The following is a 112,781-nucleotide window of genomic DNA, read 5'->3' as shown; positions in this document are numbered from 1 at the left end:
GGGGATCATCAAGCTGCTGCGTCACACCATCACGGGTATCGCCGTCTTGCTGCTGGCGGCCGTGTTGCTCATCGTCGGCAATACCTTGCGGTTGAACATCCTCAACCAGCGCTCCGAGATCGAGGTGCTCAAGCTGGTGGGGGCCACCGATGCCTTTATCCACCGCCCTTTCCTCTATACCGGCATCTGGTTTGGGGTCATAGGTGGCATGTTGGCCTGGTGGCTGACCGAGGTGATGGTGCTCTGGAGTGAGGGTGTGGTGAGCGATCTGGCCGGTCTCTATGGCAGCGAGTTCCGCCTGATGGGGTTGGGGTTGGTGGATGGACTCAACCTGATACTGCTCGGTGCGTTCTTGGGTCTGATTGCATCCTGGTTTTCGGTGCACCGGCATATCCGGGATATCGAACCCTCCTGATTCATTAATGATGACTTAATAGGCGGGATAATTCGCTGGATTTTGCGATCCGGATCAAGTACAAGAAGTGCCCTCGCTGGCGGCTGATTGATTCTCGCAGTAATCTGAACAGTGGATGTCGACGGTAAGGATCTTCGAGGATCCGTGAACTTTCCCCCGGGGGAGGAGTCTCACTTACTGGATTTCTACGGGTGTGGCAAAGGGCCCTGCCTGTGTCGACTTGGCAAGCATGTGAAGGTTGCGAGCTCCGCAACAATGGACTTAGCATGCTACTTTTCAGGGGTCCTTCACTGTGACCCCTTTTTTTATGCTTATTCATTGAGAGTTCACTGGGTGATTCACAGTATGGACACCTTGCGAGTCGTCCATCGATTCACTAGCATGAGCTGGCCCCCATTACGGGCCTTGGTTGGTAGACAGCCCCTCTGAGGGTGTTAGACTGGCCGGATTGAGAAGAAAGAGGTATTCAATGGGAACTTCATTGCAGCGCACCATGGCCTTGGTTCCGCAAGGCAGTCTGGAGAGCTATATCCAGGGGGTGAACACGATTCCTGTGCTCAGTGCAGAGGAAGAGCGCGCTCTTGCCGAGCGGCTGCAGCAGGATGGGGATCTCGAGGCTGCCCGTCAGCTGGTTATGTCCCACCTGCGCTTTGTCGTTCATGTGGCCAAGAGCTACGCCGGTTATGGCCTGCCCCAGGCCGATCTCATTCAGGAAGGCAATATCGGCCTGATGAAGGCGGTCAAGCGCTTCGATCCGAGTGTCGGAGTGCGTCTGGTCTCCTTCGCCGTGCACTGGATCAAGGCCGAGATCCACGAATATGTCCTGCGCAACTGGCGCATGGTCAAGGTGGCCACCACCAAGGCCCAGCGCAAGCTCTTCTTTAACCTGCGCAAGGCCAAGAAGCACCTCGGCTGGTTCAGTCAGGAGGAAGTGCGTGCCGTGGCCGACGATCTTGGCGTCTCCCCCGAGGAGGTGGTCGAGATGGAAGCGCGCATGAGTGGCCATGATCAGGCCTTCGATCTGCTCGACGATGACGAGGATGGCTTCGCCCCGGTGCACTATCTGGAGGACAAGTCCTCGGATCTGGCCAGCAATTTCGAGAGCGACAACTGGGACGATCACGCTACCAGCCGTCTCGCCTCTGCGTTGGCGACCCTGGATGAGCGCAGCCAGCACATCATTCGCGCCCGCTGGCTGGATGAGGAGAACAAGGCGACCCTGCAGGAGCTGGCCGACGCCTACGGCGTCTCTGCCGAGCGGGTACGCCAGCTCGAGAAAAACGCCTTGAAGAAGCTCAAGGACGCCATGGATGCCTGATGGCATCTGCCAAGAACAGGGCCTGCGGGCCCTGTTCTTGTTTCCGCGGGGAGAGGTCACACCTCTGTGATGCGGGCTTGCCTGGCCAGCCATCCCCTGTGATAAGGTGCGCAGCAGAGCACGACAGGGAGAATCTTCGTGAAATTGCTGAACCAGCTGTTCGTTAACAACCGGGAGTGGGCCGAGAAGATCAAGGCCGAGGATCCCGACTTCTTTACCCAGCTCTCTTCCCAGCAGGCGCCCGAGTACCTCTGGATCGGCTGCTCCGACAGCCGGGTCCCCGCCAACCAGCTGATGGGGCTGCTGCCGGGGGATGTCTTCGTGCACCGCAACGTCGCCAACCTGGTGGTCCACACCGACTTCAACTGCCTCTCCGTGCTGCAATATGCGGTCGAGGTGCTCAAGGTGAAGCACATCATCGTCTGCGGCCACTACGGTTGTGGTGGGGTGAAGGCGGCTATGCAGAACCAGGAGCTGGGGCTCATCGACAATTGGCTGCGCAACATCAAGGATGTCTACTTCAAGTACCAGAGCGAGATCGATGCGGTCGAAGATGAGCATGAACGCTTCGACTTCCTGTGCGAGCTGAACGTGGCCGAGCAGGTCTCCAACGTCTGCCACACCACCATAGTGCAGAACGCCTGGCGCCGTGGTCAGGAGTTGGCGGTGCACGGTTGGATCTACGGGATCAAGGATGGTCTGCTGCAGGATCTCAACGTCTGCATCAGTGGTCCTGAGCAGATTCCGGATCTCTACCGCACCTGGGTCGATATCAAGCCCAGAACCCGGCGATGACGGCACCCCGCTACCGCCAGATCCGCCAATTTGTGCTCGATGCGATCGGTCGCGGCGAGTTGAACCCGGGGGATCGCATCCCGACCGAGGCGGCCCTGTGCGACCGCTTCGCGGTTAGCCGCATGACGGTGAACAAGGCCCTGCGCGAACTGACCGCCGAGGGATGGCTGGTGCGCACCGCCGGATCCGGCAGCTTCGTGGCAGATCGCCGTGCCGAGTCACCCCTGCTCGAGATCCGTAACATCGCGGACGAGATCGCCGAGCGCGGCGCCCGTTACAGTGCCCGGGTGATCCGGCTGGAGCAACAGAGGGCCGATGAGAAGGTGGCGGTGCAGCTTGGCCTGCGAGTTGGCGCCCCCATCTTCCACAGCCTGATCGTCCATCAATCCGATGATGAGCCCCTCCAGCTCGAAGAGCGCTTCGTCGATGCCGAGCGCCTGCCCGGCTATGGCGAGCAGGACTTCACCATCCTCACTCCCAACGCCTATCTGATGCAGGTCTGCCCCCTCTCCGAGATGGAGCATCTGGTGGAGGCCGTGTTACCGAGCGCCGGTGAGGCGGCCCTGCTGCAGGTGCGGGTCGATACCCCCTGTCTGCTGCTGCATCGACGCACCTGGTCAGAGGGGGGCCTGGTCTCCTATGCCCGTCTGCTCTCGCCCGGGGATCGTTACCGGCTGCGCTCCCAGACTCGATTCACCTGATTGTATATACATTAATCTGTTCCACTGACCCGCCCGACCGGCGGGTTTTTTGTGCCTATACTCTAAGCGTGATCGTTGTTGCAGCTTTGTAACGAGTGATCTGGTTTGCCTGTGCCACTTCCTGTATAAGAATTGTATATACATTTCGGAGTCTGGCATGAACAAGGAATTGTTGGCCTGCGATCGGGTCTGGATCAACCTCATCCCCGCCACCATGAGCGATGGCTATGACCTCCTGGGCCCCCACGCCCTCGGCGTGAAAGCGGGCCGAGTCCACGCCCTGATCCCCATGAGCGAGCTGAGCGGGCCCTTCCCCGAGAGCTGGCAGGATATGAAGGGCCGCCTGGCGACTCCGGGGCTCATCGACTGCCACACCCACCTCATCTATGCCGGCAGCCGCGCCGCGGAGTTCGAGCAGCGGTTGCAGGGGGTCCCCTACAGCGAGATCGCCCGCCAGGGTGGCGGCATCCTCAGCACGGTGCGTGCCACCCGAGCGGCCAGCGAGGAGGAGCTGTTCACGCTGGCGGCCAGCCGGCTCAAGAGCCTGCTGCGCGAAGGGGTCACCACGGTCGAGATCAAGTCCGGCTATGGTCTGACCCTGGAAGATGAGCTCAAGATGCTGCGGGTCGCGCGCCGCCTCGGCCGCGCCCTGCCGGTGCGGGTGCGCACCACCCTGCTGGCGGCCCATGCCGTGCCGCCCGAGTTCGACGCAGATGGCTGGGTCGATCTCATCTGCGACCAGCTGATCCCGATTGCCGCCGCCGAGGGGCTGGCCGATGCGGTCGATGTCTTCTGCGAGGGGATCGCCTTCAACCTGGCCCAGTGCGAGCGAGTCTTCGCCGCTGCCCGTGCCCACGGCCTGCCGGTCAAGGGGCACATGGAGCAGCTCTCCAATCTGGGCGGCAGCGGGCTCGCCGCCCGCTACCGCGCCCTCTCGGTGGATCACCTGGAACACCTGGATGCCGCCGGCATCGCCGCCCTGGCCGAGAGCGGCACGGTGGCGGTGCTGCTGCCCGGCGCCTTCTACTTCCTGCGCGACACCACCTTGCCGCCGGTGCAGGCGCTGCGCGAGGCCGGCGTGCCCATCGCGGTTGCCTCCGACATCAACCCCGGCACCTCGCCGCTGGTCTCCCTGCGTCTGGCCATGAACATGGCCTGCACCCTGTTTCGTCTCACCCCGGAAGAGGCGCTGTGCGGCGTCACCCGCCACGGCGCCACGGCGCTCGGTGAAGCAGGACTGGGTCAGCTCAAGGTGGGCATGGAGGCCGACTTCCTGGTCTGGTCGTGCGCCCACCCGGCCGAGCTCGCCTATCAGGTCGGCGTCGACCAGCTGGTGGCGCGGGTGGTGAAAGGACAGGAAACCCTGGGAGGCCTGGTATGAGCGAGATGCAGGTATGGCAGGGTCGTCAGGACCCGGAAGACGGTGTCCTGGCCCTGCGCTGGCACGACAAAGTTCTGCCTTGGCAAGAGGCGCAGCCCTGGCAGGGCGAGGCGCCCGGCGTGGTGCTGCTCGGCTTTGCCTGTGACGAGGGGGTACGCCGCAACAAGGGTCGAGTCGGCGCCGCCGGTGCGCCGCTGGCCATTCGCAAGCTGCTCGCCAACACCGCCTGGCACCTGAGTCAGCCTGTCTACGACGGTGGCGACGTGCGCTGTGAGGACGGCGATCTCGACGCCGCCCATGGCCGTCTGGCCGAACGGGTCGCGAGCGCGCTCGATCTGGGCCACTTCCCGTTGGTGCTGGGGGGCGGCCACGAGGTGGCCTTCGGCAGCTGGAGTGGCCTCAACCGCCATCTGGGCGGCCAGGGCAGGGTGGGCATCATCAACTTCGACGCCCACTTCGACCTGCGCATGAAGCAGGAGCAGGCGAGCTCCGGCACCCCCTTCTTCCAGATCGCCGAGCAGTGCGCGGCGCAAGGCTCCCCCTTTACCTATGCCTGCCTCGGGGTGGCCGAGACCGCCAACACGGCGGCCCTGTTTGCCCGCGCCGAGGCGCTGGGGGTGTGGCACCTGCTGGACGAGGCCATGACCCAGGCCGATCTGCCGGTGCTGCTGGCGGGGCTGGATACCTTTATGGCCCGCTGTGACCACCTCTATCTGACCATCGATCTCGACGTGCTGCCCGCCGCCGTGATGCCGGGGGTGAGTGCCCCCGCCGCCCGCGGCGTCGAGCTGGCGGTTATCGAACCGCTCATCGCCCATATCCGGGCCAGCGGCAAGCTCAGGCTCGCCGATCTGGCCGAGTACAACCCGAACCTGGATCTCGACAGCCGCAGCGCCCGCGTGGCGGCCCGTCTGGTCCATCAGTTAACCAAGTAGTGACCGAATCCATACACAAGGAGTGTCTATGTCCGAGCAACACCAGGATCCTCGTCATGATCCCAACCGGATCATCCGGGCCCCCCATGGGACGCAGCTGACCGCCAAGAGCTGGCTCACCGAAGCGCCCCTGCGCATGTTGATGAACAACCTGGATCCTGACGTGGCGGAGCATCCCCAGTCTCTGGTGGTGTACGGCGGTATCGGTCGCGCCGCCCGCAACTGGGCCTGCTTCGACAAGATCGTCGAGGTGCTGACTCGCCTCGAGGACGATCAGACCCTGCTGGTGCAGTCGGGCAAGCCGGCGGGCGTGTTCCAGACCCACAAGGACGCCCCGCGGGTGCTGATCGCCAACTCCAACCTGGTGCCGCACTGGGCCAACTGGGAGCACTTCAACGAGCTCGATAAGAAGGGCTTGATGATGTACGGCCAGATGACCGCCGGCTCCTGGATCTACATCGGCACCCAGGGCATAGTGCAGGGCACCTACGAGACCTTCTTCGCGGTGGCTAACCAGCACTTCAACGGCGAACCGAAGGGGCGCTGGATCCTGACCGGGGGCCTCGGCGGCATGGGCGGCGCCCAGCCCCTGGCGGCCACCATGGCCGGCTTCTCCATGATCGCCGTGGAGTGCGACGAGACCCGCATCGATTTTCGCCTCAAGACCCGCTACGTCGACAAGAAGGCCCACACCCTGGATGAGGCGCTGGCCATGGTCGAGGAAGCCAGGCAGAGCGGCACCGCCGTCTCGGTCGGCCTGCTCGGCAATGCCGCCGACGTGTTCGCCGAGCTGGTAGCCCGCGGTATCACCCCGGACGTGGTGACCGACCAGACCTCCGCCCATGATCCCATTCACGGCTACCTGCCCCAGGGCTGGAGCCTGGCCCAGTGGCGCGCGCTGCAACAGAGCGCGCCGCAAGAGGTCAACGTGGCCGCCCGCCGCTCCATGGCTCGCCAGGTCGAGGCCATGCTGGCCCTGCAGGCCCGTGGTGCCGCCACGCTCGACTATGGCAATAACATCCGCCAGATGGCGCTGGAGGAGGGGGTCAAGAATGCCTTCGACTTCCCCGGCTTCGTCCCGGCCTATATCCGTCCGCTGTTCTGCCAGGGAATCGGCCCGTTCCGCTGGGTGGCCCTCTCCGGCGATCCGGAAGATATCTACAAGACCGATCAGAAGGTCAAGGAGCTGATCCCGGACGATCCCCACCTGCACAACTGGCTCGACATGGCCCGTGAGCGCATCGCCTTCCAGGGCCTGCCGGCACGGATCTGCTGGGTCGGCCTGAAAGATCGGGTACGCCTCGGGCTGGCCTTCAACGAGATGGTGCGAAACGGTGAGCTGAAGGCCCCCATCGTCATCGGCCGCGACCACCTGGATTCGGGCTCGGTGGCGAGCCCGAACCGCGAGACCGAGTCCATGATGGACGGCTCCGATGCCGTCTCCGACTGGCCGCTGCTCAACGCCCTGCTCAACACCGCCGGCGGTGCGACCTGGGTCTCTCTGCACCACGGTGGCGGGGTCGGCATGGGCTTCTCCCAGCACTCCGGGGTGGTGATCGTCTGTGACGGTAGCGATGATGCGGCTCGCCGCGTCGGCCGGGTGCTGCGCAACGACCCGGGCACCGGGGTGATGCGTCACGCCGACGCCGGTTACGAGATTGCCATCGAATGTGCCCGCGAGCAGGGGCTGGATCTGCCGATGATCGACGGCGCCGACGGCGTCAAGAAGGTGAACCAAGATGTTTGAACTGACCATTACCCCGGGCGAGCTGGATCTCGCCACCCTGCGCCGCGTCAGCCGTGAGCCGGTCCACCTCTCCTTGAACCCGGCCGCCCTGCCGGCGATCCAGGCCTCCGCCGACACCGTCTCCCGGGTGATCGAGCAGGGCCGCGTGGTGTACGGCATCAACACCGGCTTTGGCCTGTTGGCCAACACCCGGATCCCGGTGGATCAGCTCGACGAGCTGCAGCGCTCCATCGTGCTCTCCCACGCCGCCGGCATCGGCGAGTACATGTCAGACGCCACCGTGCGCCTGATGATGGTGCTCAAACTCAACTCGCTCGCCCGTGGTTTTTCTGGCATCAGGCCACTGGTGCTCGAGGCCCTGATGAAGCTGGTCAACGCCGGCGTCTATCCCCTGGTGCCGAAGAAGGGCTCCGTCGGTGCCTCCGGCGACCTGGCGCCCCTGGCCCATATGAGCTGCCTGTTGATCGGTGAAGGCAAGGCTCGCCACGACGGGCGCGAGATCGCCGCGTCCGAGGCTCTGCGTATCGCCGGGCTCGAGCCCATTGCCCTGGTGCCGAAAGAGGGGCTGGCCCTGCTCAACGGCACCCAGGCGAGCACCGCCTTTGCCCTGGAGGGGCTGTTCCACGCCGAGGATCTGTTCGCCGGCGCCACCGTCATCGGCGCCATGAGCGTCGAGGCGGCGCTGGGCAGCCGCCGTCCGTTCGATGCCCGCATCCACTCGGTGCGCGGCCAGCGCGGGCAAATCGACGCGGCCACCTGCTATCGCCACCTGCTCGGGGATCTCAGCGAGATCGGCATGTCCCACCACAACTGCGAGAAGGTGCAGGATCCCTACTCCCTGCGCTGCCAGCCCCAGGTGATGGGCGCCTGCCTGACCCAGATCCGCCAGGCCGCCGAGGTACTGGTGTGTGAAGCCAACTCGGTCTCCGACAATCCGTTGGTGTTTGCCGATGACGAGGAGATCATCTCCGGCGGCAACTTCCACGCAGAACCCGTGGCCTTCGCCGCCGACAACCTGGCGCTGGCCATCGCCGAGATCGGCTCTCTGTCGGAGCGTCGCATGGCCCTGCTCATCGACTCGCGCATGTCGGGCCTGCCTCCCTTCCTGGTCAACAATGGGGGTGTGAATTCCGGCTTTATGATCGCCCAGGTCACCTCGGCGGCGCTCGCCTCCGAGAACAAGACGCTGGCTCACCCGGCCTCGGTGGACAGCCTGCCCACCTCCGCCAACCAGGAAGATCACGTCTCCATGGCCACCTTCGCCGGTCGCCGGCTGGCGGACATGGCCGAGAACACCCGCGGCATCCTGGCGGTCGAGCTGCTGGCTGCCGCCCAGGGGCTGGATTTCCGTGCCCCGCTGCGCGCCAGTGAAGGGGTGGAGGCGGCCAAGGGACGCCTGCGCGCCCAGGTGCCCTTCTACGACAAGGACAGGTACTTCGCCCCGGACATCGAGGCGGCGGCGAGCCTGCTTGGCACCGCCAGCTACAACGATCTGCTGCCGGCCGGCATGCTGCCCAGCCTGTAAGGGTTGCACCCCGGGTGCGACTCGGCTCAAATGGGCTCCTTGCCAAGAGGAGCCCATTTCATGTCCTTCCCCCCCATCTCTCATGATTATCCGCCGGCGACCCCGGCAGAGCGATTGGCCCTGCAGCCATCGGACCCCTTGCTACCTCTGAAGGCCTCGGCACGTCTGCGCATCGACCCTGTCTATCATCGTTTGGGTCTGGCGGGGAGTGAGCCTGCGATTCGCCTGCGCGCTCCGCTGGTGCGCGCATTGGAACGGGTGGTGGACGGGCTCCCGCAAGGGTTGGGGCTGACCCTGCTGGATGGCTTTCGCAGCCGTACTACCTCTCTGGCCATCTTCGAGCGGATTCGGGATGAGATCGCTGTCGCCAACCCGGCCTGGTCGGGTGAGGAGATAGAGCGGGAGACTCGCCGCTTCTGCGCCCACCCCTCGGATCCCGGCCACTACCCTGTGCCTCCTCACCTATCGGGTGGGGCGATCGACCTGCTGGTCCACTGTGTGGAGAGCGGTGAACCCCTCGACTTTGGCACTCCCTTCGATGATCTGACCGAGCTGGCCGGGACCGACCGCTTCGAGCACCCGGTCCCGGGCATGGCCGAGTCACGGCGACTGAATATTCGTGATAACCGGCGCCTGCTCTTCTGGAGCATGGCCGGCGAAGGATTTACCAACTACCCGGGAGAGTGGTGGCACTTCGATATGGGGGATTGTCTCTGGGCGACGTTCCGGGGAGGAGAGTACCGCTACCCGGCGGTGGAATAAAAAGCCCGGCACAGCGAGGCTGGCCGGGTGGAAGCATGGAACGCGATTAGAAGTCGTAACGGGCTGCCAGCTGGAAGTCATCCTGGTTGGCGGTTGCCTTGCCCGGAGTGCTGTCCAGATTGTTGATGCGGTATTCACCGATGACACGCAGGTTCTTGTTGAACTTGTACTGGGCGCCCAGGGTGTAGTAGTCGACGGTGTCGGTATCGGCCTTGCCGCTCTGCTCGACCTTCTGCTTGTTCCACAGGGCCATCAGACCGAAGCCATTTTCGAAGTTGTAGCCCAGCGCGGCTTCCCAACCGGTGTGATCCTTGCCGGTGGCCAGGAAGTCAGAACCGTCGGCGTAGCTCAGGGCGGCGTAGGCGGCCTTGTTGTCGTATTTGGCAGAGATGAGCCACAGCTTGGCATCCTTCTCGCCGCTCTTGTCGCGCTGGCCCACGTTGTAGGCGGTACCCAGAGAGAGGTTGAACGGGAAGGTGTAGGCCAGGGCAGCGCCATAGGCGGCGTCGCTCTCTTTGCTGGTGGTCTCTTCGGTGTCGCCGCCGTCAAACTTGTAGCTGGCATCGAACTGCAGGCCGTTGAACAGGCCAGAGTACTTCAGCACGGAGCCGGCACGGTTGGTGGCAAAGGTATCGGTCTTGGCGCCCAGGGCGTCGTTGCCATAACCATCGGAGAGGGAGACGTCGGTCCAGTCGGCCAGAAAGCCCATGGCTCCCTTCTGACGACCGAAGGTAACGGTACCCCAGTCGGCACCTACACCGGCGAAGGCCAGGCGAGTACGCAGGTTGTCGCTGTTTTCGCTGATGGTCTTCTCGCTGTCGTTGATATACATCTGCACTTCATACTGAGCCAGGGCCTTCAGGCCACTCTGGATCTGGCTCTCGGCCTTGGCACCGAAGCGCACGAACTGATTGGCGCCCTGCTTGGCGCTGTAGTCGTTCTTGATGGCGCCGTTGGTATCCAGCTCCTTCTTGTCGCCGAAGAAGTGGCCGGCATAGATACGACCGTAGAGGTCCAGGGCCATGGTATCGTTCTTGTAGACTTCGGCAGCCTGGGCCTGAATGGCGCCGGTCATGGCCAGCGCGATGAGGGTCAGTTTTTTCATTGTCATTCCTTGAAGTTGCAAGCATTAGCCAGTGAAAGCGAGGCCATGCTAGGCAGGGGGGATGACAGTTCGGTGACTGGTCCATGACGAGTTGGTGTCACTTTTTATGGTTTTTTATTAATCTGAGCTCTTTTCGGTGGCGAAGCGTGAGTTTTATGCGCAAAGGTTTGCCCGTGTGGTAGAATGCCGCCCGTTTTTAAGGTTCCTAGGTTGGGTATGCGATGAGACGTGAACTGGCAATCGAGTTTTCCCGAGTGACCGAAGCCGCCGCGCTGGCCGGCTACAAGTGGCTCGGGCGGGGTGACAAGAATATTGCGGATGGTGCCGCGGTTGCGGCCATGCGCCATATTCTCAACCAGATCAGCATCGACGGGGAAGTGGTCATCGGTGAGGGGGAGATCGACGAGGCGCCCATGCTCTATATCGGCGAGAAGGTCGGTACCGGTGAAGGAGATGCGGTAGACATCGCCGTTGACCCGATCGAGGGAACCCGCATGACCGCCATGGGTCAGGCCAACGCCCTGGCCGTGCTGGCCGTGGGTGACAAGGGGACCTTCCTCAAGGCGCCTGACATGTACATGGAGAAGCTGGTGGTGGGTCCCCAGGCCAAGGGGGTCATCGACCTCAATCTGGCTCTGGAGCTGAACCTCAAGGCGGTGGCCAAGGCACTCGGCAAACCCCTGTCGCGCCTCACCGTCATCACCCTGGCCAAGCCGCGCCACGAGAAGGCGATCAAGGAGATGCAAGGGCTCGGCGTGCGGGTGTTTGCGATCCCCGACGGTGACGTGGCGGCCTCTGTACTGACCTGCCTGCCGGATAATGAAGTCGACATGCTCTACGGCATCGGCGGCGCACCGGAGGGGGTCATCTCCGCCGCCGTGATCCGCGCCCTGGGCGGTGATATGCAGGCCCGTCTGGTGCCGCGCCACCTGGTCAAGGGGGAGAGCCCCGAGATTCGCGCCCTGGGTGAGCAGGAAGTGGCCCGCTGCGAGGCCCTCGGCATCCAGGTCGGTCAGGTGCTGAAGCTGGAAGACATGGCCAAGAATGATAACGTCATCTTCTCTGCCACCGGGATCACCAAGGGGGATCTCCTCGACGGCATCACCAGCGATGGCAAGATGGCCACCACCGAGACCCTGCTGATCCGCGGCAAGTCCCGCACCATTCGCCGCATCAAGTCGATCCACTATCTGGAGCGCAAGGATGATGTGGTGCGTGACATCATCCTCTGATCTCTTCCTTCAGCAAGACGCAAGACGGCCCATCCAGTGATGGGCCGTCTCGTTATCGGAGTATCCCTATGGAATGCCGTGCCGGCTGCGCCGCCTGCTGTATCGCCCCCAGCATTACCTCGCCCATCCCCGGCATGCCGGAAGGAAAGCTGGCCGGGGTCCCCTGTGTGCAGCTCGACGAGCGGTTGGGCTGCAAGATCTTCGGTCATCCCGAGCGCCCCGCCGTGTGCGGCGGTTTCAAGCCGATGCCAGATGTCTGTGGCACGAATCGGGATGAGGCGCTGTGGCTCATCGGCGAGCTGGAGCGACTGACCGGCTAGACCCGATAGCGGGAGACCGCCTGATTGAGGCGGTTGGCCTGCTGGCTCAGTTCCTGGCTGGAGTGTGCGTTCTCTTCGGCCATCTTGCTCGACTCCTCGGCGATATCGCGAATGTTGGTGACATTGCGGTTCACCTCCTGGGCCACCAGGCTCTGCTCCTCGATAGCCGTGGCAATCTGGGTGCTCATGTCCATGATGCGGGTGACATCCTCGGTGATTTGATCGAGTAGCTGGCCCGCTCCCGCCGCCTGAGAGGCGCTGTTCATGCCCTGCTCCCGGCAGGTTTCCATCAGCTGCACCATGCTGCCGGTCTGCTGCTGCAGAGAGGCGATGATGGCGGCGATCTCCTGGGTCGACTGTTGAGTGCGATTGGCCAGGGAGCGCACCTCGTCGGCCACCACGGCAAAGCCACGCCCCTGCTCACCGGCACGGGCCGCCTCGATGGCGGCATTGAGGGCCAGCAGGTTGGTCTGCTCGGCGATACCGCGGATCACATCGAGCACCGACCCTATGGTCTGGCTGGCGGCTTGCAGCTTGGTTACCTCACCCACGGATTCGCTGAGGTTCTCGGCCAGGGAATCGATCTGCTCGACCGTATTGCTGACGGCGCTGCGTCCCTCCTGTGCCTTCTGGTTGGTCATCTGGGCGTTGGCGGCCGCCTGCTCCGTGTTGCGGGCGATCTCTTCGATGGTGGCGCCCATCTCATTGGAGGCGGTGGCGACCATGTCGGTCTCCTGCAGCTGACGGCTGGCCCCCTCACTGGCGCGGCGAACGTTGCCGGAGAGGTGACCGGAGGCCTGGGTCAGGGTGTCGGCACTGCGCTTTACCTCACCCAACAGATCGCGAAAGCCATCCAGCATCACGTCCAGATTGCCGGCCAACTGGGCCATCTCGTCCTGGCCATTCAGAGCGATCTTGAGCCGCAGATCGTTGTCCTGGCGGATTCGGTTGACCGTCTCGTTGACCCTGGAGATGGGGTGGTCGATGCTGCGGCCGAGCAGGGTGCTCATGGCGCCGACACAGAGAATGATGACGGCACCACACAACAGCATCAGGTTCCCCAGGAGCGTGGTACGCTCTTCCAGCAGGGTTGCTATCTTGCCATTGGTCTCGGCCAGTGCCTGCACCGCCCCCTCTACGACCCCGTGCAGCTTCTCTTGCAGACCCTCATGTTCACTGAGTCCGAGCTCCTGCATGCCCTGCACCAGAGCGACAAAGTCGCGTCGATACTGGTCACTGGCGGCCAGTACCTGTGCCCGCTCCGCTTCGGGGATCGTCTGCAGGGCTTCCATAAAGCCGCGATGCAGCTCTTCAAACTTGCCCAGATACTTGAGATCGCTGCGCAGCATGAAGTCTTTCTCGGTGCGACGCAGTTGGAGCATGGGGATCATCAGCTCCGCCTGTTCATGGCTCTTGAGGGACTCCTCGACGTTGTGGATAGCGTTGCGCAGTCTGCCGTAGAGCCCCTCTTCCGGGGTCAGACCTATCTTCTGCATCTGGGTCACCAATGCGGTGAAGTAGCCGTCATACTGGGTCATCAGATTGTCGAGACTGGCAAGCTCGGGGCGAACCTGTTTGAGGTTCTCATCTTCTTGCAGCAGGTCGTTACGCCGGTGGAAATCGGCCATCTCCTGCTTGAAGTGTTCGGTCTCTGTCATCTGTTTGTTCAGCAAGAAGTCTGTCTGGGCCTGGCGTAGCCTGAGAATGGCCTGCTCTTGCAGCAGCACGTTTTGCTGCGCATCGAACAGGCGCTGTTTGACCTGGCCCGAGTAGTAGAATAGGGCGCTCAGCACCAGCATGGCGGCGGCCACCATGATGGAGTTGAGGATGAGTTTGTGACGTATCAGCATGGAAGCCTCCGCTCTCCGGTTACCGGTTTCTCTAACAAGCGTAATGGCAAAACGTGATCGGGGAGGGGCAATATCCTTTGAATTGCCGAGGCCACTCCTTATACTGGTTGTCACCTGTTTCCGGCCGTGGACCCGTCACTATGGAATACAACACCTCAGAACTGTGCGATATCTACCACGATATGGTGGATGTCCTCGAACCTATGCTCTCCTCCTTCGGTGGTCGCCCCTCTTTTGGCGGTGTTATCACAACCGTCAAATGCTTCGAATCAAATGGCCTCATTCGAGAGCTGGTGCGGGAGAGTGGCGTGGGTCGCGTCCTGCTGATCGACGGTGGTGGCTCCCTGCGCCGTGCTTTGCTCGATAGCGAAATAGCAGCGACGGCGGCCGAAAACGGTTGGGAAGGGATCGTCTGTTATGGCTGCGTGCGCGAGGTGGACCAACTCGAGGAGCTGGATATCGGGATTCAGGCGCTGGCGGCCATCCCTGTGGGAGCCGATGACAAGGAGGTGGGGGACACCGACCTGCCGGTCAACTTTGGTGGCGTCACCTTCCTGCCGGACGATCACCTCTACGCCGACACCACGGGGGTGATTCTCTCCCCCGAGCCGCTGGACATCGAGTAGGCATCGCAGCCCATGACCACGACGGGAGCCACTGGCTCCCGTTTTTGTTCATGCTCTCGGGTAAAAAAAGGGCCAGCATGAAGCTGGCCGAATCTGGAAGCAATGTGAGCAATGTCGTGCCTTCACAGAGGTGTCCACTACTACCCGAGGGTGTTGCCATGGTGGTCAAATCCGGAACGCAAGTTAAAGATAATCATTCTCATTTGTGATTGCAACCCCTCTGAGGGTTTCATGAGCAAAAAAACGGCCACTCTCGGTGGCCGATGGTTCAGCGCGGAGCGGCCTGAAGGCTCAGTCCCGGCTCGCCGACCAGCTTGCGGGTCAGGTAGCGCAACAGCATGCCGTAGAGTGGGACGAATAATCCCAAGCTTATCAGAAGCTTGAAAGTGTAATCGACGATCGCAATCTCGACCCAGTGCTCGGCCATAAAGGGATCGCTGCTCTGCCAGAAGGCGATGGAGAAGAAGCTGATGGTATCGACCAGGTTGCCAAACAGGGTCGAGGCGGTGGGGGCGACCCACCAGGCCTTGAGTTGGCGCAGGCGGTTGAAGACCACTACATCCATCAACTGGCCGATGGCGTAGGCCGCGAAACTGGCCAGGGCGATGCGGGCCACGAACAGGTTGAACACGGCGAGCTGATTGAAGCCCTGATACTGCCCCTCGAAGAAGAGCACCGAGAGCACATAGGAGACAGCCAGTGCCGGCAACATCACCAGCTGGATGATCTTGCGGGCCAGGGGTGCACCGAAGACTCGCACCGTGAGATCGGTGGCCAGGAAGATGAAGGGGAAGCTGAATGCACCCCAGGTGGTGTGGAAGCCGAAGATAGTGATCGGCAGCTGCACCAGATAGTTGCTGCTCGCGATGATCAGGATGTGGAAGAGAGAGAGACGGATCAGGGCCGTCTGGTACTGATAAGGGGTCAGATTCACGTTGTGACCTTTTTGGTTAATGGGGTTAGGGAACCCATGCCGCCACCATGGCGGCAATTCGAGGGGCAGGATTATACCCCCTCGCCTCCAGAGTGCAATCCTTGAGCAGCCTGATGGCGTGCCAGCCAGTCGAGCAGTGGGCGATCATCGGGGTGGCAGACTTCCAGCCAGCACACCTCGCCATAGTGTTCGTATTGCAGCAGCAGCTTGCTCCCCTCGAAATCCACCACCCAGCAGTGGCGATCCGCCCCTTGTTCCCGCTCGACCAGACGCAGTTCCCAGGCAGCCAGCAGGGTGGGGGCCAGGGCCGGGAAGCTGGCCTCATCGAGACCGGGGTGGGTGAGTAGCAGGCTGCCGCTTACCGGGTCTTGCTTGTCCAGATGCCACATGGCGCGTTCCTCAGCTGCTGCACGACAGGGTGGTGCATTGATACCAGTCCGGAGCCGGTGTGGCCAGATCGTCGGCTTCCGGCTGCTCGTCGAAGGGGTGGCGCAGCACCTCGAACAACCGCTCGAAGGGGGCCATATCCCCCGCTTCGGCGGCGTCGATGGCTCGCTGGGCCAGGGCGTTGCGCAGCACATACTTGGGGTTGATCCCCTCCATGCGGCGGGCTCGCTCGGCATCCAGGCTCCCCTCGCGCTCGAGCCGGGCCCGATAGTCGGCCATCCAGTCGAGCCACTCCGGATGTTCCGGCAGCAGGGTGAGCAGGAGGGGAGGGAGTTCGCCACTGAGCGTCACGCGGGCGAGGCGACGCAGGAAGAGGTGATAGTCCACACCATCCCGGGCCAGCAGCAGGAACAGGCGACGGAACAGGGCCGGGTCTTCCTCTTCCCAGCTCTGCAGGCCGAGGCGATGGCGCATCAGGGTCGAGTACTCCAGCATCAGGGTCTGCTCATAGCTTGCCAGCCCCCGTTGCAAGGTCTCGCCGGGTAGGTGGCCGGCCAGGGCCTGGGCGAGCTTTTGCAGGTTCCAGTAGCCCACCGCCGGCTGCTGATCGAGGGCGTAGCGGCCTATCGTGTCGGTGTGGTTGCAGACGAAGTCGGGCACATAGCGGTCAATAAAGCCGTAGGGGCCGTAGTCGATGGTGAGCCCGAGCAGGGACATGTTGTCGGTGTTGAGTACCCCGTGGGTGAAGCCGGCCGCCTGCCAGCGGGCAATCAGTCGGGCGGTGCGGCGCACCACCTCGGCAAACAGGCCGGCATCGTCCATACCGTCGAAGTGGTGAACGCGCAAATAGTCGAGCAGGGCGGGGATTCGCTCTCCCTGACCGCTCCAGGCGAAATATTCGATGTGACCGAAGCGCAGGTGGCTTGGGGCGGTGCGCAGCACGGTCGCACCCGGCTCCAGGGTCTCGCGCACGACCTCTTCATCGCTGCCGACCAGCACCAGGGCGCGGGTGGTTGGGATGTCGAGGGCATGCAGCGCCTCGCTTGCCAGGTATTCGCGGATCGATGAGCGCAGCACGGCGCGGCCGTCACCGAAGCGGGAGAAGGGGGTCTTGCCGGCTCCCTTGAGGTGGAGGTCCCACAGCTGGCCGTCCGGCGCCTCTTGCTGGCCGAGCAGCAGGGCACGGCCGTCACCCAGACGCGGCACATAGCTGCCAAACTGATGGCCGGCGTAGACCTGGGCCACCGGCGCCATGCCGGGCAGCATATGCCCCTGGCCGCAGCAGGCGAGCCAGTCGGCCTCGCTCACCCCGGTCAGCCCCAGCTCGCCGAGCAAGGGGCGGTTGAGGTGCAGCAGGCGGGCCCCGACCAGCGGCGTCGGGGCGACCGGCTCGCAGGCCCAGGGCAGTTCGGTGGAAAAAGTATTGTTCAGCTTCACATTTGCTCCTTGCGACTCTGCCCCGGCCGGCACCGACTCCCTATACTGGCGCTTCTCTGTGTCCGATTGTAAAGGGAATCATCATGAAGTATCTCGCCCTGGCTCTTCTCGTTACCACCCTGCCGGCGTTGGCCGCCGATGCGGAGGCCGGCAAGGCCAAGGCCGTGGTCTGTGCCGCCTGTCATGGGGTGGAGGGCAAGGCCATGATCCCCGGCTATCCCCATCTGGCAGGGCAGAGTGCCCAGTACACCGCCAAACAGCTCAAGGCATTTCGGGATGGCCAGCGTCAGGATCCGGTGATGGCTCCCATGGCCAAGCCGCTGTCGGATGCCGACATCGAGAACCTGGCAGCCTGGTACGCCTCGCTCAAGCCCTGACGGGTCAGCGTCGACAGTAGTCGATGATGAGTTCCATGAAGGCGTCGCCGAAGCGCTCCAGCTTGCGCTGGCCGACGCCGTTGATGGCCAGCAGATCGCGCTCGGTCATCGGCATCGCCTCGGCCATCTCCATCAGGGTGGCATCGTTGAAGACCACGTAGGGCGGCACCTCCTCCTCCTCGGCGATCTGTTTGCGCAGCCCCTTGAGCTCCTTGAAGAGGCGGCGGTCGTAGTTGCCGATATCGAGGCGGCTGCGCTTCTCCTTGCGGCTTGAGATGGGTTGCACCCGCGGCACGGCCAGTTCCAGGGCGAGCTCGCCGCGCAGCACCGGGCGCGCCGCCTCTGTCAGCTGCAGCACCATGTTGCGGGTGATGTTCTGGGTCAGCAGCCCCTTGTGAATGAGCTGGCGCAGCACGCTCTGCCAGTGCTCGGCGCTGTGCTCCTTGCCGATGCCGTAGGTGGAGAGCTTGTCGTGACCATGGTCGCGAATACGCTGGTTCAGGGATCCGCGCAGTACCTCCACCACGTACCCCATGCCGAAGCTCTGGCCGACCCGCCAGACGCAGGAGAGCGCCTTCTGCGCGTCCTCGGTGCCGTCATAGGTCTTGGGCGGGTCGAGGCAGACGTCGCAGTTGCCGCACGGCTTGTCCAGGTATTCCCCGAAGTAGTTGAGCAACACCTGACGACGGCAGGTCTGGGCCTCGGCGAAGGCCGCCATGACGTTGAGCTTGTGCTGCTCCACCTGTAGCTGTTGCGGGTTCTCGATATTCTCGAGCAGTAGCCGCACCCGGCCTATGTCTGCCGGGTCGTAGAGCAGCACCGCCTCGGAGGGTGATCCGTCGCGGCCGGCGCGGCCGGTCTCCTGATAGTAGGACTCGATGTTCTTGGGGATGTCGTAGTGCACCACGAAACGCACGTTGGGTTTGTCGATCCCCATGCCGAAGGCGACGGTGGCGACCACGATCTCGATGTCGTCGCGCAGGAAGGCGTCCTGGGTCTGCTGACGCAGCTCCAGAGGCAGGCCGGCGTGATAGGGGGCCGCCTTGCAGCCGTGGCGGGCCAATCGCTCGGCCACCTCTTCCACCCGGTTGCGGCTCGAGCAGTAGACGATGCCGCAGTTGCCCTTCTGGCTTTGCACGTAGCGCAGCAGCTGCTCTGCCCCCTTGAACTTCTCCACCAGGCTGTAGCGAATGTTGGGGCGATCGAAGCTGGCGATATGGATGAAGGGGTCGTGCAGAGCCAGGCGGGTCAGCATGTCTTGCCGGGTCGCTTCATCGGCGGTGGCGGTGAGGGCGATCACCGGCACATTCGGGAACCACTGTTTGAGCCGGCCCAGGGCCGCATACTCGGGGCGGAAGTCGTGCCCCCATTGGGAGACGCAGTGGGCCTCGTCGATGGCGAACAGGGAGAGGGGAAGCTCCGCCAGTCGTTCCAGAAAATCGGGTTGAAGCAGCCGCTCGGGGGCGACGTAGAGCAGCTTGATCTCCCCGTGGCGCATGGCGGCGAAGACCTGCACCATCTCTTCGCGGCTCAGGGCCGAGTTGAGGTAGGCGGCGGCCACCCCGTTGGCGCGCAGGGTGTCGACCTGATCCTTCATCAGGGAGATAAGGGGGGAGACCACCACCCCGAGGCCGGCACGCAGCAGGGCCGGCACCTGATAGCAGAGGGACTTGCCGCCGCCGGTGGGCTTGAGCACCAGCACGTCGCGCCCGGCCAGCACCTGCTCGATGATCTCCTGTTGGCCGGCCCTGAACTGCTGGTAGCCGAATACCGCCTGCAGCAGGGCGAGGGGGGTATCGGGCAGGGTCTCGGCGATGGCGGTCATGTTCTCTCCTTTGGGGTCGCCATTCTAAAGCAGGGGGCCGGCACAATAAACCGCGATTGCTAATGTTAATACCCTGTTGCAGACTGGCTGGAGTCTTTACTCCAGGGATACGGAAATGAAGCAGATGCTCAAGAAGATGGCCTTAAGCGGCATCGCCAACCTGTTTGCCGAGAAGATGCCGTTTAACCGGCTGCTCGGCATGGAGGTGACTCACTATGACTTCGAGCGGGTTGAGCTGCGCATCCGCATGGACGACAAGCTGATCGGCAACCCCTTTCACAACATATTGCACGGGGGAGTCACCGCCAGCCTGCTCGACGTGGCCGGCGGCATGATAGTGGCCGCCTCCTGCATCGACGAGCTGGAGGAGTTCTCGCCGAGCTACCTCAAGGAGCGCTTCTCCCGCCTCGGCACCATAGACCTGCGTGTGGATTACCTGAGGCCGGGGCGGGGTACAGAGTTTATCGCCACCGCCCACATCATCCGTGCCGGCAGCAAGGTAGCGGTGGCCCGGATGGAGCTTCACAACGAGGAGGGGACTCATATCGCTTTTGGAACAGGCACTTATCTGGTTGGCTAGACGCAATAGAACAGATGTGAATAAAAAACAACCTCTGAGTTAATTTCGATCAAAGTGTGAGCTGGCCCGACGACGGTCATGGGCTCATACTTCTTTCGGGGCTAGGTGCAAGGAGGTGCATCATGGGTGCGGGAGTCGCTAGCAAGCCGTCGGGTGCAATCCTGGAGCAGCTCAGATCCATGCAGGAGCTGGTTCAGACCCCCGAATGCCGGCACTGGCTCGAACAGGAGCTGGGGGGCTATGCGGCCACCTCTGTGCTCCCTTGGTACCGCATCATCGCCTGTCGGCAACGGGGACACTTCATCGATCTGGATAGCGGAAAACATCTGACCTGCCACATCGGCAATCAGGCGCTCAGCCAACGTGATTTGGCCAAGGTCCAGTTTATCTATGCAAGAGAACCCGCCGCCTACTACCTCTGTCAGCATGGCCCCGAACTGGAACCCTGGCCAGACGAGCTGCTGCAAGCCTACCAGGGGGTGTTGATCCCAGGGCATTTCTGCCTGCATGCCTGGCACGAGCCACTCGGTTCCCTGCGCCTGCAAATTGCACAGGGGCTGGTTCATTTCATGGCCGAGTATCCCAAGTGCGCCAACATCACGGCGCAACATGGCTTGAAGGCGATGCAGCACAGGCACTGGCATTTCTAGCGTGAAGGCGCAAGGAGGGCACCATAGAGCAATCAGCCAAGACGGATAACACAATCTGAAGACAAGCGGTCGATCACAAGACCATATGAAGAGGCCACCCCGGGGGTGGCCTCGATCATTTCGCGGGTTAGCCCAGCGCGAGGGCCAGGGCCTGTCGGTAGTACTCGTTGGCCTTGTTGGTGAGGCGTCGCTGCTCCATGATCCGGGCCAGCGCGTGGTAGACGGCGGCGCTCGGCTGGCTGGCCAACTCGGCTTCGAGCAGGGGCTGAGCCTCCTCCAGTTGGCCGGCCAGCAGCGCTATCTGGCCCAGGGCGGCGCGCGCGCCAGGCTGATCCTGCATCTTGCGCAGCTGCACCAGCATCGTCTGGTAGTTATCCAGCTTGAGGCGCGGCAGCTCGGCCAGCAGCAGGGGAGAGTTCTCCTTGCGCAGGGCATCGAGCCAGAGTTCGGCGGCCTCGCTCTCGGCTCCCAAGGCCCGCAGATAGCGGCCATAGGTGAGCAGCAAGGGAGGCTGCTGGCGCAACTTGCGCGGCATCTCGAGCCACACCGGGCGCAGGGTGTCGAGCTGTCCGCTCGCCTCTTCCAGGCGAGCGCTCCAGGCCTCTTCGAGCAACGCCTCCTCACGAGCGGGTGACAGGCGTCCCACCTTGCGCAGAGTCGGCAGCAGCTCGATGAGAGCCGTCCATTCGCGGCGGGCCCGGCGGATCTGCATCAACTGCTCCAGTACCATGGGATGGCGTGGCTGCAGGGCGTAGATGGGCTCCAGGGCCGCCAGAGCCTGCTCGTACTGCTCCTGCTCTATCTGCAACTGGGTTTGGGTCAGGGTCAGGGCCAGTTCGGCCTTGGGGTTCTCCTGCTGAGCCAGTTGCAGATACTGATCCCGGCGACTCTCGTCTCCGCGGGCCTGGGCCGCCTTGGCGGCGCTCAGGTAGTTGAGCAGGGGGGTATCGCTGTTGCGGGCGCTCTTGACCAGCAGCTTCTCGGCCTGGCCGTAGTGGCCCTCGGCCATGGCCAGGGTCGCGGCGACGGTCTGCTGGTTGGCCTTGCTGCGACGGCGTTTGCCAAACCAGCCGGCGGTGTTGCGGCGCAGGCGCAGCAGGCGTACCAGCACCCATTCAAGCAGCAGCAGCGCTCCGTAGAGCAGGATGGCGAGCAGCACCAGACTGGTGACCGAGCTCTCCACCGTGTAGTTGCCCAGGGCGATCAGTACATAGCCCTTGTTGCCCGCTGCCTCGGGACCGAAGACCAGTCCGGCGATGAGGGCGGCGACGATAAGAATGATGCGTACCATGAAACCCCCTATCAGTGGCCGGCCAGCAGGCGCTGCAGGCGATCGTTGAGGACCTGCTCGAGCAGGGCCTGGGTCTGGAGACGCTCCGGATAATTGAACTGGATCTGCTCATCCTTGAGCTTGTCGATCTCGGCCAGCACGTAGCGGGTGGCGCTGTCTTCCTGATTGAAGTACTGCTTCACCCAGCGTTGGGCCTTCTCCAGGCTGTCGGCGTAGAGATCTTGCTGCTCCCGATAGACGGCCAACTGGGCCTGCAGCAGCTTGGTCTTGAGGTTCTCGCGCAGGTAGATCTCCTGCTGGGGAGAGAGCAGCGCCTCCACAGCGCCGTCACGGCGACGGATGGTGACGAAGTTCTCGGTGAAGTGGACCCAGTTCTTCTTCAGGTTGCTCTGCCAGTCATCCAGCTTGCCGCTGACGGCCTGGTCGGCCTGCCCGACCGTCTCGGGCATGGCGACCGCATTCATGGGCAGCAGGTCAATCTGATCGGAGAGGGCGGCCAGTTTCAGGGTCAGTCCCTCACGGTCCAGCGTCGGCAGGGCTTTTAGCTTGGCGATGTCCTCGGCCATGGCCTTGCGGATCGGCATCAGGCTGGGATCGCCGAGGGCCTTGATGCGCTCATCGGCGTTGGCCAGCATGGTGACGGCGGAGACCAGATCGTGCTCCAGCCAGAGCTTGCGACCCGCCATGCGTACCAGGTATTCGGACTCGGCCAGCAGCCAGTCGTTGGGGCGCTTCTCGTTGAGATCCAGCACCCGGCTCTGCAGGCTGCTCATCTCGCTTTGCAGCAGCTGCAGGTTCTTCTGCTGCCCCTGTTGATCCTGTGACAGGGCCGCCTTCAGGGCATCCAGCTCGCCGCTTGCGCTGCTCAGCTGGCTCTTGAGGCTGGCCATCTCGGCCTGTTGAGCCACCCCGCGCTGATGACCGTGCACATAGGTCCAGCCGGTCAGTCCCAGGGTAAGGGCGATGGCCAGGCTACCCAGTACCAGACCTGCCCGCCCGCCACCGGATCGGGGTTGAGCGGCTTGCTGGCTCTCTGTCGGGGCCTCTTGGGCTGTTGCGGGCTGCTTCTGTTCTTCTGTCATTGCATCTTCCTCAGTTCCAGGGCCGCGAGCAGAGCGTCATGGTCGGCCCCCCGGGCTGTCGTTATGTCGAGAAACCCGGCCTGCGCCGCCTGCTCGGCGATACGCGGGCTGGGTACAAACAGGGGGAGTCGCAGCAGCCACTCCCGATAATGGGCCGGTACCAGGGCCAGCAGGGTCTCGAGCAGTTCGCCGCTGGTGACCAGCAGGCTGTCGAGACCGGCATGTTGCCACTCCTGGCAGAGGGCCTCACCGTCCTGGGCGGGATAGTGGCGACGATAGACGCTCAGGCAGGTGACGTCGGCACCCCGCTCGCGCAGGGTGTCGGCGATGAGTTCACGCCCGCCGTTGCCGCGCAGGATCAGGACACGCTTGCCGGCGATCCGATGCAGGCCGGGCAGTGCGAGCAGCCCCTCGCTGCGCGGATCATCCGGCCAGAGTGCGGGAACGCCACTCTCTCGCAGCGCCTCTGCGCTCGCCTCGCCGACGGCAAAGTAATCGATATTCGGCCAGGTCTGACCAGTTTGCAACAGAAAGTCCCGAGCGAACAGTGCCGCATGACGGCTCACTGCGATGACGATCTCGGCCTGTTGCAGTTGATGGGGAAGGTGCGTCAGGTCGTCCCCCGGCCGCAACTCGAGCAGAGGGTGTACCAGGGGGGAGTGACCGGCGGCGCGCAGCCGCGCCGCCAGGGCATCGGCCTGGGGACGTGGGCGCACCACCAGGGGCGTCATGCGCCGTAGACCTCGGCCAGGATGCGGTCGGCACCGGCAGCCAGCAGACGCTCTGCCAAGGCCTCACCGAGCGACTCGCCATCGGCCAGGGGACCGCGGATCTCGTCGTGCAGCATCTGGCTGCCATCCGGGCTGCCGACCAGGCCGCGTAGCCAGATTTGATCCCCCTCAACCAGGGCGTAAGCACCGATAGGGACCTGACATCCCCCCTGCAGGGCGCGGTTCATGGCCCGCTCGGTCAGTACCCGGGTGCGGGTCTCGGCATGTTCGAGGGGGGCCAGCAGTGCCTTGACGGCGTCGTCATTCAGTCGGCATTCGATCCCGACGGCGCCCTGGCCGTTGGCCGGCAGGCTCTGCTCCGGCTCGATAAAGGCGGTGATGCGGTGCGCCATCTCCAGCCGTTTGAGACCGGCAGCGGCCAATATGATGGCGTCATACTCACCGGCATCGAGCTTGGCGAGGCGGGTGTTGACGTTGCCCCGGAGATCCCGGATCACCAGGTCCGGTCGGCTGGCCCTCAGTTGGCACTGACGACGCAGGCTGGAGGTACCGACAACGGCGCCGAGGGGCAGGGCATCCAGGGTGGCAAAGTGGTTGGAAACAAAGGCATCACGGGGGTCTTCCCGCTCGCAGATGGTATGCAGGCCAAGACCCTCGGGGAACTCCACCGGCACGTCTTTCATGGAGTGGACGGCGATATCGGCCCGCCCTTCGAGCATGGCGGTTTCGAGCTCCTTGACGAAGAGCCCCTTGCCACCGACCTTGGCCAGCGGGGTGTCGAGGATCTTGTCACCCTGAGTGCTCATAGGGACCAGCTCCACCTGCAGGTCGGGGTGGATGGCCTCCAACTGTGCCTTGACGAAATTGGCCTGCCACAGGGCCAGGGGGCTTTTGCGGGTGGCGATTCTCAGGGTTCTGACCGACATATCAATCTGTTGCATCGTTTTTACAAGGAAAACGATCTTATCACCCTTTCGGCAGGCTTTCATGAGCGAGGGGGGAAAAGCGGGATCCTCCCCAAACTGCGCCAGTTGGTAATAATTTCCATTCCCCTCTATACGTCTGTTAAGTATATGAATAAAAATGCTTTTATCGCTTTCTTATGAAACCTGTTAACCCTCGGTAAGAAATTATTTCCCGATAGCCCGCCCCCTTGTTTACCACCATGAATTGCATTGTTAACATGATCACAGTTTCGTGACGTTACATTCGGGTTGACGTCATTTCCATCAGGTACAAAGGCAGGTCTTTGCTCGCAAATCTGGAGACGCTTGTTCGCCGCTACGATGAGCTGAATCGGCTCAAGACAGAACGGGCGCTGGGCATCATGAGTCGTTACGGGCAGCAGGTCTTTCACCTGCTTCCCGTCTTGCTGCATTTTAATCACCCCCTGTTGCCTGGTTATGTCTCCGGCCGTGTTCCTCATGGCATTTGCCACTTTATTCCCAACGGTGAACAACAATCCTTCATCGACGACATCTGTCTGACGGCCCACTGCAGCGGGGGGCTTGCCACGACCGAGTGTTCGATTCTTGGCCTCTACACCATGGGGAGTACCTCCTCCATCGGACAGTGCTGTCACTCTGATCTCGACATCTGGGTCTGCCACTCGGCGGCGCTGGACAGCGAGCGGCTGGAGATGCTGGAGCACAAGTGCTTGCTCCTGTCGCGCTGGGCAGAGCAACGGGGGACCGAGGTCAACTTCTTCCTGATCCCCGAGAACAAGTTCCGTCAGTCCAACAGTGCCGAGATGGAAGGGGAGAGTTGTGGCAGCGCCCAGCACCTGCTGCTGCTCGACGAGTTTTACCGCAGCGCCATGTGTCTGGCGGGCAAGCGGCTGCTCTGGTATCTGGTGCCCCTCGAACAGGATGAGCACTACGACGACTATGTGGCTTCCCTGTTTCGCAGTGGGGCGCTCAACCCCGACGAGTGGCTCGATCTGGGCTCGTTTAATCGTATTCCTGCGGAAGAGTATTTCGGCTCGGCCCTGTGGCAGCTCTACAAGGGGATCGACTCTCCCTACAAGGCGGTGCTCAAGACGGTGCTGATGGAGGCCTACTCCCACGAGTACCCCGAGACCAAGCTGCTGTCTGTCGAGAGCAAACGCTGGTTCCAGCACAACGAGGGCATGAGTTATCGCCTCGATGGCTACTGCCTGATGCTCGACAAGGTGACCAACTACCTCAAGTCCATCGGGGACATGCAGCGGCTCGATCTGGTACGCCGCTGTTTCTATCTCAAGGTGTGCGACGGACTGAGTGATCACGGCCCCACCTGGCGCCGTGAGCAGCTGGTGCAGCTGGTCTCCTACTGGGGCTGGAGTGAGGAGAAGATCCGCCACCTGGATCATCGGCGTGACTGGAAGGTGGGTGAGGTGAAGGTGGCCTATGCGGAGCTGCTGGAAGCCCTGATGCAGAGCTACCGCAATCTCATCCTGTTTGCCCGCCGCAACAACATCAGCGAGTCGATCAACCCGGAAGACATCGGCATCCTGTCGCGCAAGCTCTACGCCGCCTTCGAGAGCCTGCCGGGCAAGGTGCAGCGCATCAACCTCAAGATTGCCCCGGATTTGGGCGAGCCTGATCTCAGCTTCATTCAGGTGCCCCACGGTCGTCTCAACCGGGCCGGTTGGTACCTCTATAAGCATTCCCTTGAGCCGGGCGACATCATAGGTCGCGCCCCCCTCGAATATAACGGTTACATCAGCAAGCTGGTGGCCTGGAGCTACTTCAACGGGCTGATGACGACCCAGAGTCGGGTCCATCTCTTCAACCAGGGATCGGACCTGCACATCGACAACCTGCATCAGTTTTGCCGCGATCTCTCCAACACCTTCCCGGTCAAGTACCCGGCCGCCAGTAACCTGGCCCTGAGCCGGCCCTGCGAGATCCGCCAGTTGGCGATCTTCCTCAATCTGGAGGTGGATCCGTCGAGCCACTGGGTCGGCCAGGTGATCGAGTTTGATGCCAATACAGCGGACATCTTCTCCTTTGGCCGCAACCAGGAGTGCCTGGTGGGTACCATCGATCTGGTCTATCGCAACTCCTGGAGCGAGATCCGCACCCTCCACTTCCGGGGGGAGGAGGCCGTGGTCGATGCCCTCACCACCATACTCGGCAAGATGCACCAGGATGCCGCGGCCCCCGAGCGGATCGAGGTGTTCTGCTACAGCCAGCACTTCCGCTCTCTGGTGCGGGCGCGTTTCCAGCAGTTGATGGCGGAGTGCATCGAGCTGCGGCTGGCCCGTGACAAGCCGCGCCTGGTCAAGACCCTGGCCCTTGGACAGGAGAAGTACGGCATCTTCTTCGAGCGCCGCGGTGTCTCGGTCAAGAAGCTGGAGAACGCGGTGGACTTCTATCGCCACATCTCCCACAACAAGCTTGATCATCTGCCCCTGCGTCTGGACAAGACCCATAGCCAGCATCTGCCGGCCATCGTCGATGCCTACGCCAGCGAGGGATTGGTGCAGTTCTTCTTCGAAAATCAGGGCAGTGGCTTCAACATCTATATCCTGGACGAGGCCAATCGGGTCGAGGTCTACCAGCACTTCGCCGGCAACAAGGAGGAGCTGGTACAGGGAGTCAACCGCTTCTATACCTCGAGCCATGAGCGCTTCAGCGATGATGGCCAGTTCATCAACTTCAACCTGCCCCAGTTCTACGAAATCATCACCCAGAGTGGAGAGCAGCAGGTGATCCCCTATCGCACCCAGGGACCCGCCCGCGAGGTGGGTTGAGCAAGAAGAAGGGCCTGCAATCGCAGGCCCTTTTCGTTCAGGTGGCAAGCCGTGCCAGTAACCAGGCGCGCAGATCGCCGAGTTGAGGCATGCAGATCTCGTGGCGCATGGGGTACTCGTGCCACTCGGGGGTGAGGCCCGCCTGCTCGAGACGTCCCTTGGCCTCCCAGCCCAGCGACAGGGGCACCACATCGTCATAGAGGCCGTGCATATAGCAGACTGGTGTTGCTCGGGCCGCCTCGGTCACCTCGCCCATCAAGGCATCGGGTGCCGCCAGGTAGGTCGACAGGCAGAGCAGGCCAGCCAGGGTGACCGGCAGGCGCAGGGCGGTGAAGGAGGCGATGACCCCACCCTGGGAGAAGCCGGCCAGCAGGATGCGGTCTGGGGTGAACCCTTCGGTCATCAGCTGCTCGATGAGGACCTGGATGCGGCTGGCACTCTCACGCACATGGGGTTCGATGGCGCGCCTGGCAATGTCGTCGAAGCTCTCGATGTCATACCAGGCGCGCAGGCGATAGCCCATGTTGATGGTGATCGGACGCTCGGGGGCATCGGGCAGCAGGTGGCGGATGGGCGGCTCGGCCGGCAGGGCCAGGGCCTCCACCAGGGGGGCGAGGCCGGCGCCGGAGTCACCGAGGCCGTGCAGCCAGATGATGGCATGGCGAGCGCCCGTTGGGTGCAGATCGATCACGGGAAGGTGACCTGCTCGCCGGACTGGTCGCTGCAAGCCTTGCCAAGCAGGGCCTTGAGCTCGTTGCCAAAGCGGTTATCGATCCAGCTATCTCCCTGCAGATCGAAGTGGTAGCCGTTTTCCCGGGTGGCGACCCAGATCTGGTGCAGGGGCTCCTGCTTGTTCAGGATCACCTTGGTCTTGTTCTCGAAGACCAGGGTCAGGATGCCGCCGGCACGCTCGCAGTCGATGTCCGGATACTGCTCGTCCACCGTGTCTTCGACGTACTGGAAAAAGGCATCTACCAGGGCGTGATACTCGTGATCCTTCATCGGTTTATCCTGTTGCTTTTAACAATGTGAGTGCGATTATAGAGGGCCGAAATTATTTTCACAGCGAACCTTTATGACAATCCAGCTCGCCAAGGGCCTCGTGGCCACTCTCCTCTGTCTGGGACTGACCGCCTGTGGGCTCAAGGGGCCGCTCTACATGCCGCCTCCCCCCGAGCAGCCACAAGCGCAGGCGCCGGCGGCGCAACCCGCGCAGAGTGATGAGAAGCCTGCCACGGGAGCCGAGCAGAACTAAAGGAAGGACCCCCTTGGATCACTTTAACTATGACACCGCTGGCCAGCTGAAGGCAGAAGAGTGTCTGCTGGCCGATCTGGCCGCCGCCCACGGCACCCCGCTCTACGTTTACTCCCGTGCCACCCTGGAGCGCCACTGGCGCGCCTTCGACGCCGCTGCCGGCGATATTCCCCACCTCATCTGCTATGCGGTCAAGGCCAACTCCAACCTGGGGGTGCTCAATGTGCTGGCGCGCCTGGGCTCTGGCTTTGACATCGTCTCGGGTGGTGAGTTGGCCCGGGTGCTGGCCGCCGGCGGCGATCCCCGCAAGGTGGTCTTCTCCGGTGTGGGCAAGAGCGAGGAAGAGATGCGCTTCGCCCTCGAGAAGCAGATCTTCTGCTTCAACCTCGAGTCCGAGGCGGAGCTGGAGCGTCTGAACCGGGTGGCCGGCGAGATGGGGCACAAGGCCCCCGTCTCGGTGCGGGTCAACCCGGACATCGATGCCGGTACCCATCCCTACATCTCGACCGGGCTCAAACAGAACAAATTTGGGATTCCCATCGAGCTGGCACCGGCTATCTACCGCAAGGCGGCGGCCATGGCCCATATCGAGATCAAGGGGGTGGATTGCCACATCGGCTCCCAGCTCACCGAACTGGCCCCCTTCATGGAGGCCACCGACAAGCTGCTGCGCCTCATCGATGAACTGGCGGTGGAGGGGATCCATATCCACCACCTGGATGTGGGGGGCGGGCTGGGGGTCAACTATGGCGCCGAGCAGCCACCCCATCCGAGCGACTATGCCAGTGCCCTCAAGCAGAAGCTGGCGGGCCGCAACCTGACCATACTGTTCGAACCGGGGCGGGCCATCGCCGCCAATGCCGGCGTGCTGTTGACCCGGGTCGAGTACCTCAAGCCCGGTGATAGCCGCAACTTCGCCTTGATCGATGCGGGGATGAACGATCTGCTGCGCCCCTCCCTCTACGGGGCCTGGATGAACATCATCGAGGTCGACAGCCGTGCCGCATACCCCCGCGCCCTCTACGACGTGGTTGGCCCGGTTTGTGAAACCGGTGACTTCCTCGGCAAGGAGCGGGAGCTGGCCATCGCCGAGGGTTCCCTGCTGGCTGTGCGCTCGGCAGGCGCCTATGGTTTCGTCATGTCTTCCAACTACAACACCCGCCCGCGGGCCGCCGAGGTGATGGTGGACGGGGAGCGGGCCTATCTGGTGCGCGAGCGCGAGCGCCTCGAACAACTCTGGCAGGGCGAACAGCCGCTGCCGCAATAACGGAATCCCTGATGCTGATTGAATTTTCCAAGATGCATGGGCTGGGTAATGACTTCATGGTGGTCGACAGCGTCACTCAGAAGGTGTTCCTCAGCAACGAGGTGATCAAGCGCCTGGCCGACCGTCACTTTGGTATCGGCTTCGATCAGCTGCTGCTGGTGGAGCCCCCCTACGATCCGGAGCAGGACTTTCACTACCGCATCTTCAATGCCGATGGCTCCGAGGTGGAGCAGTGTGGCAACGGGGCCCGTTGCTTCGCCCGTTTCGTGCGTCTCAAGGGGCTCACCAACAAGGATCGTATCGCGGTCAGCACGGCACGCGGCAAGATTGTGCTGCAGCTCGAGCAGGGTAATCAGGTGACGGTCAACATGGGGGTGCCCCAGTTTGAGCCGGGGCGCATCCCGTTTCGGGCCCAGAAGGCCGAGAAGACCTATCTGCTGCGTGCCGGAGAGCATACCGTCATGTGCGGCGCCGTCTCCATGGGGAATCCCCACTGCGTCATCGAGGTCCCCTCGGTGGCCGATGCCCCCGTCGAGATCCTGGGCCCGTTGATGGAGCGTCATGAGCGTTTCCCCGAACGGGTCAACGTGGGCTTTATGGAGGTGATCAACGCCGGTGAAGTGAAGCTGCGAGTGTTCGAGCGTGGTGCCGGCGAGACGCTCGCCTGCGGTACGGGAGCCTGCGCCGCCGCCGTTATCGGCATGAGCCAGGGCAAGCTCAAGGAGCGGGTCAGGGTCTCACTGCCGGGCGGGGATCTGCAGATCGCCTGGAAGGGGCCGGGTGCTCCCGTCTATATGACGGGGCCGGCCGAACACGTCTTTGATGGACAGATAGAGATATGAGTGAACCCAGATGGCAAGAGAGCGGGATCGACGAGAGTCAGGTACTGGAGTACCTCTCCCGGCACCCGGAATTCTTTCTGCGCCACCCTCTGCTGCTCGACAGGCTGCGCATCCCCCACGATCGCCGGGGCAGTGTCTCACTGGTAGAGCTGCAACTGGGGCGCCAGCGTGAGCGAATCGACCAGCTAGAGCAGGAGATCACCGAGCTGATGCAGGTGGCGAGCCAGAACGAGCGTCTCTTTCGCTGCTATGCCGAGGTCTATGCCGAACTGTTTGCCTGCTGCGATCTGTTCGATCTGAGCCGTCTGCTGGCCCGGGCCTTTGTGCAACAGCTGAGGCTCACCTCGGTGCGACTCTGGCTCAATCCGCGTCAGGTGACACTGCCCGAGGGGCTGCGGCTGTTTATGGCCGATGGTCGCCAGCTGGATGCGCTGCTGGCAACCCGGCTGCCGGGGCAGGAGTGCTATCAGGGGCGTCTGAGTCAGGGGGAGAAACAGGCCCTGTTTGGCCTGGATGTGCTGGTCAACTCGGTGGCCCTGCTTCGCCTGGGGGATCTCGGCATTCTCGCCTTTGCCAGCTCGGACCCGGGCCACTTCTCACCCCACAACGATACCCTGCTGCTCGGCCAGCTTGGTCGACTGTTGCAGCTGCGTTTGCCCGAGTTGCTCCGTGGCTGAACCGGCGCCTGCCCTGCTGGCCGACATCGAGGCCTTTCTCGAGTTCCTGCGGGTGGAGCGCCAGCTCAGCCCGCACACCCGCGATAACTATCGGCGCCATCTCGAACAGATGGCCGAGCGGGTGGCGGCATTCGGTATCGACGACTGGTCACGCCTCGAGGGGAGCCAGGTGCGCAGCCTGCTTACCCGATTGCACAAGGAGGGCCTGGTGCCGCGCACCCTGGCCGCCAAGCTGTCGGCCCTGCGCAGCCTGTGCGACTGGCTGGTGCGCCACGGCCGTCTCGCTGCCAATCCGGCACGGGGAGTTCAGGCTCCCAAGCAGGGACGCCCGCTGCCCAAGAATCTCGATGTGGATCAGGTCTATCAGCTGCTCGCCATCGACGAGCAGGACCCGCTGGCGGTGCGCGATCGCGCCATGATGGAGCTCTTCTACTCGAGCGGTCTGCGCCTCTCCGAGCTGGTGGGACTCGATCTGGTGGATCTCAAGCTCGACGAGCGCCAGGTGAGGGTCACCGGCAAGGGGAGCAAGGAGCGCTTGCTGCCGGTTGGTCGCATGGCGGTGGAGTGGCTCGGCAAGTGGTTGGCCATGCGTCCCGCCTTTGCCCAGCCGGAGGAGCCGGCCCTGTTCCTGTCGAAGCAGAAGCGGCGCATCACGGCTCGTTCGGTGCAACTGCGCCTCGATCAGTGGGGCAACCGCCAGGCGCTGGACGCCCACGTCCATCCCCATAAACTGCGCCACAGCTTCGCCACGCATATGCTGGAGTCCTCCGGCGATCTGCGGGCGGTACAGGAGTTGCTCGGCCACGCCAACCTGGCCACCACCCAGATCTATACCCACCTCGACTTCCAGCACCTGGCCAAGGTATATGACCAGGCTCATCCGCGCGCCAGGCGCAGCCGGGAGGAGGACGAGTGACAGGAGCATCCATGCGTTTCTATCGCCGCTGGCAGCCGGTTGAGGCCATCACCTTCGATCTCGACGACACCCTCTACGATAACCGTCCGACCATGGCGCGTGCCGAGGCCTGGATGGTCGACTACATGCGCAGCCAGTATCTGGAGACCGCCATGCTGGATGGTGAGCGCTGGCGCGATATCAAGCGCGGTCTGCTGGCCCGCGAGCCGGCGCTGGCCCATGATGTGAGCCTCTGTCGGCGGCGGCAGCTGCAGGCCGGGTTGGAGCTGGGGGGGATGGCTCCTGATCCGGCCCGCCGGGAGGCCGAGCAGGTCTTTACCCTCTTTACAGCCCTGCGCTCCGAGGTGGAGGTGAGCGACGAGACTCATGCTCTGCTGACCCGATTGGCGCGGCGCTACCCTTTGGTGGCCATCACCAATGGCAACCTGGATCTGGAGTGGGCGGGGTTGGCGCACTATTTCCGTCATGTCCATCAGGCGGGTAACGGGCGGCGCATGAAGCCATTTCCGGATCTCTTCGAGCTGGCGCTGGGAGATCTCGGCCTGCCGGCTTCCCGGGTGCTGCACGTGGGGGATCACCCGGTCACCGATCTGCTGGGGGCCCGTCGTCATGGGCTGCGCACCGCCTGGCTTAACGATCGGGGCTTGCCCCGTCCGGCCCAGCTGCCGGATGTGGAGATCGCCCACCTGAGCGAGCTGGCCGATCTGTTGCTCTGAGCTATTTCACCCCGAAGAAGCTGCGCAGTTTGTCGAGAAGATCCCGGCTCTGGGGCTGGACCGGCTGATGGGCCTCGCGGGCCAGCAGATCGGCCTGCTCCTGCTGGCGCCGGGTCAGGGCCTGGTGGAGAGGCTGCAGCATGTGTTCTCTGGCCATGAAGAGCGACTGGAACATGGCCTGGTTGATGCGATAGCTCTCCACCGTGCCCAGGGCCCTAACCGTAAAGGAGCTGGGTTCCCCGGTCAGCAGGCTCAACTCGCCGAAGAAATCCCCCGCCCCCAGTCTCCCCAGCAGCAGGGTTCGTCCCTCTTGCTCGATCAGCATCTCGGCTTCTCCCTTGACCAGTACAAACAACCACTGGGTGACCTCACCCTGAGCCAGCATGATGTCGCCGTTGACGAAGGGGGCGAATTTAAGCTGGTCGGCCAGTTGTAACAGCGCCTCTTCCTCCAGCATGGCGAAGAGTGGAAGTTGCTGCAGCACCGCCATCCGCTCGGCGGTGTGGCGCTTGTGGCGGGCATCCTGATGTTTCTCCTCCTTGGCCATGAAGATATTAAAGATGGGGGGAGTGAGACGCCGATCGTTGCGGCGCAGGGCCGCATCGATCAGGGTGCGAACCACCGAGTCGGTGGGGTCATCGGCCGCCAGATCCGTCAGCCAGTAGCGGACCGCATAGCGGGCGATGCCATTTTCCACGTTCATCAGCAGGCAGTCCGGCATGGGCCAGTGGGCCACGTTGGGCAATCGGGTCTCCCGCAGGGAACGTTCGACCAGGCTGATGATCTGGGTGGGCAGGGTGTCGAGGGAGAGATCGAACCAGATCCAGCGCCGCCATTGCTGGGGCTGACCGGTGCGCCGTCCCAACACGGTGAAACGCTGTTTGAGCAGGTGGCTGTTGGGGATCACCACGGTCTCCCAGTTGCGGGTCTCGATGGTGGTGGCTCGCCAGTTGATCTGTACGACTCGGCCCTGAACTGTGTCGACCATCAGCCAGTCGCCCAGACTGATGGAGTCGTCGAGTTGAATCGAGACCCCGGCCAGCAGGTTGCCCAGGGTATCTTGCATCGAGAAGGCGATGACGGCGGTGATCACCGCCGAGGTGGTGACGATTTCTCCGAGGGAGAGGCCGGAGGCGTAGAGCCGGTAGAGGGCCCACCCCACATAGGCCAGGGTTATCACTATGTCGGCGACGATCTGCGGAACGCGCACATGGAAGAGGGGGAGCAAGAGGTGAAAAGTGAGCAGCCCCCAGATGCGGATCAGGACCAGGCCGGCGGTGAGGGTCACCAACTCGTGCAGCCACTTGTCGGGGAGGGGCAGGCGCAGCCAGGCCCCCTGGAACTGCACCAGCAGGGCCAGTATGAGGACCAGCATCGTTTGGCCGCAGGCGGACTTGAGATCGCGCCTGTGGGCCGGATTGCGCAGGGCATGAACGGCCATCAGCAGCAGGGTGAAGAGGGTCCAGGCAGGGTGTTCCTCTAGCCAGACAAAGACAGGCAGCAGCTCTCTCATAGGCACTCCATCGTTTATTTGTGATCATAGTTCGACCCGTAAGGGGTGCACGACGGGAGCGGATTCTTTATGCTGGCTCCTTGGCGCCGCAGTAGGGAGAGAGAGGGTGCGTTACAGAGGGTGGTGGCTGTTGTTGATGGCACTGGGCGGGTGCGATCTGGCCCTGCAGCGATATCGGGTCGAGTTCGAGGATGGTTCCTGGCGCGAGATCTCCTTCCTGCCGTTTGCCGACGAAGCCCGTTGGCGTGAAGGATGCAAGAGTGGTGAGGTGATCAGTGATCTCACTCTGCCCCTGGCGTGGCAGGAGCGAGCCGGAAAGCGAGAACTGCTGATCGGTGGTGAGCCCTTCGAGGCACAGGAGCGTAACCTCTATCGCAGCAATGGCATCCTGGTTGGCCACACCTCGGACTTCATTCAGCGTGGCCTGCAGGGGCTGGAGGCGTGCCGCTCGGCAAACCGCCGCCAGGGCGGCCAAGCCTCCCGCTTTCAGCTAGGAAGTCTCGACCGCTAGAGTTCGAGCTCCTTGAGTTTACGGGTGAGGGTGTTGCGCCCCCATCCCAGCAGACGCGCCGCCTCCTGTTTGTGACCCTGGGTATGCTCCAGCGCCGTCTCCAGCAGTATCTTCTCAAATTGGGGCAGCGCCTCGGCCAGTATATCCACCTCCCCCCTGGCCAGCCGGGTGGCCACCCAGGTGCGCAGCAACTGCTGCCAGTTGCCCGTCACCTCACCCGAGGCGTGCGCCTCCGGCTCGGGGGCGAGCAGCTCGGCGGGGAGATCCGCCAGCAGGATCTCCTGTCCCGACGCCATCACGGTAAGCCAGCGGCAGACGTTCTCCAGCTGGCGCACGTTGCCGGGCCAGGGCAATCGACTCAGGTAGCGCTCTGTTTCCGGATGCAGGCTCTTGGACTCGACGCCCATCTCCCGTGCCGCTCGCAGCAGGAAGTGACGGGCCAGTTGGGGGATATCCTCGCGGCGCTCCCGCAGGGCGGGGATATGAATGCGGATGACATTGAGGCGGTGGAAGAGATCCTCACGAAACTCACCATCGGCCACCCGTTTCTCCAGATTCTGGTGGGTGGCGGCGATGATCCGCACATCCACCTGCACCGGCTGATGTCCACCGACCCGATAGAACTGGCCATCGGCCAGCACCCGCAGCAGCCGGGTCTGCACATCCAGTGGCATGTCGCCGATCTCGTCGAGGAAGAGGGTGCCGCCGTTGGCCTGTTCGAATCGCCCCTGACGAATGGCATTGGCCCCGGTGAAGGCGCCCTTTTCGTGGCCAAACAGTTCAGATTCAATAAGATCCTTTGGGATGGCGGCCATGTTGAGGGCGATGAAGGGCTTGCTGGCACGCGGGCTGTGCTTGTGCAAGGCGTGGGCAACCAGCTCCTTGCCGGTGCCGCTCTGACCGTTGATGAGCACCGAGATGCTGGAGCGCGACAGACGCCCGATAGCGCGGAATACCTCCTGCATGGCGGGGGCCTCACCGATGATCTCGGGGTTGCCCTCCTGCTCCTGTTGCTTGTTGCGTCGCTTGCTGCGCTGTTCTCGCTGGTGATTCTCGGCGCGCCGTACCAGGCTCACCGCCTCGTCGATGTCGAACGGTTTGGGCAGGTATTCGAAGGCGCCACGCTGGTAGGCGTTGACTGCGCTGTCGAGATCCGAGTGGGCGGTCATGATGATGACCGGCAGATCGGGTTGGCGCAGGTGGATCTGATCGAGCAGGCTCAGGCCATCGATCCCCGGCATCCGGATATCCGACAGGATCACGTCCGGGCTGCGACTCTCCAGGGCGGCCAGCAGACTCTCCCCCTCGCTGAAGGCATCACAGCTCATCCCCTCGCTGCTGAGCGCACGTTCGAGTACCCAGCGAATAGAGCTGTCGTCATCGACTATCCATATCTTGGCTGTCATGGGGTCCTCACTTGCGAAGCGGCAGATGAATGGAGAATTCGGTGTGACCGGGCCAGCTGATGCACTCGATGCGTCCCTTGTGCTGGTCGATCAGGTTTTGGGCGATGGAGAGGCCGAGGCCTGTGCCTCCCTCCTTGCCGGTCACCATGGGGTAGAAGAGAGTATCGCGGATCCCTTCTGGAATGCCGGGACCGTTATCGATGATCTTGATCTCGGCCGCCAGCCGGTAGCGCTGGCCGTGGATGGTGACCTGAAAGGCGGTGCGGGTTCGCAGGCGGATCTCCCCCCGCTCCCCGAGTGCCTCGGCGGCGTTGCGCACTATGTTGAGAAAGGCTTGTTGCAACTGGTCCGGCTCCATCTCGAAGTCGGGGATGCTGGGGTCATAGTCCCGCTCGATGCGGATGCCGGGAGGGAGCTCCAGCTCCACCAGACGGCGCACCTGTTCCAGCACCGAGTGGACGTTGTGCACCTTGTGCTGGCCGGGACGCTGGGGGCCGAGCAGCCGATCTACCAGAGAGCGCAGACGATCCGCCTGCTCGATGATGATGCCCGTGTATTCGCGCAGAGAGGGGTCGGGCAGCTCCCGCTGTAGCAACTGGGCGGCACCGCGCAGGCCCCCGAGGGGGTTCTTGATCTCGTGGGCCAGGCCGCGCACCAGCTCCTTGGCCGCCTGCTGCTGGGCGTGCTGTTGCAGCTCCTGGCTGATCCGCTTCTGCTGATCGATCTTGCGCAGCTCCACCAGCATCAGGCGCTGCTCATGGTCGGCCAGCGGTGTGGCGCTGAGCTCGACCAGGCGTGGCTCTCCCTCGACCACCAGGGTCACCTCGTTGTCGGTGAAGCCCTGCCCGGTGGCCAGCCCCTGGCGCAGTCGCTGCAGATCGAGGGAGATATGCTCGAGCAATTGGGGGAACTCGATGCCGATGAGGCGTCGCTCGCTTAAGGAGAGGAGTTGCTCGGCGGCCGGATTGACATAGTGAATGCAGAGCCGCTCATCGATGAGGATGACGGCGGTGAGCAGATTGTCGAGTACGACCTGGGTTTGAGCGGAGCGGGTGGGCACGGGCTTCTCCCTGAAACGGTGCTTTGCACCATAATGGTGCATTCAGTCTACCCGCTCCGGTGCATCAGGTCATCCCCCTTCGGCTCTCGGTTCGGGTTTGGGCTTGTTGTCCACCTTGGCGCGGTGCAGGTAGAAAGTCACAACGGGAGATTTAGCAAGGATCGTACCGTTCTCACCGACCAACTCGACCATGGCTTCATGAGCGCCGCGGTCCAGGTTCTCCAGCCGCAGGGCAAGGCCATTTTTTACCTGTCCGGCGGCCTTGCCATCGAGCTTGAGGCGCAGTTCATACTGAGTGGGGGCTTGAGGGGTGATGGCCGCCTGAAACACCACGTTGCCCGTGTTGTCCCGCAGGGTACTACCCGATTCCGGGGTGATGAGCGCCACCTGCAGCTCTTTCTTCTTGTCGGCTTGCTCCTTGCCTGTCAGGCGGTCGTAGTCGGCAACCTGCACCATATTGGGGCTGGGGCCGACCGAAGGGGTCACCTCAAGATCGACCGGACGGGCCTGCTTGCCGGGGGGAGCGCTGTCACTGTAGTGGATCACACCGTTGGCGTCGGTCCAGGTGTAGATCTGCGGTTCGGCCGCCTGCAGGGCCAGGGGCAGCAGCAAAAGCCAAAACAATCTCCTCATGGGTCCATCCTTGTGCTCGTGTTGTGTTCAAAGCCTATCAGATGCCCAATAAAAAACCCGCCACCATGGGCGGGTTTTCACAGGGCACGAACCCTTACAGGGAGTAGTAGAGCTCGAATTCGACCGGGTGCGGGGTCATGCGCACGCGATCCACGTCGGCCTGCTTGAGCTCCAGATAGGCATCGATGAAGTCGTCGCTGAACACACCGCCACGGGTCAGGAACTCACGATCGGCATCCAGTGCGGCCAGGGCTTCATCCAGAGAGCCGGCAACGGTCGGGATCTCGGCCGCTTCTTCGGCCGGCAGATCGTAGAGGTTCTTGTCCATGGCATCGCCCGGATGGATCTTGTTCATGATGCCGTCCAGGCCGGCCATCAGCTGGGCAGCAAAGGCCAGGTAGGGGTTGGCACAGGGATCCGGGAAGCGCACCTCGATACGGCGGGCCTTCGGGCTCGGTACCACAGGGATACGGATGGAGGCAGAGCGGTTACGGGCGGAGTAGGCCAGCATGACCGGAGCCTCATAGCCCGGTACCAGACGCTTGTAGGAGTTGGTGGTCGGGTTGGCAAAGGCGTTGATTGCCTTGGCGTGCTTGATGATCCCGCCGATGTAGTGCAGTGCCATCTCGGACAGACCACCGTACAGGTCGCCGGCGAACAGGTTGACGCCGTTCTTGGCCAGAGACTGGTGGCAGTGCATACCGGAGCCGTTGTCACCGAACATGGGCTTGGGCATGAAGGTGACGGTCTTGTTGTAGGCGTGGGCCACGTTGTGGATCACGTACTTCAGCACCTGCACTTCGTCAGCCTTCTTGGTCAGGGTGTTGAAGCGGGTGGCGATCTCGTTCTGGCCGGCGGTGGCCACTTCGTGGTGGTGAGCCTCCACAACCTGACCCATCTCTTCGAGGATCAGACACATGGCGGCACGGATATCCTGGGAGGAGTCAACCGGCGCAACCGGGAAGTAACCCCCTTTCACCATGGGGCGGTGACCCTTGTTGCCGTGCTCGTAGTCGGTCCCCGAGTTCCAGGCAGCCTCTTCGGACTCGATCTTCACGAAGGTGTGGCCCATGGTGGTGGAGAAGCGGATGTCGTCAAACATGAAGAACTCCGGCTCCGGTCCGAACAGGACGGTATCGGCGATGCCGCTGGACTTCAGGAAGTCTTCGGCACGCTTGGCGATGGAGCGCGGGTCACGGTCGTAGCCCTGCATGGTTGCCGGCTCGAGTACGTCACAGACGATGTTCAGGGTGGTCTCTTCGGTGAAGGGATCCAGCTTGGCGGTAGAGGCGTCCGGCATCAGTACCATGTCAGACTCATTGATGCCTTTCCAGCCACCGATGGAGGAGCCATCGAACATCTTGCCGTCTTCGAAGAAGTCTTCGTCGATCTGGTGAGAGGGGATGGAGACGTGCTGTTCCTTACCCTTGGTATCGGTAAAGCGCAGGTCGACAAACTTGACTTCATGTTCCTTGATCATGGCCAAAACGTTCTGGGCTGACATCTTGAGTAACCTCCGGTGTTTGAAACGGGTGCGGGTGAGTGCTTCTCCCGACTCACTAAGCGAGTATCGTGCCAACTCTGTGACACCTTGATTTCAGTGCCTCAGGGTAGGGCATGCCTGCTTCTTAATGGCGCAACGGCGCAGGTTTTGCACCAAAATGATGCGTTCATGGATCATTATGGTGCGCCTGTCGGTGGTGTGCCCCAAAAGAGTATCAGAGCAGGGAATGGAAGCGGCTGCTTTGATCCCGATCGGTGAGAGATGTCGCGGCGCACGCGATTCTGCTAGGAAGATCACAAACACAGGAGTACAATTAGCGCCCAATTTTACCCGGTAATTGAGGCGAGAATGTTAGAAAAGCTCCGCAATATTGCGATTATTGCGCACGTTGACCACGGCAAGACGACTCTGGTCGATAAACTGCTGCAGCAGTCCGGCACCCTGGACCGTGGCAGTGAAGGCCAGGAACGAGTCATGGACTCCAACGACCTGGAGCGTGAACGCGGCATCACCATTCTCGCCAAGAACACCGCGATCCGCTGGAACGACTACCGCATCAACATCGTCGACACTCCGGGCCACGCCGACTTCGGTGGCGAGGTAGAGCGCGTGCTCTCCATGGTCGACTCCGTGCTGCTGCTGGTGGACGCCGTTGACGGCCCGATGCCGCAGACCCGCTTCGTGACCCAGAAGGCCTTTGCCCACGGTCTCAAGCCGATCGTCGTGGTTAACAAGGTTGACCGCCCGGGTGCCCGTCCCGACTGGGTTATCGATCAGGTGTTCGATCTGTTCGACAACCTGGGTGCCACCGACGAGCAGTTGGACTTCCCGATCGTCTACGCCTCTGCCCTGAACGGCATCGCCGGCATGGAGCCGGACGCCCTGGCCGACGACATGAGCCCCCTGTTCCAGGCCATCGTGGACAACGTCTCCGCCCCGGACGCCGATCCGGAAGGCGAGTTCCAGATGCAGATCTCCCAGCTGGACTACAACTCTTACGTGGGTGTTATCGGCATCGGCCGCATCAAGCGCGGCAGCGTCAAGCCCAACATGCAGGTCACCATCGTCGGTCGTGACGGCAAGACCCGCACCGGCAAGGTCGGTCAGGTCCTGGGTTACCTGGGTCTGCAGCGTACCGAGGCCCAGAGCGCCCAGGCGGGCGACATCATCGCCATCACCGGTCTCGGCGAGCTGAAGATCTCCGACACCATCTGTTCCAACGCCGCCGTCGAGGCCATGAAGCCCCTGACCGTGGACGAGCCGACCGTGACCATGACCTTCCAGGTCAACACCTCCCCGTTCGCCGGTAAAGAGGGCAAGTTCGTCACCTCCCGCAACATCCGCGAGCGTCTGGACCAGGAGCTGGTGCACAACGTGGCCCTGCGCGTCGAAGATACCGAAGATCCGGACAAGTTCCGCGTCTCCGGTCGTGGTGAGCTGCACCTGGGCATCCTCATCGAGAACATGCGTCGCGAAGGCTACGAGCTGGCCGTTTCCCGTCCCGAGGTTATCCTGCGCGAAGAGAACGGCGTGAAGATGGAACCCATCGAGACCCTGACTGTCGACATCGAAGAGCAGAACCAGGGCTCCGTGATGGAGAAGCTGGGTGAGCGCAAGGCCGAGCTGCGTGACATGGTGCCGGACGGCAAGGGTCGTGTGCGTCTCGACTACGTCATCCCGGCTCGCGGCCTGATCGGCTTCCAGACCGAGTTCATGACCCTGACCTCCGGTACCGGCCTGCTCTACCACACCTTCGACCACTATGGCGAGTTCCGTGGCGGCAGCATCGGCCAGCGCCAGAATGGCGTGCTCATCTCCAACGCCACCGGTAAGGCTCTGGGCTTCGCCCTGTTCAGCCTGCAGGATCGCGGCCGTCTGATGATCGGTCACGCCACCGAGGTGTACGAAGGCCAGGTGATCGGCATCCACACCCGCTCCAACGACCTGACCGTTAACTGCCTCAAGGGCAAGCAGCTGACCAACATGCGTGCCTCCGGCACCGACGAGGCCATCGTGCTGACCCCGCCGGTCAAGATGACCCTGGAGCAGGCACTCGAGTTCATCGATGACGACGAGCTGGTGGAAGTGACCCCGAAGAGCATCCGGGTTCGCAAGAAGCTGCTGACCGAGAACGATCGCAAGCGCGCCGGTCGTAACAAAGAAGATTAATTCGCAACCGTTGCGAGACAAGAAGGGGTCCCTCGGGACCCCTTTCCTTTTTTGCCCCTGACCTCTCCCTCTGCCACAATGGCCTCCTGGACCGTATCCAAGAGACACTAAGCATGCCTGAGAGACTGAGTGCCGCCGCCCGGGCTGGCCTGCTCTTCCTGCGCCGCGACGGGCGCCACTTCGCCGAGTTTGTCTGGGGGCGTTTCGAGCAAGACCGCCTCACCGTCACCGCCGGCTACCTCGCCTACGTCACCCTGCTCTCTCTGGTGCCCATGATTGCCGTGGTGTTTGGCATGATGTCGGCCTTTCCCGTCTTCGGCGGGATCCGGCAGACCCTGGAGCAGTTTGTCTACCACAACTTCGTGCCGACGGCCGGCGAGCTGGTGCAGGAGTACATCAACGGCTTCGTGGCCAACGCCACCAATACCACGGCGGTGGGGATTGGTGCCCTGGTGTTTGTGGCCCTGATGCTGATCTCGGCCATCGACAAGAACCTCAACTACATCTGGCGCACCCGTCAGGGGAGGCCGCTCGGCCAGGCCTTTGCCATGTACTGGATGATACTGACGCTCGGTCCCATCTTGATTGGGGCCAGTATCGCCGTGAGTTCCTACATCGTCTCCCTGCGCCTCTTCTCCGAAGATCACCTGTTTGGCCTTGGGTACTGGTTGCTGCGGGGGCTCCCCTTCCTGCTCTCGGTGTTCGCCTTTTTGCTGGTCTATACGGTGGTGCCCACCTGCAAGGTGCGGGTGATTCACGCCCTGGTCGGCGCCGTGGTGGCCGCCTCCCTGTTCGAGCTGGCCAAGCGGGGCTTTGCCCTCTACATCACCAACTTCCCCTCTTATCAGGCCATCTATGGGGCGTTGGCGACCGTGCCCATTCTGTTCGTCTGGGTCTATCTGAGCTGGTTGGTGGTGCTGCTGGGGGCCGAGGTAACCGCCTGCCTCGGGGAGTATGAGCGGCCGTCCCCCGAGGAGTTGGGCTAGGAGAGGATAAAAGAGAGAGACCGGCCATCAGGCCGGTCTCGTTGTATGGGGTCAGGCCACAAACACCAGGTAGACGGCGAAGGCTACCACGAAGCGGTAGAGGGCGAAGGGGATGAAGTCGAGGCGACGGATCAGGGCCAGGAAGGTCTTTATGGCGAACATGGCCACCACGAAGGCGGTGACAAAGCCCACCGCAAACATGGGGAAGTCGGCCAGGGAGAGGAAGTCGCGGCTCTTGTAGAGATCGAGGGCACTCGCCGCCACCATCATGGGGACCGCCAGGATGAAGGAGAACTCGGCCGCCGCCTGTCGGCTGATCCCCATCAGCATGCCGCCACTGATGGTGGCGCCGGAGCGGGAGAAGCCGGGCCACAGGGCCAGACACTGGAAGCAACCGATGCCAAAGGCCTGCTTGTAGCTGATGTCATCCAGGGTTTCGGCACGCACCGCGGGGCGCGCCTTCTCGGCGATGATGAGCAGGATGCCGCCGGCCACCAGGGCGTACATGACGGTGACCGGTCCAAACAGGTTGGCCTTGATCCAGCTGTGAATCATCAGCCCTATCACCACGGCCGGTAGCATGCCGAGGATGATATGCACCAGGGAGAGAGTGGCATGGTCCTGGGACGGTTTCTGCCCGAAGTGGATGCCGATGAGGCCGAACAGGCGGCGCCAGAAGACGGCCACCACCGCCAGGATGGAGCCGAGCTGGATCACCACCTCGAAGGTAGCGGCCTTGGGGCCCTCGAAGCCGAGCAGGTGGCCGACGATAATCATATGGCCGGTAGAGGAGACGGGAAGGAATTCGGTCAAGCCTTCGACCACGCCCAGAATAAAGGCGACGAGCAGGGTATAGGTGTCAGTCATGTACTAGGTGCATCCTGGCAATGTGGAAAATGCGCCCTTCGCGGGCGCGCCTATCTTGCTGCAAGGCTGGCATGGATGCCATGAAAAAAGTGTGAATTTGGAGCCGGGGCGACACCCGTTGTCACTCCGGCTCAAGGGGTGGGAAGAAAGTGCAGACGGGTGTGGTGACGATAGATCCCCCCAGCCTCTAGCCAGGGATTCCCCAGCTCGGGGCGATTGGGGCTGTCCGGCACCTGCTGGGCCTCCAGACAGATCCCCTCATGATCCCGATACTCACCCTCTCGCCCCGGAGTGCCGGTCAGCCAGTTCCCCGTATAGAGTTGCAGCGAGGGCTGATCGCTCCACAGCTCCATGGCGAGCCGGCCGTCTCCCGAGAGCAGCCTGGCGTGCCAATCCTCCCGGGGGGTGAGCAGGTAGGCGTGATCGTAACCCTTGGCCTGCCGCTGCTGGGGATGGCTGCCCCATCCATCGAGGAGCCGGCGTCCCTGGCGCAGATCGAACACCCCCTCGACCCCGGTCGGCACAGTCGGAATGCCGTCAGGCCGGGTCGGCAGGTAGCGATCCGCCTTGAGCGTCAGCCTGTGGTGACGTACATCGCCACCCCCATCCAGATTGAAGTACGCGTGGCTGGTGAGGCTGACCGGCGTGGCCCGATCGCTCCTGGCCTCGAAGGCGATGAGCAGGGTATTTCCCTCCAGGCGGTACTCCAGGCTGACCGCCAGGTTGCCGGGAAATCCCTGCTCTGCGTCGGGGGAGAGCAGGGTGAGGCGGACCCGGTCACGCTCTTGCCCCGCTATGGTCCATTCACGGCGGTGAAAGCCCAGTGCCCCACCGTGCAGGCAGTGGGGAGGCTGGTTGGCATCCAGGCTCCAGCGCTCACCATGGCGCTCCAGCGTGGCATCACCAATGCGGTTGGCAAAGCGACCGGCCACGGCGCCGAGCCACACCTGCTGCCTGGCATACTCTTCGTCGGGGCAGCCGAGCAGCACCTGGCGGGCAGCCCCATCGACCGGCACGGTCAGGGAGGTGAGGGTGGCTCCGAGCGTGATCCCTTCCAGATGCAGGCCGGTGTCACTGCAGAGGGAGAAGCGCTCCATCAGGCCACCCCCGCCCCGTCGCTGGCGCGGCAGATATAACAGTCGGCCTTGAGGCCGAAGCGGGCCGGGTAGTCGCGCTCGACGGCGGCGATCACCCGCGTCACCTGATCCGGACGCAGTACGGCCACCACGCAGCCGCCGAAGCCACCCCCGGTCATCCGCACGCCCCCCTGTTCGCCGATCTCGCCCTTCATCAACTCGACCAGCCCGTCGATGGGAGGAACCGTGATGGCGAAGTCGTCGCGCATGGCGGCGTGAGACTGGGCCATCAGCTCCCCCAGTCGGGTCAGGTCGCCGCTCGCCAGCGCCTCGGCGGCGGCCAGGGTTCGTGCGTTTTCACCCACCACATGGCGGGCACGGCGGTAACAGGTGTCGTCCAGCCCCTCCTTGCCTGCCTCCAGGGCGGCAAGGCTGAGATCGCGCAGGGCCTTGACCCCGTAGTGACGGGCGGCCGCCTCGCACTGGGCACGGCGGGTGTTGTATTCACTGTCCACCAGGCCACGGCGCACGTTGGAGTTGACGATGAGCACCGCCAGATCTTCGGGCATGGGGATGAGGCGGCTCTCGAGAGAGCGGCAGTCGAGCAGCAGGGCGTGATCCCGTTTGCCGCTGGCGGAGATCATCTGGTCCATGATGCCGCAGTTGCAGCCCACGAAGCGGTTCTCGGCCGCCTGGCCATTGAGGGCGATCTCGGCCTGGCTGATGTCGAGCCCTTGCGCCTCCTTGAAGGCCTGGCCGATGGCCACCTCGAGGGAGGCCGACGAGGAGAGGCCGGCCCCCTGGGGAACATTGCCCGAGATGACCAGATCCAGGCCGGTCAGGGTGTGGCCGCGCTCCTGCAGGTGATGCACCACGCCACGGACATAGTCGCTCCAGCGCTGCTCCGGGTGATGGGGGATGCCAGCCCCGAGGTGGAACTCATCCTGCTGCTCCTCATAGTCGGCGGCGATGACGGTGACCAGATCGTCGTCACGATGAGCGATGGCGACGCAGGTCTCGTAGTCGATGGCACAGGGCAGGACGAAGCCGTCGTTGTAGTCGGTGTGCTCGCCGATGAGGTTGACGCGGCCGGGGGCGCGCACGACGAGATCGGGGCGCTTGCCGAAGCGGCGCTCAAACACCTGGTTGACGCGTGCAAATGGGGTCATGGTTCGTTCCTCAGGCAATCTTGTAGTGAACAAGGCTTAGGGAGCGCAGGCGTTCGGCGGCCTGCTCCGGGGTGAGGTCGCGCTGGGTCTCGGCCAGCATCTCGAAGCCCACCATAAACTTGCGTACCGTGGCCGAGCGCAGCAGGGGCGGGTAGAAGTGAGCGTGCAACTGCCAGGCCTCCCGGTTTTCGCTGCGGGGGGGGGCGAAGTGCCAGCCCATGGAGTAGGGGAAGCTGCACTGGAACAGATTGTCGTAGCGGCCGGTGAGGGACTTGAGGGCGATGGCGAGATCGGCACCTTGCTCGGCCGTCAGATCCAGCATGGAGGGGACGTGAGCCTTGGGCAGCAACAGGGTCTCGAAGGGCCAGGCAGCCCAGAAGGGGACCACGGCCACCCAGTGCTCGCTCTCCACCACGATGCGGGAGCGATCCTCGAGCTCGCGCGCCACATAGTCGACCAGCAGGGGACGACCGTGCTCCGCCAACCAGGTGCTCTGGCGCTCCTCCTCCCGTGCGATTTCGTTGGGCAGGAAGTCGCTGCCCCAGATCTGACCGTGGGGATGGGGGTTGGAGCAGCCCATGACGGCCCCTTTGTTTTCAAATACCTGTACCCACTCCCAGTCGCGGGAGAGCTCCGCCACCTGATCGATCCAGGTGGTGATCACCCTCTCTATGGCGGTCAGGGAGAGCTCGGGCAGGGTCTTGCCGTGATCCGGCGAGAAGCAGATGACCCGGCTGGTGCCACGTGCTGCCTCCAGATACAACAGGGGATCCCGGCTGGGAGTGGCGGCCGGGGTATCGTGCATCAGGGCGGCGAAGTCGTTGGTAAAGACGAAGGTGCCCTCGTAGGGGGGATTCATCTCGCCGTTGACGCGGGTGTTACCGGCGCAGAGGAAGCAGTCGGGATCGTGCTGCCGGCTGCTGCCTTCGGCCACCGTCTCCACCTGACCCTGCCAGGGGCGCTTGGCCCTGTGGGGGGAGACCAGCACATATTGGCCGGTGAGGGGGTTGAGGCGGCGGTGGGGGTGATCTACCGGATTGAACATCATCACTCCTGTTCTGTGTCGTAACCGTTGGGGTTGAGGGATTGCCAGCGCCAGCTGTCGGCGCACATGTCTGCCAGACTCCGGATGGCCTGCCAGTCGAGGTGCTCCCTGGCGTGGCCCGGGTCGGCCCAGCACTCGGCGATATCGCCCGGGCGGCGCGGGGCGATGCGACAGGGGATCTCCCTGCCGCTGGCAGCGGCGAAGGCCTCGACCATCTGGCGTACGCTATAGCCCTGACCCGTTCCCAGGTTGAAGGTGTGGACTCCGGGGCGCCCATGGCAATGCTCGAGGGCCTTGACGTGTCCTTCGGCGAGATCCATCACGTGAATGTAGTCACGCACCCCGGTGCCGTCCGGCGTCGGGTAGTCGTCGCCGAAGATGCTGAGATATGGCCGGCGTCCTATGGCCACCTGGGCGATATAGGGCATCAGGTTGTTGGGGATCCCCTGGGGATCCTCGCCCATGGAGCCCGACTCGTGAGCCCCCACCGGGTTGAAGTAGCGCAGCTTCACCATGCTCCAGCCGGGCTCGGCTGCCTGCAGATCCTCCATCACCTGCTCGATGATGAGTTTGGAGCGGCCATAGGGGTTGGTGGCGCTGCGGGGGAACTCTTCGCGGATGGGGACGCTGGCAGGATCCCCGTAGACGGTGGCCGATGAACTGAACACCAGGGTGGCGATCCCGCAACGCTGCATGGCCCGCAGCAGCACCAGGGTGCCGGTCAGGTTGTTTTCGTAGTAGTCGAGGGGCAGCTCGGTGGACTCGCCTACCGCCTTGAGGGCGGCGAAGTGGATCACCGCCTCGATTTGCTCCTCGCGCAGGATCTGCTCGAGCCGGGCCCCGTCACGAATGTCGCCACGATAGAAGCGGGGCAGGGCGCCGCCGATGGCGGCGATGCGTTCCAGTACCGCCTCCTTGCTGTTGCACAGATTGTCGAGCAATACGGGCTCGTGGCCGGCAGCCATCAGTGCCAGTGTGGTATGGCTGCCGATATAACCGCAGCCTCCGGTGACCAGAATCTTCATCATGCCTCCCAATCCAATGGTCGAGAGTCTAGAGCCAGAGGCGAAAGGAAACTGTGATGGGGCGCATAGTTGTGTAAACGATTACACTTGTTCGCGGCCGAGGTCTGCGTGACCTGCCGACAATTACCCATAGGAATCCAGTATTGACGGGATATAATGCGCGCCATGCTTTCTGTGAAAACGAGTGAAAACCCATGAGTACCATCAAGGATGTGGCTCGTCTTGCCAATGTCTCCGTGGCCACCGTCTCCCGGGTCATGAACAACTCCCCCAAGGCCAGTGCCGCTTCCCGGGAGGCGGTTCGCAAGGCCATGAGTGAGCTGGGCTACACCCCCAACGCCAACGCCAGGGCCCTGGTCAACCGTACCTGTGACACCATGGGGGTGGTCGTGGGGGACGTGGCCGACCCCTTCTTCGGTACCCTGGTGCGCGGGGTGAGTACCGTGGCGGTGGAGCAGAAGCTGCACCTCCTGATGGGGAACGGTTTTCACCGGGCCGAGCAGGAGCGCGAGGCCATCGAGTTGCTGATCGGCAAGCGCTGCGAGGCCCTGGTGGTACACAGCAAGGCGCTGTCCGACGAGGCCCTGGTGGAGTATGCCCAGCAGGTGCCCGGCATGGTCTTCATCAACCGGGAGGTGGCCGCCCTGCCCGGGCGCTGCATCGCCCTCAACAACCGTCTCGGTACCACGGTGGCGACCCGTCATCTGCTCGAGCTCGGCCACCGTCATATCGCCTTCCTCTGTTCCGATCACGCCATCGAGGATGCCGCCTTGCGTCATCAGGGATGGCAGGAGGCACTGCGCGAAGGTGGAGTGAGCGCCCACGATGAGTGGGTCGAGTGGGGGGCGCCGAGCGAGGAGGGGGGCGAGCAGGCGATGCTCAATCTGCTCGCCAAGGGGCTGCCCCTGACGGCCGTGGTGGCCTATAACGATGCCATGGCCGCCGGCGCCCTCTCGGTGCTCGCGGATAACGGTCTGCGGGTGCCGGAAGAGGTCTCGGTGGTCGGCTTCGACGATCTGGTCTATGCCCGCTACCTCAGGCCCAAGCTGACCACTCTGCGCTATCCCATCGAGTTGATGGCGGCCCAGGCGGCGCGGCTGGCCCTGCAGCTGGCCGCCGGCGATGCGCCGGCCGAGGGGAGCCGCCTCTATGCGCCGACCCTGGTCAACCGTCAATCGGTGACAGCCGTTCGCAAGTGAGGCTGGTAAAAAATTAACCCCTCTTTATTGGCGTTTTACTTCTCAAAACTGGTGTAATCGTTTACACGGCTGTGAGCCGGATCGCTGATCCACTCAGCCTCCTCTCCTACACTCCTCCCATCACGGTGAGAGGAGAGGATGCATGCTCAAGGAGACAGTGGCCCGACAGGAGTGGCAGACCCAGAGTGTCACTTCCCTTCACCGTCTGGCGGTGCACGTTCCCTTGGCCGGTTGGCCCGATGAGGAGAGCGCCAGGATTCAGGGGTCTTCTCCCCATCTTCTCTCCCTCGATGGCGACTGGGGCTTTGCCTGGTTTTCCTCGCCGCAAGCCGTGCCTGAGGCCTGGCTGGCGTCAGATCTGCCCCGGACCGTGCCGATCCGGGTGCCCGGCTGCTGGCAGCTCGATGCCGCCTACCCGGGGGGGCGACCGGACACCGACGGCCCCATCTATACCAACATCAAGTACCCCTTTCCCTGCGATCCTCCTCGGGTGCCCGAGGAGAATCCGACCGGTTGTTATTCGCGCCTGTTTAGGGTGTCACCCGCCTGGCTCGCAGAGGGGCAGACGCGCATTCTGTTGCACGGGGTGAGCAGTGCCTTCCACCTCTTCTGCAACGGAGCCTGGGTCGGTTACTCCCAGGACAGCCGCTTGCCTGCCGAGTTTGATCTCACCCCCTTTCTCAGGGCCGGGGATAACCGCCTCTGCGTGCTGGTGATGCGCTGGTCCGACGGCAGTTATCTGGAGGATCAGGACATGTGGTGGCTCTCGGGCATCTTTCGCTCGGTGGAGTTGCTGCACAAACCGGCCCGCCATCTGAGCGATTTCAATCTTACCGCGACCCTGGACGAGGGTTATCGGGACGGGTTGCTGACCCTGACGGCGATGACCCGGGGGGCGGTCGGGCTCAGGTTGCGCGCTCGCCTCTACCTGGATGAGGCGTTAATCAGCGAGCGCGTGGTGGCGGTGGGGTCGGCCGTGGTGGATGAGAGGGGAGGCTACGAAGAGCGGGCAACCCTGATGATGCGGGTCGATGCTCCGCTGCAGTGGAGTGCCGAGACCCCTCATCTCTATCGTCTCACCCTGGCCCTGCTCGACGCAGAGAGCGTGATCGAGGCCGAGGGGTGTGACGTGGGATTTCGTCGGGTCGAGATCCGCGATGGCCTGCTGCTCCTGAACGGTGCGCCCCTGCTGATCCGGGGAGCCAATCGCCACGAATTCGATCCCGCCATGGGCTATGCCATCGATCCGGCTAGGATCGAGCAGGATCTGCGACTGCTCAAGCAGAACAACTTCAATGCGGTGCGCTGTGCCCACTATCCCAACCATTCCGAGTTCTATCGTCTCTGTGATCGCCTCGGTCTCTATGTGGTGGATGAGGCGAATATCGAAACCCACGGCATGACTCCCATGGGGCGTCTCGCCGACGATCCCCTCTGGCTGGGGGCCTTCGTGGAGCGGGCCGCGCGCATGGTGGCGCGGGACTTTAACCATCCCTGCATCATCATCTGGTCTCTGGGCAACGAGTCGGGCTATGGGGCAGCCCATGACGCCATGTATCGCTGGATCAAGCGGCGGGATCCCAGCCGCCCGATCCAGTATGAGGGCGGCGGCGCCAATACGGCGGCAACCGACATCCTCTGTCCCATGTATGCCCGCACCGATGAGGATCAGCCCTTCCCTGCCGTACCCAAGTGGTCTCTCAAGAAGTGGATCGGCCTGCCCGGTGAGTCCCGTCCCCTCATTCTCTGTGAATATGCCCATGCCATGGGGAACAGTCTGGGGGGCTTTGCCCACTACTGGCAGGCCTTTCGGGAATACCCCCGCCTGCAGGGCGGGTTTGTCTGGGACTGGGTGGATCAGGGGCTGGATCGTCACGACGGGGAGGGGCGCCACGATTGGGGGTATGGGGGCGATTTTGGCGATCGGCAAAATGATCGGCAGTTCTGCTGCAACGGGTTGCTCTTTCCCGACCGCACAGCGCACCCGGCCCTGTTCGAGGCGCGGCGAGCCCAGCAGCCTTTTACCTTCCGGCTGCTCTCGAGCAGGCCGCTGCGGGTCGAGGTTACCAGCGACTATCTGTTCCGCACTACCGACAACGAGCGGTTACAGTGGCGAGTCTGTGCCGATGGGGAATCCATCCTGGAAGGTGAGTGCTTGCTTGCCATGGCGCCACAGCAGCGCCTAACCCTGACGCTGGGAGAGTGGGAGGAGGGGGGCACTCTCCACTGGCTGGATCTGGCGGTGAGCCAGATCGCGTCGACCCCTTGGTCGGCAGCCGGCCACGAGGTTGCCCGCCAGCAGTTCCTCCTGCCTGCCCCCCTGGTTTTGCAGCGGCCCGTGGCCGCAGGGCCGCGCCTCGAGGAGAGCGGCTGGATCCGGGGTCGTCGCCACCACTGGCACCTGGATCGGGCCACCGGGTGCATCGACCGCTGGCTGCGGGACGGAGAGGAGCAACTGTTGGCGCCGGTGAGCGATCACTTCTACCGGGCACCGCTGGATAACGACATCGGCACCAGCGAAGCGGATCACGCGGATCCGGGCTCCTGGTTGGCGCGCTGGCAGGCTTGTGGCCTGGGGCAGTGGCGCCACCGCTGTCTCGGCATCGAGGAGCGGGAGGGGGCGCTATGGGTACGGCACGGCTATTTCCACGGGGAGGCGCTGGTCGCCCTGACGCAGTGGCAGCATAGCGTCGACCAGGAGGGGGGCATGGCGCTGGCCATAGAGGTGGAGCTGGCCGACTCGCTCCCCCCACTGCCGCGTGTCGGCCTGCAGTTGCATCTGGCCAGGGTGCCCGAGTCGGTGCGGTGGCTGGGGCGTGGTCCCCATGAAAACTATCCGGATCGACGGCTGAGTGCCGATCTTGGATGCTGGGAGTTGCCCCTGGCGGCCCTGCATACCCCCTACATCTTTCCAAGTGACAATGGCCTGCGCTGCGACACTCGCGAGCTGTGGCTCGGACCCCTCTCGATCCGGGGCGCCTTCCACTTCAGTGCCAGCCGTTTCAGTCAGCGACAACTGGCACAAGCTCGTCACCAGGGGGAGCTGGTGGAAGAGGCCGGGCTCTTTGTCTGCCTGGACGGGGAGCACATGGGGGTCGGTGGTGACGACTCCTGGAGCCAGAGCGTTCGCCCCGAGTTTCAGCTGAGCGCGCGCCGCTATCGTTGGGGTTGTCGGTTGGGGGACGATTGACAACCTGGCGGTAACATTTCTCCTGTCTCAATGCCGATTCAGCTGAGGCCAAAATCATGGTGGTTATTTATAACCGCATGTTTTTGCAGGATTAATCCGTCATCGTAACAAATTGTAATCGTTTCCACTTTGCCGTCATGATCACAGAAGAGAAAACAACAAGCCGGTTACATTGACCACCGGCTGCTCGCCACCCTACGACAACAAAGAGATAGAAGATCGGAGCACACATGAAAAAAATGACCGCCATCGCCGCCCTGCTGATGGGCATGACCACCGCCTCTGCCGCCCTGGCCGAGACGACCCTGGGTTTCACCGTCTACAAGTACGACGACAACTTCATGTCCGTGGTGCGCAAGGCCATCGAGAAGGAGGCCGCCGCCTATCCCGACATCAAGCTGCTGATGAATGACTCCCAGAATGACCAGTCCAAGCAAAACGATCAGATCGACGTGCTGATCGCCAAGGGGGTGAAGGCGCTCGCCATCAACCTGGTGGATCCGGCCGCCGCCTCGGTGGTCATCGAGAAGGCCCGTATCGACGAGATCCCGGTGGTCTTCTACAACAAGGAGCCGAGTGCCGCCGATCTGGCCAGCTATGACAAGGCCTATTATGTCGGAACCGACTCCAAGGAGTCTGGCATCATCCAGGGCCAGCTTATCGCCAAACACTGGAAGGCCCACCCGGAGTGGGATCTCAACAAGGACGGCCAGATCCAGTTCGTACTGCTCAAGGGGGAGCCGGGCCACCCGGATGCGGAAGCGCGCACCACCTATGTCATCAAGACCCTGAACGATGGGGGCATCAAGACCGAGCAACTGCATCTGGACACCGGCATGTGGGACACCGCCATGGCCAAGGACAAGATGGATGCCTGGGTCTCTGGCCCCAACGCCAACAAGATTGAAGTGGTCATTGCCAACAACGACGCCATGGCCATGGGGGCCATCGAATCCCTGAAGGCCGCCGGCAAGAGCAGCATCCCGGTGTTTGGTGTGGATGCCCTGCCAGAAGCCCTGGCCCTGGTCGACAGTGGCGCCATGGCCGGTACCGTGCTCAACGACGCCGGCAACCAGGCCAGGGCCACCTTCGATCTGACCAGGAACCTGGCCGAGGGCAAGGCTGCCGGTGAAGGTACCCAGTGGCAGATTGTCGACAAGGTGGTGCGCGTACCCTATGTGGGCGTGGACAAGGAAAACCTGGCCCAGTTCAAGTAATTCCGTCACCGCAGCCGTGGGGAGGATGCCTCCTCCTCACGGCTCACAGCAAGTAGTTGGCTGCTATGACAACAACAGCAAAGCAATCGGAATGGTTGCTCGAGATGGTCGGCATCAGCAAGGAATTCCCTGGTGTCAAAGCCCTCGACGACGTTCATCTGCGGGTTCGACCCCACTCGGTGCATGCCCTGATGGGCGAGAACGGCGCGGGCAAGTCTACCCTGCTCAAGTGCCTGTTCGGTATCTACGAGAAGAACACGGGCACCATCACCTTCCAGGGCCGTGAGGTCAACTTCCGCTCCTCCAAGGAGGCGCTCGACAACGGCATCTCCATGGTGCACCAGGAGCTCAACCAGGTGCTGCAACGCACCGTCATGGACAACGTCTGGCTCGGCCGTTACCCCACCAGGGGATGGTTCGTGGATCACGACAAGATGTACGCCGATACCAAGCGTATCTTCGAGGAGCTGGAGATCGATATCGATCCCCGCGCCAAGGTCGCGACCCTGTCGGTCTCCCAGATGCAGATGATCGAGATCGCCAAGGCGGTTTCTTACGACGCCAAGATCGTCATCATGGACGAGCCCACCTCGTCCCTGACCGAGAAGGAGGTCAATCACCTCTTTCGCATCATCAACAAGCTCAAAGAGAAGGGATGCGGGATCGTCTACATCTCCCACAAGATGGAGGAGATCTTCAAGCTGTGTGACGAGATCACCATACTGCGCGACGGCCAGTGGATCGACACCCAGCCCCTCTCGGGCCTCACCATGGACAAGATCATCGGCATGATGGTCGGTCGTGAGCTGACCCAGCGCTTCCCCGAGAAGACCAACGTCCCCAGGGAGGTGAGCCTCCAGGTGCGCGGGCTCACCTCACTGCGTCAACCCTCTATCCAGGATGTCAGCTTTGACCTGCACAAGGGGGAGATCCTCGGCGTCGCCGGCCTGGTGGGCGCCAGGCGTACCGATATCGTCGAGAGCCTGTTCGGCATTCGCGAGCGCAGCGGCGGCACTATCGAGCTGCACGGGCGCGAGCTGCACAACCATAACGCCCACGAAGCGATCCGCAACGGCTTTGCCCTGGTCACCGAGGAGCGCCGCTCCACCGGCATCTACTCCCAGCTCGATATCGCCTTCAACGCCCTGATCGCCAACATGGAGCAGTATCAGGACCGGCTGGGCCTGCTCAGCGACAAGAAGATGAAGAGCGATACCCAGTGGGTGATCGATGCCATGCGGGTCAAGACCCCGAGCCAGAAGACCGCTATCGGCTCGCTGTCGGGGGGGAACCAGCAGAAGGTGATCATCGGCCGCTGGCTGCTGACCCAGCCGGAGATCCTGATGCTCGACGAGCCGACCCGCGGCATCGACGTGGGGGCCAAGTTCGAGATCTATCAGCTGATCCTGGAGCTGGCCAGGAAGGACAAGGGGATCATCATCATCTCCTCCGAGATGCCGGAGCTGCTGGGGATTACCGACCGCATCCTGGTCATGAGCAACGGCCGGGTCGCCGGCATCGTCAACACCAAAGAGACCGACCAGGGCGAAATCCTGCGTCTGGCCTCTCTCTATCTGTAACAGGGGAAGATCCGTATGGAGTGGGTCAAGAATTTCAACCTGATGCGCATGCTCAAAGAGGGCGGTATCTACGCCGTGCTGCTCATCCTGCTGGTGGTGATCGTGGTGCAGGAGCCCTCGTTTTTGAGCCTCACCAACCTTAGCAACATCCTCACCCAATCTTCGGTGCGCATCATCATAGCGCTCGGGGTGGCGGGCCTTATCATCACCCAGGGGACCGACCTGTCGGCCGGTCGTCAGGTGGGATTGGCAGCCGTGGTGGCGGCGACCCTGCTGCAGTCGCTGACCAACGTCAACAAGGTGTTTCCTGAGCTCGGCGCCGTGCCGATCCCCGTGGTGATCCTGATCGTCTGTGCCATCGGTGCCCTGATTGGTCTCATCAATGGCCTGGTGGTGGCCTACCTGAACGTGACGCCCTTCATCACCACCCTGGGCACCATGATCATCGTCTACGGGGTCAACTCCCTCTACTACGACTACGTGGGGGCCTCGCCCATCGCCGGCTTCGATCCCCGTTTCTCGAGCTTTGCCCAGGGGTTCATACGGCTGGGCGGTTTCAAGCTCTCCTACATCACCTTCTACGCCATCATCGCCATCGGTCTGGTGTGGGTGCTGTGGAACAAGACCCGCTTTGGCAAGAACATCTATGCCATCGGCGGCAACCCGGAAGCGGCCAGGGTCTCCGGGGTGAATGTCCCCCTCAACCTGGTTGCTATCTACGCCCTGGCGGGGGCCTTCTACGGCTTCGCCGGCATGCTGGAGGCGGGTCGCATCGGCAGCGCCACCAACAATCTGGGCTTTATGTATGAGCTCGATGCCATTGCGGCGTGCGTGGTGGGCGGGGTGTCGTTTGCCGGCGGGGTCGGCACGGTCGCCGGGGTGGTGACCGGGGTGATCATCTTCACCCTCATCAACTACGGCCTCACCTATATCGGCGTCAGCCCGTACTGGCAGTTCATCATCAAGGGGGCCATCATCATTCTGGCGGTGGCACTGGACTCCATGAAATACGCCAAGAAGAAGTGAGTCACCCTAACGGGAAGGGGAGCCAGCGGCTCCCCTTCGTCATGTTGGCGTCGGAGCATCAATCCCAGCTCAGCACCACCTTGCCCGACTGGCCCGAGCCCATGGCGTCGAAGCCCTGCTGGAACTCGTCGATGGGGAAGCGATGGGTGATGATGGGGGTGAGATCCAGCCCGGACTGGATCAGACTCGCCATCTTGTACCAGGTCTCGAACATCTCGCGGCCGTAGATCCCCTTGATGAACAAGCCCTTGAAGATCACCTTGTTCCAGTCGATGGCCATGGTGGAGGGAGGGATGCCGAGCATGGCGATCTTGCCGCCGTGGTTCATCTTGTCGAGCATCTCCTGGAAGGCGGACGGCACGCCGGACATCTCCAGCCCCACGTCGAAACCCTCGGTCATGCCGAGCTCGTTCATCACATCGGCCAGCTTCTCCTTGGCCACGTTGACGGCGCGGGTGGCGCCCATCTTGCGGGCCAGCTCGAGGCGGTACTCGTTGACGTCGGTGATCACCACGTGGCGGGCGCCGACGTGGCGGCAGACGGCGGCGGCCATGATGCCGATGGGGCCGGCGCCTGTGATGAGCACATCCTCACCGACCAGATCGAAGGAGAGGGCGGTGTGCACGGCGTTGCCGAACGGATCGAAGATGGAGGCCAGCTCGTCGGAGATATTATCCGGCAGCTTGAAGGCGTTGAAGGCGGGGATCACCAGGTACTCGGCGAAGCTGCCCTGGCGGTTGACACCCACCCCTATGGTGTTGCGGCACAGGTGGGTGCGCCCGGCGCGGCAGTTGCGGCAGTGACCGCAGGTGATGTGCCCTTCACCGGAGACCCGATCGCCGATGGCGAAGCCGCGCACCTCCTGGCCGATGGCGACCACTTCGCCCACATACTCGTGGCCGACCACCATGGGGACGGGAATGGTCTTCTGGGACCACTCGTCCCAGTTGTAGATGTGCATATCGGTGCCGCAGATGGCGGTCTTGCGGATCTTGATGAGCAGGTCATTGTGGCCGAGCTCCGGCATGGGGACATCGGTCATCCAGATGCCCTTGGCGGGGTGCAGCTTGGAGAGTGCTTTCATGGTTGTTCCTTCACGATGAATGCCAAAAAGGGGGCCCTCGGCCCCCTTGGAATCAGATGATGCCGAGCTCGCGGCCGATGCGAATGAAGGCATCGATGGCGCGGTCCAGCTGCTCGCGGGTGTGGGCCGCCGACATCTGGGTGCGGATACGGGCCTGGCCCTTGGGCACGACCGGGAAGGAGAAGCCCACCACATAGATGCCCTCGGCCAGCATGCGGCTCGCCATCTCGGCGGCCAGCTTGGCATCCCCCAGCATCACCGGGATGATGGCGTGGTCAGCCCCGGCCAGGGTGAAGCCGGCGGCGCTCATGCGTTCGCGGAAATAGCGGCTGTTCTCCTGCAGGTGGGCACGCAGCTCCTGGCCATCGGCCAGCATGTCGATCACCTTGATGGTGGCGGCGACGATGGCCGGTGCCAGGGAGTTGGAGAAGAGGTAGGGGCGGGAGCGCTGGCGCAGCCAGTCGATCACTTCCTTCTTGCCCGAGGTGTAGCCACCGGAGGCACCGCCCATGGCCTTGCCCAGGGTACCGGTGATGATGTCGACCCGATCCATGACGCCACAGTATTCGTGGGTGCCTCGGCCGTTTTCGCCGATGAAGCCGACGGCATGGGAGTCATCGACCATCACCAGGGCGTCATACTTGTCGGCCAGATCGCAGATGGCGTTCAGATCGGCGATGACGCCGTCCATGGAGAAGACGCCATCGGTGGCGATCAGCTTGAAGCGGGCACCGTCAGCGGTGGCCTGCTTGAGCTGTTGCTCGAGGTCGGCCATGTCGTTGTTGCCATAGCGATAGCGCCTGGCCTTGCACAGACGCACGCCGTCAATGATGGAGGCGTGGTTCAGGGCATCGGAGATGATGGCGTCTTCGGCGCCCAGAAGGGTCTCGAACAGACCGCCGTTGGCATCGAAGCAGGAGGAGTAGAGGATGGTGTCCTCGGTGCCGAGGAAGCTGGAGAGCTTCTGCTCCAGCACCTTGTGCTGATCCTGGGTGCCACAGATGAAGCGCACCGAGGCCATGCCAAAACCGTGGCTGTCGAGGCCCTCCTTGGCGGCAGTGATCAACTCGGGATGGTTGGCCAGGCCCAGATAGTTGTTGGCGCAGAAGTTGAGCACTTCCTGCCCGCCGACCATGATGCCTGCCTGCTGGGCGGAGGTGATGAGGCGCTCCTGCTTGTAGAGGCCGTCAGCCTTGACCTGCTCCAGCTCGGCGCTCAGGTGGCGATAAAATGCGTTGGACATGAGTGATTCCTCGTGGTCGTGGGGGGCTTGCCCAAAGTGGCAACATATTACTCTGTCTCTCCGGCCACGGGATTCAACTCTTTTTATCTCATTTAAACAATTGTGAAACAGATCACCCGGCCAACTCCCGGTAGTGCTGCTCCAGACCGGCGATCTGCGGCCTGACCTCGTCTCGCAGGTAGGGGCGCAAGATGAAGAGCACCTTGAGCACCCCCTTGTAGAGCAGGGGCTTGGTGATGCGGGTGCCGGGGGCCTGGGCTATCTGATAGGCGATCCAGAAGGTCACCACCATCTTGATGGTCTGGCCGAGATCCGGCATGTCCTCTTCGCTCACCAGCAGCAGGCCGCCGTCGCGCAGGCTGCGCAGCAGGCCGAGGACCGAGCTGGCCAGCTGCTCCTGGGCCCTGAGGTACTTCTGTTGCAGCAGCTCGTCGCGGCTCAGGATGTCGGGGAGATTGGCGTAGAAGAAGCGAAATTGCCACATCAGGTAAAAGATGGCGTCGAGATAGCCCATCAGATGCTCGATGCGGATCTCCCTCTCCTGCACCGGGGCGAAACTCTCTGCCAGATGGCGGGTGTAGTGGTCGAAGATGCTGTGGATGATGTCTTCCTTGTTGCGGAAGTGGTAGTAGAGATTGCCGGGGCTGATCCCCAGATGGGCCGCAATGTGGTTGGTGGTGACGTTACGCTCACCCTGCTCGTTGAACAGCTCGGTGGCACCATGGATGATCCTGTCTCTGGTCTTCATCGTCTCTCTCCCCTGCTCAGGATTCGTCTATGGCTTCTGGGCATGATAAACTTTTCGGCAATTTTCAAATCGCCCACTATACACAGCTTCACAACTGTGTCACACGGTGGGCCTTCGCACTAGAGGGTAAGCCCCATGATCGTAGTCACTGGCGGTGCCGGCTTTATCGGCAGCAACCTGGTCAAGCAGCTCAATGCCCAAGGGCGCACCGATGTGGTGGTGATCGATGATCTCACCGACGGTACCAAGTTCGTCAACATCAGCGATCTCACCATCGCCGACTATATGGACAAGGACGAGTTTCAGGCCCGCATCGTCTCCGGCGACGAGTTCGAGGAGTGGGACGGTATCGAGGTGATCTTCCACGAAGGCGCCTGCTCGGCCACCACAGAGTGGAACGGCAAGTTCATCATGGAGGTCAACTACGAGTACTCCAAGGATCTGTTCCACTACTGTATCGAACGTGAGATCCCCTTCATCTATGCCTCCTCTGCCGCTACCTATGGTGGTCGCAACGACAACTTTATCGAGGATCCCAAGTTCGAGCAGCCCCTCAACGTCTATGGCTACTCCAAGCAGCTGTTCGATCAGTATGTGCGCCGCTGGATGCCCCAGATCAACTCCCAGGTGGTAGGGCTCAAGTATTTCAACGTCTATGGCCCGCGCGAGCAGCACAAGGGCTCCATGGCCTCGGTGGCGTTCCACCTCAATACCCAGGTGAAGCAGGGGCAGAATCCCAAGTTGTTCGAAGGATGTGATGGTTTCCCGAACGGTGGCCAGATGCGTGATTTCATCTATATCGATGACGTCTGCAAGGTGAACCTCTGGTTCTGGCAGAACCCGCAGCACTCCGGCATCTTCAACTGCGGTACCGGCCGTGCCGAGCCGTTCCAGAACGTGGCCGAGGCGGTGATCAAGTACCACGGCCAGGGCGAGGTGGAGTACATCCCCTTCCCGGACCACCTCAAGGGACGCTACCAAAGCTTCACCCAGGCGGATCTCACCCGCTTGCGTGGCGTGGGCTATGACGGCGAGTTCAAGACCGTTGCCGAAGGGGTGGCGGACTACATGGCCTGGCTCAACCGCTGAGTCAGTCGCCAGATGAGATGAAGTGAGCCGGAAGCGGGGAGACCTGCTTCCGGTTTCTGCGCTCTGTTGTGGTGCCTTCTTTGTCTATTTCTACCGGATAAGTGCGCGATGAATATATTGATGGCTCTCTCCCAGCTCGAGGTGACGGGCGCCGAGGTCTATGCCACCACTGTGGGTAACGAGCTGACCCGGCGTGGTCACAACGTCTTCTATGTCTCGGATACCCTGACCAAACCGACCCTGGGCCCCGTCTTCAAGCTGAGATTCAACAAGCGCAGCATTCTGCGCCGCTTCTGGCACGTTTTCTACCTCATCTATCTCATCAAGAAGCACAAGATCCAGCTGGTTCATGCTCACTCCCGCGCCTCAGGCTGGAGCAGTTTCGTCGCCTGCAAACTGACCGGGACACCCATGATCACCACAGTCCATGGTCGCCAGCCGGTACATGCGTCCCGCAAGGCCTTTCATGCGCTGGGTTACCGTGCCGTGGCTGTGTGTGAAGATATCGCGCAGCAGATCATCGACAACCTGGGGGTCGACCCCGCCATGGTGCAGGTGATTCGCAACGGCATAGAGACAGACCGCTTCATCCCGTGCCCGGCGGCCGATAATCCCAGACCTGTGGTGGCCATTGTCGGCCGACTGACGGGCCCCAAGGGCGATCTCTGTTACCGTCTGCTCGACGAGGTGCTCGATCTGGAGGCGTGCGACGTGCGCGTGGTGACCGGCTCTCGGGTGAGTGAACGTTTCCAGCGTTTTATCGGTCGCGCTCAGTTTGTTGGCTATGTGGAGGATGTACCGGGTCTGTTGGCGGCATGTGATCTGGTTATCGGTGCCGGTCGTGTCGCGATGGAGTCCCTACTCTGCGGTCGGCCGACTCTGGCCATCGGCGAGGCCAGAGCCATCGGCCTGGTGACCGAGGATAATCTGGACCAGGCACTGGCCAGTAACTTCGGCGATATTGGCCCGAAGGATCTCGACATCGACTTCGTTGCCCTCAAAGAAGATGTGACCCTGGCCCTTTCGAGCCGAGCGGTGAGCGAGACACTGCGTGCCCGGGTGCTGGCCGAGTATGAGCTGGGTGGTGTGGTCGATCGGCTGGAGAGTGTCTATCAGGATGCCGTGGTAGAGACATTACGCCGGGAGATGCCCGTCATCATGTATCACCGCTTTATCGATCACGAGAGCGAGAAAGGGGTGCACGGCACCTGGATTCCTGCCGCCATGTTTGAGAAGCATCTGAAGCTTTTGAAACGACTCGGGTACGAGACCCTCACCTTTCGCGATCTGGCCGAAAAGGGATTTATCCACCGGCTGGAGTACGGCAAGAAGTACCTGATGATCACTGTGGATGATGGCTATCTGGATAACCTCACCCGTATGTTGCCCCTGCTGGAAAAATATGGTTACAAAGCCGTGGTGTATGTGGTGACCGGAGAAGACCATAATCGTTGGGATGTGGAACATCCGACCAACCCTGACACCCGAGTCCCCCTGATGAACAGCGATCAGCTCAAGGCGCTGGTGGCGAGCGGTCATGTGGAGATTGGCGGGCATACCCTGACCCATCCTCGATTGAGTCAGCTGTCGTCAGACCAGCAGGCCCATGAGATTGGGGAGAACAAGCGTCAGCTGGAGGCTCTGCTGGGTCATCCGCTGCTGTCGTTTGCCTACCCTTACGGCGATCTGAACGAGGGTGCAAAAGCCCAGACTATCGCTGCCGGCTACCGCTATGTTGTCGCCACCAACAGCGGTCCCAAGGTCATGCATCGGGACCCTTACCAGATCCGCCGGATCGCCATCTTCCCCCGTACCGACGTGTTTGGGTTGTGGCGCAAGATCCGCGGTAACTATGTCTTCAGGAAATCGTGATTGATGCTCAGCAGAAGCCTCGTTTTGCTTGATAAGGTGACGACAGCCCTGTTCGGACTGACCATCATCTTTGCCTTTTGCGGCCTGTTTCTGGTGCCAGCCGGCCAGAGCATGCAATCCAACCTGCTGGCGGTGACCGGGATCTTCGGTCTGTTGAACTACTTTGTTGGCAAGCAGCGGGATGTGGGGCTCAGTGATCGCCGCATTCTCTGGGGCCTGCTGGTGTACGCCGTCATGATCTTCGTGAATCGGTTGATCCATGGCGATCAGTACGGGGTGATGCGAGGGCTGTTCTATGTCGCTGTCTTCGCGCTGATGATGCCGCGCAAACCCGTGCTGCTGATGCTGGGGTATCTGGCCATCGTGCTGGGTGGCGTCGGGCTCGGGATCCTCAGCTTCTGGCAGTACCATCACGGCATTGTCAGGGTGGAAGGGTTTACCAATGCCATTCTCTTCTCGCAGGCGGCACTTGCCCTAGCGATTCTCAACTGGTTTGTCTTTCAGCAGGGGCAACTGACCGCCTGGCTGAGAGGGGGGGCTCTGGTTGGCCTGTTCGCTGCCCTGTTTGCGCTATATCTCTCCCAGAGTCGGGGGGTCTGGCTCGCCTTCGGGATCATTCTCGCCTATGTCATCAGCTACAAGGCCTACTTCAAACCCTGGAAATACATTGCTGTCGCCGTGCTCTGCATGGCCACGACAGGTGCCATCTATCAGGCCAATCAATTGGTACAGGAGCGGGTTTCCGAAGCAGTGTCGGACCTTCAATCGGCAGAAAATGGCTCTTTTGATTCCTCCTGGGGCCTGCGGGTGATTGCCTGGCAGAGTGCCTGGCTGGGCTTTCTGGATTCGCCGGTCGTCGGGGTGGGTACCGATGGTTTTGATGCGCTGAAACATACTCAGGTCAACAATCATCAGATTTCTCAACTAATTTTGCATCCGTCGCTGGCCCATTCCCATAACCAGTACATGCAGAACCTGGTGATCCGGGGCGGCATCGGCTTTGTCGCGCTGCTGGTTTTTCTGGGATGGCCTCTCTATCTTGCCGCGACCAACATCAGCAAGATTTCCGCCGGGGTGTTGGTGCCGCTGGCGTTTTCAGTGAATGCATTGAGCGACGTGCCGTTTGAGCATCAAGGGGTGCTCTATCTGTACACACTCAGCCTGGTTTTCATCTGGTTTGCCCATGAGTTGAAAGAGGATACCCGTACGCCATGATTCCAGTTTTTGTCATCAGTTTGGCTCGTAGCGTTGAGCGACGGGCGATGGTTGTCCAGCAGATGGCGCATCTGGGCATAGATTTCGAGTTTGTAGACGCAACAGACGGGAAGGCGTTGAGCAGTGCCGAACTGGCCAAGGTGGATTTTGAACTGGCCAAGGAGGTGTGCGGCCATGCGCTGAGCTTTGGCGAGATAGGTTGTGCCATGAGCCATATCCGGCTTTATGAGCGCATCGTCGCCGAGGGCATTGAGCGCTGCGTGGTGCTGGAGGATGACATCTACCTGCATATGCACAGCAAGGCCATCATCGAGGCCATAGTGCACTCCTGCAAATCGGAAATCGTCTTCCTACACCATGGCAAAGCCAAACGCTGGCCGTTCCTGTCATCCCTGCCGGGTGGTTATCGACTCGCCAGATACCTGACCCCCAGCCGCACCTCCAAACGAGGCGTGCTCTCTACCGCAGGGTATGTATTGAGCCTGAGCGGGGCCAAGAAGCTGTTGCAGTGCGCCTATCCACTGCGGATGCCTTCCGACTATCTGACCGGCCGGTTGCAACTCAACGGCCTGACCGCATCCGGGGTGGAACCCAGCTGTCTGGATGTGGATCTGTTCACCACCACCATAGATGACAGGGCCTACGGCCACTATCTGAAATAGGGCGGAGCGTGCCGACGGCGGATCGGCACCCTGCGGGCCTTGCCAAAGCTGCGGCCACACATGCTGGATGACCCATGAACCTCAAAAAGTTGCTTACCCATTCCATTGCCAGATGGCTGATTGGCAGAGAGCCTGACGCCGCCCCATGCCCTGCCGGGACGCAGGTGACGAGGGTGCTGGTGGTCGGTTATGACGCCATTGGCGATTTCATTCTCACCCTGCCCGCCATTGCCCGGCTCAGGGAGATGTACCCCGCCGCGCGCCTCGAGCTGGTGTGCAGCCGGCGCAACCAGCTGCTGGCGGCGTCGGTCGTCGGGATCGACGAATGTCACGTGATCACCCTCAACGACACCCTGTTGCCGGTGAGCATGTGGTGCAAGCTGCGTGAACTCAGGCAGCGGCGATATGACCTGGTGATCAATCTGTTTGACGAGCCTGATGATATCGCCATGGCCAAGTTGCTGTTGCTGGCCAACGGGCGCTTGCAGTCGTTGCCCCTGCGCTTCAAGAGCGAAGGGCAGCAGAAGTTGCTGCCGCTGTTCAACAAGAAGGCCACCATAGTGTCGTCGCGTCCCAGCCGGGATCACTTCGTCTATCGCATGCTCAGCGTGACCGGTGAGCAGACCGGGGTGCCGGTCATCATACCGTCCCCCTGCAATGAGCAGCTGGATACCAGTGCGTATGGCCGTTATCTGCTGGTCAACCTGACGGGTAGCCAGGTCGGCAACTCGATGACGGAGGCGCAGATCAACGGGATTCTGGCGCAGTTGCCTGCCTATGAGGGGCTCTCCTACCTGGTCTTCTCCAGGCAGCCAGTGGCCTGTTCGCGGCAAGACATGAGAGCTCTGTTTCCCGACACAATTCTCGATGCCGCCAAGATTATCAAGGATGCGCGAGGGGTCATCTCGACCGATACCTCCATCATCCATATCTCCTCTTCCTTCGGGGTGCCCACCCTGGTGTTGATGAACAACGAGCGCTGGCGCGATGCCTTCATTCCGCTGGCGGGCCGCAACATAGTGCTGAGGTCGACCACGGATCAGCTGGCGGCCCTGTCGCCGGCCGAGATCAGCCGTCAGGTCGATGCCCTGATGGCGCTCTAGCCGCATCAGGCTGGTATCATCGTTCTCCCAATTCAACGGCTCTTCTGGTGGGTTCATGTCATTAATCAACGATCTGCAACTCCAGCGTGACATTCTTCGCCGCAAGCTGGGGCAGCTGCTGTTCGATCGCAAGCGGCCGGCTCCGCTGCACGAGCGCAAGGGGAAGATAGTGTTGCTGCGCTGGGATGCCAAACTGGGCGATGCCATCGTCTCGTCCTGGGTGGCCCGTGAGATCAAGCGCGCCAGCCCGGAGCGGGAGGTGTGGATCGTCACGACTGCGGCCATGGCGCCTCTGTTTCGCGATCATTTCGGCATGGACAAGGTGATAGAGGTGCCCAAACGGCCGGGCTATGGCCAGCTCAAGCGGCTGGCCCATTCGCTGGGGGAGGTGGAGTGCCTGGTACATTTTGGCAAAATGCTGAAAATGAAGGATATCTTCTTCATCAGTCAGGTCAGGGCGGATTGGGTCGCCGGCATGGACGATGCCCTGCAGGCGGTCAACCTCAAGCTGGGCAAGGCCTCTAGCGGCATGCACTTCTCCGACAAGTTTGCCCTGCTGCTGCAGCGGCTCGGCGTGAGCAATCCGGATCAGCAGTACATAGTCCCGACCATGAGCCCGCCCGATGCGCTGGCCAGCTGGTGGCCGGCCGAGCCGGTCCTCTGTTTCAACCCGTACGGCAGTGGCAGCTCCCGCCGCCTGCGGCCCGAGCTTATCAGCCAGATGATTGAGCAGATGCTGGCGGCTGGCTCTTGCGCCATCTGCCTGCTCTATCCGCCGGGCATGGAAGAGGAGGTGGCCGGGATCCGGGCCGGCTTGAGCCGACCGGAGCGCTTGCTGCTGTCACCGGATGCGCCCTCGCTGGCCGGGCTGTTTGCCCAGTTGCGCCAGTGTCAGGGGCTGATCTCGGTGGACACGGCGACGGTGCACATCGCCGCCGGGCTGCACAAGCCCATTCTTGGCCTCTACAACCCGGACATAGGGGGTGGCAACGAGAACTTCCTCGAGTGGCACCCCAACTCCCCGTCAGCCACAGTGCTGTTCTCGACCAATACCCGGGAGCAGGATATCAACTCCCTCGATCTGGTCGAGTTCGAGCAGGCTTTCAGGCGGTGGGTGCCTGCCAGTCGGGTAGGGTGAGCAGGCGAGCCTTCACCAGCTCGGGCGTAATGGCGCGAAACAGAGCCTCGTCGAAGAAGTCCTTCTCCTGGGTCGGCAACTGGTAGTCTGCTCCCTTGGCATCGAACACATCGATGGCCTGAAAGCGGGGGTGGTTGACCGGGTTGGCGATGATCTTGTCCCCCCCTGGTGCCACTATGGTGAGCAGCGGCAGGTTGAGGGCCTGCGCCATATGGCGTGGGCCGGTGTCATTGCCGACAAACAGGCGGCAGTGAGCAAACAGCCCCACCAGTTCCCGTACCGATCGGGTCTGAACATGGTCAAACACGCTGGCCTGCAACGCCTCTGGCAGCAGCGGCTTCAGCCCCCGGTTGTACTCCTCTTCCCCCGGTCCGCAATAGACCAGGATCTGGGCATTGTGCTCCTCGATCAGCCACTGGGCGACCCTGGCGAAGCAGTCGATGGGCCAGCGCTTGTAGTGCCCGAGCGAGTTGACGCCCATGGCGATCAGCGGGCGGCTCGGGTCGACGCCGGCGGCCAGCAGGGCATCCCTTCCTTGTTGTTTCTCTTCTTCACTCAGCCAGAGGTAGTAGTTGCGATCCTCGCGGGCCAGCTTGAGCGGCTTGAGCAGCGAGAAGCGGTCGTCCACCAGGGTGCTGTTGCCCTGGAATTCGGTGTCCTTGCGAAAACGGACGATACGGTTGTGGCCGAGCCGCCAGGGGAAGGAGTCAAACCCGATGCGAACGGGGGCACCGGAGAAGAGGCAGGTGAGCAGGCCGATCATCTGGCCCTGGCTGTTGACCACCACGTCATAGTGCTCGCGGCGAATGGCCAGCAGCAGACCCTTCATATAGCGCCACTCGTTGCGGCGCGCCTTCTCTATGATGATGAGTCGGTCGATATGCGGATTGCCCTCGGCCATGCCGGCGCAGTAGTCCATGACCAGGTAGTGAACCTCGCCGCTTGGGTCATTCTGCTTGAGGTTGTTACACAAGGCGGTGGAGACCAGCACGTCGCCGATCTGCTTGGTCTGGACTACCAGGTACTTCATGGTGTTGGGGGCTTCCGTGTTCGCTAAATAACAGGTCAGACAGCATAACCGAATCCGGGTTCCCTCGCTGCACACGAACCGCAAATCTCGACCTCTTTCACTCTTTTGACCCGCCGGCGGATGAGTATAATGGGCGCCCCCAATCCAAGGTGGTGAAAATGAACGCAGAGTATCAGCAACGCTTCGGCGGGATCGCCCGTCTCTACGGCCAGCCGGCCCTGGCCTCCTTCGCCCGTGCTCACGTCTGCGTGGTCGGCATTGGCGGGGTGGGCTCCTGGGCGGCCGAGGCACTGGCGCGTTCCGGCATCGGTCAGATCACCCTGATCGACATGGATGACATCTGCATCACCAACAGCAATCGCCAGATCCACGCCCTGCAGGGGAACGTGGGCCGCCTCAAGACCGAGGCCATGGCCGAGCGCATCCGCCTCATCAACCCGGATTGTCAGGTGACCGAGGTGGATGACTTCGTCACCGCCGACAACCTGGCCGAGCATATCCACGGCGGGTTTGATTACGTCATCGACGCCATCGACTCGGTCAAGGCCAAGGTGGCGCTGATCGCGTTCTGCAAGCGGTGCAAGATCCCCATCATCGTCGCCGGGGGGGCCGGTGGTCAGATGGACCCGACCCAGGTGCAGGTGGCGGATCTGGCCAAGACTATCCAGGATCCCCTGGCCGCCAAGGTGCGCAGCGACCTGCGCCGGCTGCACCACTTCAGCAAGAACCCGGCCCGCAAGTTCGGGGTGGAGTGTGTCTTCTCCACCGAGCAGCTCAGCTACCCGGACGGCAGTGGCGGCGTCTGTCACGCCAAGGCGGCGAGCGACGGCACCATGAAGATGGATTGCGCCTCCGGCTTTGGTGCCGTGACACCGGTGACCGCCACCTTTGGCTTCGTGGCCGTCTCCCGGGTGCTCAAGAAGATCGCCGAGCGCGGCGCGCGCGCCGACCAACCAGCTCCCGCTGCTGAATAACCACGAGGACAGATACAGAGAGGGCAGCCGATGGCTGCCCTCTCTGTATTAGCCGATCCGCTCGCGGATGGCCTGAACGATGGCGCGCAGCCCGTTGCCGCGCGAGGGGGAGAGGTGTTTCTCCAGCCCCAACTCGGCGAGGTAGGCCTCCATGTCGAAGGCGCGGATCGCCGCGCCGCTCTGGTGGTTGAGGGCCGCCAGTACGATGACGATGAGGCCGCGCACGATGCGTGCGTCCGAGTCGCAGGCGAAGTGCCAGCGGCCGTCTTGCTCCTCGGCCAGCAGCCAGGCCAGGCTCTCGCAGCCGTGCAGGCGATGCTCCTCGGTCTGCCACTTTGCCGGCAGGGCGGGCAGCTGCTTGCCGAGCTGGATGATAAGGCGGTACTGGTTCTCCCAGCCTTGGGCAGCGGCAAAGGCGGCGCGGATGGCATCGGCGTCCGGCGTCTCGCCGATGGGGGTATAGGTCGCGAGCATCAGAAGAACTCCTCCAGCTTGTGGATGGCGCGGATCAGGGCGTCGACCTCTTCCCGGGTCGAGTAGCAGGCGAGCGATGCCCGCAGGGTGCCGCCGATCCCCAGGCTCTCCATCAGCGGCATGGCGCAGTGGTGGCCGACGCGCACCGCCACCCCCTGCAGGTCGAGCAGGGTGCCGGCGTCCTGGGGATGGACATCATCGAGCAGGAAGGAGACGGCACCGATCCGCTCCTTTGGCTCCCCCACCAGGCGCACGCCGGGGGTAGTCCGCAGCCGCTCGGCCAGGTAGGTGGTCAGCTCGTACTCGTGGGCGAGCAGAGCGTCCCTCTCCTGCTCTTGCAGGAAGTCGATGGCCGCTGCCAGACTGACGGCGCCGGCGATGTGCGGGGTGCCCGCCTCGAACTTGAACGGCGGCCGGTTGAAGCGGGTGCCGGCGAAGCTCACCCGCTCTATCATCTCGCCGCCCCCCTGCCAGGGGGGCATCTTCTCGAGCAGCTCGCGGCGCCCCCACAGGGCGCCGATACCGGTGGGGGCATACATCTTGTGGCCCGAGAAGGCGTAAAAATCACAGCTGAGCCGCTGCACGTCCACCGGCAGGTGGGCGACTGCCTGGGCCCCGTCGATCAGCACCAGAGCGCCGGCAGCCTTGGCCAACCGTGCCATCTCTGCCACCGGGTTGATGGTGCCGAGGGCGTTGGAGACCTGGCCGATGGCAACCAGCCTGGTGCGCGGGCCGAGCAGGGCCCGGTAGGCATCGAGGTCGATGTCAGCGTGGGGGTCGAGGGGGATGGGGACGACCCGGGCGCCGCTGCGCTGTGCCGCCAGCTGCCAGGGGACGATATTGGCGTGGTGCTCGAGGGTGCTAACCAGGATCTCGTCGCCGGGCTTAAGGCTCTGCCCCCAGCTTTGGGCCACCAGGTTGATCGCCTCTGTGGTGCCGCGGGTCCAGATCACCTCGCGGCTGTCGGGGGCGTTGATAAAGCGGGCCACCGTCTCGCGGGCCGCCTCGAAGGCCGCCGTCGCCCGGGTGCTGAGGGCGTGAGAGGCCCGGTGTACGTTGGCGTTGTCGTTCTGGTAAAACGCGCGCATGGCCTCCAGCACTGCCTCGGGCTTCTGGGTGGTGGCGGCGTTGTCCAGATAGACCAGGGGGTGGCCGTTGACCGACTGGTGCAGGGCCGGGAACTGGCGACGAAGCGTGGAAACGCAGAGACTCATGGCATGCTCGCAGGGACGAAAGGGGGCAACATGATCCTGAAAATAGCCGCAAAGCACAAGTTTGCAGCGGGAAAGCGCCCCTGCCTTTCTGCTACAATCTTGCCCCTCCTTGTGCAACGGAGTCCTTCATGAAGCTCAACCCCAATCAGAACGAAGCGGTCAAGTACGTATCCGGCCCCTGCCTGGTGTTGGCGGGAGCCGGCTCCGGCAAGACGCGCGTTATCACCAACAAGATCGCCTACCTGGTACAGCAGTGTGGCTACAACGCCCGCAACATCGCCGCGGTGACCTTCACCAACAAGGCGGCCCGCGAGATGAAAGAGCGGGTGGGCCAAACCCTGGGCCGCAAGGAGGCGCGCGGCCTGATGGTCTCGACCTTCCATACCCTGGGGCTCGAGATCATCCGGCGCGAGCACAAGACCCTCAACCTCAAGGCCAACTTCTCCCTGTTCGACGACACGGATCAGCTGGCCCTGCTCAAAGAGCTGACCGAGGCCGAACTCGATAACGACAAGGAGAAGCTCGCGGCCCTCATTACCCAGATCTCGAACTGGAAGAACGATCTGGTGTTGCCGGCACGCGCCCTGCGCATCGCCCGCGGCCCGGACGAGGTGTTGATGGCCCAGCTCTACGAGCGCTATCACCGCCAGATGGTGGCCTACAACGCGCTGGATTTTGACGACCTCATATTGATGCCGACCCTGCTGCTCAAGATGAACGACGAGGTGCGCACCCGCTGGCAGGCCAAGATCCGCTACCTGCTGGTGGACGAATATCAGGACACCAACACCAGCCAGTACGAGCTGGTCAAACAGATCGTCGGCGAGCGGGCCCGCTTCACCGTGGTGGGGGACGACGACCAGTCGATCTACTCCTGGCGAGGGGCCAAGCCCCAGAACCTGGTGCTGCTGGGGGAGGACTTCCCCCATCTTCGCCTCATCAAGCTGGAGCAGAACTACCGATCCAAGGGGCGCATCCTCAAGTGCGCCAACATACTGATCGCCAACAACCCCCACGTCTACGACAAGGCGCTCTTCTCCGAGCTCGACTACGGGGTGCCGGTGCGGGTGCTGTTTGCCAAGAACGAGGAGCACGAGGCGGAGCGGATCGCCGCCGAGCTGATGGGCCACAAGTTTATGAACCGCACCCGGTTCAAGGACTACGCCATCCTCTACCGGGGGAACCACCAGTCGCGCATCTTCGAGAAGGCGCTGATGACCAACCGCATCCCCTACAAGATCTCGGGGGGGACCTCGTTTTTCTCGCGCACCGAGATCAAGGACATCATGGCCTACCTCAAGCTGTTGGTGAATCCGGACGAGGACACGGCATTTCTGCGGGTGGTCAATCTGCCGCGCCGCGAGATCGGCCCCACTACCCTCGAAAAACTGGGCCAGTACGCCAACCAGCGCGGCAAGAGCCTGTTTGCCGCCAGCTTCGAGCTGGGGCTGGAGCAACACCTCTCGGGGCGCGGCCTGGTGGCCCTGCGCGCCTTCACCGAGTGGCTGGTGCGCCTCGGGGATAACGCCGTGCGCGGCAACCCGGTCGAGGCGGTGCGCGACATGATCAAGGAGATCCACTACGAGGAGTGGCTCTACGAGACCTCGCCCAGCCCCAAGGCGGCCGAGATGCGGATGCAGAACGTCTCGACCCTCTATCGCTGGATCACCGAGATGCTGGAAGGGGATGAGGTGGACGAGCCCATGACCCTGCCCCAGGTGGTTACTCGTCTCACCCTGCGCGACATGATGGAGCGCAATGAGGGGGAAGATGAGGTGGATCAGGTGCAGTTGATGACACTGCACGCCTCCAAGGGGTTGGAGTTCCCCTACGTCTTCATGGTCGGCATGGAGGAGGGGCTGCTGCCCCACCAGACCAGCATCGACGAGGACAATGTGGAGGAGGAACGGCGCCTGGCCTACGTGGGCATTACCCGGGCCCAGACCGAACTCACCTTCACCCTCTGCCGCGAGCGACGCCAGTTTGGCGAGACGGTGCGCCCGGAGCCGAGTCGCTTCCTGCTGGAGCTGCCGCAGGATGATATCCAGTGGGAGAATCAGAAGAAGGTGACCGCCGAGGAGCGGCAGATAAAGGGCCAGGTGGGGGTTGCCAACCTGCGTGCCTTGTTCAAGAAAGATTAGCGTTTAACCGGGATCGGTCGCCCCAGCAGGGGGGGAATATCGATGCCCTGCATGGGGGGGGCGATGAAGCGCCCCTGTCCCAGTTCACACCCCAGTTCGATCAGCTTCTGATACTCGGCCTGGTTCTCTATCCCTTCGACCACCAGATGGAACCCCAGATCCTGGCTGATATCGCGCATGGCACGGATCATCGCCAGATCCTTGGGCGATTGCAGCATACGGTGGGTGAAGCTGTCATCCACCTTGATGTAGTCCACCGGATAGTGGAACAGGGCGTTGAGGGAGGAGAAGCCGGTGCCGAAGTCATCCAGGCTGATCTGAATGCCCCTTGCCCGCAGTTCATGCAAGATGGTGAGGGTGTTGCCATCCTGCCGGGAAAGCTCCCGTTCGTTAAATTCGAACACCAGATAGCGAGGCGACAACCCGCTCTCCTGCACGATGGCCAGCAGCTGCTCGACCAGCTCGTGGTTGGCCAGATGCTTGCCCGACAGGTTGAGGGCCACCTTGAACTGGCTGGAGCCTATCTGGCCCAGCCAGTTGCTGAGTTGTTGGCAGGTATGACGCAGAATATGGCGATCCAGCTCGAGGATGAGACCGCATTGCTCGGCCAGGGGAATGAAGTCGAACGCATCCTTGAGCGCCCCCTCCGGGGTGAGCCAGCGAGCCATCACCTCCAGCCCTACCAGGCGGCTGTCCTTGAGGCGGATCAGAGGCTGAAAGTAGGGAATGATGCGCCGCTCGGCGAGCGCCTGCTTCAGCTCATACTCGGGTGACAGCCATGCTTGGCTGCTGCACTCCTCCGAGTAGACCACGATGCGATTGCGGCCGTTGCGTTTGGCCTGATACATGGCCAGATCCGCCTGATGCAGCAGCTGACTGATGTCGCTGGTCTGCTCCGTCACCATGGCGACACCGATGCTCATGCTGATTGGCAGTTCGTTGCCGAGGATATGGAAGGGAGTGGAGTGACGCTCTACCAGGCGGTTGAGCACCGGGTTGATATTGGCCTCGTCCATGCTGTTGTCGAGATAGATGACAAACTCGTCCCCCCCCAGTCGTGCCACCATGTCATTTTGACGAATGCAGGTACCCAGTCGCAGGGCAAACTCCTTCAATAGCAGGTCACCCACGTTGTGCCCCAGGCGATCGTTGACTGCCTTGAAGTGATCGATGTCGATAAAGATCAGGGTGAAGCCCGGACTCTTGTAGCGATGGAAGTGCTTCATGGACTGTTCCAGCCGGGTCATCAGGCAGGCCCGGTTGGGGAGGCGGGTGAGGGGATCGTGCAGGGCATCGAATTGCAGTTTCCGCTCCAGCTCCTGATGGCGTTTGAGCTGTTTTTGCAGCCTGAGATTCGCCTGACGCAGTTGGTGCAGGCGCTGGTTGAGGGTCTCTTCGCTGTTGTAGTCGACCAGCTGGTCACGGATCCGTTGCAGCTCCATCACCATAGTGAGCTGACCCTTGAGAAAGTCGACTAACAGCCGCTCGTCGGCACCGGGAGGCGCCCTGCTGCTGAGCATCAGGTGGGCGAAGTAGTTGCGTTGCAGTCGCAGTGGATGGCTACTCCAGAAGAGTCCCTGCCGCTCGGCTTCGACCGGATGGTTGCGATGACACAGAGCCATCAGCTCTGCATCCGGGTGTTCGCAACGCTCCGGATAGACGAGATCCACCCCTCTCTCCTCCAGATGTAGCAGAATGAAATCCTGTACGCCCAGGATGAAACGGGCGGCCGCATCGAGCTGGGCATAGAGCGCCTGGGGAGGCAGGGTGTTGGCCAGTCGCATGATGCGTGCCAGGCTCTCGACCTTCTGCTGCCAGTCCGGCTGGTGGTTGATGAAGGGGGAAGCCTCTTCACCCAAATGTGCGCCGGCCTGGGATTCGCTCAGGCGGTGGGCGAGGCACTCCAGCAGCAGATGCAGGGTGGGCTGTTCAGCCGGTTCGGTTTTTGCCAGCAGCCAGGTGATGGCGCCATTCTCGACCGGAAGCAGACACCAGCCCGCATCCTCCTTGAGGTGTAGCAAGGCCTCCATCATCCGCTCCGGGTCCGCCTTGACCTGTTCGCGCAGGGAGGGTGGAAGGCCAAATTCGTAAACCCACTTCAGCCCCGAACCACCATAGCCGAGCAGGGCAAACTGGCTCAGGGGGCAGTAGCCGGAGAGGTTGGCGCGCAGTTGGTCAAACTCGTTCGCCGTGGCTTGGGGCGGAAAGCTGAGAATAGAGGAGACCAGCGCCAGCAGTGGCGTGGTGTGGTGTGTGCCTTGGCTATCGATCATCAAGGGGGCCCTGGCCTGTAGACCCTATAAGCGTAGCCGGGCTCCCGGGAAGGGAAAGGGTCACCCGAGTGACCCTGTTCATGCTTTAGATCTTGTCCGTCATGTAGTGAATGGCGTTTTCGATCTCCTCATCGCTACAGGCAGCACAGGTGCCGCGCGCAGGCATGACACCGTGGCTGCCGGTGAAGCCTTCGATGGCGTGCTTGCGCAGGGTGTCGAAGCCCTGGGCGACGCGCGGCTCCCAGGCTGCCTTGTCACCACGCTTGGGGGCGCCGGCGGCTCCGGTGTCGTGGCAGGCGAAGCAGGCACCCTTGTAGACGGCTTCACCATCACGAGGGCCGGACGAGGCGGAGGTGGTCTGGGTGGCGGCCGGGGCTATGCCTTCCAGGTCCTGGGCAGAATAGACGCTGCCAACCGGTTTGGTGCGCTCGGCGATGGCCTCCGGTGACATATCCTGGGTGGCGGCAAGGGCCGCGGTAGAAAGGCTGGCGGCGGTGATGCCGACGACCAGCAGATGGCTCAGTTGTTTTAACACGCTCACATACTCCCAGCAGGCATTATTATCCCTAGAAACGGCGTGATTATAACCGAACAGTTACAGGCATTTAAACGCTTGTGTGTGAAGTGTTAAGCAATCTTGTCATTAAAAAAGGGGAGCGAATGCTCCCCTCTTGGTACCTGACCATTGGTCAGTGGCTTCCCGCCTTGGCCTTGGGCGGAATCGACTCGTCAAACTCCGGCAGGGGTTTGTGCTCCGAGGCCAGATAGGTGTAGATGACCGGCAGCACGAACAGGGTGAACAGGGTGCCGATGGCCAGCCCCGCGACGATGACGATACCGATGCTGAAGCGCTGGGCGGCGCCGGCGCCGGAGGCATAGAGCAGCGGGATGAGGCCGGCGATCATGGCGGCCGTGGTCATCAGGATGGGGCGCAGACGTACCTTGGCGGCGGCCATCACGGCCTCCATCCGGTTGCGGCCGTGCAGCAGCTGCTCCTCCTTGGCCACCTCGCAGATCAGGATGCCGTGCTTGGTAATCAGACCCACGAGCGTGATGAGGCCCACCTGGGAGTAGATGTTCATGGTTGCCGCCCCCCAGGCCAGGGCGATCAGGGCGCCACTGATGGCCAGCGGGACCGAGACCATGATGACCAGAGGATCGCGGGCCGATTCGAACTGGATTGCCAACACCAGGAAGATGATGGCCAGGGCCAGGGCGAAGGTGGCGTAAAGGGCACTACCTTCGGTGACGAACTGGCGGGCTTCACCCATATAGTCGTAACGGTAGCCCTTGGGCAACAGTTCGTCGGCCTTGCCATCGAGCCAACCGATAGCATCGCCCATGGTGGTCCCCGGCATCAGCACGGCACCAATGGTGGCCGAGTTGAGCTGGTTGAAGTGGGGCAGGGCGCGGGGCTCACCGACCACCTCGATGGAGATGAGGCTGCCAAGGGGAATGGACTGGCCATCGGCGGCCCGCACATAGTAGCCCTTGATCGACTCGGGGTTGAGGCGGTATTTACGCTCTACCTGCGGGATCACCTCATAGGAGCGGCCGTCCAGATCGATCCGGTTAACGTAGCCATCCGCCATCATGGTACCCAGCGTGATGCCAATGTCCTGCATGGTGATGCCGTAGGCGCCCGCCTTGTCCTTGTCGATCTTGATCTTCATGGTGGCGGAGTCGTAGTTCAGATCCAGGGTCGAGTAGACGAAGCGACCGCTCCCCTGCACCGCCGCCAGCATCTCGCTGGCCACCTGATAGAGGCTCTCGAAGTGATTCGGCGTGGTGATGACAAACTGCACCGGCAGGCCGCTCGAGGCGCCCGGCAGCTCGGGGAACTGGAAGGTGGTGATGGACATGCCGGGCACATCCTTGACCAGATGGGCGACCCGGTCCAATACCTCCTTCTGGCTGGCCTCACGTTGGCTCCAGGGCACCAGCGACGCGATGCCGAAGGCCTGGTTGGAGTCAAACACCCCGGAGAAGACTTGGGAGAAGGCCACTTCAGGTTGTTCGTCGAGCACCTTGTTGACCTGCTCCATGGTCCCCTGGATATAGTCCAGGTTGGCATTGGAGGGGGCTGTCCCCAGCACGGCCATGACCCCTTTGTCTTCACTGGGGGCCAGCTCGCTCGGAATGAACCTGAACAGCAGCGGCAGGCTGGCGAAGACGATGACGGCAAAGGTCAGGATCACGATGCGCTTGTGCATGATGGCGTGCAGCATGGCGTCATAGCGGGCCGTCATACGATCCAGCAGGTGATGCACCTTGCTCTCAAACTTGCCCGGGGCCTCGTTGGCCTTGAGCATCTTGGAGCACATCATGGGCGACAGGGTCAGGGCGATGATGCCAGAGACAAACACGGCGCCTGCCAGGGTCAGGGCGAACTCCTTGAACAGGGAGCCGGTGATCCCCCCCATCAGGGCGATAGGAGCATATACGGCTGCCAGGGTCAGTGTCATGGCGATGACCGGGACGGCGATCTCGCGGGTACCTATGATGGCGGCCCGGAAGGGATCCTCACCCTCTTTCACGTGACGATCCACGTTCTCCAGTACCACGATGGCATCATCCACCACCAGGCCGATGGCGAGCACCATGGCGAGCAGGGTCATCAGGTTGATGGAGAAGTCGAACATCTGCATCACCATCACCACGCCAATCAGGCTGAGGGGGATGGTGATGATGGGGATCAGCACGGCGCGGAAGGATCCGAGGAACAGGGTGATCACCACCAGTACGATGAGGGCCGCCTCGACGATGGTCTTGATAACCTCGTGGATCGACTCGTTGATCGCGACCGTGGAGTCGTAGAGAACGTTGGACTCCATGGTGCTTGGCATGTTGCGCTTGAGTTCCGGCAGCAGCTCCAGCACATCGTGGGCGATATTGATGGGGTTGGCGGTGGGAGCGGCGTTGATGGCCAGCACCACGGCCTCGCGACCGTTGGCGGTGGCCCGATAGACGTCGTGGCTCTTCTCCATGGTCACCTTGGCGATGTCAGCCAGGCGGATCACCTTGCTGTCACGGGTCGCGACCACCAGGCGCTTGAGCTCCTCGGTGTCGTTGACCTGGGTCTCGGCGTTGCCGTTGTAGAGGGTGAAGTAGCCGATGGCCTGACCGGTGGCAGACTGGTAGTTGTTGCTGTTGAGCACCCCCATCACGTCGGCTGCCGTCAGGTTGAAGGCGGCCATCTTGGCCGGGTCGAGCCAGACCCGCAGGGCATACTTGGTCCCCCCGTACATATCGACCTTGGAGACGCCACCGACGGTGAAGAGCTGGGGTTTGATGACCCGCTCCAGATAGTCGGTGATCTGGCTGGCGTTGAGTTCGGGACTGGTGAAGCCGATGTAGAGCACCGCCGTGGTCGAACCGGTCGACATGGTGACCGAGGGGTCCTCAGACTCCTTCGGCAGCTGGGAGCGTACCGAGTTGACCTTGGCCAGAATGTCGGATAGGGCCGCATTCGGGTTGGTGTTGAGCTTCATGTAGGCGGTAATGGTCGAGCTGCCCAGCTGGGTCGACGAGGTCATGAAGTCGATGTTGTCTGCCTGGGCGATGGCCTGTTCCAGAGGCTGGGTGATAAAGCCCTGGATCAGATCCGCACTGGCACCGTAGTAACTGGTGCTGACCGTGACGACCGTATTGGTCATCTCGGGGTATTCGCGCACCTGCATCTTGAAGATGGCCTGCAAGCCCAGCAAGGCGATCAGGAAACTGATCGAGATGGCCAGGATAGGGCGCTTGATGAATATGTCGGTAAAACGCATCTGTCTCTCCGCGTGTTACAGCATGGGGGGTTGTGCGGGGACTGCGAGTCCCTTCTCGTCCACAATCTTCACTTTGGCGCCATTGCTCAGACGAACCTGGCCGGACATGACCACCTCATCACCGGCCTGGATGCCAGAGACCACGTGGGCATCGTTACCCTTGCGCTCGCTCACCTTGACCACGACCTGTTCGGCCCGCTTGACCTTGACCGTATTGCCATCCTTGTCTTGCTCCTCACTCTCGCGCACCACATAGACGTTTTCCCCATAGAGGGTGAAAGAGATGGCGGTCTGGGGCAGCACTATCTGTTGCTCGATGGCGGGCAACAGGATGCTGGCGCGGGCAAACATGCCAGAGCGCAACTGACCGTCGTTATTGGGGATGTCAGCCTGCACCTGGATCAGGCCGCTCTGATAGTTGACGGCGGGTTCGATGGCACTGATATGGCCCTTGAACTGGCGGCTCGGATAGGCATCGACGTTGATCAGGATAGGCTGCTGCAGGTGGATGCGGGAGATATCGGTCTGCGGCACAGTGAAGCGAAGGCGCATCACGCTGGTGTCCTCGAGACGCACTATGTCAGTCCCCGGCTGCAGATACTGGCCGAGGAAGACGTTGCGCAGGCCGACGACACCGGCAAACGGAGCGCGCACTTCGCGGCGGGCGATGGTGGATTTGAGGCTCTCGATGTCCGCCAGCAGCGACTTGTAGGTGGCCTCGGTATCATCGAGCTGATCCTGGGAGATAGAGCCCTTGGTCAGCAGGTTGCGATAACGCTCGTACTTGGCCTTGGCGGCCGGCAGTCTGGCCAGGGAGGCGCTCAGGTTGGCCTTCTCGACGCTGGCATCCAGGCTCAGCAGCAGCTGGTCGGCCTTGACGGTCTGACCCGACTCGAAGCTGATGGTGTCGATGGTTCCCGACTGCTCGGTGGTGAGGGTCACCCCCTGGTTGGGCTCGATAAAACCGATCGCCTCTATGGTCGGTACCCAGGCCTCTGTGGCAACCTTGTGTACCGTCACCGGGAATTCGGGTTCAGGCCGGTTGGCCATAAAGTTGGCAACCATCTTCTGCTTGAACAGATTGAAACCGATCACGCTGCCAAACAGGGCCAGCGCGATGAGCAACATGATGCCCATCCACTTTTTCATGAGCTCTCACTCCTGGGGGTTAAGTTAAGGAACCAAAATGGCTCGCCAACTGGCGAGAATAATCGTATCTATCTGCTGTTCGTCCAGCGCAGAGACTTGCAGGCGAGCCAGGTGGGCAATGTGCACGACAGAGTCCAGGCTCAAGGCGCTGAGCAGACGCGGGGGCAGGTCAATAAACAGGCCGGTCACGCGCCCCTGCTCGAAGAAGTCGAGAATGGGCTGCCACAGGTCCCACACATCCAGCTCGATCTCGGGGTAGTTGGGGGAGGCCTCGTATTGCGCCTTGCAACGCAGGGCGTCGGGGTCCTCGCTTAACACCCTGAACGCATTCAGCCAGAGGCGTCGATACTGCTCGAAGGGGGGCTGTGTCGGGTCATGATCGGCCAGAATGATCGCCAGCGCCTGGATATGAACGTGGCGATGCAGTTGGCGTAGCAGGTCATCCTTGTCGCTGAAATAGCGATAGATGGTACCGGTCGCCACGGCGGCCTGTTTTGCCACCATGGACATGGAGAGTCCGTGGAACCCCTTCTCTGCCAGCAGCTCCTGGGTTGCCTGAAAGATGCGTTCGCGTTTGTCCATGATGTCAGCTTTGAATGAACGTTCATTCATTCTAGGGGGGGAGTCAGGCAAGTCAAGCCGCAACCGGGGGCGACAAGAGGAATTTTTGGTCCCTTTGTCTAATGCCTGCGCATTATGTCTTAAAAATGGGCAGTCAGATGAAGGGGATAAAAAAAAGCTGGACAGGATGGGGGGGCATCATTAATATTGCGCCCCGTTCGACAGCGTGGCGCCCGTAGCTCAGCTGGATAGAGCGCTGCCCTCCGGAGGCAGAGGTCACAGGTTCGAATCCTGTCGGGCGCGCCATTAAGCGTGCCGCATAGCGGGTGCAGGAGTTGTCGAATAACAGCTGTGGTGGCTGTAGCTCAGTTGGTAGAGTCCCGGATTGTGATTCCGGTTGTCGTGGGTTCGAGTCCCATCAGCCACCCCATTAATTTGCTGTGCACTGTGCGAAGGTGGCGGAATTGGTAGACGCGCTAGCTTCAGGTGTTAGTGTCCCCCGGACGTGAGGGTTCAAGTCCCTCTCTTCGCACCATATTCTACGATTGACCCGAAAGGGTCTTTTTGTTTATCTGTCTTCATCGGTGATTAGCGCAGTCTGGTAGCGCATCTGGTTTGGGACCAGAGGGTCAGAGGTTCGAATCCTCTATCACCGACCACCTTGCATCAAACCGGCCTCAAGGGCCGGTTTTTTCGTTTTACCTTCTTCCTTACCTCCTGAGCCGTGGCCAGGGTCCCATGGGGGACCTGAACGGACATGGTGAAAATCTGTATTACGCTCAAAGAGGTTTTTGGCAAGCCATCTACCCGTTGCGCAGCAGACAAGGAAGTTCTCTATGAAGATGTCCCACAAAATAGGGCTGGCTGCCGCCGGCATCCTCTTTCTGGCCATCAGCACCCTCTCCTGGGTCCAGGTCAGCCAGGTCAAATCGACCATGAGTCATCAGGTGGCCTCTGATATCGGTGAAACCAGTGATGCCCTGGCCCGTCAGATAGAGAACTGGCTGGGGAGCAAGCTGGCTCTGATCGACATGATGGCGCAGCAAATCGATGGCGAGTTTACTCCGGCACGGATCCAGTCCACCTTCGATACCCCCTTGTTGAAGCAGGAGTTTTTGCTGATTTTCGGCGGGCTCGACAGCGATGGAAAGCGCATCACCAACGACAAGAGCTGGGATCCTGCCAATTGGGACGCAAGGCAGCGCCCCTGGTACGGGGTGGCCAAGGCGGCCAATCAGGCCGTTCTCACCGAGCCTTACCCGGATGCGGCCAGCGGTGAGATCCTCATCTCGGCGGTCGCCAAGCTGAGCGAAAAGGGGCAGTTCAAGGGGGCATTTGGTGGTGACCTCAGTTTGAAGACGGTCTCGGATGCCCTCAATACGGCCAGTTTCAACGGGGCCGGCTATGCCTTCCTGCTGGCGGGCAATGGCAATATCGTCTCCCATCCCGATAACCAGTGGAACGGGAAGAATTACACCGAGCTGCTGGGCAGTCGGGTTCCCCTCGAGAAAAACTTCACCACCATAGAGCACGATGGTCGAGAGCTGATGCTCTCGTTTACGCCCCTGAGCAACCTGAAAGGGATGGATTGGTATATCGGTGTCGTCCTCGATGCCGAGAAGGTCAATGCCGCCGCATCGGCGGTGCAGGCACGGGCTATGGTGGGGATTGTCATCGGGGTGTTGATAAGCCTGGTGCTGCTCGGGATGCTGACCAAGGCGCTGCTGCATCCCCTCGATGCCCTGAGCGGATCGCTGCAAGAGATGAACCGGGGTGAGGGCGACCTGACCCGACGTCTGCCGGATCGGAGCCAGGATGAGTTTGGCCTGGTGGCTCGGGAGTTTAACGGCTTTGTCGGTTATCTGCAGGAGCTCATCAGCGATGTGATGTTCAGTGCCAGCCAGATAAAGGGCAGCTGTCAGCAGACATCGGATGAGGCTTACATGGCCGCCGATCGCCTGCAACAGCAGTTGCAGGAGCTGGATCAGCTGGCCACGGCCATGAACCAGATGGCCTCGACGGCCAACGAGGTGGCCCAGCATGCCCAGGCGGCGGCCCATGCGGCCCATGCGGCCAACGAAGAGACGGAGCAAGGGGTCTCTGTGGTCTCTCGTTCAACCTCCGCCATTCAGCGCCTGGCCGACGAGATGGAGCAGACCGGAGCCGCCGTCAACGACCTGGCCCGTTTCAGCCAAAATATCGAGTCTATTCTGTCGGTCATCACCAGCATCGCCGAACAGACCAACCTGCTGGCCCTCAATGCGGCCATAGAAGCCGCCCGGGCCGGGGAGTCGGGCCGTGGTTTTGCCGTGGTCGCCGATGAGGTGCGTTCGCTGGCATCACGTACCCAGCAGTCGACCCGGGAGATCCGCGAGATGATCGATCAGCTGCAGGTCGGGGTACGGCAGACGGAAGAGAAGATGCGGCAGAGCCGCGACATCGCCAGCCAGACTGCCCAGGACGCTCAGGAGGCCAACGAGGTGCTGGGCCGGATCCGCGATGCCATCAGCCAGATCAACGACATGAACCTGCAGATAGCCGCTGCCGCCGAGGAGCAGAGCTCGACCACCGAGGAGATAAACCGCAACACCACCAATATCCGCGACATAAGTCAGGAGGTGTCGCAGGGGGCCGAGCAGCAGGCACAGCACTGCCTCGAGATGCGTGGTCAGATCGATCAACAGCTGGCCTTGCTGGGACGTTTCAGGGTCTAGACGGTCACGTTTGTTTACATTTCCCCCCTTGGCCACGAGGGGGGACATGATATAACTCAGGCTTTCCGGCATCGGAGCCGGCGTCGTTCAGGCTTGATAATAATGACCCATACCACTCTTCGCTCCGGGATGAGCCTCGGCTCGACCCTCCTGCTGGCGGCTTGCTCCTGGCAGCCCCCGACTCAGGATCTGATCAACCCCTATCTGCACCAAGGCGATGTGGCCGCACCATCGGGGCCTAGCGTGCTCACCAGTAGCGGCTTCTGCCTCGAGCCACAGCCCCTGGGGGGGGTGGTGACCCGCCCCTGTCGTGATCAGCAGGGCGAGCAGTTGGTCTGGTGGCAGGGACGTCTGCGCAGCGGCGGCTACTGTCTCGGTCAGGGCGGAGGAGGGCTGCAGCTGGCAGGATGTGATGAGGCACTGCGCTGGGTTTGGCGCCTCGGTAGCCTGCAGGATTCCGATTCCAAACTGTGCCTCGATGTGGCCGGTAATCGCCATCGGGCGGGCACGCCCCTGCGTCTGGCCGACTGCTACGGCGGTGCCAATCAAAGCTTTTCGCTCGGGGAGGCTGGATGAAGCGCCCCTCTCCTCTGATCGCCGCCTGCCTCTCCCTCTCTCTGGGAGGGTGCCAGAGCCTGGATGGCAACGACCTCCTGCTGGGGGCCGTGGTGATTGGCGCCATAGGTGCGGCCGCCTACTACGACCACAAGCAGGAGAAGAAGGAGCGCCGCAATCGGGAAGAGAAGGGCGGTCAACTGTTGGCGAGCAGCGGCAAATGTCTCGACATTGCGGGTGGCATCCGTAATGGCAACCGCCTGCAACTCTGGGATTGCCACGGGGGTGACAATCAGCGCTTTCGCCTCGATGGTGACAGGGTGAGGATTGGCGACAAGTGCCTGGATGTCTCGGGTAACGACAGGGATCCGGGGGCCCGGGTCATTGCCTGGGATTGTCACGGTGGCAGCAACCAACAGTGGCGCTGGGAGCGTGGCCGCCTCGTCAGCCGCAACAGTGGCCTCTGCCTAGATGTCGAGCGGGGGCGTTCGGAAAGCGGCACGCCTGTGCTCCTGTGGACCTGCCACGGCGGTGACAACCAACGCTTTCGTTGGCAGTAAACAAAACGGGAACCCTGGGTTCCCGTTTGCGATCTCACAGGGCGAAACAGCGTTCCAGATAGTGGGCCACGCCATCCTCATCCGAGGTGAGGGTACGCTGGTGTTCGGGCAGGGCCTGCAGCAGGCGGTCATGGGCGTTACCCATGACCACGCCGTGGCCGACCATGCTCAGCATCTCGAAGTCATTCATGCCGTCGCCGAAGGCGATGGCCTGCTCCAGCGTCAGGCCGTTCTTGGCCAGCACTGCACGTACCGCACTTCCCTTGTTCACCTCACCGTGCATCACCTCCAGGCAATCCGGCAGGGAGAAGGTGATGTTGAGGCTATCCTGGTAGCGGGCCTTGAGCTGCTGCTCGATGGTGAGCAGCTTCTGGTGGTCGCCGATGTAAAAGACCTTGTTGATCTTGTCCATGGGGTGGGTGGCAAATTCAACCTTGCGGTAGGTAAAACCCGACTCGGAGTGGAACTGCAGCAGCCAGGGCATCTCCTCCTCGACCAGCCACTCCTCCCCGTAGTAGACATTGAGATGAATGGCAGGGTCCCGTGCCAGTGTGACCAGCTCGCGAGCCGTCTCGTCGGCGATGGTTTGGTTGAAAACCAGGCGGTTGCTGGGGTCGTGAACCACGGCACCGTTGGAGGTGATGAGGTCGATGTCGAGGCCCAGGGTATCGCGGATATGGCGTACGTCCACATAGTGGCGGCCGGTCGCCATCACAAACTTGACCCCTTGCTGCACCAGGCGATGCAAGGTGTCGCGGGTGCGGGCCGAGATCTGGTGGGCGCCGTTAAGCAGGGTTCCGTCGAGATCGGATACAACAACTTTATACATCATCACCTCGGGGTTACGAATGAAAGCGGGAGCAGTGTACAGCACCTGCTCCCGCCACCCCATTTATTTAGCAGCCCAAAAAATAGCCGACTCAGTAGCGTTCAAGGAATGCGAGAGCTGCCTGCAGCGCCGGTTGGCGCTGTGCATCCTGCTCGATGAAGAGCTCATGCCAGGCCCCCTCGATACGCATCGGCTTGCCTCCCTCGCAGGGCGCCGCGAGGCAGAAGGCATCCTGGGCGGAATTATCCACCACGCTGTCCTCGCCCGCCTGCAGCAGCAGAAGCGGCGTCTTGATCTGCGCCGCCTCGGCGATGATCTGCTCACCGGCCAGGATCCCTTCACGGATCCAGTGGGCGGTGGCGCCGCCCAGCTTCACTTCGGGGGTTCGCTCGTACTGCTCCCGAAACAGCTGATAGCGCCGGGGGCTATGGGTCAGCTCGTTGTCGGCGAAGCCATGATCGGCATAAGGTCCCTGGCCGGGGCCATAAGGGGGCTCGCCAAACCAGCCACCGACCGTGTCCATGGTGCTCGCCAGCCCCTTGGCCAGCCAGGCTGGCAGGCCGCCGAGGTTGATGCCCATCATGGGGGAGGAGAGCACGGCGGCCTGGATGTCGTCAGGCCAGCGTTCCAGATAGCGTGCCGAAATGGCGCCCCCCATGGAGTGAGCCAGGATAAACACCTTGGCCGGTTTGTCTTGCTCTACCACCCGGTCGTGAAAGGTCTTGAGATCATCCACATAGTCTTCGAAATGGGCCACATACCCCTTCTGCGGGTCCTGCAGCATCCGGCCCGAGCGCCCCTGACCTCGGTGGTCGATGAGATAGAGGCTGTAGCCCTGATTCCACAGGTCCAGGGCCAGCTCCTGATACTTGAGATAGGTTTCGACCCGGCCATTCACCACCATGATGGCCCGCTCACTGCCCGGGTGACGCAGCACGGCGTAGCGGATGGGCACCTGGTCCTTGCCGATAAACTCCCCCTCACGGGCATGTTGCTGCCAGAAGGCGGGTAAGAGGTCGCGGTGCAGTGCCTCGAGGTGCTCTTCGGTGCTCAGTGGTGTGGTCAAGGCGAATACTCCAGGGGTCAACAGGGCAAGGGTAAGCAGCCAGGCGGCCTTCATGATGCAATCTCCGTTTGCCAGATACGGTAAAGGGTCTCTATCTCCCCCGAGCAGAGCAGGGGCATGTGTTGTTTGAGCGTCTCGAGGGGCCAATCCCACCAGCTCATCTCCAGCAGCATGGCAATCTGCTCATCACCGAAGCGGCGGCGGATGGGCTGGGCCGGGTTGCCACCGACTATGGTGTAGGGGGCCACATCCCGGGTCACCACGGCGCGAGTGGCGATCACGGCGCCATCTCCTATGGTGATGCCCGGCATGATCATCGCCTCCGAGCCGATCCAGACGTCGTGGCCGATGCGGGTGTCTCCCTTGCGTTGAAAGCCACTTTTGACCCCGTCACCGAAGCGGGCCGCATCGAAGGGGAAGGTAGAAATCCAGTCCATGCGGTGGCCCTGATTGCCGGCGAGCAGGAAGCTGGCGCCCGAGCCGATGGAGCAGAACTTGCCGATGATGAGGCGGTCCACCTCACCCCATTGGCCGCTCTCCCAGGTGGTACGGGTCGAGCCATCGCCCAGCAGATAGCGGACACAGTGGTCCTCGAACGCTTTGCCGTGGTAGTAGCCGGAGTAGTAGCTGTACTCCCCCGCCTCGATATTGGGGTTGCTCAGGTGATCGCGAATCACCCGGGATTCGAGCCAGCTGCCGAACGGGTTCTCCATTACTCCTCCAGGGACTCTTCCTCGTCGTCCAGATGCGTCCAGCTGTCGCGGGTCATCTGTACCTTCTGCCACCAGGCCTCGTCGGCCAGGATCTCTCCCTCGGGGCCGAGTCGGGGGTAGGGAAGCTCTTTTTGTTTGCAGATCCTGGCGAAGATGGGGTGTCCCCCTTCAAACAGGATGGCGTTCTGCTCTTCGGGATCCAGCGGGCAGCCGCGGGTGTAGCAGCCGGCCAGCTCCCGTTGGCGCTGCGCCTCATAGAGGATGGCGGCGGCGGCGACCGAGACATTGAGGGACTGCACCATGCCGACCATGGGCACCACGACATGGTGGTCGGCCAGGGCCAGCGCCTCGTCGGTGATGCCGAACTTCTCCTGGCCGAGCAGGATGGCGGTGGGTTTGGTGTAGTCGATGGCGCGAAAGTCTACCGAGCTCTCGGATAGGTGAGTGGCCAGGATTTGCATGCCACTGGCCTTGAGCTCGGCCACGGCGGTGTGAATGTCTTGATGCAGTTTCACATCGACCCAGTTCTGGCTGCCCCGCGCCGTGCCCTTGCGTTTGGCGATGCGCTTGCGCGGCCACACCGCATGTACCCTGTGAATGCCGATGGCATCGGCGGTGCGCACTATGGCGGCCAGGTTGTGGGGCTTGTGGACCTCTTCCAGGCAGACGGTGAGATCTAGCTGACGCATGGCCAGCATATCGGTGATGCGCTTGAAGCGTTCGGGGGTCATGACTCTTCTCTTCTTAAAGCAGCGGGCGGCTTGCGCCGCCCGTCTGGTCAATTTTTCTGCCGGCTCACGCGCAGCACATCGGGCATGACCCGAATCTTGCGCATGATGTTGGCGAGATGGATGCGGCCCTTGGTGGTGATGAGCAGGCTGACCAGATAGACCCGGCCATCCTTCTCCTCGGTACTGATGCCGTGAATGTTGGCACCGGTGGCCGCGATGACGTTGGCCAGTTCGGCCAGGGCACCCTGATGGTTGACGATCTCGATGTTAACGCCGGTCTTGAACTCCTGTTCCTGCTCCTTGTCCACTTCCCACTGGACCGGCAGGTACTTGTCCGGCTCCCGACTGTAGCCCTTGATGTTGCGGCAGGTCTCCTGGTGGATCACCAGTCCCTTGCCGGGGCTGACGTGGGCGATGATGGCATCCCCCGGGATCGGCCGGCAGCAGTTGGCGAAGGTGACCAGCAGGCCGTCGGCCCCCTTGATCGGCATCTTCTTGTTGCTGCTCTTGGGCAGCTCCTCGGGGGGCAGGGTGTCACCCAGCATGCGGCGTGCCACCATGACACTCATGGCATTGCCGAGGCCGATGTCGGCCAGCAGCCCCTGCAGGGAGTCGTGCTTGGTATCGGTGAGTACCTGTTTGACCCTGTCTTCGGGGATGTCCTCGATGTTCTTGGCGCCGAGGGCATGGTTGAGCAGGCGACGGCCCAGCACGACCGACTCCTCGGTGCGCAGGTTCTTGAGGAACTGACGGATCTTGGAGCGTGCCTTGGTGGTCACCACGAAGTTGAGCCAGGCCGCGTTGGGGCGGGCGCCGGGGGCCGTGATGATCTCGACAGTCTGACCGGAATGGAGCTGGCTGCTGAGGGGGTAAGGGTGCCTGTCGACCCGGGCTCCCACGCAGGAGTGACCGATGTCGGTGTGCACCGTGTAGGCGAAGTCCACCGGTGTGGCACCGGCAGGGAGTTCCATGATGCGCCCCTCGGGGGTGAAGACATAGATCTCGTCCGGGAACAGATCGGTCTTGACCCCTTCGATGAATTCAAAGGAGCTACCGGCACTCTGCTGCAACTCGAGCAGGCTCTGCATCCAGCGCTGGGCGCGGATCTGGGCCGTGGTGCCCGAACTGTCACCGTCCTGCTTGTAGGCCCAGTGAGCGGCAACCCCCTTGTCGGCCATCTGGTCCATGAATTCGGTGCGGATCTGCACCTCGACCGGCACCCCGTGCGGCCCCACCAGGGAGGTGTGCAGGGACTGATAGCCGTTGGTCTTGGGGATGGCGATGTAGTCCTTGAAGCGCCCGGGACGCGGCTTGTAGAGGCTGTGCATCTGGCCCAGCACCCGATAGCAGGTGTCGATGTCCTTTACCTTGACCCGGAAGGCGTAGATGTCCATCACCTCGTGGAACTGCAGCTCCTTCTTCTCCATCTTGTTGTAGATGGAGAAGAGATTCTTCTCGCGGCCGCTCACCTGGGCCTCGATACCCGCCTCGCCGAGGCGACCCTCGATCTCGCTCTGGATCGACTCGATGATCTCGCGGCGGTTGCCGCGGGCGCGGCGCACCGATTCGCGCAGCACCCGGGAGCGCATCGGGTAGAGCGCCTCGAAGCCGAGCTCTTCCAGCTCGTTCTTCATGGTGTGGATGCCGAGGCGGTTGGCGATGGGGGCGAAGATCTCGAGGGTCTCGCGGGCGATGCGGCGGCGTTTGTCCGGTCGCAGGGAGCCCAGGGTGCGCATGTTGTGGGTGCGGTCGGCCAGCTTGATGAGGATGACCCGGATATCCTGGGTCATGGCCATCATCATCTTGCGAAAGTTTTCCGCCTGGGCCTCTTTGCGATCGCGAAACTTGAGCTTGTCGAGCTTGGAGACGCCGGAAACCAGCTCGGCAACGGCATCGCCAAACTGTTCGGCCAGATCCTCTTTGGTGACCGGGGTATCCTCGATGACGTCGTGCAGTACGGCGGCCATCAGGGTTTCGTGGTCGAGGCGCATGTCACCCAGGATGCGGGCAACCGCCACCGGGTGGGTGATATAGGGTTCACCGCTGGAGCGCATCTGTCCCTGATGGGCATCGCGGGCCATCACATAGGCTTGCCTCAGCTTCTCCACCTGCTCGGACGGCAGATAGGAATTGGCTACTTCTTTAAGACTTTCAAATAGATACAAGGCAGCCCCACAAGCAGTTAGCGGTTATCCATGGCAGGGTGGTTGGGCTTGAGTGTGCGAGGTTTTTGATCGCTTGTAAATGGGGCAAGGGCCCGTAGATGGGCCCTTGCGAGGAGGGATGGCTTAGCCGCGACCCTCGGCGATAGCAGCAACGGCGGCCAGTTCGGCGGCTTCCTGCTCCTGCTGCTCGTAGCGATCCTGGGCGTCCATGATCTGGTTGTTGACCAGACCCTGTTCGATCTCGCGCAGGGCGATCACGGTCGGCTTGTCGTTCTCTTCGTCTACCAGGGGCTCTTTGCCTTGAACCGCGATCTGGCGGGCGCGGCGCGCGGCGACCAGCACCAGGTCAAAACGGTTACCCACCTGTTTTACAGCATCTTCTACAGTAACGCGTGCCATGCAGGACTCCAGTGTTTAAAAATGACGCAAAATATTACTTGGTTTTAGCTTATTCCGCCAGTAGCTGTTGCAGCAACCCCTGCTGTGCCAACTGCTGGTTTGCCAAGGTCAGGCGCTGGCTCTCGAGAATGGCGCGCAGTTGAAACAGTGCCTGCTCGAAATCCTCGTTGATGATGACGTAGTCATACTCGTCATAGTGCACCATTTCGGCCGTGGCCTTGGCCATGCGGCCGGCAATCACCTCGGCGCTGTCCTGACCGCGGCCGATGAGGCGACGCTCCAGCTCGGTCCGGCTCGGCGGCAGAATAAAGATCGACTTGGTGGGCATCTGCTCGCGGATCTGGCGGGCGCCCTGCCAGTCGATATCGAGGAAGACATCGATGCCCTGGGCCAGATTGGCCTCGATGGCGGCGCGGGAGGTGCCGTAGTAGTTGCCGAAGACCTCGGCCCACTCCAGAAAATCACCCCGCTCGATGAGCCCCTTGAACTGTTCCACCGGCACAAAGTGATAGTGTTGCCCGTCGACCTCGCCCGGACGCGGTGCCCGGGTGGTGTGGGAGACCGACGGCATCATCTTGCCTGCCTCGTTATGCTGGGTCAGCAGGGCGTTGATCAGGCTGGACTTACCCGCCCCGCTCGGGGAGGAGATGATGTAGAGGGTGCCTTGCTGCGCCATGGCTCACCTTGCTCCTGAAACAGATACTCTGGTTGTAGCAAACCCGGCGGTCATCTGCCCGGAAGGGGGACTGCCACACGGATTGGCCGGGGGATATAAAGGGGGCGCAATTCTAGCAGAGTGGTGCGGATAAAAAAATGGCTGGAGTGACTCCAGCCTCAGAAACAAATTGGCTTGCTGCGGGATCGCTCTCCACGCGACGGGCATTCTCTCCAATCCCCTCCGGGGGGGCTATCAGGTTATTTCTGGCTATTCATTCGGTTTAGTCGAAGGATTTTCCTGAGTCTTTAGCCACGCGTCGAACCGTTCGATGACCCGTTCCGGGGTGATCTGTTTCATCGCGTCGGGATCCTTGAGGCGGGTGCGCCAGTCGAGTTGCTCGAGAGGGCGTCCCGTCTCCCGCTCGATGCACTCACGGTATACGCTCACCACCCACTCCCGGCTGTGATAGGGGCCGGTGCGCTCGGGGTTATGGTGGGCATAGAGTCCGAGCACCGGGGTGCCGGTGATGGTGGCCATGTGGGCCGGTCCCGTATCCGGGGAGAGCACCAGGCTGGCCTCGGCGATGAGGGCCAGCAACTGGGGCAGCCGGGTTTGACCGACCAGGTTGCCGGGCGGGATGCGGCAGTGCGTCGCGATCGCCTGGGCCAGGTCTCGCTCCAGCCGGGCTGGCCCCCCGCACAGGAAGACCTGAAAGCCCCGCTCGGCGGCGTGATCGGCCAGGGCGGCATACCCCTCGGCAGTCCAGTTCTTGAACGCCTTGCTGGCGGCGGCACAGATGAGCAGGGTCGGTTTGCTCCCCAGCGTCTCCCGCGCCCAGGCGTGGTCCTGGGGGGCGATGGGAAGATCCCAACTGGGTTGGGGGTCGGTAATGCCGAGCTCACGGGCGAAGGCGAGGAAGCCATCGAGCACATGGGGGGAGCTTGGCGAGGGCACCTTGTGGTTGGTGAAGAGCCACTGGCCGTCGTTGGCCCGCGCCCGGTCGAAGCCCAGTTTCACTTCGGCCCTGATGCCCAGGGTGGCGATGCTGGCGCGCAGGGCGGCCTGCAGATGGAGCAGGGCATCGAAGCGGCGTCCCTTCAGCTGCTGCCACAGTTTGCGATAACCCTGCCATCCCTCCTTCTTGTCGAAGGGGATCACCTCCACACCGGGTAGATTGGCGAACAGGCTGGCCTCCAGCTTGCCGACGATCCAGGTGATGCGGGTCTCTGGCCAGGCGTGACGAATGGCTCCAATAAGGGCCAGCGCATGGCAGCAGTCGCCGATGGCGGAGAGGCGCAGTATACACAGGGTGCGGGGGGGAGTCTGAAACAGCGGCATGGCGTGACGCATTTGGGGAAAAAGGGGTTTGCGGCATTATGCAAACTCTCCCCCGGATTGTAAAATTGCGCCGACTCATCAGCCGGAACCTAGTCATGCGCGTCGTCAATCATCACCGCCAGATCTGCTGGTATGCGGATCAGGTGTTTTCAGACCCTCACCCTCACCTCTTCGATCCCCGATGGTGGCAGGCCCAGAAGGCGGTGATCGGCTCGTCCCAGGGACGAGGCGTCACCTGGTTTGTGAAACTCGATGGCAAACACATGGTGCTGCGTCACTACTACCGTGGCGGCATGGTGGGTCGGCTGGTGCGCGATCGCTTCTGGTTCGAGGGCATCGACGGCAGTCGTGCCATGGCCGAGTTTGCCCTGCTCGAGCGCCTGTGTGAGCTGGGTCTGCCGGTTCCGAGACCCTATGCGGCCCGTATGAGCCGCAGTGGCCCCTTCTATCGAGCGGATATCATTCTGGAGCGGATTCGCGGTGCCAAAGATCTGGTCGAGCTGCTCAAGAAGGGGGCCATCCCAAGAGAGACCTGGTTGCAGATAGGGGCCGTCTTGCGTCGTTTTCACGATGCGGGCGTCTATCACGCCGATCTCAACAGCCATAACATCCTTATCGATCGGGATGGCAAGGTATGGGTGATCGACTTCGACAAGGGGGGGATCCGTTCGCCCGGCGCCTGGCAGCAGGGCAATCTGGAGCGGCTGCTGCGCTCTTTTAACAAAGAGGCCGGACTCCATACCAGTTTCCATTGGGTGCCGGGCAACTGGCAGAGTCTGATGGAGGGATATTCGAGGGGTTAAATGGTGCCCATTGCTCCCTTGTTGAGGGGGTGATAAATATGATGGGACATCGCCTGCTCCCCTTCGTGAGGTCGATTATGAGTCCGCTTCATCTTCCCCTGATGCACGTGGTAAAGCGTCTTGAATTACACCATGCCTGGCAGGCTCTCGGTCTGCTGCAGGCGGGTCTCTGGCTCTGGGATCCCCAGAGCGGGCTGCGCAGGGATCCCGCTTGTCTGGCCCTGCTGGGGCTGGAGGGAGAGTCACTGGATGATCTCAGCTGGGTAGACAGGGTTCATCCCGACGACAGTGCCGCGTTGATCGAGACCCTCAACGGTTGCTTCTCGGGCCGCCTCTCCTCGATGCATCTGGAGTACCGCATCCTGCACCACGATGGACACTATGTGCGTGTCGAGGAGCGAGCCCAGCGTATCGCAGAGCAGCAACTGCTGGGCGTGATACGCCTGTGCGAACCCTTCCATTCCCGTCTCGATCCCGAGATGGAGATCGATCCCCTGACTGGCCTCGACAGTCGGATCCGTTTCGAGCAGCGCCTGGCGACCCATCTTGGTGAGTCTCATGAGGAGGCGTTCTGTCTGCTGCGTTTTACCGTTGACCACAAGGCGAAGATTCTGCAGCTGTTTGGTGAGGCCGATTGCGATGCCATGCTGGCCAAGCTGGCCCGCCTGGTGCGCAACGAGTTGGGGGGAGAGGAGCCCTTCGCCCGCTGGGATGAGGACTCTTTCATCCTGCTGCTACCTGGGGTTGGGCGCGAGAGCGCCCTGACCATGGCCGAGGCGCTGCGATTGACGATCGCCGATGCCAGCCTGCTGCCGGGTCGCCCGGTGACGGTGAGTTGTGGCCTGGTGCAGTATCAGCCGGGTGAGCAGATGGATCATCTGCTGGCGCGCCTGGCCGGTTGCCATGGCCAGGCGCGGCGCGAATTTAACTCGGTTGTCGGCTAGCGGGACGACAGACCAGCAGTGAGAGGGCAATGACCAGGCCTCCCAGGGTGAGGCGCAGCAGGTCGGTGCCCTGATTCCAGAGCAGCAGGTTGACGATAAGACCGGCCGGGATCAGCGCATTGTTCATGATCGCCAGCACACCACTGCTGACCCGGGTGGCCCCCTTGTTCCACAGGAAGTAGCCAAGCCCGGAGGCACCGATCCCGAGCCAGAGCAGAATCCCCCACTGGACCCCGCTGGTGGGGTACTTGGGTTGGCCGAGCAGCAACCAGGCGGGCAGGGCGACCGCCAGGGCCCCCAGATAGAACCAGCCAAAGACCCTGTGTTGCGGCAGGGGCGTTGGCTCCCGCTCCATCACGACCTTGTAACCCACCTGCCCCAGCGCGAAGCAGAGGTTGGCCCCCTGCACCACCAGGAACCCCAGCAGATAATTGCCCGTCAGCCCGTTGAACCGGATGATGGCCGCCCCCGCCACCGCCAGCAGGGCGCCCCACAGGAAGCGGGGATTGAAACGCCGCTCCATCAGATCGTAGAGGGCGGTCACGTAGAGGGGGGTGAAGATAGTGAAGATCAGCACTTCGGGTACGGTGAGCAGCAGGAAGGAGTGATAGTAGAAGAGGTACATGAGTCCAAGCTGGGTCGCCCCGAGTATCATCAGCCGCAGGATCAGGCCGGGTCTCAGTCCGCGTATCTTCAGGAAGGGGAGAAACACCAGGCTGGCCAGTACGATGCGGGTCAGCACCGAGAAGTAGGCATCCACCTGGCCGGCCAGATAGACGCCGATCAGGCTAAATGAGAAGGCCCAGAGCAGGGTCACGCCAACGAGATAGTTCATGAGGATGAGAAGTGTTCAGTTGTAAAGGGTGGGCGGCATGATGACGGATGAGCGGGGAGAGATCCACTCCCTCTGGTGCTGTTTGGCGCAGATAGCCTCATTTTCCTTCGAGGCGCGCCAAGGAGAAGGCTCCCGAACCGACTGGTCCGGTAGTGGCGAGGGGATCGTGAGCCCCCGGCCCTGGCAGCAGGGGTTGAGGTTTGACGAGAGCGGAGACTACACCACCCCCCATGGAAAGGTGCTGACCATGAGCAACAGCTACGGCTGGCAACGGGGGGAGGCGGGTATCACCCTCTGCCACCTGCGCTTCGGCTCGCCGGTCCATCTGTTCGAGTTAAAGCCTGTCGCCGTCGGGGTATGGGAGAGTGACGAGCCCCACCTGTGTGGCGCCGATCGTTATCAGGCGCGCCTGGTGCGTCGTGAGGATGGTTTCGATCTGAGCTGGCAGATCCTGGGGCCACGCAAGAATGAACGGTTGGCCTATCGCTATCGGATGGCAGCGACAAAAAAGCCGGTGCAGGGCACCGGCGAAGGGACAATCGGAGGTTCAATCCCAAAATGAGGGGGCATGGCGGCCCCCGCAAGCACACATGGAGTGTTCAGGTGCCACTGCCCAGGGCGTAGCTGGCGATGGCCTGAAGCTTGGCGTCGAAGAACCAGGGCAGCAGGGTCATGGAGAGACCGAGCAGCGCCGCGCTTCTCAGACGGTATTGGTAGGCGGCGATCAGCACCAGTCCGCCACACAGGGTGATCAGGATGCCTGACATAGGGACTCCTGACGGGTCCGACGTTGTTGAGCCCACTGGTTCATGGCCACGGAGCCGAGGATCAGGGCCAGGGCTACCCCTGTGGTCTGTTGTACCTGTTCACCCAGGAAGAGGGCACCGAGCAGGACGCCAAACAGAGGCACCAGGTAGTTGCTGAAAGAGGCAAAGGTCGGGCCGGCTTTCTGGATCAGGGCCATGTAGAGGTAGTAGACCAGGCCGGTACAGAAGATCCCCAGGGTGACCACGGCCCCTACCGTCTTCTCGCTCGGCAGGGAGAGGCTCGCCAGATCGGTGACGAAGGGGGCGGCCAGCAGCAGTTGCACGGCAGAAGAGAGCAGTATGTTGCGTGCCACGACTACAGGGTGATCCTTGGCGAAGCGCTTGATCATCAACAGGCCGATGGCGAAGCAGCTGGCGCCGAACAGGATGGCCAGGGAGCCGAGCAGGCCGGCATTCATCCCCTGGGAGAGCTTGGGCCAGAACAGCACGACCACGCCCACGAAGCCGAGCAGCACAGAGATCAGCCCGCCCTTGGTGATTCTTTCACCGCTGATTAACATGGGCGCCATCAGAATGGTCACGAACGGGATACATCCCATCACCACGGCGGCGATGGCACTGTCCACATATTGTTGGCCCCAGGCCACCATGATGAAGGGGATGGTGGCATCGAGCAGGGCGATCAGCATGTAGGTGCGCCAGGGGGTGTGTTCGCTGCGCAACTTCAGGAACCAGCAGAGCAGGCCCAGGGTAAGGGTGCCGCACAGGGCACGTCCTGCCGCGACCAGGATGGGGGGCAGCTCGGTCACGGCCTGGTGCATGAAGATAAACTGGGATCCCCACAACAGGCCGATCGCCAGCAGAAGCAAATAACTGCGCATGATTGGTCTCCAATAAAAAACGGGGGCATTCTAAGTAATTTGGTAGTATGTAAATAATGAATTGTCGTCATTGATGTATGGCTAATATCGATGGAACCTGTACTGACCCGTCTCGACCTCAACCTGCTCACCGTCTTCGATATCCTGATGCAGGAGCGCAACGTCACCCGCGCCGCCGAGCGCCTGCACCTCTCCCAATCCACCGTCAGTCACTCTCTGGGGCGCCTCAGGCAGGCGCTGGGCGATCCGCTCTTCGTCATGACCCGGCGCGAGATGGTGCCCACAGAGCGGGCCCGTGCTCTCGCGGGGCCGGTGCGCAGTGCGCTGGCCATGCTGGAGCAGGGGTTGCGTCAGGCCGAGGGGTTCGATCCCGAGACGGCTCATCGGGTGTTTCGCATCGCGGCGCCCGGCTCGGTGGAGCACGGGCTCCTGCCTGCCGTGGTGGAGCGCCTGTGGCACCAGGCACCTCATTGTCGTCTGGAGATGTGCGAGCTGGCCGACAGTGACTATGAGCGTGAGCTGGAGAAGGGGGAGCTGGATCTGGTGATCGGATTTGCCGGGGCCAACCATCTCTCGCCCAGGTTGTGGCAGGAGGAGTGGTTTTGTGACCCTCTGGTCTGCCTATCGCCGCTCGGGAGCAACCTGCCAGAGCAGATCACCCCGGTCGAGTTGGTGACCCGGCCCCATATCCACACCTCCAGCTGGGGTCACAGCCAGGCCATGGTGGATCACTGGTTGGCGGATCAGGGGGTAGAGCGCGCTCTGGGGGTCAGGGTGCCAAGCTTTATGGCGGTGCCCCAGCTGATGGCGACCGGCCGTTATCTGGTGGTGGTGCCCGAGATGATAGGGCGACACTTCTGCCGTTACTACCCCTTGCGAATGCACCCGCTCGAGCCGGCCATCCCCATCACCTACCTGATGGCCGGCCACCGTCTCACGACCCATGACAGCGCCATCAACTGGTTCAAGACGCTGCTGCATACCCTGGTGCGCGAGCGCTTCTCACAGCTGCGTCCCACGGGGCCGGGTCGCTGAGTGAAGGGGAAGGGGGGCCATGCCCCCCTGGTTACCCGGGACTATTTCTGCAGCGGTACCACCAGCAGATCGCACGGTACCGTGTTCATCAGCTGGCGCGCACTCGAGGTAAGCAGGCTCCAGAAGCTCTGGCGATGGCCACACACCAGCAGGTCGACCTGATAGTCGCGCACCGCCTGGTTGACCCGCTCGCTGAGATCGCCGCAGATCACCAGCTTCTTCTCGATGGGGAAGTCGACGGGAGCGAGGAAGGACTCCAGCTTCTCCTTGGCCTCGGCAATCACCTGATCCTGCACGTTGTCGATGTCGATATCGATCATCTCGGTGTAGAGATCCTTGAGATCCACGTCCACATAGATGACCGACAGCTTGGCCCCGTTGGAGCGGGCCCGATCCACGGCCTTCTCGATCACCTTGCGATTGTCCTCGGAGAGGTCGATGGCGGCGAGTACGTGCTTGTAATAGGTTCCACTCATGGCTAACTCCCTGATTGCTGCAAAGCAGTCTCTTATGAAACTTGACCCTATTGTGCGCCTGTTAAGCCGTCATGACCATGGCCAATTCCGGTCCGGCACGGGGTGTGGAAATTTTGAGCAGCTTTTTGACCTTGGTCACAGTGGCCTCTTGTGGTCGGATCGGGGCGGGCATACCATGCCTCTGTGCTCCGCAATGGACACCAAACAATAAAAGCATCTGAATACCGCTTTAGGGAGCATTCGCTCCCTTTTGTTTTTCCTGCGGCAGGTCATGGCCTGTCCGTCTCGCTCGGTTATGCTGTGGGCTCCACGCCAGAGGAGGCCGAGATGATCATTCAACCCCACATTCAGGGCTGTGTGGCCCGCAACTGTCACCCCCTGGGCTGTCGCGCCGCCGTGCACGAGCAGATCGAACGCGTTCGCGCCGCCGGTACCTTCGCGGGGCCGAAACGGGTGCTGGTGATCGGTGCCTCCTCCGGGTTTGGCCTCGCCTCTCGCATCGCGCTGACCTTCGGGGCCGGCGCCGACACCATCGGCATCTCCCTCGAGCGGGGTCCCTCCGAGAAGGGGCTCGGCAGTGCCGGCTGGTACAACAACATCTGGTTTCGCGAGGCGGCCGAAGGGGAGGGGCGGGTGGCCCTGAATCTGATCGGCGACGCCTTCTCCGATACCCTGCGCCAGCAGGCTGTCACGGCGATCCGCGAGCGGCTCGGTCAGGTGGATCTGGTGGTCTACTCCCTGGCGAGCGGGCTGCGCATGCTGCCTGACGGCAGCCAGGTGCGTTCCGTGCTCAAGAGCACGGGCAGTCCCTTCAGCGGTCTGGGCTATGACCTGGAGCACGATGCCCTGATCCCCCAGAGTCTGGAGCCCGCCAGCGAACAGGAGATCCGAGACACCGTGAGCGTGATGGGGGGAGAGGATTGGCAGATCTGGATGCAGGCCCTGGCCGAGGCGGGTTGTCTCGCACACGGTGCCCAGACGGTGGCCTACTCCTATATAGGGCCCGAATCCACCTACCCCCTCTATCGGGACGGCACCATCGGCTATGCCAAGGAGCATCTGCACGCCAGCGCCGAGGCGATCAACCTGCAGCTGGCGGGGATGGGTGGTCACGCCTGGGTGGCGGTGTGCAAGGCGCTGGTGACCAAGGCGAGTGCCTTTATTCCGGTGCTTCCCGTCTATCTCGCCGTGCTGATGCAGGTGATGAAGGAGCGCGGCACCCACGAGGGGTGCATCGAGCAGATGATGCGCCTCTTCGGCGACAAGATGTACGGTGGCCGAGGGGTGCTGGCCGACGGTCACCGCCTGATCCGGATGGACGACCGGGAGCTGGATCCCCAGACTCAGGCGGCGGTGGCTGCTCTCTGGGCACGGGTGACGCCGGAGAACTTCCGCACTCTGGGAGACTTTACCGGGCTGCGGCACGACTTCCTCGCCCTCAATGGCTTTGGCCTGGCGGGGGTGGACTATCAGGCGCCGCTGGAGCCGTCATTCCTGTTGGCCCTGCACCCCTGATGGGCAAGATGACTTGATCCCACCCCACCGTTGGGAAACAATCGGCAACACATCACAAGCGGAGAGAGCGCCATGCTGGCCCAAGCCATGATCGACAAACTGAACGAGCAGATTAACCTGGAGTTCTACTCCTCCAACCTCTACCTGCAGATGAGTGCCTGGTGCGAGGACAAGGGCTTCGAGGGGGCCGCCACCTTCCTGCGCCAGCATGCGGTCGAGGAGCGCCAGCACATGGAGCGCCTGTTTACCTATGTGAGCGAGACCGGTGCCATGCCCAAGCTGGGTGCCATCGAGGCGCCGCCCCACGAGTTTGACTCCCTCGGCGCCGTGTTCCGTGCCACCCTGGAGCACGAGTTCCACATCACCAAGTGCATCAACGGTCTGGCTCATGTGGCTTTCACCACCCAGGACTACTCCACCTTCCACTTCCTGCAGTGGTACGTGGCCGAGCAGCATGAAGAAGAGAAGCTGTTCAAGAGCATCGTCGACCGCCTCAACCTGGTGGGGGAAGATGGCAAGGGGCTCTACTTCATCGACAAGGAGCTGGCCGAACTGGCCAAGGGCGGTGCTCCGGCCAGCATCATGGATGCCGCCAGCGCCTGAGGCGTGGACACTTCTCGTCCAGCCAGTACAATAACGGCCCCCTCGCGGGCCGTTTTTTTATGGGCGCCGGCGGGACGACTTTCTTTTGATGGGTGAACGATGATGAAGCAGGTGGATGTGGTGGTGATCGGGGCGGGAGCCTCGGGGCTGATGTGTGCGGCCCAGGCGGGCTATCGGGGCCGACAGGTGCTGCTACTCGACAACGCCAAGAAGCCGGGGCGCAAGATCCTCATCAGCGGGGGCGGGCGCTGCAACTTTACCAATGTGCAGGCCAATCACCAGGCCTATCTCTGCGACAATCCCCACTTCTGCAAGTCGGCCCTGGCGCGTTTCACCGCCCAGGATTTCATCGACCTCGCCGATCGCCACGGGGTCAACTACCACGAAAAGACCCTCGGGCAGCTGTTTTGCGACGAGAGCGCCAAAGAGATCGTCGATCTGCTGCTCACCGAGTGCGACTGGGCCGGGGTGACCCTGCAGACCCACACCGAGATACTGGCGGTGCACAAGGAGTCGGAAGGCTTTCGTCTCGAGACCAGCCAGGGGGAGGTGCGTTGTGCCTCCCTGGTGGTGGCCACCGGTGGCCTCTCCATGCCCAAGCTCGGTGCCACCCCGTTTGGCTACAGGCTGGCGGAGCAGTTCGGTCTGACCGTGCTGCCGACCCGCGCCGGTCTGGTCCCCTTCACCCTGCACCAGGCCGACAAGGAGGCGTTCGCCGATCTCTCCGGGGTCAGTCTGGAGGTCGAGGTGAGCGCCGAGGATGGCACTTGTTTTCGCGAGGCCATGCTGATCACCCACCGTGGCCTCTCCGGCCCGGCCATGTTGCAGATCTCCTCGTTCTGGCTGCCGGGACAGGCGCTCTCCATCAACCTGCTGCCGGGACGCGACATCGCCGCCACCCTGCAGGAGTGGGTCAGGGCCAACCCGGCCCAGGAGCTCAAGACGGTACTGGGGCGCGAGCTGCCCAAGCGCTTCGTCGAGAAGCTGGTCGAGCTGGGCCAGCTGACCAATAAGCCCCTGCGTCAGTACAACGGCCCCGAGCTGGCCGCCGTGGCCGAACTGCTCGGCCGCTGGACGGTGCGTCCCAACGGTACCGAGGGCTATCGCACCGCCGAGGTGACCCTGGGCGGGGTCGATACCGACGAGCTCTCCTCCAAGACCATGGAGGCGCGCAAGGTGCCGGGTCTCTACTTCGTCGGCGAGGTGGTGGATGTGACCGGCTGGCTCGGCGGCTACAACTTCCAGTGGGCCTGGGCCTCGGGGTGGGTCGCCGGCCAGTTCTGCTAAGGAGGGGAAGGTGAGCGGCGATCTGATGATGTTGCTGGCGGTGTTTGAGCGCGCCGCCCTGATGCTGATGACCCTCTTCTTCCTGACCCGGGTCTGGCCGTTCCAGCACCTGTTTCAGAAGCAGGATCACTCCCCCGCCGAGTTGGCGTTGGTTTCGGTCCTGTTTTGCGCCTTCGCGGTGCTGAGCACCTACACAGGCATCCCGGTGGAGGGAGCGCTCATCAATGTGCGTATCATCGCCGTGTTGGCGGGGGGCATACTATTCGGTCCCTGGGTCGGCATTCCCGCCGGCGTGGTGTCGGGGCTGCACCGCTACCTCATCGACATCGACGGCTACACCTCGCTCCCCTGTCTGCTGAGCAGTGTCTCGGCGGGCCTGCTGGCGACCCTGATCCACTACCGGGTGCGCAAGTCGCGCCTGTGGCTCTACGGCATCCTGGCCGGCATGGTGTGTGAGGGGCTCACCATGTTGCTCATCTGGCTGCTCACCGAGCCTCATGCGATCGGCATCGGCATAGTGCGCAACATCGCCCTGCCGATGATCCTCGGCACCGTCTGCATCGGGCTCATCATCCGGCTGGTGCAGGATCTCGACGACGAGAAGGAACTCATCGCCGCCAAGCAAGCCAAGCTGGCGCTGGAGGTGGCCAACAAGACCCTGCCTTTCTTTCACGACCCCGATCGTCACGCCCTGGAGCAGGTGTGCGAGATCATCCGCAGCGAGATCGATGCCGATGCGGTGGCCATCACCGACACCCGCGATGTACTGGCCTATGCCGGTGCCGGCAAGGAGTACTACGAGCTCGACGATCACCACGCCATCAGCGCCATGACCCGACGTGCCGTGGTGCTCGGCCAGATCATCATTAACAACGATTTGCGCCAGTACCACCTGGCCAATTTCCACTCGGCCATCATCATTCCCTTGCGAGAGAAGGGGGCGGTGACCGGCACCCTCAAGGTGTACTATCGGTGCACCCACAGCATCACCAGCTCGCTGCGCGAGATGGCGGTCGGTCTCTCCCAGCTCATCTCGACCCAGATGGAGGTGTCGCGCATCGAGCAACTGCAGGAGGCGACCCGCAAGGCCGAGTTCAGCGCTTTGCAGAGCAAGATCAACCCTCACTTCCTGTTCAACGCCCTCAATGCCATCTCCTCGCTGATCCGCATCGATCCGCACAAGGCTCGCCAGCTCATCGCCAACCTGGCCGACTACCTGCGCTACAACCTCTCCCGTGGCGACGAACTGATCGACCTCAATGATGAGCTGCAACAGGTGCGCGACTATGTGGCCATCGAGCAGGCGCGCTTCGGCGACAAGCTGACGGTGGTGTTTGATCTCGACGACGTCACCATCAAGCTGCCGAGCCTGCTGCTGCAACCCCTGGTGGAGAATGCCATCTTGCACGGCATTCAGCCGCGCAGCGCTCCGGGCAAGGTGACCATAGAGGTGCGCCAGTTGGCGGGTGGGGTGCGGGTGGCGGTGCGCGACACCGGTTATGGCATCAGCCAGGAGGTGATCGACAACCTGGCCGCCGGCACCGTCATCAGTGGCAGCATAGGTCTCACCAATGTGCACCAGCGGCTGACCCTGCTCTACGGAGAGGGATTGCAACTGCGCCGGCTCGATCCCGGAACCGAAGTCTGTTTCTATCTGCCCGATCCCGAGGTGCAACCATGCTGACCGCCATCATAGTCGAAGACGAGTACCTGGCCCGGGAGGAGCTGGCCTACCTGATTGGCCGGCACAGCGCCATCGAGATAGTGGCCAGCTTCGAAGATGGTCTGGAGGCGTTCAAGTATCTGCAGGATCACGAGGTCGATCTCGTCTTTCTCGATATCCAGATCCCTGCCATCGACGGCATGATGCTGGCCAGGAATCTGCGCAAGTCGTCCCGTCCCCCCGAGGTCGTGTTCGTCACCGCCCACAAGGAGTTTGCGGTGGAGGCGTTCGAGCTGGAGGCCTTCGATTACCTGCTCAAACCCTATAACGAGACCCGCCTCATCCACCTGCTGCAGAAACTCGAGCAGCAGGTGCAAGGGGGGCGCGGCCCCGTCCGGCAGGAGGCACCGCTGGCGCGCAACCGGAGCGTCAATTTGGTGAAAGGGGAGCGCATCATCGTGACCCCGTGCGACGAGATCTACTACGCCGAGGCGGACGAGAAGCTGACCCATGTCTACACCCGCACCGATCGCTTCGTGATGAGCATGAACCTCTCGGAGTTTGTCAGCCGGCTGCCGGCAGAGGGCTTCTTCCGCTGCCACCGGTCCTACTGCGTCAACATCCACAAGATCCGCGAGATAGTCCCCTGGTTCAACAGCACTTACCTCATCCGGCTCCATGATCTGTCGTCCGAGGTGCCGGTCAGCCGCAGCAACATCAAGGCGTTCCGCCAGTTGATGGGACTCTGATTGCAGTTCATGCCCCCCGTTCTGCACTTCATGCCTTTTTAGGCCGGCGCACCGCCCGGTGGGCATACAGTGACCGTCATACAGAGAGGCGAACCGCCTCCCCCTATGGCAGATGTCACCGTGAGTAGCCCCATGAACCTGCAGAAAACCCGGATGCTGACCCTGATCGGCACCATCATTACCCAGTTTGCCCTCGGCTCCGTCTACACCTGGAGCCTGTTTAACGCCCAGCTCTCCAGCAAGCTCGACGAGCCGGTCAGCCAGGTGGCGTTCGTCTTCGGCCTGCTTAGTCTGGCGCTGGCGGTGGCCTCCTCCCTGGCTGGCAAGTTGCAAGAGCGTTTCGGGGTCCGCAAGGTGACTCTGGGTGCTGGCCTGCTGCTCGGGCTCGGCTTCTTCCTCACCGCCCACGCCAGCAACCTGGCGATGCTCTATCTGTGCGCCGGCATCCTGGTCGGCTTTGCCGACGGCACCGGCTACCTGATGACCCTCTCCAACTGCGTCAAATGGTTCCCCGAGCGCAAGGGGCTCATCTCCGCCTGTGCCATCGGTGCCTATGGCCTCGGCAGTCTCGGCTTCAAGTTCATCAACGGGCTGCTGCTCTCGAGCCAGGGCCTTGAGGCCACCTTCCAGTTGTGGGGGCTGATCGCCATGGCCCTGGTACTGGTGGGCGGCATGCTGATGACCGATGCGCCGCGGCAACAGGCGGCGGGCAGCGCCAGCGCCGGCCGCGACTTCACCCTGGCCGAGGCGATGCGCAAACCCCAGTACTGGATGCTGGCGCTGATGTTCCTCACCGCTTGCATGAGCGGCCTCTATGTCATCGGCGTGGCCAAGGATATCGGTGAGAAGATGGTGAACCTGCCGGCCGTGGTGGCCGCCAATGCCGTGGCCATTATTGCCATGGCCAACCTGGGAGGGCGCCTGGTACTGGGCATCCTCTCCGACAAGATGCCGCGTATCCGGGTCATCTCCATCGCCCAGATCATCACCCTGGCGGGGATGGGGCTGCTGCTGTTTGTGCCGCTCAACGCCAACCTCTTCTTCCTGGCCGTGGCCTGCGTGGCATTCAGCTTCGGCGGCACCATCACCGTCTACCCCTCGCTGGTGAGTGACTTCTTTGGCCTTAACAACCTGACCAAGAATTACGGCGTCATCTATCTGGGATTCGGCATCGGCTCCATCATAGGTTCCATTGTGGCGTCCCTGTTTGGCGGTTTTATGGCGACCTTCAACCTGATCCTGGTGTTGCTGCTGGTGGCGCTGGTCTGCTCCCTGACCATTCGACATCCGGCGCCACGCCCCGTCGAGATCTAAGACGATGCCATTACAAAGACCCGGGCCTTGGCCCGGGTCTTTTTATTGTGACGGGAGGCGCGCCTTAGCGCGGTGGCAGTCCCAACAGGGCGCGCAGCCGGCGTGCGGTCGACTCGACCCTTGGCCAGTCGCCACCGGTGACGGTGACGTGGCCCATCTTGCGGCCGGGGCGGGCTTCGCCCTTGCCATAGAGGTGCAGGTGCACCCCGGGCAGGGCCAGTGCACCGGCCCAGTCCGGCGTACCCTCTTGCCACAGATCCCCGAGCAGGTTGAGCAGGATGGCGGGCTGCACCTCGGCCCGGGCCGGCAGGGGCAGGTCGCACAGGGCGCGCACCTGCAGCTCGAACTGGCTGCAACCGGCGTTGTCGATGCTGGGGTGTCCCGAGTTGTGGGGGCGCGGTGCCATCTCGTTGACCAGCAGCTGGCCGCCGACCAGGAAGAACTCCACCGTCAGCACACCGACGTAGTCGAGGGCGGCGATGATGTGCTCGGCGATGCGCTGGGCCTCGGCCTCCAGGGCCGGTTCGTTGGCCGGGGAGCGGGTCTGATCCAGGATGCCGCCGCTGTGCCAGTTCTGTACCAGGGGCAGGGCGCTGATGGCGCCGCTCGGGCTGCGCGCCAGGGTCAGGGCAAATTCCCCCTCCAGTGGCAGGCGTTTCTCCAGCACGCAGGGCACGCCGCTGGTGGCCAGGGCCGCCGGCACGTCGCTGGCCTGGTGAAGAGTCCACTGCCCCTTGCCGTCGTACCCCTCGCGGGCGGTCTTGAGGATGGCGGGGAAGAGGTCGTCCGGCAGGGCGGGCAGCGGCTCGCCCGGCAGCAGGGTCAGGTTCGGCGCAACGGGAACCCCGGCGCGGGCCAGGAAGGCTTTCTCCTCGCGGCGATCCTGGCAGACGCGCACCGCGCTCGCGGCCGGTCGCACCGGGATGCGCTGCTCCAGCAGGGCCAGGGAGGCGGCGGGAACGTTCTCGAATTCACAGGTAACGGCCACGCAGCGTCGGGCCAGATCCTTCAGCGCCTCGGCATCGTCATAGGCGGCCACGATCTGCTCGTCGGCGGCGGCACCGGCGATGCTGGCGGGATCCGGATCCAGCACGATCACCTTATAGCCGAGGCGATGGGCAGACATCACGAAGTAGCGGCCGAGCTGGCCGCCACCGAGCATGCCCAGGGTGGCGGGGGGCAGTATCATGCCGGCTCCTCCAGCTCCAGGGCCAGTACCCGGTCGCGCTCCCTGGCGCGAAAATCCTCGAGCTGCTGCTGGTAGCGCGGGGCGTCGCCATCCTGGGCGACCGAGAGCAGGGAGACGGCGAACAGACCGGCATTGGCGGCTCCCGCCTCGCCGATGGCGAAGGTTGCAACCGGTACCCCTTTGGGCATCTGCACGATGGAGAGCAGAGAGTCCATTCCCTTGAGCTGGCGGGTCGGGATCGGTACACCCAGCACCGGGACCGTGGTCTTGGCGGCCAGCATGCCCGGCAGGTGGGCGGCACCGCCGGCGCCGGCGATGATGGCGCGCAGGCCGCGCTCACGGGCGCTGGCGGCGTATTCGAACAGCAGATCCGGGGTGCGGTGGGCAGAGACCACGCGCGCCTCGTAGGGAACCCCATGCTCCTTGAGGATGCGGGCGGCCGCCTGCATCACTGGCCAGTCGGAATCCGAGCCCATCACAAGGCCGATCAGGGGGGGCTGAGTCATCATCATCTCCTCGACACAAGCTGCACTAAAACGTTTGCCCTATGGTATCAAAAAAGCCGGCAAAGCCGGCTCAAAATTTCTCGGGACGCACTATCTCCACCGTCTGCAGGAAGGCGACCATGGCGTAGTGGGGGTAGTAACGTTCCTGCAGGTGGGCGAGCAGGTGCAGTGCCAGCTCCCGGTTGCAGATGGCCTCGAGGCGGATGTTGCCGCTCTCGCTCCAGCTCGCATTGCGCTCCCCGTGATCGCCGCGGCCACGGGCATCCGTGATGGTGTAGCCGCGCAGCCCCTCGCGGGTCAGGGTGCGCAGCAGGGTGGGTTCGAGATTGGCTTCCGTGACGACGGTGAGCAGGGTGCGTTGTTCGGTCTGCATGGGGACTACTCCACGAAATGGCGGGCCCACTCATGATAGAGGGGAATGCCCAGCATGATGTTAAAGGGAAAGCTGACGCCGAGCACGGCGCTTAAAGAGAGGCCGGGATTGGCCTCTGGCAGGGCGATACGCATGGTGGCGGGCACTGCAATATAGGAGGCGCTGGCCGCCAGGGTGGCAAGCAGGGTCAGGCCGCCAAGGGAGAGTCCCATCAGTTGGCCGGTAAACAGTCCGAGGCCCGCAGAGGCGAGGGGCATCAGCAGGGCGAACCCCAACAGGAAGAGGCCATGGCGGCGCAGGTCCTGACACTGGCGGGCGACGATGAGCCCCATCTCGAGCAGGAAGAGGGCCAGCGCTCCCTTGAAGAGATCCACGAACAGGGGCTTGAGAGGGGCAACCCCCTCGGGACCTGCCAGATAACCGATGGCCATACCGCCGAGCAACAGGGTGACCCCCTTGCCGAGGAAGGTCTCGTGGGCCAGCACGCGCCAGCGGGTCTGGCGACTGATGCCGCGGGCCAGCACGATACCGACCAGGATGGCGGGGATCTCCATCACGGCCAGGAAGATGGAGAGCTGGGATTCGAACACTATGCCGCGCTCGGTCAGCCAGTTCACCCCGACGGCGAAGGTGGCCACGCTCACCGAGCCGTAGTGGGCCGCGGTAGCGGCTGCATCGACTCGGCTCATGCGCAGGCGCAGGATGGCGAAGCCGATCAGGGTCTGCACCACGCCAAGCCCGATCACCAGCAACAACTGGGGCAGCAGGGGAAGCAGTGCCTGCTGGGAGAGACCGACTCCCCCCTTGAGGCCGATGGCCAGCAGCAGGAAGAGTGAAAGGGTCTCATAGAGTGCAGGTGGCAGCTTGAGCTCGGAGCGGACCAGCCCCGCCAGCAAGCCAAACAGGAAGAAGAGTACGACGACATCCAACATGGTTGGCCTCTTGAGTGATTCAGATCACGGAAATGCTAGAGAGGATGATTCATCGATTAAATCAGATTATTGTTGATAGTTGTTCGGTAAAAACTGATAAGGCCCGGGATGCTCAACTACAAACAGCTCTACTACTTCTGGCATGTGGCACGCAGCGGCAGCGTCACCCGGGCCGCCGAGCAGTTGCATCTCACCCCTCAGACCATCAGCGGTCAGGTCGCAGAGCTGGAGCAGTCCCTCGGGGTGGCGCTGTTCAACCGGGTGGGAAGAAGGCTGGAGCTGACCAGTGCCGGCCGCCGTGCCCAGCAGCAGGCGGGTGCCATCTTCAGTTTGGGGGCCGAGCTGGAACACACCCTGCGCCATGCCGCCCGGGAGCGGGTAATGACGGTGGGGATCGCCGATTCTGTCCCACGCTCCCTGGCTTATGAGCTGCTGGCGCCGGCGATGGAGCTGGCGACCCCCTATCGACTGATCTGCCACGAAGAGAGGGTGGAACATCTGCTCGGCGAGCTGGGTCACCACAGGCTGGATATGGTGCTGATCGACCGCCCCCTTCCCGTCGACTGCGGGGTGCGTTGTTACGAACATGCCCTTGGCCACACCCCGCTCGCCCTGTTTGCCGCTTCGGCACTGGTCGATGTGGTGGGGCCCGACTTTCCCGCTGCCCTCGACGGTGCCCCCCTGCTGCTCCCCGGCGAGAAGTCGGCCATTCACGATCGGCTCCTCGATTGGTATGGAGAGCGGGGGCTACACCCCCATATCGTCGGTCAGTTTGATGATTCGACCCTGATGAAGTCTTTTGGCAAGGCGGGCAAGGGGCTCTTCCCGGCGCCCTTGGCCATGCGCCAGGAGATAGAGCGGCTCTATGGGGTGACCTGGCTCGCCACCCTGGACGATCTGCCCCTCTCCTATTATCTGGTGACTGCCGAGCGGTACCTCTCTCATGACGGTGTCGAGGCGGTCATGGGGGCTGCCCGGTCGCGCCTGTTCGCCCATGACCCACAGGAATAGATGTCTGGACTGCTATACTTCTTGTCTCTCCCTGCCCTATAATCCGGCCACTTTGGCGCATCATGCTTAATAGGGAATCCGGTGAAAATCCGGAGCTGACGCGCAGCGGTAAGGGGGAACGACGCGACAACGGGCACTGCCATGGGGTGGGAAGCCGTCGCCTAGGCCTGATGCCCCCGAGCCCGAAGACCTGCCAGAGTTCGTATTTCCCGGCCGCCCATTTGCTGCCGAGAGATGGATGCTTACGCGAACTTAAGGATCTGTTATGTCCAAGTTATTCATGGCGGCCGCCTTGCTGCCGACGGCCGTGCTCGCCCAGACGCCGGTACAGAGCAACGAGGTGATGGTCGTCACCGCCAACCGTATCGAACAGCCCGCCTCGACCGTGTTGGCGCCGGTCAATGTGATCTCCCGTGACGAGATAGACAGGCTCCAGGCCCAGACGGTGAGCGATGTGATCAAGACGCTTCCCGGGGTCGAGGTGATCGCGACCGGGGGACGAGGTCAGCTCAGCACGGCCCGGGTGCGTGGGGGGACGGCCTCCCAGACCCTGGTGCTGGTAGACGGTGCGCGCAGCGCGTCCCTGACGGCCGGGGTCACCGAACTCAACAACCTTCCCCTCAATCAGGTTGAGCGTATCGAGTATGTGCGTGGCGCTCGCGCGACCATCTATGGTTCCGATGCCATCGGTGGGGTCATCAATATCATCACCCGCCCCGAGCCGGGCACCACGGCGCATCAGTTCAATCTGGGGGCAGGTTCTCATCGGCAGCGCCAGGCCTCTTTTAGCAGTGCCAACCAGATTGGAGAGGCGGGCCAGCTCAAGGTGGCGGGCGGCTTTGACGATGAAGAGGGGTACAACGTCCACCCTCTGCCGGGGGTCAACGACGGCGATCGTCATGGTCATCGGGGCTACAACGCCCTGCTCGACTATCAGCAGGGGCTCGGTGAGCGTTGGGATCTGTTTGGTACGGCGCGCTGGTTCCGCAATCAGGCGCAGTATGACAACTCCTATGGCGCCTCTTCCTGGGGGGCGGGCCAGCACCAACGCAACGAAACCTGGACCGAAAACCAGAGCTATCAGGTGGGCTCCCGTTATCACGATGATCGTTATCTGAGCGAGCTGCGCGGTACCTTCTCCCGCCAGGATGCCTATGACTATCCTGATGACAGTGGACGGGACCAGGCCAACAACCGCACCTATACCCGGCAATACAATCTCAACTGGGTCAACAACATCAGGCTGAATGATGCCTGGACCCTGGGGGCCGGAGCCGACTGGCAGCGGGATGAGCTGGATATGCGTTCGCGCTCCTCAGGCAGTCCCTACCCGGAGGCCGCCCATCAGCGCGATAACACGGGCCTCTACGGCCTGGCCCAGTATGACGATGGCACCTGGCAGGGTGAGTTGAGCGGTCGCAGCGACGATAACGAGCAATTTGGTCGCCACAATACCTGGCAGGCCGGTGCCGGCTGGCGCTTTATCGACGGTTATCGACTCAGTGCCCGGCATGGCACGGGCTTCAGGGCCCCCACCTTCAATGATCTCTACTATCCCGGCTCGGGCAATCCCACGCTGAAGCCGGAAGAGTCCAAGAGCAGTGAGTTGATGCTGGACGGTGTGCTGGCTGACGTTAGTTGGCGCCTGACCGGTTATCGCAACGATTTTGAGCAGATGATCCAGTGGGCTCCCGGCAGTGGCGGACTCTGGACGCCTCAAAACGTGGGGCGGGCACGCATCGACGGTGCCGAGCTGGAGGGGGAGTTTGATACGGGCTGGTTGAGCCATCGTCTCTCCCTCGAGTACAAGGATCCCAAGGATCGCCAGAGCGACAAAGAGTTGCAGCGTATTGCCCGGAAAAATGCCAAGTGGGTAGTACAGGGAGAGTGGGAGCAGTTTGATGGATCCATCACCTGGCTCTATCAGGGTGAGCGTTACGCCGATCCGGCCAATACCCAGCTGATGGGTGGCTATAGCCAGTGGGATCTGGCGTTGGGCTACCGCCCCGCCCCGTCCTGGAAGGTGGCAGGACGAGTCAGCAATCTCTTCGACAAGCAGTACGAGACGACACCGGGTTATCCGGCTGATGGCCGTACCTACTATGTGACGGTCGACTATCGCCTCTAATCGTTACGAGCCCCGCCCTGCGGGGCTCTGCTTTATAGAGGGAGGGCTTTTCCAATCCCAAGGGGGAGGAGTATGATCGCCAACCTGCACCAAAGGGGGAGCCAGGTGGCCAATATTCTCGTTTTTGACTCCGGCATGGGTGGCTTGACCATCTATCGCGAGATCCGTCGCCTGCTGCCGGCCCATCACTACTTCTACTGTTTCGACAATGCCCACTTCCCCTATGGTGAGCTGAGCGAGCTGGCGCTTATCGACACCTGCACCAAGACGGTGGCGACCATGGTTGGCCGCCATGCCATCGACCTGGTGGTGATCGCCTGCAATACCGCCAGCACCGTCGTTCTGCCCGAGTTGCGTGCCCGGCTCGCCATCCCGGTAGTAGGGGTGGTGCCTGCCATCAAACCGGCGGCCGCCCTGACTCGCAGCGGTTGTATTGGTCTGCTGGCAACCCCCGGCACGGTCACCCGTGATTACACTCATCAACTCATCGCCCAGTTTGCACCCGGTAAGCGTGTCTTGCTGATGGGGAGTACCGATCTGGTCGTGATGGCCGAGCAGAAACTGTCGGGCACCCCGGTGGATATGGTGCAGCTGCGCGACGTGATGGCTCCCTGGTGTGAGGGTGGGCCGGATACCATAGTGCTCGGTTGCACCCACTTCCCCCTGCTTGGGGAAGAGATAGCCACTCTGATGCCGGATGTGGTGCTGGTGGATTCTGGTGAGGCAGTGGCTCGCCGGGTGGCTCATCTGTTGGGCGAGGGGGGGGAAGAAGCAGGCCTGGGTGCCGCCTTCTGCACCCGCCTGGATGAGGATGCGGCCAAATTAAAAGCCCCCTTGATGGCTTGGGGGCTTTCGACATTGCAAGAGATATAGAGGGGGCTCAGCTACCCATCTCTTCCCCTTCCTTCTTCTCATTGGCCTCGCGCACCTTCAGAGTGCGCTGCTGGTACTCCTGATCGTTAAGCGCGGTCACGGCCCGTTCGGCATCGGCTACCGGCATCTCGACGAAGCCAAAGCCACGACGCTTGCCGGTCACCTTGTCTTTCATCAGACGCACAGAGATCACCTGACCGTGTAGGGCAAAAAGCTCGCGTACGGCTGCCTCATTGGCCCGATAGGGGAGGTTGCCAACATAGAGGGTGCGAGTCTCACCGGTCGGGGAGGTGGACGCTTCGGCACTGTGGGTCCGCTTACGCTGCAGCAGCAGGGGAACGATAAAGCCACCGACGGCCAGTCCAAGTGCAAAGATGACCTCAGCCTCGAGTTGGAAGTGAAGGGCCTGGGCGACCAGATAGCCAACCAGAGCGAGGATGAGTGCGCAGATGGCAGCCTGCAGCAGCAGGGGGTAATCGGACAATCTCATGGGGTTCTGCCCTTATATGAATGAAATCAATGAAAACGCAACACTTTGTTCACCTTCATGGTAACCAGCTTTGCAGTACTAAGCCACTTGCCAAGGGGTAAAAAGGGATATTGGCAAGATCTGCCCTATATAAAAGGGGCGCCAGAGCCACAAATGTGGATAACTCTGTATATATACACTTAGTATTCTGTTTCTAACTGATTGTTTTGAAGTTTTCGTGATTTTCTTCAAAAAAAGCCTTGTCATCCCTGCGCGCCTCCCTATAATGCGCCCTCACCAGCACGGCGGATGACGCCGGATGGTCAGCGAGTTGGCAACGCCAACCCGGCTGCGAAAGAAAAGCGA

At 62.4% G+C, this 112,781-nt stretch carries 104 protein-coding genes, 4 tRNA genes and 1 riboswitch (1 of these 109 running past the window's edge); of the genes, 58 read left to right on the top strand and 50 right to left on the bottom strand.

The window, feature by feature from the left end; genetic code table 11:
- The 9 genes from ftsX to AB5Y48_RS17895 form a co-directional block, all read left to right on the top strand.
- A protein-coding gene (gene ftsX / locus AB5Y48_RS17935) for a permease-like cell division protein FtsX (protein ID WP_050666367.1) crosses the window boundary here: on the top strand, positions 1 to 415 show its 3' end. It extends 539 nt beyond the left edge of the window; only the last 415 of its 954 coding nucleotides appear in the window; its start codon lies beyond the left edge, outside the window; its stop codon occupies positions 413 to 415.
- Positions 416 to 884: 469 nt separating this feature from the next.
- A complete protein-coding gene (gene rpoH, locus AB5Y48_RS17930; protein WP_136614496.1) occupies positions 885 to 1,733 on the top strand; it encodes an RNA polymerase sigma factor RpoH in 849 nt (282 codons plus the stop codon).
- Positions 1,734 to 1,871: 138 nt separating this feature from the next.
- Entirely contained in the window at positions 1,872 to 2,528 is a 657-nt protein-coding gene (gene can, locus AB5Y48_RS17925; protein WP_050666369.1) for a carbonate dehydratase, read from the top strand.
- Entirely contained in the window at positions 2,525 to 3,229 is a 705-nt protein-coding gene (gene hutC, locus AB5Y48_RS17920) for a histidine utilization repressor (RefSeq protein WP_224160473.1), read from the top strand. The genes can and hutC overlap by 4 nt, the downstream gene beginning before the upstream one ends.
- A 157-nt stretch (positions 3,230 to 3,386) precedes the next feature.
- Positions 3,387 to 4,610, top strand: a complete 1,224-nt coding sequence (gene hutI, locus AB5Y48_RS17915) for an imidazolonepropionase (protein WP_368165350.1) — start codon at positions 3,387 to 3,389, stop codon at positions 4,608 to 4,610.
- Complete coding sequence (hutG, locus tag AB5Y48_RS17910; RefSeq protein ID WP_368165348.1) at positions 4,607 to 5,545, top strand: formimidoylglutamase; 939 nt, start codon at positions 4,607 to 4,609, stop codon at positions 5,543 to 5,545. The genes hutI and hutG overlap by 4 nt, the downstream gene beginning before the upstream one ends.
- A 28-nt stretch (positions 5,546 to 5,573) precedes the next feature.
- Positions 5,574 to 7,292: a urocanate hydratase gene (gene hutU, locus AB5Y48_RS17905; protein ID WP_050666373.1), complete on the top strand. Its 1,719-nt coding sequence runs from the start codon at positions 5,574 to 5,576 to the stop codon at positions 7,290 to 7,292.
- Positions 7,285 to 8,817, top strand: a complete 1,533-nt coding sequence (gene hutH, locus AB5Y48_RS17900) for a histidine ammonia-lyase (RefSeq protein WP_368165346.1) — start codon at positions 7,285 to 7,287, stop codon at positions 8,815 to 8,817. The genes hutU and hutH overlap by 8 nt, the downstream gene beginning before the upstream one ends.
- A gap of 60 nt (positions 8,818 to 8,877) precedes the next feature.
- The gene (locus AB5Y48_RS17895) at positions 8,878 to 9,579 is read left to right on the top strand and encodes a M15 family metallopeptidase (RefSeq protein ID WP_368165344.1); all 702 of its coding nucleotides are present in this window, start codon (positions 8,878 to 8,880) and stop codon (positions 9,577 to 9,579) included.
- Positions 9,580 to 9,625: 46 nt separating this feature from the next.
- Here AB5Y48_RS17895 and AB5Y48_RS17890 read toward each other — a convergent pair whose 3' ends face one another.
- Complete coding sequence (locus tag AB5Y48_RS17890) at positions 9,626 to 10,684, bottom strand: porin (protein WP_060583440.1); 1,059 nt, start codon at positions 10,682 to 10,684, stop codon at positions 9,626 to 9,628.
- A gap of 221 nt (positions 10,685 to 10,905) precedes the next feature.
- Between AB5Y48_RS17890 and glpX the strand changes: the two genes are divergently transcribed.
- Complete coding sequence (glpX, locus tag AB5Y48_RS17885) at positions 10,906 to 11,916, top strand: class II fructose-bisphosphatase (protein ID WP_050666377.1); 1,011 nt, start codon at positions 10,906 to 10,908, stop codon at positions 11,914 to 11,916.
- 68 nt (positions 11,917 to 11,984) lie between these two features.
- Positions 11,985 to 12,236: a YkgJ family cysteine cluster protein gene (locus AB5Y48_RS17880; protein ID WP_368165341.1), complete on the top strand. Its 252-nt coding sequence runs from the start codon at positions 11,985 to 11,987 to the stop codon at positions 12,234 to 12,236.
- Here the strand turns inward: AB5Y48_RS17880 and AB5Y48_RS17875 are convergent.
- Positions 12,233 to 14,086, bottom strand: coding sequence for a methyl-accepting chemotaxis protein (locus AB5Y48_RS17875; RefSeq protein ID WP_136614490.1), 1,854 nt, complete (start codon positions 14,084 to 14,086; stop codon positions 12,233 to 12,235). The genes AB5Y48_RS17880 and AB5Y48_RS17875 overlap by 4 nt on opposite strands.
- A 140-nt stretch (positions 14,087 to 14,226) precedes the next feature.
- Between AB5Y48_RS17875 and rraA the strand changes: the two genes are divergently transcribed.
- Positions 14,227 to 14,712 (top strand): ribonuclease E activity regulator RraA, encoded by a 486-nt coding sequence (gene rraA, locus AB5Y48_RS17870; protein WP_050666380.1) that lies wholly within the window; start codon positions 14,227 to 14,229, stop codon positions 14,710 to 14,712.
- A gap of 268 nt (positions 14,713 to 14,980) precedes the next feature.
- Here the strand turns inward: rraA and AB5Y48_RS17865 are convergent, their stop codons facing one another.
- From AB5Y48_RS17865 to AB5Y48_RS17855, 3 genes are all read right to left on the bottom strand, one after another.
- A complete protein-coding gene (locus tag AB5Y48_RS17865; RefSeq protein WP_136614488.1) occupies positions 14,981 to 15,646 on the bottom strand; it encodes a 7-cyano-7-deazaguanine/7-aminomethyl-7-deazaguanine transporter in 666 nt (221 codons plus the stop codon).
- Positions 15,647 to 15,717: 71 nt separating this feature from the next.
- Positions 15,718 to 16,035, bottom strand: a complete 318-nt coding sequence (locus AB5Y48_RS17860; RefSeq protein ID WP_368165339.1) for a DUF3630 family protein — start codon at positions 16,033 to 16,035, stop codon at positions 15,718 to 15,720.
- 10 nt (positions 16,036 to 16,045) lie between these two features.
- Positions 16,046 to 17,470 carry a YdiU family protein gene (locus tag AB5Y48_RS17855; protein ID WP_368165338.1) on the bottom strand — a complete coding sequence of 475 codons (1,425 nt, stop codon included), beginning with the start codon at positions 17,468 to 17,470 and terminating at the stop codon, positions 16,046 to 16,048.
- A gap of 83 nt (positions 17,471 to 17,553) precedes the next feature.
- Here AB5Y48_RS17855 and AB5Y48_RS17850 point away from each other — a divergent pair, with 83 nt between their 5' ends.
- Positions 17,554 to 17,847, top strand: coding sequence for a cytochrome c (locus tag AB5Y48_RS17850; RefSeq protein WP_050666384.1), 294 nt, complete (start codon positions 17,554 to 17,556; stop codon positions 17,845 to 17,847).
- A gap of 4 nt (positions 17,848 to 17,851) precedes the next feature.
- On the opposite strand, the gene recQ is transcribed toward AB5Y48_RS17850, so the two are convergent.
- The gene (gene recQ / locus AB5Y48_RS17845) at positions 17,852 to 19,672 is read right to left on the bottom strand and encodes an ATP-dependent DNA helicase RecQ (RefSeq protein WP_060583455.1); all 1,821 of its coding nucleotides are present in this window, start codon (positions 19,670 to 19,672) and stop codon (positions 17,852 to 17,854) included.
- A 115-nt stretch (positions 19,673 to 19,787) separates the two neighbouring features.
- On the opposite strand from recQ, the gene AB5Y48_RS17840 reads away from it, so the two are divergent.
- Complete coding sequence (locus tag AB5Y48_RS17840) at positions 19,788 to 20,252, top strand: thioesterase family protein (RefSeq protein WP_050666386.1); 465 nt, start codon at positions 19,788 to 19,790, stop codon at positions 20,250 to 20,252.
- A gap of 122 nt (positions 20,253 to 20,374) precedes the next feature.
- On the top strand, positions 20,375 to 20,902 hold the full coding sequence (locus AB5Y48_RS17835; RefSeq protein ID WP_050666387.1) for a hypothetical protein: 528 nt from the start codon (positions 20,375 to 20,377) through the stop codon (positions 20,900 to 20,902).
- 127 nt (positions 20,903 to 21,029) lie between these two features.
- Here the strand turns inward: AB5Y48_RS17835 and AB5Y48_RS17830 are convergent, their stop codons facing one another.
- From AB5Y48_RS17830 to hemC, 4 genes are read right to left on the bottom strand one after another with little or no spacing between them, the layout of a single operon-like run.
- Positions 21,030 to 22,193: a heme biosynthesis HemY N-terminal domain-containing protein gene (locus AB5Y48_RS17830; protein ID WP_050666388.1), complete on the bottom strand. Its 1,164-nt coding sequence runs from the start codon at positions 22,191 to 22,193 to the stop codon at positions 21,030 to 21,032.
- Positions 22,194 to 22,204: 11 nt separating this feature from the next.
- Positions 22,205 to 23,275, bottom strand: coding sequence for a uroporphyrinogen-III C-methyltransferase (locus AB5Y48_RS17825; protein ID WP_050666389.1), 1,071 nt, complete (start codon positions 23,273 to 23,275; stop codon positions 22,205 to 22,207).
- A complete protein-coding gene (locus tag AB5Y48_RS17820; protein WP_224160448.1) occupies positions 23,272 to 24,006 on the bottom strand; it encodes a uroporphyrinogen-III synthase in 735 nt (244 codons plus the stop codon). The genes AB5Y48_RS17825 and AB5Y48_RS17820 overlap by 4 nt, the downstream gene beginning before the upstream one ends.
- Positions 24,003 to 24,932 (bottom strand): hydroxymethylbilane synthase, encoded by a 930-nt coding sequence (hemC, locus tag AB5Y48_RS17815; RefSeq protein ID WP_224162554.1) that lies wholly within the window; start codon positions 24,930 to 24,932, stop codon positions 24,003 to 24,005. Before hemC ends, AB5Y48_RS17820 begins: the two co-directional genes overlap by 4 nt.
- Before the next feature lie 323 nt (positions 24,933 to 25,255).
- On the opposite strand from hemC, the gene AB5Y48_RS17810 reads away from it, so the two are divergent.
- On the top strand, positions 25,256 to 27,742 hold the full coding sequence (locus AB5Y48_RS17810; protein ID WP_050666391.1) for a class I adenylate cyclase: 2,487 nt from the start codon (positions 25,256 to 25,258) through the stop codon (positions 27,740 to 27,742).
- 37 nt (positions 27,743 to 27,779) lie between these two features.
- Here AB5Y48_RS17810 and AB5Y48_RS17805 read toward each other — a convergent pair whose 3' ends face one another.
- Both AB5Y48_RS17805 and cyaY read right to left on the bottom strand, forming a co-directional pair.
- Positions 27,780 to 28,433 (bottom strand): alpha/beta hydrolase, encoded by a 654-nt coding sequence (locus AB5Y48_RS17805; RefSeq protein ID WP_368165334.1) that lies wholly within the window; start codon positions 28,431 to 28,433, stop codon positions 27,780 to 27,782.
- A complete protein-coding gene (cyaY, locus tag AB5Y48_RS17800) occupies positions 28,430 to 28,744 on the bottom strand; it encodes an iron donor protein CyaY (protein ID WP_050666393.1) in 315 nt (104 codons plus the stop codon). Before cyaY ends, AB5Y48_RS17805 begins: the two co-directional genes overlap by 4 nt.
- Before the next feature lie 73 nt (positions 28,745 to 28,817).
- On the opposite strand from cyaY, the gene AB5Y48_RS17795 reads away from it, so the two are divergent.
- From AB5Y48_RS17795 to AB5Y48_RS17770, 6 genes are read left to right on the top strand one after another with little or no spacing between them, the layout of a single operon-like run.
- Entirely contained in the window at positions 28,818 to 28,997 is a 180-nt protein-coding gene (locus AB5Y48_RS17795) for a lipoprotein (RefSeq protein WP_050666394.1), read from the top strand.
- 13 nt (positions 28,998 to 29,010) lie between these two features.
- On the top strand, positions 29,011 to 30,264 hold the full coding sequence (gene lysA / locus AB5Y48_RS17790) for a diaminopimelate decarboxylase (RefSeq protein WP_368165331.1): 1,254 nt from the start codon (positions 29,011 to 29,013) through the stop codon (positions 30,262 to 30,264).
- 11 nt (positions 30,265 to 30,275) lie between these two features.
- The gene (gene dapF / locus AB5Y48_RS17785; protein ID WP_050666396.1) at positions 30,276 to 31,106 is read left to right on the top strand and encodes a diaminopimelate epimerase; all 831 of its coding nucleotides are present in this window, start codon (positions 30,276 to 30,278) and stop codon (positions 31,104 to 31,106) included.
- A complete protein-coding gene (locus AB5Y48_RS17780; RefSeq protein WP_050666397.1) occupies positions 31,103 to 31,783 on the top strand; it encodes a DUF484 family protein in 681 nt (226 codons plus the stop codon). Before dapF ends, AB5Y48_RS17780 begins: the two co-directional genes overlap by 4 nt.
- Entirely contained in the window at positions 31,776 to 32,699 is a 924-nt protein-coding gene (gene xerC, locus AB5Y48_RS17775; RefSeq protein WP_082177978.1) for a tyrosine recombinase XerC, read from the top strand. Before AB5Y48_RS17780 ends, xerC begins: the two co-directional genes overlap by 8 nt.
- An 11-nt stretch (positions 32,700 to 32,710) precedes the next feature.
- Positions 32,711 to 33,415, top strand: coding sequence for an HAD-IA family hydrolase (locus AB5Y48_RS17770; protein ID WP_050666399.1), 705 nt, complete (start codon positions 32,711 to 32,713; stop codon positions 33,413 to 33,415).
- Position 33,416: 1 nt separating this feature from the next.
- On the opposite strand, the gene AB5Y48_RS17765 is transcribed toward AB5Y48_RS17770, so the two are convergent.
- On the bottom strand, positions 33,417 to 34,928 hold the full coding sequence (locus AB5Y48_RS17765) for a mechanosensitive ion channel family protein (protein WP_060583474.1): 1,512 nt from the start codon (positions 34,926 to 34,928) through the stop codon (positions 33,417 to 33,419).
- 136 nt (positions 34,929 to 35,064) lie between these two features.
- Here AB5Y48_RS17765 and AB5Y48_RS17760 point away from each other — a divergent pair, with 136 nt between their 5' ends.
- On the top strand, positions 35,065 to 35,439 hold the full coding sequence (locus AB5Y48_RS17760; protein WP_050666401.1) for a hypothetical protein: 375 nt from the start codon (positions 35,065 to 35,067) through the stop codon (positions 35,437 to 35,439).
- Here AB5Y48_RS17760 and glnG read toward each other — a convergent pair.
- The 4 genes from glnG to glnA form a co-directional block, all read right to left on the bottom strand.
- Positions 35,436 to 36,845: a nitrogen regulation protein NR(I) gene (glnG, locus tag AB5Y48_RS17755; protein WP_368165328.1), complete on the bottom strand. Its 1,410-nt coding sequence runs from the start codon at positions 36,843 to 36,845 to the stop codon at positions 35,436 to 35,438. The genes AB5Y48_RS17760 and glnG overlap by 4 nt on opposite strands.
- Positions 36,846 to 36,852: 7 nt before the next feature.
- Complete coding sequence (gene glnL, locus AB5Y48_RS17750) at positions 36,853 to 37,905, bottom strand: nitrogen regulation protein NR(II) (protein WP_050666403.1); 1,053 nt, start codon at positions 37,903 to 37,905, stop codon at positions 36,853 to 36,855.
- Positions 37,906 to 37,974: 69 nt separating this feature from the next.
- The gene (locus tag AB5Y48_RS17745) at positions 37,975 to 38,538 is read right to left on the bottom strand and encodes a DUF4124 domain-containing protein (RefSeq protein WP_050666404.1); all 564 of its coding nucleotides are present in this window, start codon (positions 38,536 to 38,538) and stop codon (positions 37,975 to 37,977) included.
- Between the two features lie 94 nt (positions 38,539 to 38,632).
- The gene (gene glnA, locus AB5Y48_RS17740; protein ID WP_050666405.1) at positions 38,633 to 40,042 is read right to left on the bottom strand and encodes a glutamate--ammonia ligase; all 1,410 of its coding nucleotides are present in this window, start codon (positions 40,040 to 40,042) and stop codon (positions 38,633 to 38,635) included.
- Positions 40,043 to 40,390: 348 nt separating this feature from the next.
- Between glnA and typA the strand changes: the two genes are divergently transcribed.
- Positions 40,391 to 42,211 carry a translational GTPase TypA gene (gene typA / locus AB5Y48_RS17735; RefSeq protein WP_050666406.1) on the top strand — a complete coding sequence of 607 codons (1,821 nt, stop codon included), beginning with the start codon at positions 40,391 to 40,393 and terminating at the stop codon, positions 42,209 to 42,211.
- Between the two features lie 113 nt (positions 42,212 to 42,324).
- The gene (locus AB5Y48_RS17730) at positions 42,325 to 43,197 is read left to right on the top strand and encodes a virulence factor BrkB family protein (protein ID WP_050666407.1); all 873 of its coding nucleotides are present in this window, start codon (positions 42,325 to 42,327) and stop codon (positions 43,195 to 43,197) included.
- A 51-nt stretch (positions 43,198 to 43,248) separates the two neighbouring features.
- On the opposite strand, the gene bacA is transcribed toward AB5Y48_RS17730, so the two are convergent.
- From bacA to galE, 5 genes are all read right to left on the bottom strand, one after another.
- Positions 43,249 to 44,064, bottom strand: coding sequence for an undecaprenyl-diphosphate phosphatase (gene bacA, locus AB5Y48_RS17725; RefSeq protein WP_060583485.1), 816 nt, complete (start codon positions 44,062 to 44,064; stop codon positions 43,249 to 43,251).
- 131 nt (positions 44,065 to 44,195) lie between these two features.
- Complete coding sequence (locus AB5Y48_RS17720) at positions 44,196 to 45,161, bottom strand: galactose-1-epimerase (protein WP_368165324.1); 966 nt, start codon at positions 45,159 to 45,161, stop codon at positions 44,196 to 44,198.
- Positions 45,161 to 46,309, bottom strand: coding sequence for a galactokinase (gene galK / locus AB5Y48_RS17715; protein ID WP_368165322.1), 1,149 nt, complete (start codon positions 46,307 to 46,309; stop codon positions 45,161 to 45,163). The genes AB5Y48_RS17720 and galK overlap by 1 nt, the downstream gene beginning before the upstream one ends.
- 10 nt (positions 46,310 to 46,319) lie before the next feature.
- Positions 46,320 to 47,354: a UDP-glucose--hexose-1-phosphate uridylyltransferase gene (locus tag AB5Y48_RS17710; protein WP_368165320.1), complete on the bottom strand. Its 1,035-nt coding sequence runs from the start codon at positions 47,352 to 47,354 to the stop codon at positions 46,320 to 46,322.
- Between the two features lie 2 nt (positions 47,355 to 47,356).
- Positions 47,357 to 48,379, bottom strand: coding sequence for a UDP-glucose 4-epimerase GalE (gene galE / locus AB5Y48_RS17705; RefSeq protein ID WP_368165399.1), 1,023 nt, complete (start codon positions 48,377 to 48,379; stop codon positions 47,357 to 47,359).
- Positions 48,380 to 48,573: 194 nt separating this feature from the next.
- Here galE and AB5Y48_RS17700 point away from each other — a divergent pair, with 194 nt between their 5' ends.
- From AB5Y48_RS17700 to mglC, 5 genes are all read left to right on the top strand, one after another.
- Positions 48,574 to 49,578: a substrate-binding domain-containing protein gene (locus tag AB5Y48_RS17700; protein WP_050666413.1), complete on the top strand. Its 1,005-nt coding sequence runs from the start codon at positions 48,574 to 48,576 to the stop codon at positions 49,576 to 49,578.
- A gap of 142 nt (positions 49,579 to 49,720) precedes the next feature.
- Positions 49,721 to 52,768, top strand: a complete 3,048-nt coding sequence (locus AB5Y48_RS17695; RefSeq protein WP_368165318.1) for a beta-galactosidase — start codon at positions 49,721 to 49,723, stop codon at positions 52,766 to 52,768.
- 230 nt (positions 52,769 to 52,998) lie between these two features.
- Complete coding sequence (gene mglB, locus AB5Y48_RS17690; RefSeq protein WP_050666415.1) at positions 52,999 to 53,985, top strand: galactose/glucose ABC transporter substrate-binding protein MglB; 987 nt, start codon at positions 52,999 to 53,001, stop codon at positions 53,983 to 53,985.
- A gap of 65 nt (positions 53,986 to 54,050) precedes the next feature.
- On the top strand, positions 54,051 to 55,565 hold the full coding sequence (mglA, locus tag AB5Y48_RS17685; protein WP_368165316.1) for a galactose/methyl galactoside ABC transporter ATP-binding protein MglA: 1,515 nt from the start codon (positions 54,051 to 54,053) through the stop codon (positions 55,563 to 55,565).
- Between the two features lie 15 nt (positions 55,566 to 55,580).
- Positions 55,581 to 56,591 carry a galactose/methyl galactoside ABC transporter permease MglC gene (mglC, locus tag AB5Y48_RS17680; protein ID WP_050666417.1) on the top strand — a complete coding sequence of 337 codons (1,011 nt, stop codon included), beginning with the start codon at positions 55,581 to 55,583 and terminating at the stop codon, positions 56,589 to 56,591.
- 58 nt (positions 56,592 to 56,649) lie between these two features.
- Here the strand turns inward: mglC and tdh are convergent, their stop codons facing one another.
- The 3 genes from tdh to AB5Y48_RS17665 all read right to left on the bottom strand — a co-directional run bounded on the left by tdh (position 56,650) and on the right by AB5Y48_RS17665 (position 59,666).
- Entirely contained in the window at positions 56,650 to 57,675 is a 1,026-nt protein-coding gene (tdh, locus tag AB5Y48_RS17675; protein WP_005353963.1) for an L-threonine 3-dehydrogenase, read from the bottom strand.
- A 52-nt stretch (positions 57,676 to 57,727) separates the two neighbouring features.
- Entirely contained in the window at positions 57,728 to 58,918 is a 1,191-nt protein-coding gene (locus tag AB5Y48_RS17670; RefSeq protein ID WP_224160417.1) for a glycine C-acetyltransferase, read from the bottom strand.
- Positions 58,919 to 59,030: 112 nt separating this feature from the next.
- Positions 59,031 to 59,666 (bottom strand): TetR/AcrR family transcriptional regulator, encoded by a 636-nt coding sequence (locus AB5Y48_RS17665; RefSeq protein WP_050666419.1) that lies wholly within the window; start codon positions 59,664 to 59,666, stop codon positions 59,031 to 59,033.
- A gap of 135 nt (positions 59,667 to 59,801) precedes the next feature.
- Between AB5Y48_RS17665 and rfaD the strand changes: the two genes are divergently transcribed.
- From rfaD to AB5Y48_RS17635, 6 genes are all read left to right on the top strand, one after another.
- Positions 59,802 to 60,755, top strand: a complete 954-nt coding sequence (gene rfaD / locus AB5Y48_RS17660; RefSeq protein WP_050666420.1) for an ADP-glyceromanno-heptose 6-epimerase — start codon at positions 59,802 to 59,804, stop codon at positions 60,753 to 60,755.
- Positions 60,756 to 60,863: 108 nt separating this feature from the next.
- Positions 60,864 to 62,627 (top strand): polysaccharide deacetylase family protein, encoded by a 1,764-nt coding sequence (locus tag AB5Y48_RS17655; RefSeq protein ID WP_368165313.1) that lies wholly within the window; start codon positions 60,864 to 60,866, stop codon positions 62,625 to 62,627.
- Complete coding sequence (locus AB5Y48_RS17650; protein WP_368165311.1) at positions 62,628 to 63,842, top strand: O-antigen ligase family protein; 1,215 nt, start codon at positions 62,628 to 62,630, stop codon at positions 63,840 to 63,842.
- Positions 63,839 to 64,504, top strand: coding sequence for a glycosyltransferase family 25 protein (locus AB5Y48_RS17645; RefSeq protein ID WP_050666422.1), 666 nt, complete (start codon positions 63,839 to 63,841; stop codon positions 64,502 to 64,504). Before AB5Y48_RS17650 ends, AB5Y48_RS17645 begins: the two co-directional genes overlap by 4 nt.
- 74 nt (positions 64,505 to 64,578) lie before the next feature.
- A complete protein-coding gene (locus tag AB5Y48_RS17640; RefSeq protein WP_368165309.1) occupies positions 64,579 to 65,607 on the top strand; it encodes a glycosyltransferase family 9 protein in 1,029 nt (342 codons plus the stop codon).
- A gap of 55 nt (positions 65,608 to 65,662) precedes the next feature.
- Positions 65,663 to 66,745 (top strand): glycosyltransferase family 9 protein, encoded by a 1,083-nt coding sequence (locus tag AB5Y48_RS17635; protein WP_050666424.1) that lies wholly within the window; start codon positions 65,663 to 65,665, stop codon positions 66,743 to 66,745.
- Here AB5Y48_RS17635 and AB5Y48_RS17630 read toward each other — a convergent pair.
- A complete protein-coding gene (locus AB5Y48_RS17630) occupies positions 66,711 to 67,775 on the bottom strand; it encodes a glycosyltransferase family 9 protein (RefSeq protein ID WP_050666425.1) in 1,065 nt (354 codons plus the stop codon). The genes AB5Y48_RS17635 and AB5Y48_RS17630 overlap by 35 nt on opposite strands.
- A gap of 158 nt (positions 67,776 to 67,933) precedes the next feature.
- On the opposite strand from AB5Y48_RS17630, the gene tcdA reads away from it, so the two are divergent.
- Positions 67,934 to 68,749 (top strand): tRNA cyclic N6-threonylcarbamoyladenosine(37) synthase TcdA, encoded by an 816-nt coding sequence (tcdA, locus tag AB5Y48_RS17625; RefSeq protein WP_368165306.1) that lies wholly within the window; start codon positions 67,934 to 67,936, stop codon positions 68,747 to 68,749.
- Between the two features lie 48 nt (positions 68,750 to 68,797).
- On the opposite strand, the gene AB5Y48_RS17620 is transcribed toward tcdA, so the two are convergent.
- Together AB5Y48_RS17620 and AB5Y48_RS17615 are read right to left on the bottom strand one after the other, a co-directional pair.
- The gene (locus AB5Y48_RS17620) at positions 68,798 to 69,223 is read right to left on the bottom strand and encodes a SufE family protein (protein WP_368165304.1); all 426 of its coding nucleotides are present in this window, start codon (positions 69,221 to 69,223) and stop codon (positions 68,798 to 68,800) included.
- Complete coding sequence (locus AB5Y48_RS17615) at positions 69,223 to 70,437, bottom strand: aminotransferase class V-fold PLP-dependent enzyme (protein ID WP_368165302.1); 1,215 nt, start codon at positions 70,435 to 70,437, stop codon at positions 69,223 to 69,225. Before AB5Y48_RS17615 ends, AB5Y48_RS17620 begins: the two co-directional genes overlap by 1 nt.
- A gap of 128 nt (positions 70,438 to 70,565) precedes the next feature.
- On the opposite strand from AB5Y48_RS17615, the gene rep reads away from it, so the two are divergent.
- Positions 70,566 to 72,578, top strand: a complete 2,013-nt coding sequence (gene rep / locus AB5Y48_RS17610) for a DNA helicase Rep (RefSeq protein WP_050666429.1) — start codon at positions 70,566 to 70,568, stop codon at positions 72,576 to 72,578.
- Here the strand turns inward: rep and AB5Y48_RS17605 are convergent.
- The 5 genes from AB5Y48_RS17605 to AB5Y48_RS17585 all read right to left on the bottom strand — a co-directional run bounded on the left by AB5Y48_RS17605 (position 72,575) and on the right by AB5Y48_RS17585 (position 80,355).
- Entirely contained in the window at positions 72,575 to 74,851 is a 2,277-nt protein-coding gene (locus AB5Y48_RS17605; RefSeq protein WP_368165300.1) for a putative bifunctional diguanylate cyclase/phosphodiesterase, read from the bottom strand. The two genes, rep and AB5Y48_RS17605, sit on opposite strands and share 4 nt — an antisense overlap.
- Before the next feature lie 85 nt (positions 74,852 to 74,936).
- Positions 74,937 to 75,392, bottom strand: coding sequence for a cytochrome c5 family protein (locus AB5Y48_RS17600; protein WP_050666431.1), 456 nt, complete (start codon positions 75,390 to 75,392; stop codon positions 74,937 to 74,939).
- A gap of 148 nt (positions 75,393 to 75,540) precedes the next feature.
- A complete protein-coding gene (locus AB5Y48_RS17595) occupies positions 75,541 to 78,624 on the bottom strand; it encodes a multidrug efflux RND transporter permease subunit (protein WP_050666432.1) in 3,084 nt (1,027 codons plus the stop codon).
- A 15-nt stretch (positions 78,625 to 78,639) separates the two neighbouring features.
- Complete coding sequence (locus tag AB5Y48_RS17590; RefSeq protein ID WP_136614463.1) at positions 78,640 to 79,773, bottom strand: efflux RND transporter periplasmic adaptor subunit; 1,134 nt, start codon at positions 79,771 to 79,773, stop codon at positions 78,640 to 78,642.
- 24 nt (positions 79,774 to 79,797) lie between these two features.
- Complete coding sequence (locus tag AB5Y48_RS17585) at positions 79,798 to 80,355, bottom strand: TetR/AcrR family transcriptional regulator (protein ID WP_136614462.1); 558 nt, start codon at positions 80,353 to 80,355, stop codon at positions 79,798 to 79,800.
- Between the two features lie 208 nt (positions 80,356 to 80,563).
- On the opposite strand from AB5Y48_RS17585, the gene AB5Y48_RS17580 reads away from it, so the two are divergent.
- The 7 genes from AB5Y48_RS17580 to AB5Y48_RS17550 all read left to right on the top strand — a co-directional run bounded on the left by AB5Y48_RS17580 (position 80,564) and on the right by AB5Y48_RS17550 (position 84,163).
- Positions 80,564 to 80,640, top strand: a tRNA-Arg gene (locus AB5Y48_RS17580).
- A gap of 48 nt (positions 80,641 to 80,688) precedes the next feature.
- Positions 80,689 to 80,764 (top strand) — tRNA-His (locus AB5Y48_RS17575).
- 19 nt (positions 80,765 to 80,783) lie between these two features.
- Positions 80,784 to 80,869: transfer RNA gene (locus AB5Y48_RS17570), tRNA-Leu, on the top strand.
- 47 nt (positions 80,870 to 80,916) lie between these two features.
- Positions 80,917 to 80,993 (top strand) — tRNA-Pro (locus tag AB5Y48_RS17565).
- A gap of 177 nt (positions 80,994 to 81,170) precedes the next feature.
- Entirely contained in the window at positions 81,171 to 83,048 is a 1,878-nt protein-coding gene (locus tag AB5Y48_RS17560) for a methyl-accepting chemotaxis protein (protein ID WP_224160405.1), read from the top strand.
- 102 nt (positions 83,049 to 83,150) lie between these two features.
- Positions 83,151 to 83,624, top strand: coding sequence for a ricin-type beta-trefoil lectin domain protein (locus AB5Y48_RS17555; protein ID WP_050666436.1), 474 nt, complete (start codon positions 83,151 to 83,153; stop codon positions 83,622 to 83,624).
- Positions 83,621 to 84,163, top strand: coding sequence for a lectin (locus AB5Y48_RS17550; RefSeq protein ID WP_235513012.1), 543 nt, complete (start codon positions 83,621 to 83,623; stop codon positions 84,161 to 84,163). The genes AB5Y48_RS17555 and AB5Y48_RS17550 overlap by 4 nt, the downstream gene beginning before the upstream one ends.
- Before the next feature lie 34 nt (positions 84,164 to 84,197).
- On the opposite strand, the gene AB5Y48_RS17545 is transcribed toward AB5Y48_RS17550, so the two are convergent.
- The 8 genes from AB5Y48_RS17545 to AB5Y48_RS17510 form a co-directional block, all read right to left on the bottom strand.
- Complete coding sequence (locus AB5Y48_RS17545) at positions 84,198 to 84,992, bottom strand: Cof-type HAD-IIB family hydrolase (protein WP_368165298.1); 795 nt, start codon at positions 84,990 to 84,992, stop codon at positions 84,198 to 84,200.
- Between the two features lie 91 nt (positions 84,993 to 85,083).
- A complete protein-coding gene (locus AB5Y48_RS17540; RefSeq protein WP_368165296.1) occupies positions 85,084 to 86,112 on the bottom strand; it encodes an alpha/beta fold hydrolase in 1,029 nt (342 codons plus the stop codon).
- Complete coding sequence (locus AB5Y48_RS17535) at positions 86,109 to 86,771, bottom strand: CatB-related O-acetyltransferase (RefSeq protein ID WP_050666438.1); 663 nt, start codon at positions 86,769 to 86,771, stop codon at positions 86,109 to 86,111. Before AB5Y48_RS17535 ends, AB5Y48_RS17540 begins: the two co-directional genes overlap by 4 nt.
- Positions 86,771 to 87,502 (bottom strand): tRNA (guanosine(18)-2'-O)-methyltransferase TrmH, encoded by a 732-nt coding sequence (gene trmH / locus AB5Y48_RS17530; protein ID WP_060583552.1) that lies wholly within the window; start codon positions 87,500 to 87,502, stop codon positions 86,771 to 86,773. Before trmH ends, AB5Y48_RS17535 begins: the two co-directional genes overlap by 1 nt.
- 47 nt (positions 87,503 to 87,549) lie before the next feature.
- Positions 87,550 to 89,667: a bifunctional GTP diphosphokinase/guanosine-3',5'-bis pyrophosphate 3'-pyrophosphohydrolase gene (gene spoT, locus AB5Y48_RS17525; protein ID WP_050666440.1), complete on the bottom strand. Its 2,118-nt coding sequence runs from the start codon at positions 89,665 to 89,667 to the stop codon at positions 87,550 to 87,552.
- A gap of 123 nt (positions 89,668 to 89,790) precedes the next feature.
- Positions 89,791 to 90,066, bottom strand: coding sequence for a DNA-directed RNA polymerase subunit omega (gene rpoZ, locus AB5Y48_RS17520; protein ID WP_050666441.1), 276 nt, complete (start codon positions 90,064 to 90,066; stop codon positions 89,791 to 89,793).
- A 49-nt stretch (positions 90,067 to 90,115) separates the two neighbouring features.
- Positions 90,116 to 90,742 (bottom strand): guanylate kinase, encoded by a 627-nt coding sequence (gmk, locus tag AB5Y48_RS17515; RefSeq protein WP_368165294.1) that lies wholly within the window; start codon positions 90,740 to 90,742, stop codon positions 90,116 to 90,118.
- Positions 90,743 to 90,991: 249 nt separating this feature from the next.
- Positions 90,992 to 92,074: a glycosyltransferase family 9 protein gene (locus AB5Y48_RS17510; RefSeq protein WP_368165292.1), complete on the bottom strand. Its 1,083-nt coding sequence runs from the start codon at positions 92,072 to 92,074 to the stop codon at positions 90,992 to 90,994.
- 83 nt (positions 92,075 to 92,157) lie between these two features.
- Between AB5Y48_RS17510 and AB5Y48_RS17505 the strand changes: the two genes are divergently transcribed.
- Entirely contained in the window at positions 92,158 to 92,865 is a 708-nt protein-coding gene (locus tag AB5Y48_RS17505) for a 3-deoxy-D-manno-octulosonic acid kinase (RefSeq protein ID WP_050666444.1), read from the top strand.
- 101 nt (positions 92,866 to 92,966) lie between these two features.
- Positions 92,967 to 93,809, top strand: coding sequence for a GGDEF domain-containing protein (locus AB5Y48_RS17500; protein ID WP_368165398.1), 843 nt, complete (start codon positions 92,967 to 92,969; stop codon positions 93,807 to 93,809).
- Here AB5Y48_RS17500 and AB5Y48_RS17495 read toward each other — a convergent pair.
- On the bottom strand, positions 93,790 to 94,644 hold the full coding sequence (locus AB5Y48_RS17495) for a carboxylate/amino acid/amine transporter (RefSeq protein WP_136614457.1): 855 nt from the start codon (positions 94,642 to 94,644) through the stop codon (positions 93,790 to 93,792). The two genes, AB5Y48_RS17500 and AB5Y48_RS17495, sit on opposite strands and share 20 nt — an antisense overlap.
- 40 nt (positions 94,645 to 94,684) lie before the next feature.
- On the opposite strand from AB5Y48_RS17495, the gene AB5Y48_RS17490 reads away from it, so the two are divergent.
- Positions 94,685 to 95,206: a DUF6314 family protein gene (locus AB5Y48_RS17490; protein WP_227002262.1), complete on the top strand. Its 522-nt coding sequence runs from the start codon at positions 94,685 to 94,687 to the stop codon at positions 95,204 to 95,206.
- Positions 95,207 to 95,243: 37 nt separating this feature from the next.
- Here the strand turns inward: AB5Y48_RS17490 and AB5Y48_RS17485 are convergent, their stop codons facing one another.
- Together AB5Y48_RS17485 and AB5Y48_RS17480 are read right to left on the bottom strand one after the other, a co-directional pair.
- Positions 95,244 to 95,411 (bottom strand): hypothetical protein, encoded by a 168-nt coding sequence (locus tag AB5Y48_RS17485; RefSeq protein ID WP_168929940.1) that lies wholly within the window; start codon positions 95,409 to 95,411, stop codon positions 95,244 to 95,246.
- Positions 95,396 to 96,292, bottom strand: a complete 897-nt coding sequence (locus AB5Y48_RS17480) for a DMT family transporter (RefSeq protein ID WP_050666448.1) — start codon at positions 96,290 to 96,292, stop codon at positions 95,396 to 95,398. The genes AB5Y48_RS17485 and AB5Y48_RS17480 overlap by 16 nt, the downstream gene beginning before the upstream one ends.
- A 90-nt stretch (positions 96,293 to 96,382) precedes the next feature.
- On the opposite strand from AB5Y48_RS17480, the gene AB5Y48_RS17475 reads away from it, so the two are divergent.
- Entirely contained in the window at positions 96,383 to 97,327 is a 945-nt protein-coding gene (locus tag AB5Y48_RS17475) for a LysR family transcriptional regulator (protein WP_050666449.1), read from the top strand.
- Positions 97,328 to 97,368: 41 nt separating this feature from the next.
- Here the strand turns inward: AB5Y48_RS17475 and AB5Y48_RS17470 are convergent, their stop codons facing one another.
- A complete protein-coding gene (locus tag AB5Y48_RS17470) occupies positions 97,369 to 97,803 on the bottom strand; it encodes a universal stress protein (protein WP_050666450.1) in 435 nt (144 codons plus the stop codon).
- A gap of 327 nt (positions 97,804 to 98,130) precedes the next feature.
- Between AB5Y48_RS17470 and fabV the strand changes: the two genes are divergently transcribed.
- From fabV to AB5Y48_RS17440, 6 genes are all read left to right on the top strand, one after another.
- Positions 98,131 to 99,318, top strand: a complete 1,188-nt coding sequence (gene fabV, locus AB5Y48_RS17465) for an enoyl-ACP reductase FabV (RefSeq protein WP_368165289.1) — start codon at positions 98,131 to 98,133, stop codon at positions 99,316 to 99,318.
- Between the two features lie 72 nt (positions 99,319 to 99,390).
- Positions 99,391 to 99,921 (top strand): non-heme ferritin, encoded by a 531-nt coding sequence (ftnA, locus tag AB5Y48_RS17460; RefSeq protein WP_050666452.1) that lies wholly within the window; start codon positions 99,391 to 99,393, stop codon positions 99,919 to 99,921.
- Between the two features lie 102 nt (positions 99,922 to 100,023).
- A complete protein-coding gene (locus AB5Y48_RS17455; protein WP_224162475.1) occupies positions 100,024 to 101,208 on the top strand; it encodes an NAD(P)/FAD-dependent oxidoreductase in 1,185 nt (394 codons plus the stop codon).
- Positions 101,209 to 101,218: 10 nt separating this feature from the next.
- Complete coding sequence (locus tag AB5Y48_RS17450) at positions 101,219 to 102,892, top strand: sensor histidine kinase (protein ID WP_168929939.1); 1,674 nt, start codon at positions 101,219 to 101,221, stop codon at positions 102,890 to 102,892.
- Entirely contained in the window at positions 102,886 to 103,620 is a 735-nt protein-coding gene (locus AB5Y48_RS17445; protein WP_060583571.1) for a LytTR family DNA-binding domain-containing protein, read from the top strand. The genes AB5Y48_RS17450 and AB5Y48_RS17445 overlap by 7 nt, the downstream gene beginning before the upstream one ends.
- Positions 103,621 to 103,752: 132 nt before the next feature.
- Positions 103,753 to 104,934: an MFS transporter gene (locus AB5Y48_RS17440; RefSeq protein WP_224160387.1), complete on the top strand. Its 1,182-nt coding sequence runs from the start codon at positions 103,753 to 103,755 to the stop codon at positions 104,932 to 104,934.
- Positions 104,935 to 104,998: 64 nt separating this feature from the next.
- On the opposite strand, the gene AB5Y48_RS17435 is transcribed toward AB5Y48_RS17440, so the two are convergent.
- From AB5Y48_RS17435 to AB5Y48_RS17420, 4 genes are all read right to left on the bottom strand, one after another.
- Positions 104,999 to 106,123, bottom strand: a complete 1,125-nt coding sequence (locus tag AB5Y48_RS17435; RefSeq protein ID WP_050666454.1) for a 5-(carboxyamino)imidazole ribonucleotide synthase — start codon at positions 106,121 to 106,123, stop codon at positions 104,999 to 105,001.
- Positions 106,120 to 106,629, bottom strand: a complete 510-nt coding sequence (gene purE / locus AB5Y48_RS17430) for a 5-(carboxyamino)imidazole ribonucleotide mutase (protein WP_050666455.1) — start codon at positions 106,627 to 106,629, stop codon at positions 106,120 to 106,122. Before purE ends, AB5Y48_RS17435 begins: the two co-directional genes overlap by 4 nt.
- A 70-nt stretch (positions 106,630 to 106,699) precedes the next feature.
- Positions 106,700 to 107,002, bottom strand: a complete 303-nt coding sequence (locus AB5Y48_RS17425) for a hypothetical protein (RefSeq protein ID WP_050666456.1) — start codon at positions 107,000 to 107,002, stop codon at positions 106,700 to 106,702.
- A 5-nt stretch (positions 107,003 to 107,007) separates the two neighbouring features.
- Positions 107,008 to 107,934 (bottom strand): sodium-dependent bicarbonate transport family permease, encoded by a 927-nt coding sequence (locus tag AB5Y48_RS17420; RefSeq protein WP_050666457.1) that lies wholly within the window; start codon positions 107,932 to 107,934, stop codon positions 107,008 to 107,010.
- 108 nt (positions 107,935 to 108,042) lie between these two features.
- Between AB5Y48_RS17420 and AB5Y48_RS17415 the strand changes: the two genes are divergently transcribed.
- The 3 genes from AB5Y48_RS17415 (at position 108,043) to murI (ending at position 111,946) form a co-directional block, all read left to right on the top strand.
- Entirely contained in the window at positions 108,043 to 108,945 is a 903-nt protein-coding gene (locus AB5Y48_RS17415) for a LysR family transcriptional regulator (protein ID WP_368165286.1), read from the top strand.
- Positions 108,946 to 108,981: 36 nt separating this feature from the next.
- A riboswitch (cobalamin riboswitch) is annotated at positions 108,982 to 109,158 on the top strand.
- A gap of 52 nt (positions 109,159 to 109,210) precedes the next feature.
- A complete protein-coding gene (locus AB5Y48_RS17410) occupies positions 109,211 to 111,073 on the top strand; it encodes a TonB-dependent receptor (protein ID WP_368165284.1) in 1,863 nt (620 codons plus the stop codon).
- A 105-nt stretch (positions 111,074 to 111,178) separates the two neighbouring features.
- Entirely contained in the window at positions 111,179 to 111,946 is a 768-nt protein-coding gene (gene murI / locus AB5Y48_RS17405) for a glutamate racemase (RefSeq protein ID WP_050666469.1), read from the top strand.
- Between the two features lie 7 nt (positions 111,947 to 111,953).
- Here murI and AB5Y48_RS17400 read toward each other — a convergent pair whose 3' ends face one another.
- On the bottom strand, positions 111,954 to 112,436 hold the full coding sequence (locus AB5Y48_RS17400) for an RNA recognition motif domain-containing protein (RefSeq protein WP_368165282.1): 483 nt from the start codon (positions 112,434 to 112,436) through the stop codon (positions 111,954 to 111,956).
- Between the last annotated feature and the right edge of the window lie 345 nt (positions 112,437 to 112,781).

It is taken from the genome of Aeromonas sp. R6-2 (assembly GCF_040908155.1).
Lineage (GTDB): Bacteria > Pseudomonadota > Gammaproteobacteria > Enterobacterales > Aeromonadaceae > Aeromonas > Aeromonas schubertii.
This window is presented reverse-complemented; position numbering and strand designations above follow the sequence as displayed.

Excerpts from the sequence above, each read along its gene's own strand:
- rpoZ (WP_050666441.1), bottom strand. The coding sequence starts at position 90,066 with ATGGCACGCGTTACTGTAGAAGATGCTGTAAAACAGGTGGGTAACCGT.
- AB5Y48_RS17510 (WP_368165292.1), bottom strand. The coding sequence starts at position 92,074 with ATGCGTCACGCCATGCCGCTGTTTCAGACTCCCCCCCGCACCCTGTGT.
- AB5Y48_RS17550 (WP_235513012.1), top strand. The coding sequence starts at position 83,621 with ATGAAGCGCCCCTCTCCTCTGATCGCCGCCTGCCTCTCCCTCTCTCTG.
- AB5Y48_RS17475 (WP_050666449.1), top strand. The coding sequence starts at position 96,383 with ATGGAACCTGTACTGACCCGTCTCGACCTCAACCTGCTCACCGTCTTC.
- AB5Y48_RS17630 (WP_050666425.1), bottom strand. The coding sequence starts at position 67,775 with ATGAAGTACCTGGTAGTCCAGACCAAGCAGATCGGCGACGTGCTGGTC.
- AB5Y48_RS17720 (WP_368165324.1), bottom strand. The coding sequence starts at position 45,161 with ATGGAGCGCTTCTCCCTCTGCAGTGACACCGGCCTGCATCTGGAAGGG.
- AB5Y48_RS17670 (WP_224160417.1), bottom strand. The coding sequence starts at position 58,918 with ATGTCCAACGCATTTTATCGCCACCTGAGCGCCGAGCTGGAGCAGGTC.
- AB5Y48_RS17470 (WP_050666450.1), bottom strand. The coding sequence starts at position 97,803 with ATGAGTGGAACCTATTACAAGCACGTACTCGCCGCCATCGACCTCTCC.
- mglA (WP_368165316.1), top strand. The coding sequence starts at position 54,051 with ATGACAACAACAGCAAAGCAATCGGAATGGTTGCTCGAGATGGTCGGC.
- AB5Y48_RS17480 (WP_050666448.1), bottom strand. The coding sequence starts at position 96,292 with ATGCGCAGTTATTTGCTTCTGCTGGCGATCGGCCTGTTGTGGGGATCC.
- typA (WP_050666406.1), top strand. The coding sequence starts at position 40,391 with ATGTTAGAAAAGCTCCGCAATATTGCGATTATTGCGCACGTTGACCAC.
- rpoH (WP_136614496.1), top strand. The coding sequence starts at position 885 with ATGGGAACTTCATTGCAGCGCACCATGGCCTTGGTTCCGCAAGGCAGT.
- dapF (WP_050666396.1), top strand. The coding sequence starts at position 30,276 with ATGCTGATTGAATTTTCCAAGATGCATGGGCTGGGTAATGACTTCATG.
- AB5Y48_RS17820 (WP_224160448.1), bottom strand. The coding sequence starts at position 24,006 with ATGACGCCCCTGGTGGTGCGCCCACGTCCCCAGGCCGATGCCCTGGCG.
- AB5Y48_RS17420 (WP_050666457.1), bottom strand. The coding sequence starts at position 107,934 with ATGTTGGATGTCGTCGTACTCTTCTTCCTGTTTGGCTTGCTGGCGGGG.
- AB5Y48_RS17415 (WP_368165286.1), top strand. The coding sequence starts at position 108,043 with ATGCTCAACTACAAACAGCTCTACTACTTCTGGCATGTGGCACGCAGC.
- hutH (WP_368165346.1), top strand. The coding sequence starts at position 7,285 with ATGTTTGAACTGACCATTACCCCGGGCGAGCTGGATCTCGCCACCCTG.
- AB5Y48_RS17595 (WP_050666432.1), bottom strand. The coding sequence starts at position 78,624 with ATGCGTTTTACCGACATATTCATCAAGCGCCCTATCCTGGCCATCTCG.
- glpX (WP_050666377.1), top strand. The coding sequence starts at position 10,906 with ATGAGACGTGAACTGGCAATCGAGTTTTCCCGAGTGACCGAAGCCGCC.
- trmH (WP_060583552.1), bottom strand. The coding sequence starts at position 87,502 with ATGACCCCCGAACGCTTCAAGCGCATCACCGATATGCTGGCCATGCGT.
- galK (WP_368165322.1), bottom strand. The coding sequence starts at position 46,309 with ATGACCCCATTTGCACGCGTCAACCAGGTGTTTGAGCGCCGCTTCGGC.
- AB5Y48_RS17780 (WP_050666397.1), top strand. The coding sequence starts at position 31,103 with ATGAGTGAACCCAGATGGCAAGAGAGCGGGATCGACGAGAGTCAGGTA.
- AB5Y48_RS17500 (WP_368165398.1), top strand. The coding sequence starts at position 92,967 with ATGCACGTGGTAAAGCGTCTTGAATTACACCATGCCTGGCAGGCTCTC.
- AB5Y48_RS17435 (WP_050666454.1), bottom strand. The coding sequence starts at position 106,123 with ATGATACTGCCCCCCGCCACCCTGGGCATGCTCGGTGGCGGCCAGCTC.
- AB5Y48_RS17850 (WP_050666384.1), top strand. The coding sequence starts at position 17,554 with ATGAAGTATCTCGCCCTGGCTCTTCTCGTTACCACCCTGCCGGCGTTG.
- ftnA (WP_050666452.1), top strand. The coding sequence starts at position 99,391 with ATGCTGGCCCAAGCCATGATCGACAAACTGAACGAGCAGATTAACCTG.
- AB5Y48_RS17795 (WP_050666394.1), top strand. The coding sequence starts at position 28,818 with ATGACAATCCAGCTCGCCAAGGGCCTCGTGGCCACTCTCCTCTGTCTG.
- galE (WP_368165399.1), bottom strand. The coding sequence starts at position 48,379 with ATGAAGATTCTGGTCACCGGAGGCTGCGGTTATATCGGCAGCCATACC.
- AB5Y48_RS17695 (WP_368165318.1), top strand. The coding sequence starts at position 49,721 with ATGCTCAAGGAGACAGTGGCCCGACAGGAGTGGCAGACCCAGAGTGTC.
- AB5Y48_RS17895 (WP_368165344.1), top strand. The coding sequence starts at position 8,878 with ATGTCCTTCCCCCCCATCTCTCATGATTATCCGCCGGCGACCCCGGCA.
- rraA (WP_050666380.1), top strand. The coding sequence starts at position 14,227 with ATGGAATACAACACCTCAGAACTGTGCGATATCTACCACGATATGGTG.
- AB5Y48_RS17645 (WP_050666422.1), top strand. The coding sequence starts at position 63,839 with ATGATTCCAGTTTTTGTCATCAGTTTGGCTCGTAGCGTTGAGCGACGG.
- AB5Y48_RS17585 (WP_136614462.1), bottom strand. The coding sequence starts at position 80,355 with ATGGACAAACGCGAACGCATCTTTCAGGCAACCCAGGAGCTGCTGGCA.
- bacA (WP_060583485.1), bottom strand. The coding sequence starts at position 44,064 with ATGACTGACACCTATACCCTGCTCGTCGCCTTTATTCTGGGCGTGGTC.
- rep (WP_050666429.1), top strand. The coding sequence starts at position 70,566 with ATGAAGCTCAACCCCAATCAGAACGAAGCGGTCAAGTACGTATCCGGC.
- AB5Y48_RS17605 (WP_368165300.1), bottom strand. The coding sequence starts at position 74,851 with ATGATCGATAGCCAAGGCACACACCACACCACGCCACTGCTGGCGCTG.
- cyaY (WP_050666393.1), bottom strand. The coding sequence starts at position 28,744 with ATGAAGGATCACGAGTATCACGCCCTGGTAGATGCCTTTTTCCAGTAC.
- AB5Y48_RS17700 (WP_050666413.1), top strand. The coding sequence starts at position 48,574 with ATGAGTACCATCAAGGATGTGGCTCGTCTTGCCAATGTCTCCGTGGCC.
- hutG (WP_368165348.1), top strand. The coding sequence starts at position 4,607 with ATGAGCGAGATGCAGGTATGGCAGGGTCGTCAGGACCCGGAAGACGGT.
- tdh (WP_005353963.1), bottom strand. The coding sequence starts at position 57,675 with ATGAAAGCACTCTCCAAGCTGCACCCCGCCAAGGGCATCTGGATGACC.
- purE (WP_050666455.1), bottom strand. The coding sequence starts at position 106,629 with ATGACTCAGCCCCCCCTGATCGGCCTTGTGATGGGCTCGGATTCCGAC.
- AB5Y48_RS17890 (WP_060583440.1), bottom strand. The coding sequence starts at position 10,684 with ATGAAAAAACTGACCCTCATCGCGCTGGCCATGACCGGCGCCATTCAG.
- AB5Y48_RS17615 (WP_368165302.1), bottom strand. The coding sequence starts at position 70,437 with ATGAGTCTCTGCGTTTCCACGCTTCGTCGCCAGTTCCCGGCCCTGCAC.
- AB5Y48_RS17745 (WP_050666404.1), bottom strand. The coding sequence starts at position 38,538 with ATGAGGAGATTGTTTTGGCTTTTGCTGCTGCCCCTGGCCCTGCAGGCG.
- AB5Y48_RS17560 (WP_224160405.1), top strand. The coding sequence starts at position 81,171 with ATGAAGATGTCCCACAAAATAGGGCTGGCTGCCGCCGGCATCCTCTTT.
- AB5Y48_RS17825 (WP_050666389.1), bottom strand. The coding sequence starts at position 23,275 with ATGACAGAAGAACAGAAGCAGCCCGCAACAGCCCAAGAGGCCCCGACA.
- AB5Y48_RS17410 (WP_368165284.1), top strand. The coding sequence starts at position 109,211 with ATGTCCAAGTTATTCATGGCGGCCGCCTTGCTGCCGACGGCCGTGCTC.
- AB5Y48_RS17490 (WP_227002262.1), top strand. The coding sequence starts at position 94,685 with ATGACGGATGAGCGGGGAGAGATCCACTCCCTCTGGTGCTGTTTGGCG.
- fabV (WP_368165289.1), top strand. The coding sequence starts at position 98,131 with ATGATCATTCAACCCCACATTCAGGGCTGTGTGGCCCGCAACTGTCAC.
- mglC (WP_050666417.1), top strand. The coding sequence starts at position 55,581 with ATGGAGTGGGTCAAGAATTTCAACCTGATGCGCATGCTCAAAGAGGGC.
- AB5Y48_RS17425 (WP_050666456.1), bottom strand. The coding sequence starts at position 107,002 with ATGCAGACCGAACAACGCACCCTGCTCACCGTCGTCACGGAAGCCAAT.
- hutC (WP_224160473.1), top strand. The coding sequence starts at position 2,525 with ATGACGGCACCCCGCTACCGCCAGATCCGCCAATTTGTGCTCGATGCG.
- AB5Y48_RS17505 (WP_050666444.1), top strand. The coding sequence starts at position 92,158 with ATGCGCGTCGTCAATCATCACCGCCAGATCTGCTGGTATGCGGATCAG.
- AB5Y48_RS17860 (WP_368165339.1), bottom strand. The coding sequence starts at position 16,035 with ATGTGGCATCTGGACAAGCAAGACCCGGTAAGCGGCAGCCTGCTACTC.
- AB5Y48_RS17440 (WP_224160387.1), top strand. The coding sequence starts at position 103,753 with ATGAACCTGCAGAAAACCCGGATGCTGACCCTGATCGGCACCATCATT.
- AB5Y48_RS17640 (WP_368165309.1), top strand. The coding sequence starts at position 64,579 with ATGAACCTCAAAAAGTTGCTTACCCATTCCATTGCCAGATGGCTGATT.
- tcdA (WP_368165306.1), top strand. The coding sequence starts at position 67,934 with ATGAACGCAGAGTATCAGCAACGCTTCGGCGGGATCGCCCGTCTCTAC.
- AB5Y48_RS17590 (WP_136614463.1), bottom strand. The coding sequence starts at position 79,773 with ATGAAAAAGTGGATGGGCATCATGTTGCTCATCGCGCTGGCCCTGTTT.
- hemC (WP_224162554.1), bottom strand. The coding sequence starts at position 24,932 with ATGTCGGTCAGAACCCTGAGAATCGCCACCCGCAAAAGCCCCCTGGCC.
- AB5Y48_RS17540 (WP_368165296.1), bottom strand. The coding sequence starts at position 86,112 with ATGAAGGCCGCCTGGCTGCTTACCCTTGCCCTGTTGACCCCTGGAGTA.
- AB5Y48_RS17400 (WP_368165282.1), bottom strand. The coding sequence starts at position 112,436 with ATGAGATTGTCCGATTACCCCCTGCTGCTGCAGGCTGCCATCTGCGCA.
- AB5Y48_RS17710 (WP_368165320.1), bottom strand. The coding sequence starts at position 47,354 with ATGTTCAATCCGGTAGATCACCCCCACCGCCGCCTCAACCCCCTCACC.
- AB5Y48_RS17730 (WP_050666407.1), top strand. The coding sequence starts at position 42,325 with ATGCCTGAGAGACTGAGTGCCGCCGCCCGGGCTGGCCTGCTCTTCCTG.
- hutU (WP_050666373.1), top strand. The coding sequence starts at position 5,574 with ATGTCCGAGCAACACCAGGATCCTCGTCATGATCCCAACCGGATCATC.
- AB5Y48_RS17495 (WP_136614457.1), bottom strand. The coding sequence starts at position 94,644 with ATGAACTATCTCGTTGGCGTGACCCTGCTCTGGGCCTTCTCATTTAGC.
- AB5Y48_RS17760 (WP_050666401.1), top strand. The coding sequence starts at position 35,065 with ATGGCACTGGGCGGGTGCGATCTGGCCCTGCAGCGATATCGGGTCGAG.
- AB5Y48_RS17445 (WP_060583571.1), top strand. The coding sequence starts at position 102,886 with ATGCTGACCGCCATCATAGTCGAAGACGAGTACCTGGCCCGGGAGGAG.
- glnG (WP_368165328.1), bottom strand. The coding sequence starts at position 36,845 with ATGACAGCCAAGATATGGATAGTCGATGACGACAGCTCTATTCGCTGG.
- AB5Y48_RS17455 (WP_224162475.1), top strand. The coding sequence starts at position 100,024 with ATGAAGCAGGTGGATGTGGTGGTGATCGGGGCGGGAGCCTCGGGGCTG.
- AB5Y48_RS17485 (WP_168929940.1), bottom strand. The coding sequence starts at position 95,411 with ATGTCAGGCATCCTGATCACCCTGTGTGGCGGACTGGTGCTGATCGCC.
- AB5Y48_RS17635 (WP_050666424.1), top strand. The coding sequence starts at position 65,663 with ATGTCATTAATCAACGATCTGCAACTCCAGCGTGACATTCTTCGCCGC.
- AB5Y48_RS17655 (WP_368165313.1), top strand. The coding sequence starts at position 60,864 with ATGAATATATTGATGGCTCTCTCCCAGCTCGAGGTGACGGGCGCCGAG.
- mglB (WP_050666415.1), top strand. The coding sequence starts at position 52,999 with ATGAAAAAAATGACCGCCATCGCCGCCCTGCTGATGGGCATGACCACC.
- hutI (WP_368165350.1), top strand. The coding sequence starts at position 3,387 with ATGAACAAGGAATTGTTGGCCTGCGATCGGGTCTGGATCAACCTCATC.
- AB5Y48_RS17665 (WP_050666419.1), bottom strand. The coding sequence starts at position 59,666 with ATGAAGACCAGAGACAGGATCATCCATGGTGCCACCGAGCTGTTCAAC.
- AB5Y48_RS17535 (WP_050666438.1), bottom strand. The coding sequence starts at position 86,771 with ATGGAGAACCCGTTCGGCAGCTGGCTCGAATCCCGGGTGATTCGCGAT.
- AB5Y48_RS17555 (WP_050666436.1), top strand. The coding sequence starts at position 83,151 with ATGACCCATACCACTCTTCGCTCCGGGATGAGCCTCGGCTCGACCCTC.
- AB5Y48_RS17875 (WP_136614490.1), bottom strand. The coding sequence starts at position 14,086 with ATGCTGATACGTCACAAACTCATCCTCAACTCCATCATGGTGGCCGCC.
- AB5Y48_RS17880 (WP_368165341.1), top strand. The coding sequence starts at position 11,985 with ATGGAATGCCGTGCCGGCTGCGCCGCCTGCTGTATCGCCCCCAGCATT.
- AB5Y48_RS17620 (WP_368165304.1), bottom strand. The coding sequence starts at position 69,223 with ATGCTCGCGACCTATACCCCCATCGGCGAGACGCCGGACGCCGATGCC.
- AB5Y48_RS17765 (WP_060583474.1), bottom strand. The coding sequence starts at position 34,928 with ATGAGAGAGCTGCTGCCTGTCTTTGTCTGGCTAGAGGAACACCCTGCC.
- AB5Y48_RS17830 (WP_050666388.1), bottom strand. The coding sequence starts at position 22,193 with ATGGTACGCATCATTCTTATCGTCGCCGCCCTCATCGCCGGACTGGTC.
- rfaD (WP_050666420.1), top strand. The coding sequence starts at position 59,802 with ATGATCGTAGTCACTGGCGGTGCCGGCTTTATCGGCAGCAACCTGGTC.
- AB5Y48_RS17840 (WP_050666386.1), top strand. The coding sequence starts at position 19,788 with ATGAAGCAGATGCTCAAGAAGATGGCCTTAAGCGGCATCGCCAACCTG.
- gmk (WP_368165294.1), bottom strand. The coding sequence starts at position 90,742 with ATGGCGCAGCAAGGCACCCTCTACATCATCTCCTCCCCGAGCGGGGCG.
- recQ (WP_060583455.1), bottom strand. The coding sequence starts at position 19,672 with ATGACCGCCATCGCCGAGACCCTGCCCGATACCCCCCTCGCCCTGCTG.
- AB5Y48_RS17770 (WP_050666399.1), top strand. The coding sequence starts at position 32,711 with ATGCGTTTCTATCGCCGCTGGCAGCCGGTTGAGGCCATCACCTTCGAT.
- glnA (WP_050666405.1), bottom strand. The coding sequence starts at position 40,042 with ATGTCAGCCCAGAACGTTTTGGCCATGATCAAGGAACATGAAGTCAAG.
- AB5Y48_RS17835 (WP_050666387.1), top strand. The coding sequence starts at position 20,375 with ATGGGTGCGGGAGTCGCTAGCAAGCCGTCGGGTGCAATCCTGGAGCAG.
- AB5Y48_RS17545 (WP_368165298.1), bottom strand. The coding sequence starts at position 84,992 with ATGTATAAAGTTGTTGTATCCGATCTCGACGGAACCCTGCTTAACGGC.